Here is a 115,343-nt window from a genome sequence, read left to right on the forward strand (position 1 = left end):
AACGATGCCATTTCGCTTGGTGCAGACGGTTTTCGCTTCGATGCTGCAAAACATATTGAATTACCAACTGATCCATACGGAGCAGGATCTGATTTCTGGCCGAATGTCCTTGGCTCATTAAATAATAGCTCTAATCTATTTATTTATGGTGAAGTAATGCAAGGAGGTGCGGATGCTTTTGCTCAATACGCCAACTACATGCATGTAACCGCTTCTACCTATGGTTATAATGTTCGCCATGCAGTAGGTTTCAATAGTGCTAAAAACGTCAATTTAGCGAAAGATTTTTATTCAGCAGGAGTTAATCCATCAAAGTTAGTTACTTGGGTAGAATCACATGATACGTATGCTGGTGATAACAATGAGTCAACTAATATGAACGAATGGCAGATTAAAATGGGCTGGGCAATCGTTGCCTCAAGAGCGCAAACGGTTCCATTGTTTTTCAACCGCCCGGCTGGAAGTGGTAAGTTCGCTGCAAGTCTTGGTACAGCCGGAAATGATTTCTGGAAAGATGCTGATATTGTCGCAGTGAATAAATTCCATAACGCAATGGCAGGAGAAGGAGAATATTTAAGAAATCAAGGCAATGAAATTTTACTTGTTGAACGCGGTACGAAAGGCATGACAATTATTAATCTTGGCGGCGATGCTTATATTAATCAGCCAACTAATCTTGAAAGTGGTGTTTATACTAATAAAGCGACTGGCGGCGGTACATTCACAGTGGCAAATGGTCGAATTACTGGTCAAATAGACAGTGGAAAAATAGCTGTGCTTTATGAACCGGATCAACAATCGCCTCCTGGCGAGCAAATGGTTAACGTCACTTTCAATGTGCACAATGCCTACACTTACTATGGACAAAACGTATATATTGTTGGCAATATTCCTGAGTTAGGCTCTTGGAATTCTCAGAATGCTATAGGTCCTGGAAATACAGCAAATTATCCTGCTTGGACGTTTAATATTAGCTTGCCAGAAGGTCAAACAATTGAGTTTAAAGCAATAAAACGGGATGGCAATAATGTAGTATGGGAATCTGGGGCGAATCGAATTTATACTGTAAGTGCCAGCAATCCTGTCGTCAGCTTTAACTTTAATAATTAAGACGTGATACGTAGTTAAGCTCATTAGAGATTTTCTCTAATGAGCTTTTATGATCGTAATAGCGAAACGAACTGGCATGCTTTTCGAGCCGTTCATTGTCTAGAAAAGAGAAGCTGCTTAGAGCTACAAATACTCCTTTATATGCTTTTTAACAACACTAGATTCACGAATAATTAAGCGCGGTTCAAATTGGACACGCTCGTATTCCCCTGTGCGTTGCTCTTGAATTCGTTGCAGCAATAATTCTGTAGCTACTTTAGCAACTTCTGAGCTCATAATTGATACGGTCGTTAATTTCGGTTGAGTAATTTGTCCCCAAAGGATGTTATCTATGCCAACAACAGCAATATCCTCTGGCACATTAATTCCATGTTCCTTTAAACGATTAATTAAGCCGATTGCGACCATATCATTTCCTGCATATACTGCATCAGGCATACGTGCTAAGCTAACGAAATAATCTGCAGCTTTTATCCCTGTTTGTAAAGAAAAATCATCACCAAAGTAAACCAGTGATCTATCTACAGATTCTAATGCATCCTCATAAGCAAAGTAGCGTTCCTCAATAATCTCTTTTGGCGCTCCTGCATAGGCAATTCGCGTTCTACCGATGCTTTGCAGATGCTCCATAACGAGCTTACCTTCTTGCGTTGACATACTAATAATATCTGCTTTGATGTCCGATTCCAGACGCTTTCCATAGTTAATTAATGAAATCGGAATAGGACTGCTATTAATTAAATTTTTTAATGTTTTTGGATAGGCTAATGGTAAAATGATTAGTCCATCGACATGCAGCTTTTTAATATCACGAAGCAAGTCCAGTTCTGCTTTAGCATTGCCCAGTGTATTAATTTGCACAACCCGGTAACCATAATGTTTAGCAGCTTGTTCAACTGCATAAGCAACCTCTGGGACAAATGCGTTACGAACATCAGGTACAGCAAGTGCAATTTGATTAGTTTGTTGAAATTTTAAACTTTGTGCAGAGGAGTTAGGTACAAACCCTAATTCTTCAATTGCTGCGAGCACCTTTGCTTTTGTTTTTGGACTAATCCCTTCGGCATTGTTTATAGCCCGTGAAACTGTCGCAATACCGACACCTGCATGTTTAGCTACATCCTCAATTGTAATTTTCTTTTCCATCGTTGATCATCACCTCAATAAATGGAATTGTTTCCGTAACGATATGAATTGTGAAAAAATTATATCATAAAAATAGCTATACGTTACATGTGAAAGATTATTAACAAAGTGTTTATTTTTATTGACAAAATGAAGAGGAAATGAAAAAATAGAAACAGGAAACGTTTCCGAAAATATTTTTATATTTTCATTCTTTTATTTTGTTGCTATGCGCAATGAGTTCTATCGTCTAAGGAGATGACAACAATGAAAGCACTACGTTGGTATGGACAAAAAGATCTAAGAGTTGATAACATTGAAGAACCAAAAGCACTTCCTGGAAAAGTGAAAATCAAAGTTGAATGGTGCGGTATCTGCGGTAGTGATTTGCACGAATATACTGCGGGACCTATCTTTATTTCTAAAGATTCTGAGCATCCACTAACAGGCGAAAAAGCACCTGTAGTTATGGGGCATGAATTTTCTGGTCAAATTGTTGAAGTTGGTGAAGGTGTAACTAAATTCAAAGTTGGCGATCGTGTTGTTGTTGAACCAGTATTTAACTGTGGTAAATGTGACATTTGTAAACAAGGACTATACAACCTATGTCCTCAAATGGGCTTCCTAGGTCTTGCTGGCGGCGGCGGCGGTTTCTCTGAATATGTTGCTTGTGATGAGCATATGGTACACAAAATTCCTGATAGCGTATCTTTCGAACAAGGCGCATTGGTAGAACCTTCTGCAGTTGCCCTTTATGCTGTTCGTGAAAGTAAACTTAAAGCTGGCGATAAAGCAGCTGTATTTGGCGCTGGTCCAATTGGTTTGCTTATCATTGAAGCATTAAAAGCAGCTGGTGCGGCTGAAATTTATGCAGTTGAACTTTCTCCAGAACGTAAACAAAAAGCAGCAGAACTTGGTGCGATTGTTATCGACCCTAAAGAAGTTGATGTTGTTGAAGAACTTCATAAACGTACTAACGGCGGCGTAGACGTTGCTTATGAAGTTACTGGCGTAGGTCCAGTGCTTAGTCAAGCATTGAATTCTACAAACGTACGTGGTGAATTGATGATTGTCAGCATTTGGGAAAAAGAAGCTACTCTTCATCCAAACAATATCGTACTAGCTGAACGTACTGTAAAAGGTATTATCGGTTATCGTAATATTTTCCCTGCAGTAATTGATTTGATGGCTCAAGGTTACTTCCCAGCTGACAAATTAGTTACTAAACGTATCAAACTTGATGATGTTGTAACTGAAGGCTTTGAAGCGCTTCTTAAAGAAAGAAATCAAGTAAAAATCTTGGTTAAAGCTGAATAGATTAGTATATTGCCATCTTAAGTGAGGCAGTGACTCCTAAAAAGTTAGACCAATCGAATTTTATCATATATAGAAGAATTGGCTAGTATATAAGAATTGGCTGGTTTGAGTTCGGTTTTTGCCGGATTTGGACTAGCCAATTTTTTTAAAATCAAACATTTTGCTGTTTTACCTTTATAGCAACGAAATGTAGAATTATACATTCCGTTGCTTTTTTATACTTGATGCATATCCCTAAACTGCTGTGGTGTCATACCTTCAGCTTGACGAAAACAGGTGATAAAATAGCTGCTCTGTGAAAAGCCGGTGTCTGAGGCGATTTGCTTAATTGACAGTCCTGTAGATATAAGCAGACGTTTAGCATGCAGCAGTCTTGACTCTAATAGAAATTTCGGAAACGACATTCCTAATGTCTCACTAAATTTACGACTAAAGTAATGCGGGCTTAAGCTTGCAATTGCTGCCGCTTGCTCAAGGGTAAACGGCTCTTGGCAATGAGAGCGAATGTAATTTGCTACAGAACGTATTTTACTAGCGGTTTGATTAAGTGGAACATTAAGCTGAGTTGCTGTTGCCTGTAGTCTGGTAAGCAACTGATAAAGCAATCCAGCAACCTTATATTCATCATCCATCTGATAGTTTCTACCTGCTTGCAATAATTGCCCAAATATTTCAATACATGATCTGACATCAGCTACGCTAAACAGCCACGGCTCATCTAAGCCTTTACCATCTAAAAATTGCGCTAAATCAGTTCCATAAAAATGCACCCAACGAATATTCCAAGGCACAGCTCGATCAGAATAATATCTTTGACGCAATCCTGGACCGTAGAGAAAGCCTTGCCCCTCTGTGAGCTCATAGGTTGCTCTATCCGTATATAAATATCCTTTACCTTCAAGCACAAGATGCAAATTATAATAGCGATCAACATTTACATCCTTTGAAAGAAATTCACGATTTACCGAATGCTCTGGATAGTTGCTGTATCCGCCAATAAAATCGGGAAAGCAGAGATGTCTGGGGAAAATCGGTTTAGGAAAAAAGATATGCTCGCGCATTTTTACACCTCATCATATTCAAAATTCAAACAAGAATTTATTATTGATAACTAATATATTCAATAGAATAAGTATAACTCTTCATAAAACTATGACAAGAATTTAAAATACATCGCATATTTTTAGCATTTATTCGTTCTCTTCACTCCTCTACAATGAAGGTAGTTATTATATTGGAGGGAACATAATGGCGAAATCGATACAGATGGATAAAATTCAATTAGGGGTTTGTTATTATCCTGAACATTGGCTAGAGGAATTATGGGAAGATGATTTTCGACGTATGCGCGAGATGAATATCTCTGTTATTCGAATGGCGGAGTTTGCTTGGGCGATTTTAGAACCCGAAGAAGGTCGCTATGATTTTTCTCTTTTTCATAGAGCGCTCGATCTTGCCCATCAATATGGCTTAAAGGTGATCCTTGGCACACCAACAGCAACACCTCCTGCTTGGCTTACGCATAAATATCCAGAGGTATTAAATGCTAATATTGATGGTGTCCTATATCGACATGGTATGCGTAGACACTACAATTATAGCAGTCCAAAATATAGAGAGCTTTCTGCAAATATTGTTCGTAAAATGGTAGAGGCTTATAAGGATCATCCCGCAGTGATTGGTTGGCAAATAGATAATGAATTAAACTGTGAAACGAATGTTTTCTATGCTGAAGCTGATCATGTCGCATTTCGTGAATGGCTGAAAAAACGTTACGGCACATTAGAAAATTTGAACAAAGCATGGGGAACCGTATTTTGGAGCCAAACCTATACGGATTGGGAGCAACTCTATCTTTCACGTCCAACGATAGCGCGCTCGGTGAATCCGCATTTGGCACTTGATGAAAAGCGATTTATTTCAGACAATACCATTTCCTTTGCTCAGCTGCAGGCAGAGATTATTCGCGAGCTGGCACCTCAGCACTGGATTACGACTAATGGAATTTTTGGACATCTAGACAATCATGAGTTGACTGATCGACTACTAGACTTTATGTCTTATGATTCATACCCGCAGTTTCAAACACTTAATGTTACGAGTGAGGAAAAACCGCTTAGGGATCGAGTAAGCAGCTTATACTTATCAAATGTTCGTTCTATGTCTCCGAATTTCTGTATTATGGAGCAGCAATCTGGTCCTGGAGGCTGGTATGATCGAATTGGCATGGGTTCACCAAGACCAGGACAAATTCGACTATGGTCCTATCAATCCATTTTACATGGAACGGATTTGCTGCTTTATTTCCGCTGGCGTACTGCAACCTTTGGCACGGAAATTTATTGGCATGGAATTAATGATTATCATAATATGCCGAATCGTCGTGTACGTGAAGTGACCCAAATTGGTGAGGAAATTGCAAAGGTAGGCTCATTGCTTGCGGGATCAATTTATCAAGCAGAGGTAGCAATCTTGCAAGATTACGATAATGAATGGGATGGCGAGCTTGATGAGTGGCACGGTCCGCTGCAATGGCAAAGTAAATACTCCTGGTTTAAACAGTTGCAATACCATCATATTCCAGCTGATGTTGTGACTTTAAGAGCGACCACAACGCTAAATGAACTGATAAAGTATAAGGTTATTGTTTACCCGCATGCAGCGATAATGACAGATAAAACTGCTGAGCTACTAGAGCATTACGTTAAACAAGGCGGCACGCTTTTATTCGGTGCACGTACAGGCTATAAAGATAGCAATGGTCAATGTTATATGCGTCCATTCCCTGGTCCTGTTGCTTCTTTATGCGGTATTACCGTTGAAGATTTTACATTAATTAAAGGTACGATCCAACCTGCCAAGCTTAAGTGGACAACAGGACAAGTTCAAGATGAGCTATCAAGCAACGGCTTTAATGAAGTGCTGCAGCTTGAACATGAGGACACAGAGGTGCTTGCCGAATATACAACGGAATACTATGCTGGAAAACCTGCATTGACGAAACGTAAAGTAGGCGAGGGCGTCGTATATTACTATGGCTCAGCGTATAATGAAGCCGTTGTTGACAAGCTCATTGCTGATATGGGATTACGTTCACCGCTAAGCGATTGGCTGATTGCCCCTGAGGAAGTAGAAATAGGAATCCGTGCATCAAAGGACAAGCAATACGTATTTTTGCTTAACTACGCTAGCGAACCAGTAACGATTGAATTGAAAAAGAAAGTACAGGATCTGTTATCTGGAGAGTGGCTGGAACATCAGAAAGAAATTCCGGCTTATGGTGTGTTGGTACTGGAAATATAAAACGCTTGAAGTAATGGGTAATGCAAGCAACTAAGCGGATCGGTCTTAGGCAATGAAATTGTTGACTAAGACCGATCCGTTTTACAAATGTGTTTATATTTTTTCAAATTGATTCAAATCTTCATCCGTGATTTCTCTAACTACTTTACATGGCACGCCAAAAGCTAATGTCATTGGCGGAATGTCTCTAGTTACTACACTTCCCGCACCAATAACAGCACCTTTTTCGATCGTTACTCCTGGACAAATAACAACATTACTGCCAATCCAAACGCTGTCTTCAATAGTCACTTCTTTACAGTACATTTCCCCACGTTGACGCAGCATATAATGCAAAGGATGGTTGGTGGTGGTAATCGTAACATTCGGGGCAATCAACACATTTTTACCAATGCTAATTTTATAATCATCAACAAGTGTTAAATTAGAATTGATATAAGTTCCTTCCCCAATAGATACAGTTTTGCCAATTGCGACGGTAAGTGGAGGTTCAATCCAGACATTATCCCCGCAATGTCCAAATATTTTATGCAGTAGTTCATTCCTTTTCTCGGAGTTGTCAGGTCTCGTATGGTTAAAATCCATACAAAGACCTCTAGTAATAACTTGTTGTCCTTTATTTACTTCGGTATCAATCCATAATAAGCCTTGATCTCGACGTTCTTCCATTGTCAACTTCTCATGTTTGTTGGTGTTCTTATTGGTTGTCATATAAAATACTCCTTATGTTGATTAAAACTCTCGATAAAAGTCGTCACGAATTTCCGATATAGCAATATAGCATTCTTTTCCACTCAATAATGAGGCAGGGATTCGCCAAGGAGCACCATAGTAGAAGCTGTCGGCAACTAACTTTCCATCAGCATAAAGCTGTGCCCCGTCACCATAATAATTGATTGAAATAAAACCTTGCTCACCCGTAACCTGTAACTTTTTCCATAATATTTTACGTTTACCGCCAAGATGCATTTCATCCACATATTTTGCCTTAAATGGCGGCTGTTCAATTTCAGTCAACGTTAATTTTGGCTCACAATACGGTTGCTGAACCGAAATAAGCTCAAAATTTACTCCATTCCAGCGATAATATTGGTAATCTCCAGGGGCAACAGCTTGAATAATCCCATCAACTTTATACAGATCGCAGCGATCGCCAATTACTAGCTCTCCATCAAGTCTGCGTAAATAAAGTGCCTGCTCCCATGTAAGGGTAATGATTTTGATGCCATAAGCAGTAATACCTGAATTTAGCCCTGCTTGCGATATAAATTTCTGTCCATTTGCAAACATATACTCTGCAGCAATACCAGGTATTTCAACAAAGAAATATGTATTGTGATGCCTACATAACGGTTGTGCTGTTGCATAGGTTAATGTTACTCCTGATAAATCCATATTAAATGGCAGGAAGAAGCTTACGTCGCCGCATACATTAATCGAAGGGAACGTAACGATTCCTGTATCAATTACGACATCGTACAGATCTTTAAGCTTTGATAATCGTTGATAATGGTTAATAAACACATAACCGCTGGTTCCATTTGTTCGCATCACATAACGCAGCGAGCTTGTATCGTCTCTTGCAACAAAAGAATTTGCCTCGACTCTAGTCATTGGAGCAAAGGTTGCATCAAAATCTTGAATAAACAGATGCAGCAAATTAAGCAAGCGATATTGCTCACGAATTTCCCCATATTCTGATATTGCTGTCTGGAAGTCGTAGGAGAGCAGCGGGTAATCGTTTGGATACCCAGTAGCTTTAGATTCTTGCAAGGTCGACAGCTTGCCTATTTTATTAATGCCGCCATGGTACATATAGTAACCGACAAGATTATTGCCATCGCCAAGCTTAACAAGGGCAATTGCGTAAATATCCATCGGTTTGATTAGCGGCCTGCGATGATGGGTAACCTGAATGCCGCCACCTAGTTCACAGGTTGCAAATGGATAACGCTCATATGGAAGCTGCCAGTTATTATTTTCAAAGTCAATTTTTTGCGGCAGCAGATCAGCACCGATACCAGTGTCGTTGCGCATACCTGTAAAGAAATAGTGTGGCGAAGGAGGCAGTTGATCGAGATGCTCCTCCCAAGGAGCATCACAATAGCCACCGAACACAGGAACGACCTCATCAACAGGAATTTCAGCACCAGCAGCAGAATTCCAGCCTGTTACGGTATAAATCGGAGCGATTAAGCCGCATTCTATAGCAAGTTCTTTTAATTTAGCGAGATGCTCCGCATTGTCGACAAGCTCATTCTCCAATTGGATCGCAATTATATTACCGCCATCCTTAAAAAATAAGCCTTGTACTTGCTCGGCTATTTTTCCATACAATAATTTAACCTTCTCCAAATAATATGGATTGTTATCACGCAGTTTAAATGGTTTTTGCAACAGCCAATCAGGAAAGCCGCCGTTGCGACATTCTCCATGTGCCCACGGACCAATTCGGATTACTACCTCTAGCCCTGCACGTTGACATTCGAGAATAAAAGCACGTAAATCTCGATCTCCAGTGAAATCAAAGTCTCCCTCAATTTCCTCATGATAAATCCAAAAGATATAGGTGGAGACTAGGGTGATACCGCCAGCTTTCATTTTGCACAGCTCTTTATACCAATTTTCTCGATTATCTCTTACAAAATGGTATTCGCCCATGATTGCAATCCACGGAACATCATTGCGTGTAAAGTAGAGACTGGTTACATCAATCTTATCATTAGCAGGATTTGAACCACCGAGCTTAAGATGATTTCTCAAAATCTCAGGCGGTGAATATGGCTTGAAGGTATACACTGAAAAGTCCCTCCCAAATCGTTATCGAATTCATTTAATGAAGTCATTGTAATGGATTTACTGTTAGTAGCGTTAGTATTTTCTAATACGAAAAGTAGCACAAAATGAATATTTATTGAAAGAAATCGCGTAAACATAATGGATTTATCTTTGAAACCATATAACTTTAGGTCAGCGCGATATATAATTAAGAAGTTGTTTATAAACAATGATGTGAGAGTGAAATTAGAATGGAAAACACAATGCTACCGTTTAAGCTTTTTCACAATAGGGGGAACTTGGAGTTGCCATTAGCCTTATATAGCTGCGGCTTGCATTCGCAACATCCGATTTATCGCCCAGTGGGATATCCTACCTTGCAAATAATGATTTGCTTTGCAGGAGCAGGTACCTTCCACTTTGCTCAGAAACCGTATATGAAAATAAAACAAGGAAATATGGTTATTATTCCGAGCAAGGTCCCGCATGAGTATACGCCATCTGGTACTGATCCTTGGGTACTGGGCTATGTTGGGATTGATGGTGAATATGTAGATGGATTGATTCATTTCTTAAAGCTTCCTATTCTTCAAGCTATTGAGATTGCACCTGATGAGCTTATCTGTTTAGAGCAATTTATCATAAAGCTATGGCACAGTAATGAAATCGAGGAGCAGAAAAAGGCATTGCGAGCTGCATCTACTATGCTTTACGATGGATTAACCTATATCGCTTCCATAGTAACAAAGGAAGTTGTAAAAGGGCAGCAGAATAAGCAGACAGGGACTAATGAGATGTTACGTGCAGCAGTCCAATTTATGGAGCAGCATTATATGGACAAGGTTAATATAGCTAATATTGCACATACGGTCGGCTATACTCAACAGCATTTTCAACGTAAATTTAAAGAGCTTTACGGCGTGAGCCCTAATCAATATTTACAACATTTAAGACTATTAAAAGGAGCTCAATATTTAGAAGAGGATAACGACTTAACGATAGGAGAAATTGCAGCAATGATCGGCATGGAGCTAAATTATTTTGTTCGAATGTTTAAGCGTGAGTATAAACAGTCTCCAGCTAAGTATCGCAATATGCTTCGAGAGAATAAAAAAATATGATAGAACGAACCATCCTGCTTCCTAGTGGAGCAGGATGGTTTTTTATATTCTGGGTTTATATATTAATAAAAGGGAATTTATAACAAATGTCGAATAGTCGAATATTGAAGAATTAAGAAACTATTAACAATATTGTAGCAATAAGGAGTTGTATGTATGGCTAGAACGTATCGTGCTGAGGGAAGGCAACTGGCTAATTATTTAAGAGGAATTTTAATGTTTATTGGATTAATTCTCTATTATAAAATTCCTGGTTTACATTGGGCCTTTATGTTTATATTTTTAATTGTAGGTGCTTTGATAGCTGAGATATTAGGGGCAATGTGGACAAACTATCGCCGGTCGCAGAAGAATGGTAAGACTAAAAGTACAACAAGGAGAAAGTCAGTGACAAAAAAAGATAACAATTCAACTACTGCTACTAGATCAAAAGCGACCAGTAGTATGACAATTGATCGTAATGAACAAACTCGGGTTAAATTAAATCAAATGCGGGACGATAAGACAATACTATCTAGCCCGTTAGCAGAGCTTTCAGGCTCAGAATTCGAACGATTATTAGCATTATATTTTCGAGATCAAGGTTATATCGTTAATGAAGTTGGAATAGGTGGGAATGACGGTGGAGTTGACCTCGTTATTATTGACCAACGTGGTGAGAAAACAGCTGTACAAGCTAAATGCTACAATCAAGCTAAAGTAAATGTACAGACAGTAAGATAATTAGTTGCAGCGAAACGTAATCATGATTGTATATTAGCAATGCTTATAACAACGTCTGATCTAACGGCTCCTGCTAAAAGAGAAGCGGAGCAATTTAAAGTTGAATATTGGCACGGGGCAATTGTAGCTCAAAAATTAAAAGCATGGGGCAAATGGCAGCCTAATAAGAAAAGATAAAGATGAATGGATATTACATAAGACCGCCTTAGGGTATGAACGCCCTAAATGGCGGTTTTTTGTACACTGGCTTTGCTGAAGACTATAGCTCATATCAGGCTGCACGTTCTGCGCTTTAGCAAGTGGAAAAGCAATATTTATTCCCATTGATTGCTGGTATAGTTGACGATGTAGAGAGCGGTCTAAAAACATTTATGGAGAAAGCGAATCAGGTAGGCCTAGAAAAGATTCAAACGACATATAAGGAGCAATGGCTGCAGTATTTGCAAGAAAGCGGGTATTCGGACTAGTGTTAATGTAATTTAAAATAAATTGCTGAGCTATTCCGAGCATGATAACAATTTACGTTACACGGATTAGTTCAGCCTAAGCAGGCTGTTTTCGTCTAAAGGTATCTGCTTCGATATCGTCTCGGAGATGTACCGACATATTTTTTAAATTGTCTCATAAAGTGTGTTTCATTTTCATAGCCGCAAAGATTAGCGATATGAGCAATGGAATGCTCGCTATGATCAAGCAAATATTTTGCATGCTCTAGTCTTGCATTAATCATATCAACCATAACGGAGCATTGAAAAAGCTGCCTATAAATGTGTTGGAAATAAGATTTGCTCATATTTAAACGTGCTGCAAGCTGTGAGACAGGCAGATGATGTTGCGGATTGCTGTAAAGCTCATTTCGAAGTTCGGAAAATGGCAAATAGTATCGGCTAAGCTTTTCTGGAGCGACACGTTGTTGCAATTCAGCCAGTTTCATAAAAAAAGAGCGCAGATCACAGTCGATTATCTCCTCATAAAATGATCCTCGTAAGCGAAAAGTCGCTTGAAGCTCCTTAACAAATCGGGAAATAAGCATAGGATCAGATGCTTTAATTGGAGTGTCGAGCGGAAAGTTAATGTTATCTAGTAGATTTGCCAAATTTTCGCCTCTGCAATGGAACCAATCATTAATAAATGGGCTTTCTAATTCTCGATAAAAATAGGGAGTTGTCGGCTGAAATAGAATAAAAGTATGCTTATCAACCTCGTAAGTTTCTTCAAATAGTCGTACCTCTGCACGACTTTTAAAAAAGACAAAGATATAGTTGCCAGCACCATTTGGTCGGTTTCGCACAATCCCATCATAATGAATCGTATTATAGCCGCAGGTAAGTAACTGGATCATAGATTCTCCCTCAAAAAAGCACAATAGGTCAGTTTTTTAACATTATAGTTTATTGTTTGAATGCTGACAACACACTATACTGGCTCTATCAAGGAGGTTAGCATATGAGCACTGATCGACAATATTGGGTTAATTCATTATTAAGAATAGCTTCGCCAGTTTTGCAAACCCTTTCAAAGCGAGAGTTAAAGAGTAAAATGCCAGTTGAGGCATGGAGTGAGGAGCGCAGTCAATATTCGCATCTTGAAGCATTAGGTCGTACGTTAGCAGGCATTGCTCCTTGGCTTGAAACGGGTCCAAGCGAAGGCAACGAAGGTAAACTTCGGGTTGAAGTGGCTAGTTTAGCTCGAGAAGCGATTGCTGCGGCTACGGATCCTCATTCTCCAGATTATATGAACTTTCAGCATGGAGGGCAGCCTCTTGTTGATGCTGCATTTTTAGCAAATGCAATACTTCGAGCTCCTACAGAGCTTTATGAAAAGCTGGATCAACAAGTTCAGCGGTTTCTTGCAGATGCACTTATTGCGACTAGAGCAATACGTCCAGTATTTAGCAATTGGTTATTGTTTAGTGCAATGATAGAAGCAGCATTGTTTAAAATGGGCAAAGATTGGGATCGGATGCGTGTCGATTACGCAATTAAGCAGCATGAACAATGGTATGTTGGTGACGGTGCTTATTCAGATGGTCCAGCCTTTCATTGGGACTACTATAATAGTTTTGTTATTCAACCGATGCTAATTGAAATTATAGAGTTACTAGGTGATCAATTTGATGATTGGAAAGCTAAACGTGAGGCGATTATTAAGCGAGGAATACGCTATGCCTCAGTCCTTGAAAGGTTAATATCCCCAGAAGGTACCTTTCCGCCAATTGGCCGCTCTATTGCTTATCGTTTCGGAGCTTTTCAGCATCTTGCGCTAATGGCATTGCGTGAGCAGCTAGACGAAAGTCTTGAGCCTGCTGCAGTACGCTGTGCGTTAACTGCAGTAATAAAAAGACAGCTTGAGGCGCCCAATACATTTGATGAAAACGGGTGGTTAAGGATTGGCTTTGTTGGCAGTCAGAAGGAACTAGGTGAGGGATATATATCTACCGGCAGCTTATATTTATGTACAACTGTTTTTCTGCCGCTAGGTTTGCCTGAGACTGCTCCTTTTTGGCAAGGAGAAGGGGAATGGACAGCCCGCAAAGTATGGAGTGGCGGAGCAATTTCAATTGATAAAGCAATTGCTGATTAATACATTAATTTATATGAATCATTTAAGCCGATGGAGGTATCAATGATGACAACACAAGAAACTTGGGAACAAGAAGCTTGGCATAAGATTACGAATAAGGTAACAAAGGTGCATCAACGTATAGGTGCAAACTTTCCACATGCAAGTCATAATGGCCGCTACCAATTAGAGCCTGCAAGATGGTGGACAGCAGGATTTTGGCCAGGATTATTATGGTTAGTTTATCGTGAAACGAAGGATGAGCAGTTGAAACAAACTGCACAACTATGTGAAGCACAGTTAGATGTTTTATTAACTGATTCATTGATAGTTGATCATGATATTGGTTTTATGTGGACGTTAACTAGCAGAGTAAGCTACAAGCTGCTGCGCGATGAGCAATCTAAACGGAGAGCACTGTTAGCTGCTAATTTACTCGCTGCACGCTTTAATGTTCAAGGCAATTACATAAGAGCTTGGAATGGAGAGCTTACGGGTTGGGCAATTATTGATTGTATGATGAACCTGCCATTGCTGTACTGGGCGAGTAAGGAAACGCGCGATCCTCGCTTTAAACATATTGCGCTTAAACATGCTGATACGGTGCTTGAGCATTTTATTCGGGCTGATGGCTCGGTTAACCATATTGTTGTGTTTGACCCTGAGACAGGGGAAAAGATCGAAGTAAAAGGAGGGCAAGGTTTTGCTCCTCATTCAGCATGGTCTCGCGGAACAGCTTGGGCAATCTATGGGCTAAGTCTTAGCTACCAATACACTGGGGATGAGCGATATTTAAATGCAGCTAAACGGGCAGCGCATTTCTTTATCGCTAACTTACCAGAGGATCATGTGCCGCATTGGGATTTTCGCTTGCCAGAGGATGTTCCAGCATACCGTGATTCATCAGCAGGCGCAATTGCCGCTTGCGGGTTATTGCATATTGCTGAGCAAGTAATGGAGTATGAAGCGGCATTTTATCATGAAGCAGGCAAGAAAATTCTTCATTCCTTATATGTCAATTATGGTGCATGGGATAAAGATGAAGAAGGCTTAATATTACATGGTACAAGTCATTTTCCTGAGCAAAAAAACATCGATGTTCCGCTAATCTACGGAGACTACTATTTTGCTGAAGGCATTGCTAGATTGAATGGATATAAGGAATTGTTTTGGTAAGAAGCAGGTATAACATTACAATAGAGATGATTTTAAGGCAGAGATAAAACGTTTTTTGCCTAAAAAAGCGAACTAAAGTTGAATCTTCACATTGATGATTTAGCTCTAGTTCGCTTCTTCTCTCTGTAATGGTGGCAACTTAATACGACAAGAGCCGCTTGTATAGCCTGTTTTTGCAGTGATTTCAGCTACTGACATATTGCTTTGCGATAGCATCTCTACGAATAATTTCCTCTTGTTTTCCACTTCTTTTTTCTTTCAGCTTCGTTGTAATTGAATCAAATAAAATATGCAAGTCTTCTCTTAATTATTCAAATGTTTCATAGCTTTCAAAATTAGCTGTATCAGATTTTGCAAAGTTTCGCTCACCATTAACCAACGTTATTTAATTTCCTGTAAAACCGCAATACAGCGTTATTTTTCACACAATAGAGCAAGACAAATTGCATAGCGATTTTCTTATGATGGAAGTGAAGTTCGAAGCACTGCAGACAATTAACCAATTTGGAGGTAGTCATATGTTAAGGGTAGCCATTATTGGCGCTGGTGCTATTTCAACAGCTCATATTGAAGGATATTTGAAATTTACAGATCGCTGTGAAATTGTAGCTATCAGTGATTTATATTTGGATAAGGCACAAGCAAGAATCGAAAAGTATGGACTAAACGCTGTCGCCGTACAGGATTACAAACAATTGCTAAACAAAAATATCGATCTTGTCTCTATTTGTACACCGCCATATGTACATGCTCAAATTGCAATTGATTTTCTTAACGCAGGAAGCAATGTATTGATAGAAAAACCAATGGCTTCTTCCTTAAAAGAATGTGATGAAATTAACGAGGCTGCAAAGCGGAATAATAAAATGGTATCCGTTGTTGCACAAAATCGCTTTAGAAATCCAATGATGAAGTTAAAAGCTGTCTTGGACAGCGGTTTAGCAGGAAAAATTGTACACGCACAAGTTGATTCATTTTGGTGGAGAGGGCATTGCTACTATGATTTATGGTGGCGCGGCACTTGGGAAAAAGAAGGCGGCGGTCCAACGCTGAACCATGCAGTTCATCATATCGATGCATTACTTTGGATGCAAGGTCGCCCGACTGGTGTTCAGGCGATTATGAGCAATGTTGCCCATGATAACGCCGAAATTGAAGATTTATCGATAGCGATATTGCGTTATGCAGATGGCTCACTAGGTCAGTTGACGAGTTCAGTCGTTCATCATGGAGAGGAACAACAACTTATATTTCAAGGTTTAAATGCAAGAGTTTCCGCTCCTTGGAAGGTATGGGCATCAACTAGTCAGCCTAATGGCTTTCCAGAGAAGAATATCGAACTTGAGCAAAAGATTCATAGCTTTTATGAGCAGCTACCAAATCTGCAGCACGAAGGTCATGCAGGGCAAATTGATAATGTTCTAACTGCGCTTGAAAGTAATACAGCTCCATTAATTGATGGAAATAGCGGGCGTGCTACGTTAGAGCTTATTATGGGGATTTATAAATCGGCCAGCACGGGACAATATGTTGAACTGCCGCTTAAGCCAGATGATCCGTTCTACACAAGAGAAGGCGTACTTAAAAATGCAATTTATTTCTATGAAAAAAACAGTCATGTAGAAAATTTTGCTGACCTTGAAATTACAACGGGCAGCAGTTTGGAGGAGAGAAAATAAATGGATAAGAGCAATGGTATGTTTTATGCCCCGCAAGGAAAGCCAAATCCTGTATGCGAATGCGGAGAATTTCGCTTTGCTGCAATTGGTCTTGATCACGGACATATCTACGGCATGTGCAATGGTCTAATTGAAGCAGGGGCACAATTAGTATCCGTATATGATCCCGACCCAAACAAGGTTAAGCAATTTGTTCAGACATATCCAGAAGTAAAAGTAGCTTCATCTGAGCAGGAGATTTTACAGGACGCTAGTATTCAGCTTGTAGCAGGAGCTGCAATTCCTTCTGAGCGTTGTGCGCTTGGACTTCGTGTTATGTCGCATGGAAAAGATTATTTTACTGACAAAGCCCCGTTAACAACACTAGGACAGTTAGAGCTTGCAAAGCAAAAGGTCGTAGAAACAGGCCGTAAATACGCAGTTTACTACAGTGAAAGATTGCACTCGGAAAGTGCAGTTTTTGCAGGGCAGCTTATTGAGCAGGGAGCAATTGGGCGAGTGCTGCAGGTGATTGGCTTAGGACCGCATCGTACGAGTATTCATATGCGATCTGATTGGTTTTTTGATCGAGATCGTTTTGGCGGTATTTTATGTGACATTGGCAGTCATCAGGCAGAACAATTTTTATACTTTACTGGTGCGCGTGATGCAAAGGTTGTACATAGTAAAATTGCGAACTATCATCACAAGCAATATGAAAAGTTTGAAGATTTCGGTGATGCAACGTTAATTGGTGATAATGGAGCAACAGGTTACTTTAGAGTAGATTGGTTTACGCCAGATGGACTTTCAACTTGGGGAGATGGACGGACTACAATACTAGGAACAGATGGATATATTGAGCTGCGAAAATATGTAGATATAGCTAAGGACCGAAGAGGTGATCATGTTTATCTTGTTAACGGTACTGGTGAACATTATATTAATGTAGCGGGGCAGGTTGGTTCTCCGTTCTTCGGTCAATTTATTCTCGATTGTCTTAACCGAACTGAACATGCAATGACACAGGAGCACGCATTTAAGGCGGCAGAGCTTAGCTTGATTGCCCAATTAAATGCAACCCGTGTTGAATAAAAGCAATATTTAAGCGCAAGCTGTCCCAAATAAGGCACTTGCGCTTTTAATTTACCCATTTTTTGCGATATTGAAGTGGCGTAATCCCCATTCGCTCTTTAAAAAATTTACAGAAGTATGAGTAATTTGTAATACCAATTTGCTCAGAAATCCACGATATTGGTTTATCTGTTGTCGTTAATAGAATTAATGCCTGATGAATTCTGCGAGTCGCAATATATTCGGTCAGCGAGATGCCTACTGTCTTTTTAAATAAATGTGATAAATGATAGCTTGATAGATGCAGTTCCTGAGCCATCAATTCTAATTGAAACGGCTCTGTATAATGGCGCTCAATCCAGTCTAAAATTTGCTCGATATGAAGCTGCTTTCGTGAACGATGGGAAGGAATTTGCTTAGCTTGAGTCGGCCAAAATCCTTTCATACAGCGAAATAAACTAATAAGAAATAATGAAGCTTCTTCTAGCTGTTCAGCTTCAGATATAGCAGGCAGTCGTTGCTGTGTACTATGAAAAAGCAATTCTAGCTCGGGGTGATTTTGTATATTATAGACACAGGGAGCAGCGAGTTTACCGAAGTTAACCATTTGATAAAATGTATGAAGTTCAGGAAAGGAAGTAAAGTATGCTTCAAATGCTGACGGCTCAAATATAATTAATGAGCGTTCAAACGTCTGTCCCTCTGAATAATCCAATGTCAGATGGTGGAGCTGATAAGGTTGAAACAGACAGAGCATACCTGATTTAATTTCATAGCTTACGTTGTTAATAATCATCGTTCCTTTTCCTTGATGAATCAATAATATTTCCGTGCCTCGATGGGAGTGGAACGTTTCTTTCAGTTGATGATTATTGATACTGACTCGTCGATAAACGAAATGAAATAAATCATGGTTAAAGTGGGTGATGACCTTATCGTTCAACGATAATCCCTCCAGTAACTTCACAATCAGCAATTCGAAAGCTTATTTACACTATAGCGAATCGTTATAGCAGGAGCAAGCCTTATTCACGATTCACCTTTCGCTTAACAGTCACGTTTATATTGAGCAGGTGTCATTCCTGTAATGTCTTTAAATTTACGATGAAAATGAGTAAGGCTGCCAAAGCCGCAGTTTTCTGCAATTACATCAATATTACTGTCTTGTTGCCGCAGCAGGTCTTTAGCTTTCATTATTCGCTTTGCCGTTACGTAATCAGTAACATTCATCCCTGTTAGCCGCTTAAATACTCGAGAAAAATGGGCAGATGTAACTGCTGCTCGGGAAGCCAATGCAGCTAGACTCAGATCTTGCTCAGGATGAGCATCAACGTATTGAAGGGCATCTACCATCCATTGCGGTAAAGGAGAATTCGCACGTTTGTTAGTTTGCATTCCCCAAGCTTCCTCTACATACCGTTCAATTAGGATAAGCAGTTCCTGTACATATAAACGTATTGCTTGTCGATAGCCTGTCCTTTGTTGCATATGTTCCTGATGAATCAGATCTAGCAGCGCCTCGACAGAGTTTCTTAGCTCAGAATGAAGCGTTAGTCGAAAAGATTGGTGCTGCTTGGCTGTTTCGAAGGGTTGAAGATAATTGAAGGAATCCCCTAATGAAGTCGCATGAACAAACGCAGCACTAAAATAAAGCGCGCTTCCTACTTTTGGATCTTCATCTAAAGGAAATGAACGATGCAGCGTATTGCCAGGAATAAGAAAAATATCCCCAGGTTCAGCATCATAAAAGGTATGATCAATAAAAAAAGTGCCTCTGCCAGAGTGAATATAGACAAATTCATACCAATCATGTACATGGTCGGGAAGCTCATTTTGTGCACTTTTTATATCACGATAAACATAAGTAAAAGGAAAATCGGCATTGAAATCAAACGTTTTACGATAAGGATTCATTGTACACCTCACGGGGAAATAAGATAAATCATTTAAGCTTTATCTAGTTTAGCAAACAATTTAATAGATATCAAAATAGAGTATAAATTGCACGATAACAAGCATTTTTTATACAATCAATGTTCTCTATAATGAAGAAAAGGAAGATTTAATTTGGATTAAAGGGGTCTAAATCCATGAATTTAAATGTTGAAGCGTTAACGAGTGAGCAGAAGCAGTACTTTGCTGAAGTGCAACATGCACCGGTGAAAGTTCTGCAAATTGGCGAGGGGAATTTTTTGCGCGGCTTTGTCGATTGGATGCTGCATGAAAGTCGTAAGCAGGGGTTGTTTAATGGAAGCGTAGCTGTTGTGCAACCTCGTCCAAGCGGCAAGGCGAAAATCGAAGCTTTAGCTAAGCAGGCAGGACTATATACTTTAGTTACTAGAGGCTTAGAGCAAGGCACTCCTGTGGAACGGAGTGAGATTATATCAGTATTTTCACAAGTGTTTGACCCATATGAAAACTGGCAGCGCTTTCTTTCATTGGCAGAAGTACCTGAGCTTAGCGTAATCATTTCCAATACAACTGAAGCAGGGCTTGTCTATCGAGAAGAAGCATGGGAGGATGAGAAGCCGATCCAATCCTATCCTGGAAAGTTGACTGCTTTGTTATATCGCAGATATCAGGCATTTGATGGAGCGGCAGATAAGGGGCTGCTTTGCTTACCATGTGAGCTGCTAGAACGCAATGGAGATACTTTATTGGAATGCGTATTGCGTTATTGCAAGGACTGGAACTTGCCTGAGCCTTTTATTCATTGGGTAAAAGAGCATAATCTTTTTCTTAACTCTCTCGTTGATCGGATTGTGACAGGTTATCCAGCAGAAGCACAAGCTAAAATCTGGTTTGCTGAGTGGGGTTATACTGATCCGCTATTGACTACTGCAGAACCTTATCATTTATGGGCAATCGAAGGGACAGAAAAGCATGAGCAGAGGCTGCCGCTTGCTAAAGCAGGCTTAAATGTTCTATGGGTAGATGATTTAAAGCCTTATCAGCAACGTAAAGTTAGCATTCTTAACGGCGCTCATACGTTTATGGCTTTACTGGGGATGTTAAAGGGTTTTTCAGAAGTGCGTTTAACGATGGAAGATAGCGAGCTTGGTGAACTCATCCGGGCAACTATCGCTAATGAAATTATCCCATCCTTACCATATGATCAAGAACAGCTATATAGCTATGCTGAAGAAGTGCTGCAACGTTTCTTAAATCCATTTATTCAGCATCGATTGTCAGATATTTCGATGAATAGTCTAAGTAAATTTAAAACACGTTTGCTGCCTTCAATTAAATTTTATTTGGAGAATCAAGCGGCAAGGACAGCAACAGCTGCTAAGCAATCAACAGAGAACGATGAACTGCTGCCAATGGGGTTAGCAACTGCATTTGCTGCACTATTACGTCACTATCGCGTAGTGGAAGTCGATGAGCATTATTGGGGTGTAAGCTTATCTGGCGAACGTATTTTGTTGCGTGATGATCCGGCGCTATTACAGAAGCTCGCAAGTGAATGGACGCTGTATAATTGCGCAGAACGCTCTTTACTTGCTACGATTGCTGCCATTTTATCAAAGGTTGAGCTTTGGGAAGAGAATTTGCATGTTGCTTATCCTCAGCTTGCGCAGCAGTTAACGAACATCATTAGCTCATGGGAGGCAACGCTATGAATGAATGGATTAGATTGCATGAAAAAGATACTGTTGTAATAGCACTGCGTCCATATAAACAGGGGGAAATTGTGCAACTCGATGATGGCAGAAGTTTAACAATTTTAGATGAAGTTCCATTCGGTCATAAAATAGCCTTGCAGCCTATTAAACAAGGGGATCATGTGTTAAAGTTTGGCTATTCGATTGGTGTGGCACAAACAGATATACAGCCTGGTAATTGGGTCCATACCCATAATCTTGCGACAGGATTAAAAGGAATTTTAGATTATCAATATGCTTCGATTCATGCAGGTGCAGTTGTCGGAGATAAGCAAGCTGCAGGTTTAGGTGAGACTGCGACTTTTCAAGGCTATGTTCGGGAAAACGGCGAGGTAGGCATTCGTAATGAAATTTGGATTATTAATACGGTAGGCTGCATTAATAAAACCTGTGAAGTGGTTGCTCGTCAAGCATCGGCCATGTATGCGGGAAGAGTGGATGGCATTTATCATTTCGCCCATCCTTATGGATGTTCACAATTAGGCGATGATCTGAAATATACACAGAAGCTGCTTGCTTCACTCGTTAATCATCCAAATGCTGCTGGTGTGCTCGTTATAGGACTTGGCTGTGAAAATAATCAGATTGAATCTTTTCAGCAGGCAATTGGCGCATATGATGAGCGGCGCATTAAATTTATTAAAGCTCAGCAATCTGAGGATGAGATAGAAGAAGCGTTAGAATTGATCGAGCAATTAGTGGAGTATGCGGAAAGCTTTAAGCGTCAGCCTGTGCCTATTTCAAACTTGAAAATAGGCTTAAAATGCGGAGGCTCTGATGGTTTGTCGGGTATTACTGCCAACCCGCTGGCTGGAGTAATTGCTGATCGCATAACTGCTGCAGGCGGGACAGCAATATTAACCGAAGTTCCGGAAATGTTTGGTGCAGAAACGATCTTAATGGAACGTGCGGCAAGTCGTGAAGTGTTTGATGATATAGTTCATTTAATAAATGGCTTCAAGCAATATTTTATCCGTCATGGTCAGGAAATTTATGAAAATCCTTCGCCAGGAAATAAGGCTGGCGGAATAACTACTTTAGAGGAGAAATCGCTTGGTTGTACGCAAAAGGGAGGACATGCAATCGTAACCGATGTAATAGGTTATGGTGAGCGAGTTAAGAAAAAAGGATTAACGCTGTTAGAGGCTCCTGGAAATGATCTAGTGTCTGTAACTGCACTTAGCGCAGCTGGCGCACATATCGTATTGTTTACAACAGGAAGGGGCACACCATTTGGCGGACCAGTGCCAACAGTAAAAATTGCAACCAATTCACAACTAGCAGAGCGGAAACGCAATTGGATCGATTTTAACGCTGGACGTTTGTTGGGTGAAAAAACAATGGGGGAGCTGGCTGATGAGCTATGGCAGCAAATCATCGCTCTCGCCTCAGGAGAGCTAAAAACCCACAACGAGCGCAACGGCTTTAAAGAAATTGCCATCTTTAAAGACGGAGTAACCCTATAAAGTGTGCTAGCGGAATATACTCACTCTTGTCAACAAAGCGAGTCTTTCAACGTCAACAAGCGCTACTCACAAATACTGCCAGCTGCGCAATAGATCACTCTGTTAAAAGAGTGATCTATTGCGCAGCTACATACTCCATTATAAGTTCACTTGTTTCCTCAATTGCCCGATTCGTTACATCGATAATAAGGCAGCCAATGCGTTCCATAAACTGACGAGCATAGGCTAGCTCTAGCTTTACTCTTTCTAGCTCTGCGTATTGAGCGCCTTGCGTTAAGCCTAAATCTTGCAAACGAGCTTCACGAATCCGCACGAGCTTCTCTGCACTCATCGTTAATCCGAAAATTTTTTTACTTGGAAGTTGCAACAATATTTCTGGCGGCTGAACCTCTGGCACAATTGGAATATTAGCTGTTTTATAGCCTTTATGTGCCAAATAAACGCTAAGCGGAGTTTTAGAAGTGCGGGAAACACCAATTAGCAAAATTTCTGCTTGTTCCAGCTCAGTTAAGCTTTTGCCATCATCATTGCGTACAGCAAATTCAATAGCTTCAATACGTCGATAATACTCCTCATCCATTGCATGAGGATGCTGAATAACTGAACGAGTTGGTTCATGAAACGTTCCAACAAAGCCTTTCATTGCCGGACCCATCACATCAACGGCGTGAATATTATATAGTGCAGCTTCAAGTCGCATCATTTCTCGCAGCTCTGGTTGTACCAATGTATAAATAATGAGCGCTCCCTCAGCTGCTGCCTTTTTGACGATTGCTCTAATTTCTTCTTCATCTTGAAGCCCAGCAAAGCGCTTTAGTTGAACCCCATTATTTTGAAATTGTCTAATTGTCGCCTGTGCTACAGTTTCAGCCGTTGTCCCTCTTGAATCCGAGCAGACATAAATCCATTGCTGCTGATTGTCTATACTCATACACGATTGCCATCCTTTGCAAAAGGGTCTGCAGCTAAACTGAGAAGTAATTCCGTCATTGTTGTTTTTGTAACTCGACCGACTGGTTCAAGATACATAGTGCCGTCTTCACCAGTTACTTTACGAACGACTGGCAGCATGCCGATTTCATGCGTAAGTAGCTTTTTGGCGGCAGATAAAACGGATTCATCAGGTTCAACTGTAACAATTTTAGGCTGTCTAGTCATAACAAGGCTAACTGGCATTGTTGGCGCAGATTGGTTGCCAAGCGTCACTTTAAGCAAGTCTTTGCGTGAAACCATACCGACAAGTGCGCCGCGCTGATCCGTGACAATTAAGCTGCCTACATTTTCAAGAAATAAAGTAATAACAGCGTCTTGAACGGTAGCATTCATAGATATGACGAAGGGAACACTTTGTACATCACTCACCTTCATCATATCTAGCCGAGAACTCCATGCAGTAACATTTTGCGTTTTACCTGGAAAGTAGCCTACTTTCGGTTTAGCATCTAAGTAACCGAGCATGACAAGTACAGCCAAATCAGAGCGTAATGTCGCACGATTTACATTAAGATAATCAGCAATTTGATCGCTTGTTACGGGAGATTGAGCTTGAACAAATTCAAGAATGTCAATTTGTCGTTGTGTGAGTTGAATGCCAATAACCTCCTTCGTCAAACACATATCATATTGCTTCTCATTATACACGATCTTTAGCTCTTCTGTACTGCATTAAGACACGGATTTATTGATTGCATAGGAAGGAAAGAAAAGCCCAATTTCTCTTATTGCACTTTCTATACTGTCTGATCCATGAATAATATTGCTGTCTACTTCTATGGCAAAATCACCACGAATTGTACCGGCAGCAGCCTCTACTGGATTAGTAGCGCCGATTAAGGAACGGACTGCTTTAATGGCATTTGGTCCTTCCCATACCATTGCCAACACTTCACCAGAGGTAATAAATTCGATCAGTTCGTTAAAAAATGGCTTATGCGCTAAATCACGATAATGCTCTTTTGCTTGTTCAATTGAAAGTTTAATTAATTCAGCACGCACAAGGCGCAGTCTTTTATTTTCAAAGCGTTGAATAATTGCTCCAATTAAGTCTAGCTTTACACCATCAGGTTTAATCATTACAAAGGTTTGTTCCATGATTATTTCCTCCTAAATAACGGATAGCTGAATAAGTGCTAGCTGTCTAGACATGCTTACATATCTATTCTGAAAAACTGCTATACTGCAGATTGTGCCTGCTGTAAAGGATGGACTCCTTGCTGCTGAAAATATGGCTTCATCGTTAAATCGTGAATAGAATGAATAAAACGTACCGTTCTTGTTTGTGCGCGCATTACCATCGAAAACGTTTCTGCACGCTTGTTAGGCAAATAACGCACACCGCCAAGAAAATCACTTGGTGTTACTCCTGTTGCTGCGAAAATAACATCACCCTTACCAATCATATCTTCCATTGTTAACAGCTTTCTTGGATCCGCAAGTCCCATAGCTAGGCAACGTTGGATTTGCTCATCATCTTCTGGCATTAATCTTCCTTGCAGCTCCCCTCCTAAGCATTTTAGTGCAGCTGCAGCTAACACTCCTTCAGGGGCACCGCCTGATCCGATATACATATCTATTCCAGTTTCAGAAAACGCAGGAGCAATTGCACCGGCAACATCTCCGGCAGAAAGTAGTTTAATTCGTACGCCAAGTTTTCGAACTCTGGCAATCATATCTTGATGTCTCGCACGGTCAAGAATAGTAACCGTTAAATCGTTAAGCGGCTTTGATAAAATTTGTGAAGCTTTTTGTAACGTATCTTCGATTGGATCTAGTAAAGATAACTTTCCTGCAAGAGCAGGTCCAACGGCAAGCTTCTCCATGTACATATCTGGTGCATTTAATAGCTCGCCTTTGTTGGCTACAGCGACGACTGACATAGCGTTGTTTAATCCTTTTGCAACGAGCTCGGTTCCTTCCAGCGGGTCAACCGCAACATCTAGCTCTGGTCCTTGACCAGCGCCAACTTCTTCACCGATATAGAGCATAGGTGCTTCATCCATTTCTCCTTCGCCAATAACGACTGTTCCTTTCATACAGACGGTTTCAAACATTTTACGCATCGCTTCTGTTGCTGCCCCATCAGCTCCATTTTTTTCACCTAAGCCCATCCAAGGGGCGGAGGCTAATGCAGCTAATTCTGTTACTCTTACAATCTCTAATGCAAGCTCACGTTCCAACTTCATGATTGCCACTCCTTATAGTGTGTTCTATTTGTTAAATAGTGTACATTAATTATGGATTATTTTACAAGTATTGCTTTATAGAATGCTGTGATATGAGTTATAAGTGTAGTCTATATAGTTTGTTGGGAATGTGATGTAACATGGAGTAGCAATAATGCTTAATAATTATCAGAATGAGTAGTAGATATTATATAAGCCAATAAGAGAAATAGTGTAACATTATTTCTCTTATTGGCTTACATGTTTCGTATGATTTAAAAGAAATGCTTGCTGTCGTTTACGATATTGCAAGGGAGAGCAGCCGTTCGTTGCTTTAAACAGCTTATAGAAATTTGCGACAGATTCAATTCCTACTTGCTCAGCAATTTGAATCATTTTTAAATTCGTTTCGCGCAGCAATCGCTGAGCTTCACGTATTCGGACTAGCTGTACGTATTCAGAAAAACCAAAGCCCGTACATTCTTTAAACTTACGACTTAGGTAATAAGGACTTATAAAAAATTGGTTTGCTACCTCATTTAAGCGCAACGATTCACTATAATGGTTACCGACATAAGCGGCAATATTAGAAATGACTTTCTGGACACTAGAAACCTCTTGCTCCTGTGCTGGTTGCTCATGCTGTGCGCGAAAGAGTAAGATTAGCAGTTGCTTAAGTAATGTTTCCAGCATTAAATCACGAGCAGGTGCATCACCTTTGGCCTCGGCAATAATCTCTCTTACCAAAGCTTCACCTTTATATTGCTCTTGCGGAGCTAACGTAATAATACCGCTGTGACCTTCTATAGGAAAACCTGTTAATAGCTCTGATGTAAAGTAAAGAACAACACGTTCATGATTTGGAACCTCTGTATCAATCGTTTTGTGCAACTCTTCCTTCTCTACGAAAACAAAACTGCCGCGCTCAATACGATAGGAACGGTCACGAATAAAAAAAGTTCGTTCTCCAGTAAACAAATAATATAGCTCATATACATCATGTGCATGATGGTCAGGCATCGTAAAAAAACCTTTACGCTTATAATGATCTACTTCAATTGTCCCAGAACTATTTTTATATATTCCCATGAATGCTCCTCCTCAAGCAGTGCATCCCTTTTAAAAATGAAGGGCAACTCTTTTAAAGCGCTCTCAAAATTCCACCCTGCAAGAAATGCAACTTTTAATTGAAATGAGCAATTATTATAGTCGATTATATACTAAATTTGGGCTACAGTAAAAGAAATATGGAGATAAGGATTAACTAACTTTTTATATCGAGAACATTGAAAGCGATGGAGGAAGCAAAGGGATGGATTGGAATTTTGATTTTGGAATTGAAGGGACAACGAAAGAAAACTATAAAAAAGTGACAGCATCCAGTCAATATAATGCAAGTATCGGGTATGGCTTCATTTCAATTGCTACTGTGTCTTCCAAAAAACGATCAGAACAGCAACTTTCAGGAGATTTTTGCATTCCATTTGATACAACATTTGTTGTTGACTTGCCAAATGGGAACTATATTGTTTCGTTATTAATCGGAGATGAGCTTGCACCAACTAATACTACTCTAAAAACGAACGGCGAGCATCTTGTATTAAAAGGCTATCAAACAGTAGCAGGGCAAATTGTACGGGAGCAATTTGGCGTAAATGTACGCAATGGTCAACTTAAACTTAGCTTTGGCGGACTTGCTCCTCGAATTAATGCGTTAGAGATTACTCCTTCAGAACAACAAATTACTGTTTATTTAGCAGGAGACTCGACTGTAACAGATTCCACTCCAGAAGGGTATCCATTTTCAGGCTGGGGGCAAATGCTAAACTACTATTTTAAACATGATGTAGTCGTTGCAAATCATGCCATTGGCGGAAGAAGCTCCAAAAGCTTTATCAGTGAGGGCAGATTAGATGCAATTATGGAGACGATTAAGGAAGGCGATTTCTTATTTATTCAGTTTGGCCATAACGATGAAAAAAGAGATGAAGAGCGACATACAGAGCCTGCAACCACGTTCCCACAATATTTGAAGGTATATATTGATGCTGCACGTTCTGTAAAGGCAACGCCAGTGTTGCTAAATTCTGTGCATCGCCGCTATTTTGATAATGATAATAAAATTATTAATACGCATGGTGATTATTTGGAGGCAGTTCGTAAACTTGCTGAGGAAGAGGAAGTCGCATTTATTGATTTAGCAGATAAAAGCAAACAACTATTTGAGGAGCTTGGAGCGGAAGGAACAAAACATATTTTTCTTTGGGGTGAGCGGGGGGAATGGTTAAATTATTCAAATGGCGTAAGAGATAATACCCATTTTCAAGAAAATGGCGGTCTGGCAATTGCAAAGTTAGTTGTTGATGGAATTCGCGAATTACAATTGCATCCCCTGTCAATGTTTTTACACCCTGAGCGGAACAATTCATTATAAAAATAAGGATAGATAATAAGAATCACCTGCTTTATCTATCCATTTTGATATTGGTGACATAAGTCTCCTTTTTTAATTCACTAATCCTCTGCAATAATATTACTTCCAGTATAGTGCAGCTTGCGATAAGTTTCAGGAGTCATACCTTCCTTTTGTCTGAAGGTAGCGACGAAGTGACTTGGATCGCGAAAGCCTACTGCTTCGCCAATTCGTTTGACCGTCCATTCTGGTCGTGCTGGCAGCCATTCTTTTGCCTTACGAAGGCGCAATTGAATTAAATAAGCATAAGCTGATATACCGAATAATTCACGAAATCGTTCATTCAATTGACGCTCGCCGATGCCAAGCTGCGCCGCCATTTCCGCTAAGCCAATTGAAGGATTGGGAAATTCTGTATCCAACCAATCCAGCAATGTTTGAATACGCTCAAGTCGTTTGGACATCGAGGGTCGATGATCGGCATGGGCAGCATCGGTATGAAGCAGGGTTAAAAAGCGATAAATATTTGCAGAATAATGCCAACCCGAAGGATCAGCACCTGCCTCTGCGAGATTCAATAGCTCTTCAAATTGCGAGCTTATACTACCCTTGCTAATCTCCCATTGAAATTTTCTGCTATGCCCCCACCCAAAAGCTTGAATAAAGCTTGAGGCAGCGCTGCCTTGAAATGTAATATAGCCAGTTTGCCAGCAGCCGTTCTTTGCTTCATAGCGATGTGGTATGCCGGGAGCTAGCAGTATTCCAGTACGAATAGGCAATCGCCATGTTTTACCAGCGACAACAATTTCGCCTTCACCATCAATTGTATGCAGCCAATGATAAACGGGATAGCCTTGTGGTCGATTCATCATTTCTTGATCAGGGTTTATCCCAATTTCTTCGAGCTGCAAGGGAAGTAATTGGATTGGTTTTGCAAGCACGACGCGTCTCATGAAAAACCTCCAGATTCTTATATAATAACTCTGATATTTTATATTTGATACTGCAATTATAAGTCATATGATAAAAGAGTGAAATGCATTTTTATCATATATCTATGAGGTGGTTGAAATGATCAACGCAAACAAGCCAAAAATTTGGTACGGTGGCGATTACAACCCTGATCAATGGGATAAAGCAATTTGGGATGAAGATTTACGGATGTTTAAGTTGGCTGGGATTGATGTAGCTACATTAAATGTATTTGGCTGGTCTAAAAATCAACCGGATGAGGAGACGTATAACTTTGATTGGCTGGATGAAATGATGGACAAGCTGCATGCAGCAGGGATTGGCGTTTGTCTTGCAACGAGCACTGCTGCACATCCTGCTTGGATGGCACGTAAATATCCTGATGTACTACAAGTTGATTTTAATGGTAATAAACGTAAATTTGGTGGTCGTCACAATTCTTGCCCAAACAGCCCGACCTATCGCAAATATGCAGTTCGTATGGCGGAAAAGCTTGCTGAACGTTACAAGGATCATCCTGCCTTATTAATTTGGCATATTAATAATGAGTATGGTGGAGCAGGCAACTGCTACTGTGAGAACTGTGAAAAAGCATTCCGTGTATGGTTAAAGGCACGTTATGGTACGCTGGATGAGCTAAATCGTGCATGGAACACCAGCTTCTGGGGACACATTTTCTATAGCTGGGATGATATTGTTTTGCCAAATGGTCAAAGTGAGGAATGGATTGGAGAAAACGGACAAGTAAGAACAAGCTTCCAAGGTATTTCATTAGATTATATGCGTTTCCACTCCGATAGCTTGCTAGAATGCTATAAGCTTGAGTATGAGGCAGTGAAAAAGCATACACCGCATATTCCTGTCACAACCAATTTAATGGGAGCCTTCAAAAAGCTGGATTACCATAAATGGGCGAAGCATATGGATGTTGTGTCTTGGGATAACTATCCAAGCTTTGATACCCCTCACAGCTATACAGGTATGATGCATGATTTGATGCGCGGCTTAAAGGATGGTCAGCCATTTATGCTAATGGAGCAGACGCCAAGTCAGCAAAACTGGCAGCCATACAATTCCTTAAAACGTCCAGGAGTTATGCGTTTATGGAGCTATCAAGCGGTAGCGAGAGGTGCGGACACAATTATGTTTTTCCAATTGCGCCGTTCCATTGGTGCTTGTGAGAAGTATCATGGGGCTGTCATTGAGCATGTTGGTCATGAACATACGCGTGTATTCCGTGAATGTGCGCAGCTTGGCAAAGAGCTTGAGCAGCTTGGCGATTCAATCATTGATGCTTCTTTTAAGGCGAAAGTAGCAATTGTGTTTGATTGGGAAAATTGGTGGGCAATCGAGCTGTCTAGCGGTCCAACAATTGCACTGCGTTATGTTGATGAAGTGCATAAATATTATGAAGCACTCTATAAAGCAGGCGTAGCTGTTGATATGGTTAGTGTAGAAGCGGATATTAGCGGCTATGATCTGGTCATAGCTCCAGTGCTGTATATGGTAAAACAAGGGGTTGCAAATAAATTAGAGCAATATGTAGCAGCAGGAGGCACGCTAATTACAACGTTCTTTAGCGGTATCGTTAATGAAAGCGATCTCGTTACGCTAGGAGGTTATCCTGGGGAATTAAGAAAGCTGCTTGGCATATGGGCAGAAGAAATTGATGCGCTATTGCCTAGTCAAAGTAATCGTATAGTTGTAACGGATAAGGAAGCTGGCTTGCAAGAGCAATATTCATGCGGTATGCTTTGTGACCTTATTCACTCCGAGGGAGCAGAGGTTAAGGCTGTATACGGAGAAGACTTCTATGCAGGAATGCCTGCCTTAACTGTCAATAAATTTGGTAAAGGTGAAGCTTGGTATTTGGCAACCGGGGCTGAAAAAGCGTTTATTAGCGATTGGCTACATAGCATCTGTGCAGCGCGCGGCATTGAACCAATCGTCGCAAATATGCCAGAGAATGTTGAAGCGACGATTCGTTACAAAGATGATACACAATATCTATTCGTCTTAAACCATAATGCTGAGGCAGTAAATGTTGACCTTGGGAAGTATAGCGGAATTGAGCTAATTAGCGGTCATAAGCTGCAAGGAAGCTGTGAGCTAGCTGGACGCGATGTATGGATTGTAAAGCTAAATAAATAGAGACCCTACGAACGCATGAAAATAAGAAATTAGGCGGTGAAGAGATGCAAGCTCTTCACCCTTTTTGCTATTTAAAATATTAAGCAGCAAAAAGTGAGAATTATCCCCCACAAGTGAAGATTAACCCCTATATTGTTGGAAACGCGCTAAGTTATAATAAAGTTTAAAAAAGAAAATGTATAGTTATCTTGAATGATTTATCCAATAAGCAATTTAAATGGTAATATGAATTTATTACCATTGATTATCGTAAGTGTACTCTTTGAAGCAAGCATCATTCAGAAAGGAAATTACTATGAAGCTGAGAATATTCGGGATATTAGTAATACTATTGATTGTAAGCGCTTGCCAAAATAAACCGAGTAATACGAACTACACCGTTCTTTATACACCTAGTTTTGAGGGAATCCAATCGTCTCAGTTACATTCAAATAATTATACTGTCGCCGTTGTACCAAAACTGGAAGGAATAGATTATTTTAGCGCTGCAGAGGATGGAGCGAGGGAAGCTGCTAGAGAATTAGGGGTTAACATTATTTATAAGGGGCCAGATGTTGCTGATGCACAAGCACAACTGGACGTTATTCAACAGTTAATTGAGCAAAACGTTGATGTTATCGCAGTTTCAGGGAACGATCCTCAGTTATTGCTGCCAGTTTTACAGCAAGCAGCGGAGAAAGGAATTAGGGTCATTACATGGGATGCTGATATAGACCCGTCGGGCAGAGAGTTTTTCGTGAATATGGTAGATCCTGAAACGTTAGGGAGACATTTAATGGACACATTAGCAAGAAATACTGATGAACAAGGGCAGTTTGCCATTATGACAGGTTCATTACAAGCCGCTAATCTAAATGAATGGCTGTATTGGATAAAAGTTCAACATGAGCAATATTATCCGAAGATGGAGCTAGTAAAAGTAGTGGCTAACAATGATAATGAGGAAATTGCCTATCAGCTAGCTAAGCAATTGTTAGAAGATTACCCGCAATTGGCAGGAATTATTGGGAATTCGTCAGTTGGACCGCCAGCCGCAGCGCGAGCCGTGGAAGAAGCTGGATTAACAGGGATAGTTAAAGTTGTAGGCTTATCATCTCCGAACTCTATGAGAGATTATTTGAAAAATGGAAGCGCACAAGTAGCAACATTATGGAGCTCAAAGCGTTTAGGCTATTTAACTGTCATACTTGCAAAAAATTTACTCGATGGCAACCTGCCCTATGACGGTCAAGAAATTGATAACGTAGGAACAATTCGCGTTAAAGAAGACGTCGTCATCATGGGAGAACCATTAGATTTTGATAAGGATAATGTTGATCAATATGAATTTTAATAGATGGTTTCGCAAACCTTTTATGAAGAGGTTCGGCTCCAAGTTAATTATTGCCTACTTGCTGTTAACGGTCATTCCAATGTCCTTGTTAGGTTATCTCTCCTATCATCAATATACAAAGTCTATCAAGCTGCAATTTGCTGAATATTTGCCAGGCTATCTATCGCTTGCTAGCCGTAATATTCAAAAACAGCTTGATGAAATATTAAATATGTCTGATCTTATTTACAGTTCAAATGATATTGTAAAAATACTCCGCCAAAAAAATAATGAGCAAATGAACTTCTCTGAGGAGCAACAGGAACGCTTTATCGTAAATGGCTTTTTGTCGAGAACGTTTATTAATGGTAATCAGCCGAATATCATTGGTGTCTTTGTTGAATCTAATGGTGAACTGTTTTATAGTACGCGCAGTGAAATCCGTGCAGCAGATTTACAAGCAATAGGTCAATTATCTGCCAATACTCATGTCAATTTCGAGCGTCATCGCAACGCTTCTATTATTCTTCCTGGTGAACTAGCTATTAAGTTTGAAGAAGAAACTCCTTATTTTATGATTCAAAAACCTATTCCAGACTTTGATAATCGTCGCAATTTAGGAACGATATATATTGCAGTTAAGCTGACATTTATGCATGATATTCTCTCGGAAATTGAGAAAAAGTTTCAAGCAAACGTATGGGTAATGAACAAGCAAGGCCGGATTATTTACCATAATAATGAAGCAATGATCGGGCATATGGATGAAGAAATCGACAGGTATCCCATCTATAGCGGAAGCTTTCAAGCCGATTCTAATGAGCTGTCAAGCATTATTAGTATGTATGAGATGAAGGAATTCGGCTGGTTGCTTGCACATAGTATACCGTTAAAGGCTTTAACAGAACGGACGGATTTAGTGAAGAATGTAACGATTCTTCTTTTTATTATATTTGTAAGTATAAGCTCTGCCCTATCTATTATTGTTACCTTAAATGTTTCACGACCCATCAAACGGTTAAGCGCATTAATGAGGCATGTTGAGCGCGGTAATTTTAACGTTGATCTGCAAATTAAAAAGCAAGATGAAATAGGTTTACTAGCTAAAAGCTTCAATTCAATGGTTACAACAATCAGGGAGCTTATTGAGAAAAACTATTTTATTGAAATAAGACAGCGGGAAGCGGAGCTTGAAGCTTTACAAGCTCAAATTAATCCTCATTTTATGTACAACACTTTAGAAACGATTGGGTCTGCTGTCGAGGAAGGCGAGTCTGAAACAGTCGTTGAAATGGTTACTGTACTTGGGAGAATGCTTCGCTTTTCGCTAAATAATCATGAATCCAAGCTTGTCAGAATCTTTGAGGAGGTTCAACATGTACGTGACTATTTAACGATTCAAACGTATCGCTTTGAAGAGCGATTATTTTTTACAATTCAATCAACGGTTGAACTGGAACAATGGTGTTGCCCTAAATTTATTATTCAGCCCATCGTCGAGAATGCAATTAAATATGGACTTGAATTACGCAAAGGAGTTCATATCCATATTAACGTGAATAGAGAGTTTGGCGCAGGAAGCGGGATGGACGATATTGTTTTCCGAATAAGAGACAATGGACCTGGGATCGAAAGTGAGCGATTAAATCAAATTAGAGAATCATTGTCTGGCAAAAGGACTATGTATGACAAAAAAGGAAAAGGTGTCGGTCTAATTAATGTTCATTCGCGAATCGTGATGTTATTTGGTAAAAACTACGGCTTACAAATTGACAGCACAGAAGGTAAAGGCACAGAAATAATTATAAGAATCCCGCTAATTTCAGTGTTAGAACTTGAGCAAAGTTATGAATGGAAGAGAAGGGAGGTTGCGGACAGTGCAAAAAATTAGAACGATGATTGTCGATGATGAAGCAAGAATTCGTAGAAGCATTGAACGAATGGTATTACTAAGCGGCGAGCAGTTTGAAATCGTTGCTATATGTTCAGACGGATTAGAAGCACTTGAAACAATGCGACTTATAAATGGTGCCGTTGATCTTGTAATTACTGATGTAAAAATGCCTGAAATGGATGGCATGCTTTTTGTACGGGAGGCAAAAAAGAGTTATCATTTTTTTCCATTATTTATTAGCGGTTATGATGATTTTGAATATCTTCAAACAGCGCTTCGCGAGGGTGCAGTTGATTATATTCTAAAGCCAATTGATCGCGAGCAATTTAGAGAACGACTTCAAGAAATATCGAATCATATTTTTCGTGAAAAAAATCAGTTATTAAAGCAGCTTGAGACAGAGAAAAAAGCTGAACTGCTGCGTCGTACAAAGCAAACGAAGGTGCTTATGGAAGTTACCTCCTCTACCATCGATCTTTCACAGCTTGGTTATTGGGTTGAAGATTTTCCAGTTGGCGTGTATTCCTTATTGTATATTAGCCTTGATATGTTGCCTGTAAAAGCGAGGTCATACTCAAAAACAGACTGGAAAGCTTATACGTATGCGATGGAAAATATTATTAATGAAATTAGTCAGCAAAGTGCTTTAACAAATTGGCTGTGGAGAGAAAATTTAGGATTTTGGCTGCTTCTTTATAGCAGGGATATTAGTCATCTCGAACTTGTGCGCGAGCAGGCAGCGCTACTTGCAAAGGAAATCTGTACACAAATTAGGCGGTTTACTCCATTTACAGTATCGATCGCCTTGCCAGAACCGATCGAGGAGCTATATTTATTAAGAAATATAATGAAGAAAGCCATAAGTTTAATGACATACCGCTTAGTTTATGGCGGAAACCGTATGTTTAGCGCTAATTCAATTGAATGTGCTTTGACAAATGCGGATGATGTTGAACGGATGGAGCCGGCATTTCTGCAAGCAGTTCAGAGACTTAAGTCTAGTTTAGCTAGAGCGGAGATGGATGAGACGTTAGAGCATTTACAGCTTTGTTTTCAATTCCTTGAAAAATCTAATTATCCTTATCAAATTCAACGGATGGCGGAATATGTTTGCTTAAATATTTATGCTGTTTGGATGGAAATCAATGAAAGCAGCTTTTCTTCGATAGAGGTAGCGTTACAAGAGTTAAAGCGCGCCGCTAATATTTCTGAGCTTAAATCGGAAATGAAAACATGGATTGAAAAAATAATTAACAGTATTGAGCAAGAACGGGCACGTCATAATAATGAGCCAGTTGAGCAAGCGAAGCTATGGATTTTAGCTCATCTGGACTCTGATTTAACAGTAAAAAGTATAGCAGATCGAATTTATATGAACCCGACTTATTTTTGCAAATATTTCAAAAATCAAACTGGAGAAACAGTGCTTGATTACATCACGCGAATGCGGATTGAAAAGGCAAAAGAGCTTTTGGACAATCCAAATCATAAGTTGCAGGTCATTTGTGAAAAAGTAGGCTACAAAGATGTGAAATATTTCAGCAAACTATTTAAGCAAATCGTTGGTTTGACACCGTCACAATATCGAGATGCACTGATAAAGCAATATTAAATTTTTTCCTTAAAACAAAAAAGTCCACTATGCATAAAAACGCATGGCGGACTTTTTTTGTTGCCTAACTAGTGAACAATCACCCCCTAAAGTGAATGCTGTCTACTGTGGAGCAAAGGCGACAGCAACTAAACTAAACCTATAGAGAAAGATATAGAGAGGTGGGGCATCATGAACGAGTTCGTACTGGAGTTAAAAGGGATTACTAAAGTGTTTCCAGGAGTTAAAGCGCTAGATAATGTTCACTTCAAACTAAGGCGTGGTGAAATTCATGCGCTTATGGGAGAGAACGGTGCTGGAAAATCCACATTTATCAAAATGATTACAGGCGTTTATAGTGCCGATGAAGGCGAGATATATGTAGATGGGCAAAAGGTAGAGTTTAAAGGACCAAATGATGCGTCCGCTTTAGGAATTGCCGCAATTTATCAGCATGTTACTTGTTACCCTGATTTGACGGTAACAGAAAATATTTTTATGGGGCATGAAAAAGTTCAAAAAACAACGGGACGAATTCTTTGGAAAGAAATGCATCGGGAAGCGCAACGTTTATTAAATGAGCTTGGTGCAGATTTTGAGGCAAAGACGGTAATGGGGGCACTAAGTGTTGCGCAGCAACAAATTGTTGAAATCGCTAAAGCATTATCGGCAGATGCAAAAATTATTATTATGGATGAGCCAACTGCGGCGCTTACAGTAAGAGAGAGCGAGCAGCTATATAAAATAACTGAGCAATTAAGAGATAAAGGTGCTTCGATTATTTTTATCTCCCATCGCTTTGAGGATATGTATCGTCTTGCTAACAATGTAACGGTATTTCGCGATGGAAAATATATCGGAACTTGGGGAGTACATGATATATCCAATGAGGATTTAATTGTAGCGATGGTAGGTCGTGAAGTATCACAATTATTTCCTAAAAAAGAACCTAATATTGGTGAAGAAGTGTTGCGCTTAGAAGGTCTAGGTCGAACAGGATATTTCGCTGATATTAGTTTTAATTTGCATAAGGGAGAAATTGTTGGCTTAACTGGTCTTGTGGGCGCGGGACGCAGTGAAGTTTGTCAGGCATTATTCGGTATTGATTCCTATGATCGCGGAAAAGTGTACTTGGAAGGAAAAGAAGTTGTCATTCGCAAGCCAGCGCATGCTATTAAGCTTGGAATAGGTTACTTACCTGAAGACAGACAAAAACAAGGGTTAATCCTCAATTGGGATATTAATCGAAATGTCACCTTGTCGGCGGTAAAACGGCTAGCCAATTTCGGCTGGTTACGGCCTAAAAAAGAACGTGAAATTGCGAAAGCTTTAGCTGAAAAGCTAAATGTAAAAGTAAATACCATTTATGACCTCGTAAGTTCATTATCAGGCGGTAATCAGCAAAAGGTTGTATTTGCCAAATTATTAACCTCAGATTTGAAAGTAATCATATTAGATGAACCGACAAAAGGGGTTGATGTAGGCGCGAAAGCTGCAATTTATGAGATTATTGGTGAACTGGCTTCAAGAGGCTATGGCGTGATTCTTATTTCCTCTGAAATGCCAGAAATTATCGGCTTAAGTGATCGGGTTGTTGTGATGAGAGAAGGGAGAGTTACAAAGATTTTAAACAGAGCTGAGGCAACACAGGAGAGTATTTTGGAAGCGGCAATGGATAAGGGCCAATCAACTCGTCAAGTAAATTGAGCAGTATAAAAAGGAGAAAGTGAGAGGAAGGAACTATGAGCCAACAAGTAGTTCAAGTTGCAACAGAGCAGTTAGAAAGCAAGAAAACACTCGCATCTCGAGTAATGAAATTTAGAGAAGTTGGTATGATTCTTATTATTGTCGTTTTTGCACTCTTTGTTCAAATTAGAAATAGCAGCTTCCTAACTTTCGAAAATTTAAGCGATATGTTAACAAATACGGCCATATTAAGCATTCTTGTTATTGGCATGATGCTAGTTATTGTTACGCGAGGAATTGATCTTTCAATAGGCGCAACATTAGCTCTTTCCGGGATGATTACAGCTCAAACTGTAAGCGCATACCCGACATTGCATCCTATTTTAGCAATTTTGTTAGGTACTGTCATCGGTATAGTTTGCGGTTCTGGATTAGGTTTACTAATTGCCAGATTTAAGATATTACCAATTATTGCGACATTAGGCATGATGAACATATTCAGAGGTCTTACCTTTACAATTAGCGGAGGCAGTTGGGTTAGCGCTCACCAAATGCCAAAAAGCTTTATTGCTATTGCGACAAGCTCTGTTCTGGGGATTAATACTTTAGTATTTATAGCAATTGTTGTCTATCTCATTTCTTATTACTTTATTAACCATACCCGTACAGGAAGACAGATTTATGCAGTTGGCAGTAATCCTGATGCAGCGGAAATAAGTGGGATTCATAAAGGAAAAATATTGTGGCTTGTTTATGCAATTATGGGCGGGTTATCTGGACTAGCTGGCGTTTTATGGGTAGCAAAATTCGCTTCCGCACAAGGTGATACGGCAATGGGGTACGAAATGACGGTAATTGCAGCCTGTGTACTTGGAGGAGTAAGCATAGCGGGAGGAACAGGAAAAATTTCAGGTATTATTATGGGCTCTATATTACTTGGTATGTTAAGTAATGCTTTGCCACTGTTGAATGTTTCTCCATTCTGGCAAACAGCAATTCAAGGCTTCGTTATTTTAATTGCTGTAATTGCTAATGCGCTCGTTAAACGAGGCGTAGATAGAAGTTATCTATTAAGGAGGAAGATTTAATGATGGTACAGCCTAGAGTCATTTTAGATAAAAAGGAATTCAAGCTTAAGACGTTTTTTCTCCAATGGGAATGGATGCTGCTTGTTCTATTTATTGCAATAAACATTATGAACATTAATTTATCCCCGTATTATTTAGATTTTTTCAATTTACGGGATGCAACGATGGCATTTTTAGATAAAGCCTTTATCGTTCTGCCAATGGTATTTGTCATTATTCTCGCAGATATTGATATTTCAGTCGCTTCAACAGTAGCGCTGTCCTCCGTTGTTATGGCTGACTTGTACAACAAAGGCGTGCCGATGGAGCTAGCAATTGTCATTTGTTTAGCTGTTGGTGCACTTTGCGGCTTTGTTAATGGATTGCTTATTGTTAAGTTCAAGGAGCTATCTGCGGTCATCGTTACGCTTATTACAATGATGCTGTATCGCGGAATTGCCTACATGATTTTAGAAGATCAAGCGGCTGGCAAATTTCCAAAATGGTTTAATTTTTTAGGCTGGGGTTATGTCGCCGGGATTCCATTTATTCTTATTGTCTTTATTGTGTTTGCAATCCTTTTTGGATTATTGCTGCACAAAACGACATTCGGTCGCTACGTGTACGCAATTGGCAATAATCCAACCGCTAGTAAATTTTCTGGAATACCAGTGAACAGGGTGAAATTAATCGTTTATACGTTAACAGGTTTTATGGCAGCAATTACAGCATTGTTTTTAACTTCAAAAATGGGAAGCACACGTCCAAATATCGCTAATATGTATGAGCTTGAAGTTATTACGATGGCTGTATTAGGCGGAATTAGCACCTCAGGCGGAAAAGGAAGAATGATTGGTGCCATTATATCCATTTTTCTAATTGGCTTACTTCGCTATGGACTAGGATTAGTCAATGTCGATGCCCAAACGCAACTGATTATTATTGGAGCATTATTAATTGCTGCTGTTGCTTTACCAAACCTTAAACGCAAAAAAGCTTAAAGCTTGATACTTTGCGGTGCAAGCCGCTTGGTATAAATTAAACAATAATAAAAAGGGAGGAAATCTAGTGAGAAAGACATTATCAATGATGCTTATGCTTATTTTAGTGGTTTCATTTTTAGCTGCTTGCAGTGGTACAAATTCGAAGGATAATAACACGCAAGGCACGACCAATTCTAATACAAACAGCAGCGCGCAAAACAGCGGTGATAACTCAGACAATTCCTCTGACAAAGCGAGCAAACATGCAATTGTTTTCAAAAATACCGGTAATCCTTATGGAGAAAAAATGATAGAAGGGTTTAAAAAAGCGATGGGTGAGCTTAGTCATGAAGTCATTGAAAAAGCACCAGATCAACCTACTGCCGAAGCTCAAATTCAAATTATTGAAGAATTAATCGCGCAAAATGTTAGCTCAATTTCGATTGCAGCAAATGATAATGATGCTTTGCAGCCAGCATTAACTAAAGCGATGCAAAGAGGAATAAAGGTGCTTTCGATGGACTCCGCTGTAAATGCGGAAAGTCGCTTAGTTCATGTCAATCAAGCGGACCCTGAACGTATCGGCAGAACACTTATTCAAGGAATTTCTGAAATGATTGGCGGAGAAGGGCAAATTGCAATTTTAAGTGCCACTTCTCAAGCTACAAATCAAAATCTATGGATTGAATGGATGAAAAAAGAGCTTGAAAAACCAGAATATGCAAATATTGAGCTGGTAAAAGTAGCGTATGGCGATGATTTGCGCGATAAGAGCGTATCTGAAACTGAAGCATTACTAAAAACATACCCAGACCTAAAAGGAATTATTGCTCCTACCACTGTCGGTATTGCTGCAGCAGGCAAAGTATTAACTGATAAAGGATTAGCCGGTAAAGTGCAATTGACAGGCTTAGGCTTGCCTAGTGAGATGGCAGAATATATTGAAAATGGAGTATGTCAATGGATGTATCTATGGAATCCGATCGATGTGGGCTATCTTGCAGCTTATACTGCTGATGCGTTAGTTAATAATAAAATTACTGGCGCAGTTGGAGAATCATTTGCTGCTGGTGATCTTGGTGATATGAGTATTGTAGAAGATGGAGATGGCACGCAAATTATGCTTGGTGATCCATTCAGATTTGATTCTAGCAACATTGCAGAGTGGAAAGATGTCTATTAATATTTAACAATAAAAAAAGGAAGCCATTGAAATTTTACGACGAGTAGACTTTCAATGGCTTTAACTTTTTCTGCTTTAGCTCATTATTTTTTTGTAATTTCTACGTAAATTTTGTTATTTTCTTTTTTATACGTAACGTTATAGCCTAACTTCTCAGATACGTTTCTTATTGAAACATAAGAGATTCCATTTTTCACCTTAACACCTGTAAAAGTAGCAGTAGTTGAATCCTTTTTAAAGGTTACTGATTTATCTTTACTGTTCCATTGAATTGAGTATCCTAAAGCCTCACCAATTACACGAAGCGGTAAATAAGTTGTTCCGCCTTCAATAAATGCTTTACCAGTATCAGCAGTTTGCTTCACTTCCGTTCCATTGACTGTAACGATGATTTGATCATCAAACTGCAAATCAGTCGTAGATAGGATAAAGCCTTGCGATCCGACAAAAATATATTTTCCAAACGCCTTCACGCCGTCATAAATTTGTTCAGTGCCAAAGAACGATTCTGCTTGCTTTGCTGGTATAGTATGTTTTTTCCACTGTTTTCCGTCCTTAGACGTGTAATAATTTGTAATCTTATAATATTCATCATCAATATATTGAATTGAACGGTTAAACGCTACAAAGTAACCGTCAAATGTCATTATGTTGACTAGCGAGTCGTCTTTTACTACTGAGGTAATATTCGTTTTGCTCCATTTTTTTGCATCTTTCGATAACCACACTTGATCATTTGTATATGGATCAGTAGCAAGATAGGTACCTGCATTATAACCTAGCTTAATGTCACTAATTTTTAAAGTAGTTAATTTTGTCCATGAAGTACCATTTGTTGTTTGCATAAGCTGAGTGTATGGATTACCGTTGTTAAAAATTCGGAATGCACCAATAATACGCTTGCCATCGTTCACCATAGACATTAACCATTTGTTAGGGTCACTTACACTTGTAACCTTGCTCCAATTAACGCCATCTTTAGAATAATAGACTCCTTCAATTTGACTTGAGGCAATAAAATATTTCCCCGACCAAATTAGTTCAGTAAGCATAGTTTGATTATTTTTAAAATACGTTGCTTGCGTCCAAGTAATACCGTCTTTTGAGTAAAAAGCGCCGTTATTGCCTACAGCAACAAATTTATTGTTTCCATATTCAACTGAACTAAAGTATGGGCGATTGTAGTTATCATTAAATGGAAATGGATTTGCGCTATGCCAATTATTTCCGTTATCTGTATAAATGATATTGCCTAGTCCGCCAACGGCTACTGCACGTTTTCCGTTATATGCGATACTTTCAAAATCGACCCTGCTTGTGCTGCCTATCAGTTTATGTGTCCAGTTCATTCCTGTTTTTGAATACATACTATAGACGCTGTTATTTGCAGTAAAACCTATACCTGCAAACCCATCCTTAACAGGATAAATAACGTAATTTTGATGCCCCATCGCTTTTAAATCTTGTTTTGACCAAGATTTTAAATCATCACTTACATAAACAACCTGATGATTGGAGGAGTTTGAGCCCATCGCAACAACTCTTTTTCCATTTGTCGTAATGGAGTAGAAACGAACATTGGCAGGACTGTTAGATAATTTAGTCCATTTTATTCCATCTGAGGATTTGTATATCCCGTCACTAATACCGATATATTGTCCGTTATAGTAGATGATAGTTTCGATATTAGCTTTCGTATCGTAGTTGTTTGAATTCCAGTTTACACCGTCTTTCGACGTATAAATTTTATTTTGCTCATAGGCGATTAAAAAGAATTTCCCATTTACGAATTGCAGAGGGTGATATTGATACGAGTTAAAACTTTTTACTTTCTCCCATTTCGAGCCGTCCTTAGAAGTATAAACTCCTTTTGTTCCTGTTGCTACAAATAGGTTATTTCCATATACAATATATTGAATGGAATCTTCAAAGTTAAATTCTACTTTGCTCCAGGATACAGCGTCTTTTGAGATGAACATTTCTGCTTGAGTATTGATAGCATAGTGATCATACTCAGTATTTGCCCCTGACATAACATAAGTTTTACCGTTCCAAGCTATTGCAGTTAATTGATAGTTTGCAAAACGTGAATAAGAGGTCCAGTCAATTCCGTTTTTCGATTTTATGACTGTGCCGTAACTTCCTACAGCTACATGCTCATTGTTTCCATAGACATAGCTTCTAGGTTGATTAAAAGCGTATTTCCCATTAATTGTCCAATTTTCAACTTGATAGGGATAAGCTTTTAATGTGATACTTTTGACTTCATCAAAATCAGAGGCATATGTACTTAGGCTTAATAGATTCATAGCAGTAAATAAAGCTATTAACGTTGCTATTACTTTCTTCACTATTCTACACTCCTTATAACTTATTTACCCATGATTAAAAGTACATGATATATTGATATTTTTGTAGTAAATAAATGGATTTAGAAGAATTAAATAGTTGGGAGATCATTGCTAATTAGTAAAAGGATTTCTTTATTCGCGAAACTGCGAGCGGTATTCGCGAGGAGAGAGATTAGTATGCTCTTTAAACACCTTTTGAAATTGGGCAAAGCTTCCAAAACCTACTTCTTCGGAAATATCGGTAATCCGCTTATCACTTTCTCGGAGCAATTTTTGTGCTTCCTTCACTCTTGTCATTCCAATATACTCCGTTAAGGAAAATCCAGTTAGTTTTTTAAAGGTTCGACTTAAGTAACTTTCACTTAAATAGAATTGCTGACTTAACTTCTCTAAGGTTAAGTCATCCTGAAAATGAGAGTTAATATATTTTGCAATCTCCATCATTTTCATTTGTGTTGGGGATAGCTCGGAAGTTGCAGAATTATCCTTGTTATGCAATAGACTTCGGGCAGCAAGCAGAAGAAGATTTGTTGTCGTATGTCCGATCGTTAATGTAAAGCCAGGAGAATGCTCGTGAATTTCATGCAGCATTTGGTATAATTGCTGCTCGATTAACCGCTGTTCTTGACGATTAAGCCTTATGACAGGCTGCTCGCTTAAAAATGGAGAGCGTAGCAGTTCTTCTTCCTCTTTAGCAAATCGTTGAAAATAGCTTTCATTAAGATAAATGACGATCCGCTCATGATCAGGAATTCCACTGTCTAACGTTCGGTGTAACACATCGCTAGGAATGATGACGATATCACCAGCATTTATCGTATAAGAGCGATCCTTTATGAAATAGATCCGTTGTCCTGAAAATAAGTAATATAGCTCGTAATGGCTATGGATATGACTTGTTGTCATTGAGAAATGACCTTTTCGCCGATTGTATTCGATATATATATGGTCTAATGGATTGCCGTACAATAAATTATCTTTTAGCTTCATGATTCACACTCTCCTAATGACAAAATATAAGAGGTTTTCTTTAATATTAGCATAATATAAGAAGAAAAAGATGATATTTTGCGGTAAATTTAGTGCAGATGAAAGCAGTTATGTTCAAAAACTATCCATAAAGGAGAGATATTGTCATGGCTAAAAAGAAATATGTACAAGTCGGCATTGGTGGTCGTGCAGAGTTTTTTTATACCGCAATTGCGACAACGTATAAAGAAACATCAGAGCTTGTTGCCTTCTGTGATATTAACCAAACACGTATGGATTTTGCTAACCAATTGCTAGTAGAAAAGTATGGCTATCATCCTGTACGCACATATAAAAGCGAGCAATTCGAAGAAATGATTAAAACTGAAAAACCAGATACAGTTATTGTGACAAGTGTCGATCGCACGCATCATACGTATATTATCCGAGCACTAGAGCTTGGCTGTGATGTCATTACGGAAAAGCCAATGACGGTGGATGAGGAGAAATGCCAGCAAATTATTGATGCAGTTCATCGTACTGGAAAGCAAGTTCGCGTGACATTTAACTATCGTTATGCACCGCATCATACAAAAGCGCGTGAATTAATTGCAAGCGGTGTCATTGGTGATGTAACCTCTATTCATTTTGAATGGTTGCTAAATACACAGCACGGTGCGGATTATTTCCGCAGATGGCATCGTGACAAGCGCAATAGCGGCGGTTTGCTTGTTCATAAATCTACTCATCATTTTGACCTAGTTAACTTTTGGATTGGCTCACAGCCAGATACGGTATTTGCAATGGGAGATCTTCTATTCTATGGCCGTGAAAATGCAGAAAAACGCGGGGTAACAAAGTTCTATGATCGAGCTACCGGAAATCCATTAGCAGAAGGAGATCCGTTTGCCCTTCCACTGGACAGCAATGAACGATTAAAGGCAATGTATCTTGATGCAGAATGGGAAGATGGCTATAAGCGTGATCAAAGTGTATTTGGCGACGGTATATCTATTGAGGATACGATGAGTGTTCTAGTTAAATATAAAAATAAAGCGCAGCTTACTTATTCACTCAATGCATATTTACCTTGGGAAGGCTATAATATTGCCTTTAATGGTACAAAAGGACGAATTGAGATGAAAATTGTTGAGCAGTCCTATGTAAATGCAGGTGGCGACCGCGCACTTGAAGGAGCGGTAAAAGGGGTTAATATTCTCGTGTTCCCAATGTTTGGCGAAGCCTATAAAGTAGATTTTGCAATGGGGGAAGGCGGTCATGGCGGCGGAGACCCTGTGTTGCTTAACGATTTATTTGGCGTTTCTGAATACGATCCTTTCCATCGCGCAGCAAATCATATTGATGGCGCACGCTCTATTTTAACAGGAATTGCAGCAAATAAGTCAATTCGCACAGGCAAAGCTGTAAAAGTAGATGAGCTAGTTAAATTTTACGAATAGTTAAAGGAGGCGACAGACAATGAAACCATTTCTGGATGAGCAATTTCTGCTGAATTCCAAGACAGCAGTTACGCTCTATGAGCAATATGCGAAAAAAATGCCGATTATTGACTACCATTGCCATCTTGATCCTAAGGCGATTTATGAGGATAAACCATTTCAAAACATTACAGAAGTATGGCTATATGGCGATCATTATAAATGGCGGGCAATGCGTGCCAATGGTATTGAAGAGAAGTATGTTACAGGCGGGGAAGGCGTGAGCGATTATGAGCGTTTTCTCGCATATGCTAAAACAGTACCTATGACCATCGGTAATCCATTGTTTCATTGGTCGCATCTGGAGCTTCGAAGATTATTCGGTATTAATGAGTTAATTAATGAAAAAAATGCCCCTCTCATTTGGGAAAAAGCAAATGAGCGGTTGCGTGAGGCAGACTTTACGCCGCGTGGTCTCATTCGTGTGTCGAATGTAAAAGTAGTTTGCACAACTGATGATCCAGCGGATTCACTCCAATATCATCAGAAGTTACTTGCAGAGAAAGATTTAGATTTTCAAGTAAGACCATCGTTCCGCCCAGACAAGGCACTGGAAATTAATCGGGAAACCTTTTTACCTTGGCTAGAGAGGCTGTCTCAGGCAGTGGGCTATCAGCTTTCAGATTATAATAAATTGCTGCAAGCACTGGAAGAGCGAGTTCAGTTTTTCCATGAAACAGGCTGCTTATTGTCCGATCACGCACTAGATAAAGTGATGTACGGCGAAGCGACAAAGGAGCAGGCGGCTGCGATTTATGAAAAGGCGTTGCGCGGGGAAAAAGTATCAACTGATGAGGAAGCTAGCTATAAAACATACACTTTGCTGTTCCTTGGGCGGCTATATGCAGAGCGTAACTGGACAATGCAGCTTCATATCAAAGCGCATCGAAACAATAATTCAGCGATGTATGCGAAGCTAGGTCCAGATACAGGCTATGATTCAATTAATGATGGACCGCTTGCTGAGTCGTTAGTTAAGCTGCTAGATGGAATTGAGCAGGGCGGCGGCTTGCCAAGGACGATTCTTTATTCCTTAAATGCGGCAGATAATGACGTATTGGCATCAATTATTGGCAGCTTCCAAGGAGACGGCATCCCAGGAAAAATTCAGTTAGGCTCTGCTTGGTGGTTTAATGATACGATTGATGGTATGACAGCGCAAATGAAATCACTAGCCAATATGGGATTACTTGCACGCTTTGTCGGTATGCTCACCGATTCTCGCAGTTTCCTCTCTTACCCAAGACATGAATATTTCCGCCGTATTTTATGTAATTTGCTAGGGGAGTGGGTAGAAGCCGGCTTAGTTCCATATGATGAGGAGCTGCTTGGTTCGATTGTAGAAGGGATTTGTTATCGCAATGCGGAAAGCTATTTTAGATTTGGAGTTTCGTAAGAATAGCTTTAATAGAACTCTTTAAATATATTTTAATAAAAAAGCGCTCCCCCTTTATTAACTTAGGAAGTTAACAGAGGGGGAGTTGTATTTTTGTACGTAATCTCTTTCGATTGATCATATCATCCTTCTACTTTCGCAGCGGCGTTCTGCATTGCTCGGTTTAAAATTTTACCCCCATTGTCGCTATGCTTATTTTCGAAAAGCATATAATTTGAATAAACACCTTCAACTAATGTTGTCTATCCTATAGAAAGCAATAGTTGAAGGTGTTTTTATGTATGCTTGCATGTATATGAAAAAATTGGGCAAACTAAGTTCACTTTATAAAAATGAGGATGAATGAGATGTGGAAAGAAATTATCGATCATATTCCAAACTGGAAAATATGGTGTCAAGCTTTTTTTGCGATGGCTATCGCTATTGCAATAAGCATTATACAGAAGCGTCTGTTTACTTGGGGGAAAAATAAAGGGGGTCGGGAGGCGCAAAACGAGCAACAAGCGGAGAAAGAAAAACTATCTGGACAGTTTGATGTCGATGTTGCTGCTATTAAAGAGCGCATTGGCAGTAATAGCGATGTGCAATTTCGCGATTTTCGCATTAGCATCCGCAATAGTCAAGCGTTACTCATTTTTATTGAAGGGATGCAGGATGAAGAGATTATTAGTAAGCAAGTTATGAAAATTTTAATGGATAGTAGTAGTCAAAAAATTGAAAGCTATACTTTGCAAAGCAATAGCCCAGAATTCACGGCATACATTAAGCAGAAGCTGCTGCCTGTCACTAAAATACGAGAAGTAGAGGACCTTGAAGAATTAGTAGAATCTATTTTGTTAGGACATAATGCCCTGCTTATCGATGGAATGCCTCATGTGTTGTTAGTAGGTGAACCAAAGCCTAAAGTAAGAACTATTAATGAGCCTATTTCGGAATCATTATTGCGCGGTCCTCGAATTGGCTTTACAGAGGTGCTAAGTGAAAATACAGCATTGCTGCGTCAGCATGGGCGCAGTGCAGATATGCAATTTACCGTGGTTAAAGTAGGAAATCTTATTAAAAAAAATCTCGTTATCGTCTATATAAAGGGGATTGTTAATCCAGAGCTGCTAAAAGAGGTAGAGACTCGGATTGCTAACCTAAATCATGATTTTTTTGCAGAATCAGGGTATATCGAGCAATTGATTGAGGATAATTGGCTTAGTCCGTTTCAGCAGGTGCAAAATACTGAGCGACCTGACCGTGTAATTAATGCTTTGCTAGAAGGTCGAATTGCAATATTGCTTGATGGAACCCCATTTGCACTCATCGTACCTGCAACCTTTAGCATGCTGCTCCAATCCCCGGAGGATTATTATGAACGGTGGCTGCCTAGCTCTTTAATCCGAATGTTACGATTTTTTGTTGCTTTTCTCGCATTAATGACACCAGCTTTATATATTTCTTTTATTTCATTTCATCCTGGGTTAATTCCTACAGAGCTGACGATTACCATTATTGAAACTAGACAGGGGGTACCATTTCCATCCCTTATCGAAGTATTAATTTTAGAAATTTCCCTTGAAATATTACGCGAAGCCGGTCTTCGTTTACCGAAGCCGATTGGACCAGCAATGGGGATCGTCGGAGGTTTAATTATTGGCGATGCAGCAGTTCAAGCGGGAATAGTTAGTCCAATTCTTGTCATTTCGGTAGCTGTAACCGCTATCTCATCCTTTGCAATCCCGGTATACAGTGCAGGTATAACACTGCGTATGCTGCGATTTACAGGTGTGATATTTGCTGCTTTAATGGGAATGTTTGGCACCATTTTGTTCTTTTTGCTTATCTGTTCCCATGTAACGAAATTAAAAAGCTTTGGTGTTCCTTATGTGACGCCAGTAGCCCCATATCGCTTAAATGATTTAAAAGATTTGATGATTCGTGCTCCAATTACACTAATGAAAAGCAGACCGAGTATGATGAAGACGAAAAATAACAAGCGAAAATAAGTAATTAAAAGCTTATGGATGATTTCCAAAAAATCGTCTGTACTAAATAACCTAATGTAAGCAAATAATTATTTATTTCCAAGATAAGCAGCAGGAGGCTTATATGTTCACACGATCAGATGACAAAATTACAACGCCTCAAGCATCGGTATTTTTAACCAACGCTGTATTAGGGGCGGGAATATTAACAATGCCGCGAGTCATCTCTACTGCAACGAAAACACCCGATGCTTGGCTTTCAGTATTAGTTGGCGGTTGCATTATCATTACCTTTATCATTGTTATGGTGAAATTAAGTCAACAGTTTCCAGGTAAAACTGTATTTCAATATTCATCAACCGTTGTAGGACGAATACCTGCAATGTTTCCTTGTCTGCTCCTAATCGTCTATTTTCTTTTTATTGCTAGCTTTGAAATTCGTGTGCTAGGCGAGGTAACATTATTTTTTTTACTGGAAGGAACCCCGATGTGGGCAATCCTTATTCCATTTATTTGGGTAAGTGCCTATTTAATATTAGGCGGTATTAATGCAATTTCTCGCTTGTTTCAAATTATTTTGCCGATTAGTTTGTTTGTGTTAATTACTTCTTACTTGTTAAGTTTAAAACTATTTGATGTAAATAATCTTCTTCCTGTTTTAGGGGATGGTTATGTTCCAGTATTAAAAGGAGCTAGATCTACCGTGTTGGTATTTTCGGGAATTGAAGTAATCATGTTATTGGTGGCTCATATGGATCATCCAGAGCAAGCGCTCAAAGCAATGATTACAGGAATTAGCATTCCGACCATTATTTATTTTTTTACTGTTGTTTTTGTTATTGGTGGAATGTCAATCGAAGCAATTGCAAGCAGTACATGGCCTACTATTGATCTGCTGCGTAGCTTCGAAGTAGCGGGTTTGATTTTTGAACGATTAGAATTTCCGCTGCTTGTTATTTGGATAATGCAATTGTTTTGCAATTTCAGTTGTTATTACTACAGTGCCTCTCTTGGCATTTCTCAGTTGGTTAACATAAAATTCAGACCTGTTGTATTTGCTTTAATTCCGATTATTTACATATTGGCGGTCAGCCCAAAGCGGATAAATGAGCTGTTTGCAATTGGTGATTTTATTGGCTGGATGGGAGTCTGTATGTTTTTTCTCATTCCACTGCCGCTTTCGCTCATTTGGCTAATCCGCAAAAAAGGAATGAAGTCTAATGAATAAATTGGGAGCAATTAGCATATTGCTCGTATTTGCGCTATGTCTAACTGGTTGTTGGAGCAGCAAGGAGATCGAAGAAAGAAGTGTATATGTTGGTCTAGCTATTGATGCTGCTAAGAAAACGAAAGAGAAAAAGCAAATTGAGTCTATGGGAGGAATTACTTCTAGCGAGCCATTGCTAACTACAATGATTCAAATTGTTCCGTTAAAATCTGTTCAACCGGGTGAACAAGGGGGAGGCAAAGGCGACGGAGCGGTAAAAAAATATCTTAATGATTACGAGACAGGCGATTCGATGTTCGAAATTATGCGCGCCTATTCATTGCGTCGCGATCGCACCGTAATTGGACATCATTTAAAGGTTATTGTTATTTCAACGGAGGTGGCTAAGCAGGTAGAGATCGAGGCGCTGCTTGACTTTATTTGGCGCGATAATGATATCAGACCTAGCTGCTTGGTGTTTTTATCAAGGAGCAGGGCTGAGGAAGCGTTGCAAAGTGATCAACCTGATGAGATACCAGCATTTCATATTGCTGCGATGGTTCAAAATAAATTTAGAAACAATAAAATTATGAAGGGAGTTACATTGACCAATCTTCATCAATATATCAATTCAAAACAAAGCTTTATTTTGCAAAATATTGCGGCGACGAAAGGGGAAACTGAATTTTCTGGAGCAGGAATTATTAGCGGCAGCACTGGCAAATGGCTTGGTAATTTAGATCAAGATGATGTTAGCAGCATTTCTTGGATACATGGAGATAGTAGCGGTGGCTTATTAAAATCTAAAAATGATAAAGGTCATACGATTTTGTACGAGATAAAATCAACTAAAAGTAAAATAGTGCCAAAGGTTGAGGGGGAAAATGTTAACTTTCATATTGATATTCAGTCAAAAGGCAGACTCATCGAAAGCTGGTCACCGGATCAAGATTCCTCGAAATTTCCTTTTCTGCTAGAGGCTGAGGAAATATTTGAAAAAGAGCTTGAAAAAATGCTGCAAAAGACGATCGACAAGCTGCAGAAGAAGTACAAGGTCGATGTTGCTGGCTTTGGCAATCGCTTGCGGATAACCCATCCACAAGCATGGAAAAAACTTAAGGATAACTGGGATGAACATTTCAGTTCAGCAAAAATAACACTCAGCATAAAAATGGAGATTACAGATTACGGATCTTCAACAGAATAGCGTGTTGAAGGAAATAAGATAAAGCAAGCTTGCTCTAGATAGGGCAAGCTTGCTTGCGTTTTAATCTTAAATGAAATTCAAAAAACAAAAAAAACACAAAAATAGGTAAAATGGGAGCTCTTTTTTTTCCATTGTAAGAACATAAAATTAAAATTGCAGATCTGTAATTTGAAGCAATGAGGGAGGGATATTGCTTAATGAGCAATTTATATTCCAAAATGAGATCCATTGCAATTTGGATTGATAAAGGAATAGAAACGATCGCCGTATCATTTGTTGCCTTAATGACATTAGTTGTAACGTTGCAGGTTATTACGCGAAAAGTATTTAATTTTGTATTTTTTTGGTCAGAGGAAATCACATTGCTGTTATTAATTTGGTTTTCATTTTTAGGAATAGCTATCGGATTCCGCGATTCCTTGCACATTGCGATGGATGCTTTTGCCAAGCGCCTTCCTAAATGGTTCAACCTTTTTTTAGATGCTTTCATTGCATTATGTAATTTTGTGTTTGGAGTCTTTCTTGTTGTAAATGGCTGGCAGTTTACTCGCTTGATGTATTATAACACGATGTCTGCAACAGGATGGTCTAGCAGTGTAATGTATATCATTATGCCAATTACTGGAATTATGATATGTATTTATTCCGTTCTTCATTTGTTCAGAGTTGATACAGTACAGCACAAAAATTTAGATGAGGAGTTGGGTGAATGAGCACCACGCTGTCAATGATTGTGCTAATTGTTAGCTTTGTCGTTTTAATTTTATTAAGATTTCCAATAGCAATGGTGTTAGCGCTTTCATCTCTGCTAACTGCTTTTACATTAGATTTACCGCTTGCGGTTATCGGTCAGCGAATGGTTCAAGGGTTGAATTCCTATTCACTATTAGCGATCCCATTTTTTATTTTGGCAGGGCAAATCATGAGCGAAGGCAAGCTGGCACTTCGTTTAATTAATTTAGCCCAGCTTGTAGTTGGAGCAATCCGAGGTGGACTTGCTTTAGTCAATTGCGTAGCATGTATGTTGTTCGGCAATATTAGCGGTTCAGCTGCTGCAGATGCCTCTTCTGTTGGTTCTGTTATGATTCCAATGATGAAAAAGAAAAAGTATGACAGTGATTTTTCTGTAGCGGTAACTTCCGCAGCAGCAATTCAAGGTGTTGTTATGCCGCCAAGTCATAATATGATTCTTTATGCAATTGCTGCCGGTGGAGTGTCGATTTCAAGTTTATTTCTAGCGGGTATCGTACCATGCTTATTATTGCTTGTTTCTCTAATGATTACATCATATTTTATTGCCAGAAAGAGAAATTATCCAAAAGGCGAGCCAGTGAAGCTTAAGGAAGTTCCTAAAATTATAGCTGACGGAATTCTTTCAATGTTTACTGCCGTTATTATTTTAGGAGGAATTTTTTCAGGCTGGTTTACTGCCACTGAATCTGGAGCAATTGCATGTGTTTATGCGTTTATTTTAACATTTTTCATATACAAGGACTTGCCTTTATCGCATGTTAAAGTGATTTTCTTAAAAACATTCCGTACAGTTTCAATGGTTTTATTTTTAATCGCTGCCTCCAGTGCATTTGCTTGGGTTCTTACTTATTTAAAAATTCCTGCAATGCTGACGGATGCTTTACTAGCGTTATCCGATAATCCATATATTATTTTGCTAATTATTAATGTTTTGCTATTACTGCTTGGAGCGCCATTAGATATGGGACCGCTAATTTTAATTATGACGCCAATTCTTTTTCCGGTTGTAACACAATTAGGAATGGATCCAGTTCATTTTGGCATAGTGCTTATTCTTAACTTGGGGATTGGCTTAATTACGCCGCCAGTAGGAACGGTGTTATTTGTCGGCAGTGCAATTGGCAAGGTTAGTATAGAAGCTGCGACCAAGCGGTTGATTCCATATTTCTGCGTAATGGTCATTGTGCTGCTAATCATTACTTATATACCTAGCATAGCATTATGGCTGCCAAATTTGGTTAACGGCTAACCTATTAAAAGAGCTTATTAATCTTTATTTATAAATTAAAGTAATTTTTTTGAAAGCGTTTTATAATTTAGGTAAAGGAGAATGTGGAATGAAAAAGAGGTTAGTTATAGGATTAGGAAAAACTTCGCTGGTGTTCATGCTTTTATTTTTATCGGCTTGCGGCACAAATAATTCTAAAAGTGGAGAAGTTGTTTCTAACTCTTCAACCAATAACGAAGCGCCAAGCTATACATTTCGTTTAGCGGAAGCTCATCCAGTTGATTACCCAACGACAAAAGGAGATATTCGCTTTGCTGAACTCGTTAAAGAACGGACTAATGGACGGATTACGATCGATGTATTTCCTTCTGCTCAGCTCGGAGAAGAAAAATCAGTTATTGAGCAGGTACAGCTAGGTGCAATTGAATTTACTCGCGTCAGCACTGGGCCAATGGCTGAATTTAATAAAGATTTTGGAGTATTTAGTTTACCGTACATTTTTGATAGTGATGAGCATGTATGGAAGTTTTTATTGGGTGAGTCTGGAATGGCACTGTTAGACACATTGCAATCTTCAGGGCTGCAGGGGCTTGGCTGGTATAGCTCTGGCTCCAGAAGCTTTTATTCCGCTAAGCCGTTAAATAGCATTGAGGATTTGAAAAATTTGAAAATACGTGTTCAAGAGAATAAGTTGAATCTATCAATAATGGATGCTTTAGGTGCAAGTGCAACTCCAATGGCATATGGAGAAGTCTACAGCGCACTGCAAACAGGGGTTATTGATGCGGCAGAAAACAACTATCCAAGCTACTATTCCAGTAAGCATTACGAGGTTGCTCCATATTTAATTTTAGATAGTCATCAACGTGTGCCAGAGGTTCTGCTTGTATCGAAAATTGTTTGGGATAAGCTTTCGAAAGAGGATCAGGAAATTATTCGCCAAGCAGCACTTGATTCTATCGATTACCAACGAGAGGAATGGGCAAAGTATGAGAAAGAATCAGAGGATGCGGTACGAGCAGCAGGTGTAACCATAGTAGAAGTAAACGATCTTACACCGTGGAAGGAAGCCGTTAAGCCAGTAATCGAGAGCTATCGAGCAGAATATCGTTCAATATTAGAGCAAATTGAAGCAGCAAAATAAAGACAGCAAGAGACTCCTAGCAGAGTCTCTTGTTTGCATGTAAAAGGAATTAAAGATATTTATTTAGAATATGTAATAAATACCATATTGTCTAAAATGAAGTTTGACCGTAAATGCTATATCTCTTCAAATTGCAACTATATTACGTAGCGCTGGGGGCATTAGGCAATGAAAAAGTCTATGTTGAAACGAATTTTGCACGTAGTACTTTTGCGAGATAAACCATTGATGGTGAAGTTAACGGTTTACTCCGCAGTATTAATTGTATTTCCGATGTTCATTATTGGGGTTGTTTCCTACTTGGAATTTTCAAATATCCTTGATAATGAGGCGAGACGATATAGCAGGCAATTTGTAGAGCAAGTGAAGATGTATGTAGAAGACTATTTTCGCGACTATGAAATTAGCACGTTAAAAATTGTCAACCATCCAGATACGGTTCAGTTTTTAAAATTAAAGTCGTCAGAAGAAGTCAATGCTGCTGACATCGTTCCTAGCGTAAGGAATGTGTTAAAAAACTACGCTTATTCCCAATCTGATATTATTAACATTACTTTGATTTTAGATAGAATTCAGTCGATTAATTCTGCTGTATATGACGGAGTGTCCAGTGTTGAAGGGATTGAAGAGGAGTATTGGTATGAAACGATACCTGTCACTGGCAGACCGAAAGTTTATAGTCGAATTATTGAATGGAATAACCGAACAGAGCCAGTGATTTCAGTTGTTAAAGTAATTGCAAACCCGCAAACATTGCAGCGTTTTGGTATGCTTGTTATCGATGTTAACTATAAACGGTTAAATGATCTGGATCAAGCGGTGAAGCTTGGAGAAAAAAATCAAGGCGTTTTGTTTATGTTAGATGAGCAAGGTCATTTTGTTTACCATTCAAATGCTGCAAAAATAGGAACTCTGGCTGAGCCTCATATTATTCAGCTATTAGAAAAACAGTCAAGCGGTTCTTTAATAACAGAGGTTGACGGTATTCGGACGCTTCTTACCTACATTCATAGTGAATCGTTACAATGGCAAATTGTATCATCAGTCCCCTATGATGCGCTAATGGAAACTAGCAGAAATTCAATTGGCAAAATGATTATGGAAGCAACAGCGTTTTTTTTGCTTATCGCCCTCGTACTAAGCATTACACTGTCTGCAAGTCTAGTAAACCCGATTAAAACACTTTACCGCTATATGAATAAAGTCGGAAAAGGAGATTTAAAGGCACGACTGCCAGTAAATTCGACGGATGAAATTGGTAAAATTTCAAACGGATTTAATATGATGATGGATCGGCTTTCAGAGCTGCTGGAGGAAATTTATTTTTCAAGACTTAGGGAAACGCAAATGAATTTAAGACAGCGCGAAACAGAACTAAAAATGTTACAAGCGCAAATTAACCCTCATTTTTTATATAACTCATTAGATACGATTAGAGGGATGGCACTAGAACGAGATAATGATGATATAGGGGCAATGGCAGCTGCTCTTGCAAAGCTGCTTCGCTATAATGTGGAAAATGCGCGGGTATATGTCCCATTAAAAAATGAAGTTGAAATCGTTGAGTTATTTTTACGAATTCATCATTATCGCTTTCAGGAGCGATTAGCATATGAGATAGATATTCCAGATTGGGCTCTAAATCAAGAAATTATAAAATTTACGCTGCAGCCTTTAGTTGAAAACTGCATTGTTCATGCTCTGGATCAAAGTGACGGGATTACGGTGATTCAGTTGACTGCTAATAAGCTATCCTTAGAGTGTTTTGAAATCGTTCTCAAAGATAACGGCCCCGGTATAGCAATTGACAAGCTTAGTCGATTACAGCAACAACTGAATAGGGCTGAGCATACAGAGGAGTCCAGTATAGGCATGATGAATGTACAGCGACGTATTCGAAATGTGTATGGAGAACATTGTGGTGTAAGGATAGAGAGTAGAGAAGGAGAGGGAACTGTAGTTAGAGTTATTTTACCCTACAAGGAACTGGAGGGAAAAGAATGAACTATCGTTTATTAATTGTTGAGGATGAAAAATGGGTTCGCGTCGCTTTAAGAAAAGTCATTAGCAAGCTTGAACTGCCAATTCAACTTATGTATGAGGCCTGTAACGGGATTGAAGCAGCAGATTGGTTAAAAGCTAATCAAGTAGAATTAGTGCTAACCGATATAAGAATGCCTGTAATGGATGGGTTATCGTTGCTGCAGGATATTAAAGAGCGTGAGCAAAAAATCGATGTTATTTTAATTAGCGGTCATGCGGATTTTAGTTATGCGCAGCAGGCATTACGGCAAGGAGCACTCGATTATTTGTTAAAGCCAGTGGAGGAAGAATCATTAGGAGCTACTTTACGCGCTTGGATTGAGAAGAAGGAGCGTTGCTTAAAGGAATGTCCGCCTGAGATTGAATATAAGGATCTAACACCAATTGAGCAGATTGTGCAATATATTGAAAGAAATAGAGCTTATGAAATGTCTTCCTGTGAGGCAGCGGAGCGGGTGCATCTAAATCCAAGCTATTTTAGTAAACTATTTAGGCAAACAAAAGGTAAAACGTTCACCGACTATGTTACAGAAATGAGAATGAAAGAAGCGGCTCGTCTGCTAGCAAAAACCTCTTTGCGGATGTCTGAAATTGCCGAAAGACTTGGTTATTTAGATTCCGCATATTTTACAAATGCATTTAAAAAAGCTACTGGTGTTACGCCTAGCAGCTATCGAAAACATGCACAGCGTGAAATGATAAACTAAATGCTGCTTGTGACTGAACTATACTAAAGAATGAACGCCTGTACATTTTGCTAGACTAGACGATTACTGCTACTGTTACTGAAAAAATAGATTATACAGCTACTTCAACTAATCTATTGCTTATTTAAATACGGTCATATACAATTTAGTTAATATAATCAATAATTGATTAATTGTTATATTAATCCAATGTTTAAAAACTAGATTAAGCAATTTATAAACTAATGTGGAAGCAACTATGAGCAGATCAAGTCTAGCAACTGCTTCTGCGATATAAAGGATGTGAATTTAGTGGAAGCATATTTATTTGTACATTTTAAAGAAAAGTCTACAGTAGATGGTGAGCAGGTTTATTTCGCCTTAAGTACGGATGGGTTAAAATGGGAGCAAGTAAATAACGGGCAACCAATATTATGGAGCAAGCAAGGTGATCAAGGAGTACGCGATCATACTATTGTGCGAACAAAGCAAGGCAAGTTCTATATTATTTCTACTGATTTATGTTTAGCTGCACATTTTCATGGAAAATACAAGTCTGATTGGGGAAATATTTCACGCTTTGGCAGCAAGCAGCTTGTATTATGGGAATCAGATGATCTTATTAATTGGTCGGAGCAGCGCATGCTTGAGCTAGGAGATGAGCAATTTGGTTGCTTATGGGCACCAGATGTTCTCTATGATGATAAGCAGGACGATTATGTTTTACATTGGAGCTCATCACATATTTCGGATAACTTTGAGCAAAAAGCTATTTTTTATACAAGAACAAAGGATTTCAAAACATTTTCGAAGCCAGAGCTGCTCTATCGTAAAACAGATAGCGGCGTTATCGACTCTGCCATCTATAAAGTGAACAATATGTTTTATTGCTTTTTGAAAAGTGAAGCCAATCCACATAGTGTTGTGCTGCTTAAATCAGACCAATTAACTGGCAACTATGAGCAAATTACAGCCTTTAACAAAGAAATGGAAAAGCTCGGCTCAAGCGCTTATGAAGCGCCGACGGCATATCAGCTAGCGGATGGAAGATGGTGTTTAATGCTTGACTTTTTCGGTGTGCGCGGAGAAGGTCAAGGTTATGTACCATTTATTGCTGAAACTATAGAGAATGGTGAGTTTGTTCGCTCAGATGAAAGCTTTAGCTTCCCGTATCGATTTAAACATGGAACAGTTTTGCGGATAACAAGAGAAGAATATGAGCGGATTAAGCAAGCATTTCCAAATAATGAACTTAATACTTATAACTAAAGCAAGAGCAGCTCGAATAGTAAATGAGCGCAATTAAACTCAACAGCCAGCAAGCCATTTGTTAGAGCTTCTTTGCAGTGCGAGTCTAACGAATGGCTTGCTTTTAAATTTGGAGTTGCTTGTCAGAACTGCTTCTAGTTATTTAAGAATGACTTGCTTTTTATTGGTTAAGCTCCGTAGTTGGTAAATAATCGGCAATCTTAATCTTTTGTCCAAGCCTTGCACTTTCTCTGGCCGCGAGCACCATTGCCATACTGTAAATGTTATCGCTGCTTGCTGTTTCTGGACTTTTTCCTGCTGCAAGCGCATCAAACATATGCTCTAAACAGCCGTGATGGAAAGTTAGCGGCATCTCAATGTTAGTTGCTTCAATTCGATTAAAGTCGTTTAAAAATTTCTGTTGCTGATCGCTGGAATCAATAATTTCGGCATATGGCTGATTATGCCCATCCCATATAATCGTTCCTTTTTCACCAGTAATTCTCCATGATGCTTCCCAAGAGGTTGGCGCACCCTCAGCACACCAAGAGCCCCGATAGTCAAATACGGAACCATCGGACATTTCAAAAATACATAATGCCATCGCATTTCCTTTATACCAGGAACCAACCGGATTAAATTCATGGCAATAGACGCTTACAGGATTAGCCCCCATTATAAATCTAGCTTGGTCGAAGGTATGAATGGCCATATCAAGCAATAGCGGGCTATCCATAATGTCGCGAAAGCCGCCAAAGTGTGGACCAATAAAGAAATCGGCAGCAGCAAATCCTACAGTACCAACGGTGTTATTCGTAATTAGCTGACGCAGGGAGCGAATCCTTGGATCAAAACGGCGGTTTTGCATAATTGCATGTGTTCTGCCTAAAGAATGTGCAAGCTTAACAAGCTGGATACATTGATTAAAGTTTTCTGCCAGCGGCTTTTCACTAAATACATCGCAGCCTAATTGCATTGCAGTTGAAGCAATCTCAAAATGACTGGCAGGTATCGTAATATCAAATACTAGATTAGCTCCGGTTGTTTTTATTGCTTCCTCGACACTAGTGAACATAGGGCAACTTATCTGTTTTTGCTGGGCGAATCGCTTTGCTGCATCAAGAGATATATCGACTAAGCCAACAATTGTAGTATCGCTACGCGATAACGCATAGTCCGCCCAAACATGAGCCATATTTCCACAGCCAGCAATTATGACATTGTAGCGAGACATTATCTAGCCTCCTCAAGTATTGTTTTTCTTGCAATCACTCTAATATTGTCCTATATTATTTCTGACAACTTTATTATAGTCCACATTTAATAAGGATTCTTTAATCGAAATTGTTTTAACTTTCTCTTATTTTGTGGAGGTTAAGCTAATGAGTAATCCGAAAGAGTTATGGGAAGATACTCAATTACCAGAGGTAGCGTATCCGATACAGCTGTTTCCTAATCGATTAGCTCAGCAAAAGTCAGGCGATTGTGTTTTATACTTGCACTGGCATGCGCATTTGGAGTTAATTATCGTAAGAAAAGGCCACGTTATGTTTTTTATTGATAGTCAGCCTGTCGAAGCCATTCAAGGTGATATAATTCTTGTTCCAGGTGGAAGCTTGCATGTTGGGTATGCTATTACAGAGAGTGATATAGAGCTCGATTGCCTTGTATTTAATCCTGCATTATTTCATGAATGGCTTGATGATAGTATTCATATTCAGTTGCTGGCTCCATATTTAGAGGGAGAAGAGCATTTTCCGTTATTGTTAAGCAATCTTCCCAGCTTTTCAGAGCAGCTCGCACATGAGCTAAATGAGATAGTGGAGGAGCTTGCGAGCAAGGAAATAGGCTATCAGTTAGTCGTTAAAGCGAAGCTTTATGCTTGGCTTATTAAACTAGCACGATTAAATAGTAGAAATAGCAATAAAGCATTAAAACAGATACAAGAACCGTATTTTTCCAATCGTGAACGATTTAAGCAATTAATCGAATGGGTAAAGCTTCATTATGCAGAGAAGCCAACCGTCAAGCAGGCGGCAAAAATGGTAGGCTTAGATCCGTTTTATTTCTGCAAGCAATTCAAAAAGTTAACGGGTAGAACCTTTGTTGAATTTGTTAATATCTACAGAGTAACGAAGGCAGAGTGGATGCTTAAAACAAGCGAAGCAACAATTGGCGAGATCGCCAGCCAAATCGGCTGTGACAATGCAGCCTATTTTACCAAGCTATATAAGCAATATACAGGCATGACCCCCTCCGAAGTTAGAAAACTACAAAAGCAATAAGAACTAATCATAGATTAATAAGCGGGAAACATAAATAATTTAGTGTAATTCTCTTATATGAAATAAGGAGTCCGTTGAAATCAACGGGCTTTTTTTTTGCAAGCGCCTCCCGAATTAACAATTCCAAATTCTAAATAAAAAATTACACTTTTTTCCTAAAAAACGTTCAATAGCAAAAAATATTAAATAAAGAACGTAAAAAGCCTCGTATAAGGCAAATTTGTAAGCGTTTTATAATTTAGTTACACCAAACGGTGACGATGAAAAGGGAGGAATTATAAATGAGAAAATATCGCAATTTAACTGCGATTATGCTGTTGGTGCTCATTATGGCGTTTACTGCAGCATGCGGAAATTCAAGTAGTAATAACAAAACCAATACTGGTGGTACAACTAATACGACAAACAACTCGCAAACATCAAATTCAGGAGCGGATTCTAGCAGTGACAAGAAAATTGTGCTTGGCTTTGCCCAAGTAGGGGCTGAAAGTGGTTGGAGAACGGCGAATACAAAGTCAATTCAAGATTCTGCTGCAGAAGCTGGTATTGAGCTTAAGTTCTCTGATGCTCAACAAAAGCAAGAAAATCAAATTAAAGCAATTCGTTCCTTTATTCAGCAAAAGGTTGATGTTATCGCCTTCTCACCTGTAGTTGAATCTGGTTGGGATACAGTATTAAAAGAAGCAAAGGATGCAAACATTCCTGTTATTCTTGTTGACCGTGCAGTAGATTCAGAAGATGATTCGCTTTATGCTTCATTTATTGGTTCTGACTTTGTTGAAGAAGGAAGAAAAGCTGGCCGCTGGTTGCTAGAGCAATTTAAAGATGCTACTGAGCCTATTAACATTGTCGAGCTTCAAGGTACGACAGGCTCTGCACCTGCAAATGATCGTAAAGCAGGCTTTGAAGAAGTGATTAAGGAAAACGCTAATCTGCAAATCATTGCTTCACAAACAGGTGACTTTACTCGTGCTAAAGGTAAAGAAGTTATGCAAGCTTTCTTAAAAGCACATAAAGATATCGACGTGTTATATGCACACAATGACGATATGGCATTAGGTGCAATTCAAGCAATTGAAGCAGCAGGCTTGAAACCAGGTGAAGACATCATCATCATTTCGGTTGATGCAGTAAAAGACGGCATGATCGCTGCGAGTGAAGGCAAAATTAACTTTATCGTGGAATGTAACCCATTGATGGGACCTCAAGTTATGCAAATGGTAAAAGATATTGTTGCTGGTAAAGAAATTCCTAAACGCATTGCAACAGAAGAAACAGCATTTACTTCTGAACAAGCTAAAGAAGCATTACCAACACGCGCTTACTAATGCTTGTTGATAGGTTGAGCATATGGAGTTCGCCTGCTGGTTAAAACATGTTCAACTTATATAAATGTAGAAGGTCACTCAGGTTGGCTTACACGCTAAACGAGTGACTTTCTCATTTCTGAATGGCTGCGAGATGAAAATGTTGGGAGTGAAGGCAAATGAAACAACAACCTGTTTTACAAATGCGCGGGATTCATAAGCAATTTCCAGGTGTTAAGGCGCTAAATAATGTAGATTTTCGCTTGTTTCCAGGGGAAGTGCATGCATTAATGGGCGAAAACGGAGCTGGCAAATCTACGCTAATTAAAGTTTTAACAGGGGTTTATTCCATTGATCAAGGAAACGTATTGCTTGCAAATCGGTCAGTACAATTAAAAAGTCCATTGGAAGCACAGGAAGCTGGAATAAGTACGGTTTATCAGGAGGTAAATCTCTGTACCAATTTAACAGTGGCAGAGAACATTTTTATCGGCAGAGAGCCTAGACGTTTTGGACGAATTCATTGGAAAGAAATGAATCGCAGCGCAGCAAAGCTGTTGAAAGAGAGAATGCAGCTGGATATTGATGTGACATTACCTCTGTCTGCCTATTCTGTAGCGATTCAGCAATTAATTGCGATTGCACGTGCATTAAGCATCTCCGCCAAAGTATTGATTTTAGATGAGCCAACCTCAAGCTTAGATGCTAACGAAGTAAAGCAACTGTTTTCGATTATTCGAAAATTAAAGCAAGATGGTCTTGCCATTTTGTTCGTTACTCATTTTTTGGATCAAGTATATGAAATTTCGGATCGAATTACGATTTTACGAAATGGCAATTTAATCGGGGAGTATATGGCTAACGATTTACCTAAGCTAGAGCTAGTTTCCTTAATGATAGGTAAAGATCTCAACCAGCTTGAAAAGCTTCCTGCAAAATCAACAAGCTTACAAATGGATAGCCATGAGATCGTTGCTGAAGCGAAGGGAGCAGGTCGAAGGGGAGCAATTGAACCATTTGATCTGCAAATTCGTAAAGGCGAGGTTGTTGGCTTAGCAGGCTTACTTGGGTCGGGAAGAACGGAAACAGCTAGATTATTTTTTGGAGCAGATAGCCTAGATAAAGGTGCAATCTATATTGGCGATGCAAAAGATAGCATTGATTCACCACGAAAAGCGATTAATCGCGGTGTCGCCTTTTGCTCTGAAAATCGTAAGGCGGAGGGAATTCTCGATGATTTAACTGTTAGAGAAAATATTATTGTTGCATTACAATCAACACGCGGCTGGTTAAAACCGTTATCAAGAAAGAAGCAGAATGAAATTGCTGAGCACTATATAAAATTGCTAAATATTAATCCACCTAGTGCGGATCATTTGATTAAAAATTTAAGTGGAGGCAATCAGCAGAAAGTATTGCTGGCACGCTGGCTGCTAACGAAGCCAAAGCTGCTTATTTTGGATGAACCTACACGGGGAATTGATGTTGGGGCTAAGGCAGAAATCCAGCGTCTTGTGCTTGATTTATCACAGGATGGCATGTCCGTCTTATTTATTTCTGCAGAGCTTGAAGAGGTGCTGCGTGTCAGTCATCGCGTAGCTGTACTAAGGGATCGACGCAAAATTAAAGAAGTAAGGGATGAAGAAATGACAGAGCAAGTCATTATGCAGACTATTGCAGGAGGAGAAGCGCTATGAAAGGAATCGTAAAACACCATTTATTTTGGCCAACTGCAATCTTGTTCGCTTTATTGCTATTCAATTTTATCTATTCGCCTGATTTTTTGAAAATTGTCGTTCGAGAAGGCAAGCTCTATGGCAGTTTAATTGATATATTAAATTTTGGTGCACCACTTATGCTCGTTTCAATAGGAATGACGCTTGTTATAGCAACGAGAGGCATCGATTTGTCTGTTGGTTCAGTTATCGCAATCGCAGGGGCGTTAAGCTGTTTAATCGTCAGCAAAGGTGCAGATCAAAATTCGTTATCATTAGTATTATCTGCGATGGGTTTAGCGTTGCTTCTTTCCTTATTTTTAGGTTTATGGAACGGGATATTAGTTGCGCAAGGGGGGATTCAGCCGATTATTGCAACATTAATATTAATGGTTGCTGGCAGAGGAATTGCCCAGCTTATTACAAGCGGACAAATTATTACAGTGAACAGTGAAAAATATGCGTTTATTGGAACTGGTGCATTAGCTTCATTACCAGTGTCCATTTTCGTTGTATTGCTGGTACTGGCGATCGCGTTATTATTTACAAGAAAAAGTGCGATGGGACTATTTATCGAATCCGTCGGCTGCAATCCAGAGGCAAGCCGCTTAGCAGGAATTCGTTCCAAAATGGTCATACTAATCGTTTATATATTTTGCGGCTTATGTGCAGGAATCGCTGGCTTGCTAGTAAGCTCTAATGTATCAAGTGCAGATGGAAATAACGCTGGTTTATGGTACGAGCTTGATGCAATTTTGGCTGTCGTAATCGGCGGTACATCTCTAAATGGCGGCAGATTTTTCTTAATTGGTACTGTTATTGGCGCATTGATGATTCAAACATTAACAACAACGATTTATATGATTGGCGTTCCTCCAGAAGTTACGCTCGTCGTTAAAGCATGCGTTGTTTTAATCGTATGTTTAATTCAATCAGAAACATTCCGCAAAGCGTTGGTTCAACGCTGGAAAACAAGAAACTACCCTGCAGAAAGGGAGGTATCTACGCATGTTAATCAATAGAAAATATATCCCTATCATCGTTACTATCTCCTTATTTTTGCTAATGTTTATTGCGGGTTCAATTCGTTATACTGGTTTCTTTTCATGGCAAGTGATATTCAATCTGCTCATTGATAATGCTTTTCTATTAATTGTCGCTGTAGGGATGTCTTTTGTTATTATTTCAGGTGGGATTGATTTGTCGGTTGGGGCTGTTATTGCCTTAACAACTATGATTTCTGCAAGTCTCGTACAAGAGCAAGGATGGCCGCCATTTATCGTTATTCCGCTTGTCCTTGTTTTAGGTTCACTGCTAGGTGCTGGGATGGGTGCGCTTATCCATTACTTTAAGATTCAGCCGTTTATTGTTACTTTAGCAGGGATGTTTCTAGCACGCGGGCTTTGCTATGTCATTAGTTTGCAAACTATTACAATTAATGATCCGTTTTATACAGCAATGGCGCAGACGAAAATCAGACTGTTTGGCACAAGCTTTATATCCATTAGTGTTGTTATCGCCTTAGTCGTTGTTGGGGCTGCAATATATATTGCACATTATACCTCTTTTGGACGCAATGTTTATGCGATTGGCGGAAGCGAGCAGTCAGCACTATTGATGGGATTGCCAGTTGCACGAACGAAAGTGTTAGTCTATACATTTAGCGGTTTTTGCTCTGCGCTGGCCGGTGTCGTATTTACCTTTTATATGTTATCTGGTTACGGCTTGCATGCGGTAGGTATGGAGCTAGATACGATCGCCGCTGTTGTTATTGGCGGCACGCTGCTTACTGGCGGTGTAGGCTATATTGCAGGAACATTTTTTGGCGTACTAATTCAAGGAATTATTCAAACGATCATTAGCTTTGAAGGAACATTAAGCTCATGGTGGACAAAAATCGTTATTGGTCTATTACTTTGCCTGTTTATACTTCTGCAAAAGCTGCTTAGTGCGAAAAAAGCGGTCTTTAAAGCCTAGTACAGCAAGAAAGGCGTTCAAATTGTCAGAGCTTGCTGAAATCTGAACGCCTTATCCTTAAGCAACCTAATATACCGCTGGTTGGCTTATAACTTGAATTCCCATATCGATAAATGGAGGAATCGGTTGCTTATTACTTGCATTGATTAACGTTTCTACAATGGTTGCGCCCCATAGCTGTTCATTTTGTGAAATGATAGAGTGGATCTGTCCGTTGACGATGGCAGTCTCCGATTCCTCCGTTCTGCCGATGCTTAGCACGTAGCGCGTGCTGCCTGTTGCTTTCCAAATATGCACAGAAGCTGAGCTTGAAACGGAATCAAGACTTAAAAATGCACTAAAATGTGGATGCTCATCGATCATTATTTCTAATTTTTCAATTGCAGTATCTTTTTTTCCTTCATTATATTGAACATCAAGCACTTCAATTTCAGTTTGCTCATGTACGTAATCGAGCAAGCCTTCTAATCGCTGCTTTAGACTAAGCATAGCGGACATTCCAGTTCCTACGATAATCATGCCTTTATTATTTAATAGCTTACTTACTGCTTCCCCAAGTTTTTTTCCGGTTTCATAGTTATTAGCTCCGATAAAGCTTAAACGATTGCTTTCAGGCGAATCCGATTCAAAGCAAATGACAGGAATTTCCTTTGCTATCGCCTGATTAATAACTGGTTTTAGGGCATCCGCATCTACAGGCGAAATTGCAATGCCATCGACATTTTGCCGAATCATCGATTCCATAATTCGAATTTGCTGCTCGAGATTGGCTTCATCAGGAGCAGCAACGATTAAGCGAATATTTTGCTTTTGTGCAGTGTTTTCTGCATGCTCAGTAATTTGCTCATATGCAGGATCAGCCATAGGGAAAATAATGCCGAAGGTTAAACCGTTACCTGTATCATGGTCAACCTCAGCGGTAATATAAGGGCGTTCATTCGGCGGTCCTTTAGTGCAACCTGTTAAGATTAATGCAGCAAGCAAGCTAATTAGCAAGCTCTTATTTAAGGTTGGTGAAGACATCGTTAACTCGCTCCTCCTGTATGATAAAGGGAAGTATCATGGGCTAAGCTTCCTTGCTTGCGAAATTCAATCGGTGTCATTCCTGTAATTTTCTTAAAAATATTCGAGAAATAATGCTGATCCTGATAACCAACTTCAAAAGCGATTTCGAATGTTTTTAAATGAGTAGTTTTAAGCAGCTCCATCGCTTTATTAATTCTAGTTTGTGTAATAAATTCGGTCAGTGTTTGCCGCGTTTCCTGACTAAACACCTTACTTAAATGACTAGGGCTAACCCCAACATGACGTGAAATATCTTGCAACGATAATTGGTTGTTATGATAATGCTGACTGACATATTGCTTTACTTTAAAAATTAACTCGCTATACTGATTGGAGCTGACAGCTCTCCATTGCCATAGCAAGCTAATTAAGCTCCTTAAATACGATTTGCACTGTTCAATGTTTGATATAGTCTGGACCCGTTGTTGCAATTCAGCAAGCTGTTCTGTATTGCCTTTAGCAAGCGGAAAGATAAGCTTAGCTGTATGAATTGCCTCTAATGTTAAGTCATTGAGCAAGTAAATGCCATACATCGACTTTTGCCAAGCAAGCTGCTCCATATCTTTGCAGAAGCTTTGCAGAAAATCATCCAACTGTTCGCGTGTTCCAATTTTAATAAATTCAATAAATTTTTCACGATTTACAATGGGCTGCTGGATTGTTGCTTCAGATAAAAAGCTGCTTGCCTCTAACTGTGTTTGTTGAGACAGTCGCTGCTTATTTTTTTCGTCGATAGCTTCAAGATAGGAGGAATGCAACGATTGCAGCCTTTGCTGAATACTGCCAATACCATGCACAGTTAAACAAGAAAGAGGGGCTAGGGAGCGACTAGCTTGCTGCGGAAAATGACTTAGGCAATTTTGCAGCTCCTCATAATCATTAGCTTTCACAATATAAAGTAGCTCGTTGCGACTTGGTCTATAGCTTAATACTTCAACTCCTCCAGCAAAGCAAGTGTGTAATGCTTGCTCCGCTCGTCTAAAGTCTTGCTCGCTTTCAAAAGCTTCTTTCCCTGCAACGTTTATCTCAAGTGCAATTACAGCGTAAAAACGTGCGATTAAAGAGATATTGTAATCAGATGCAATCTCTAAGGCTTTAGCTGTACTAATGAGTCCGCCACATAAGTCAGCTAATAGCTTATCCTTGCTATAAGCGGCTGCCTCGTTTTTTTGCTGCTCAGCATCAATTTGCTTGCTTACTTTTTGCAATAACTTAATTAGTTCTTTTGAGCCGACTGGCTTTAGGCAGTAGTCCTCCACACCGATACGGATAGCCTGTTGGGCATATTGAAATTCGTCATGTCCGCTTAAAATAATAATCTTTATATGCGGATACGTTTTACGGACAATGGATGCCAGCTCTAAGCCGTCCATGAATGGCATTTTTATATCTGTAATTAAAATTTGCGGCTCCCATTCTGCAATTAGCGGTAAAGCCATTTCACCGTCTGATGCATCGCCGCAATAGATGAAGCCTTCAGAAATCCAATCCACACAGTTGCGTATGCTTTCTCGCGTAAGAATCTCATCATCCACCAGCATAATCCTTTTCATATGATTCCTCCTACAACTTTTTGCGTATTGTAAAAACTTTATATATATAATTGAGGGTTTTCCTTGATATATAAGTCTCGGAAAGCAAAAAACTTGCCACCCCCATAGTTTTAGGTTAAAAGTAAGGTTACCACACCGAACACTTAATCCCAAACAACTAGGAAGTGACAAGTTTGTATCCTCAATTATTAACCTATTTACTTGAATTTATCAAGTACCAAGATCAAATTATTAAAACTTTACTTACTCTTCTTATCGGTAAAAACATGTTTGATAAACCTAAAGAAGAGCCAATCAATAAACCATATCGTAAGCTTCAGGTGGATGATCTTCCGATCAACGAAACTCTTCAGAAGCTTGATTATCGAATCCTTCTAACAGAATACCTAGAGAAAAACGGTAAACATCTAAAGCCTGTTCAAAGGCGTTTGAATGCAAAGACGACTGTACCTAAATCTATGAACTGTCCGAAGTGTGGTGCTCCATCGGATTATCTTTATGCCAATAATGGGGGCAAAGGACAGTATCAATGTAAGGTATGTTCCTGTCTGTTTAATGATAAGAGCCGCTATTTGAAAGAGGCCATTTTAAAGTGTCCTCATTGTTCTAAGACTCTTGAAAAAATCAAAGAGCGAAAAGACTTTAACGTGTTCAAGTGTAAAAATAATGATTGTCCCTATTACCAAAAGAAACTAAATGGTATGTCTTCGAAAGAGAAGAGACAGTTTAAAAAAGATCCTCAATCCTTTAAGTTAAGATACATTTTCCGGCAGTTTCACATCGATTTTCAGCCATTGTCTAAGTCTTCCCCCAAAAAGCCCAAGGTTGATTTATCCAGGCTGTATGCGTCGCCACATACTTTGGGGCTCATTTTAACCTATCATGTCAACTATGGACTTTCGGCCCGTAAAACAGCTGCACTCATGAAAGATGTACATGGGGTAAGCATATCGCATCAAAGTATTTTAAATTATGAGAATGCAGTTGCCCTAATACTTAAGCCTTACGTAGATTATTATCCCTACGAACTTTCTGACCAGTTCTGTGGAGACGAAACCTACATCAAGGTGAATGGGCGTTGGCATTACTTGTTTTTCTTCTTTGATGCGGTAAAAAAGATTATTTTGTCTTACCCAGTATCGCCAAATCGGGATACAGTGTCAGCAATCCGTGCCATTGATGATGTCTTAATGAAACTGAAAGAGATTCCTAAAGATCTTACATTTGTGGTGGATGGCAATCCGATTTATCTCTTAGCTCAGCACTTTTTCGCTCAACACGATATTCAGTTCGACATCAAGCAGGTTATTGGACTTACCAATGAAGATCCTGTGTCAACGGAGTATAGGCATCTCAAACAAGTTATCGAAAGACTAAATCGCACATTTAAAGGCAATTATCGTTCAACACACGGGTTTGGATCCGAACAAGGATCTGTTTCTTTTGTGACCCTGTTTGTAGCTTACTTTAACTTTTTAAGGCCTCATTCTGCATTAGAAGGTAAGGTGCCAGTGCTTAATCCAGAGTTACTGCAGCTCCCGAATATGCCTGCGAGATGGACTAAACTGATCGCTTTAGCACAACAATGGATTAACGAACAACAACCAGCCTAACTTTTTGGTTTAGCAGAGCCCGAAGTAAAAACGAGCAATCGGCGGAGCGAACTCTTGACAAACCGAACTAGCCAATGGTTTAAAATGGAAAAACCAAGGGCTATTTAGCATGCCTTCTTTTTGTCCCCGTCGCCCTTGTTAAAGTAGAGTCAAACCATTGGCGTGTTTGTCAAGAGCGATTGCGTGGCCTTTCCACCCAGCAAATGGGAGACGACCCGAACACCTATTGAGTTTTCATAGAACTTTTGACACTACCACTTTTTGTGTAACTTTCATGAATACTTCCTTGTACACAAAAAGTACCTCGGAAGCATAGGCTTACTTTTCGTGAGCTTACTAGAACGCTCCCATGTACACGAAAAGGTACTTCGTAAGCATGAACTTTAACTTTTTATTTCCGCGGAATACGAACAGAAATAGTAGTACCTTCTCCATAAACACTTTCAAGTAATAGACCACATGGCTCGCCAAAATAGAGTCTTAGCCGTTGATGAACGTTAAATAAGCCGAAGCCGCCATTATGCTCCTGTACCTGTTGCTCAAGCTCATTTTGGCTGGACGCACTGTCATGCGGATTAGCCTGTAAATAAGCTTTTAGCTCTTGCAGTCGTTCTGGTTTTATCCCAATTCCGTTGTCTTTTACCTGCAGCATAATGTACTGATCGTTTTCTAAATAACCCGTTATCGTAATCTTCCCCATACCTCGTTTGTTTTTAATACCGTGATAAAGTGCATTTTCAATGAGCGGCTGCAGTGTCATTGCCAAGATTGGATAAGGATACAACTCTTCAGTGACGTCTATATCAAACGATAAGATATCGTAATAGCGCAATTGTTGAATCGTTAAGTAACTTTTCGCATGCTCAAGCTCGGTTTTTATCAAGACCCAATCCTTTCCTTTATTTAAGGAAATTCTAAAGAACCGCGACATGGCAGTTACGAGTTTAATGACATTTTCATTTTTTCCTGCTTCCGCCATCCAAATAATTGAATCTAAGGTGTTGTATAAAAAATGCGGATTTATTTGAGATTGTAATGTGCGAAGCTCGGCCTTTTTCACTTGCTCCTGCTCCAGTTTGCTTTTTTTCATCAGCATTTTAATGTTTTCAAGCATGATATTAAAGCTGTTGCTTAAATCAGCAATTTCATCCTTGCCGCTCGTTTTAATTTTAGCTTCAAGATAACCGTCGGCTGCTTTTCGCATTTTGTTTTTAAGCACCTGCAACGGGCGAATAATACGCTGTGTTAACGAAAGGTATAGAGTAATCGCAAACAGCGCACTCAGGGCTACACTGGCGAAAATTAATAAGCGAATTTCCATCGCATCAGCAATAACCTCCTTGAGCGGGGCGATTCCTACGATTGTCCAGCCAGTCATTTCTGAAGTAGCATAGACAAGAAACTGCGTTTGCTTATTATTTTTTAACGTAAAGCTGCCACTTGCTGCTGCGATATGCTGTAACAGCTGATGGCTTGCTGGAATATCTTTCTCTCGCGCTTTTGGCCAAAAAATCGGCTTCCCGTTACTATCTGCGACGTAGAAAAAACCAGTATTGCCGATCGTTAAATGATTGTAATATTGCTCGATTATTGAGTCGTCTAAATCAATAACGATAAAGCCGATAATTTCATGCGTAACTCGTTGCTTAATTGGTGAAATAAGTGAAATGACATTGTTGTTAGAATAGGTAAAGCGATCAAGACGATCGAAGCTGGATGCTTCATCTGGCGGAATGATCAATATTTCGTCTGGATGCTGCGATAGATATGTAAAATGTGGATTGCGTAACGGATTATGTCCTAATTGAAAAACTCCTCTGCGCTCACTAATTCCTTTACCATAAAGATTTACCATTTGAATATTGAGTACGCTTTCATATTGATACGTACTTCGGTACGTGTCGAGCGTTTGGACAATTTCCTTTGCTTCAGCATAGGTTTCCGTTTGCGAGCTTAAAAAATAGAGCACCGAGGGATTGCTGCCAAGCTCCAAAAGCTTCTGCGTATCAAGAAACAATGTATCAATATCTCTGACAAGTTGATCAGCTATGAGCAGTGTTGAAGCTTTACTATGCTCGGATAATGTATGATAGGATTTTTGATACGAAACGATACCTACTATGAGCAATGGCACAGAAGCTAAAATAATAAACATCGCCAGCAGCTTAGCACGAAGACTAGTAAAGATCTGCTTCATATCTCTAATCCTTTCTATAATGATTGGCATTCACCTATTACCTATCATATAACAAATGGTTAAGATTTTGTTAACGATTACATACAGAAATTTAATCTTATACCATTTACTAAAATAATTGTAATATAATTTTTTGCAGCCATCCTTAAGCCTAAGATCTCTTATAGCAGATAAAAAATTACACAATTTGCAAAAGAAATTCTATTGTATAAATCTTATCTGTTCGCTAACGTGAGTAATTAAGCAGGTTATTGAGAAGTGGGGGGACATACTATGAAAAAGATGACTTACTTCGTAGTAGGCTTGCTTTGCTGTTTGATTTTAGTGGGCATTTTTGCGATAAAACAAAAAGACAGTAACAGCCAAGAAGCGGTATTTTCAACCACACTTCTAACAGAAAATTCGTTGACCGAGAAGATAAATCTTAGCTCCTTGTACTCCAGCTCAATTGAGGATGATATTGTCATCGGCTTTTCCCAATTAGGCAGCGAGAGTGATTGGCGTCTTGCCAATACAACCTCTATAGTGGAAGCAGCAAAGGAGGCTGGAATTACAATAATGATGGAAAATGCCGAGCAATCACAGCAAGCACAATTTGCTGCGATTCGTTCCTTTATTGAGAAACAGGTCGATGTTATCGCAATCGCTCCCGTTATTCAAACAGGTTGGGAGGGGATATTGCAGGAAGTAAAGGAAGCGGGGATACCGGTAATTATTATTGATCGTTCTGTAAATGTTGAAGATACATCGCTTTATGTTACGTTTATCGGCTCAGATTTTTATGAGGAAGGGATTAAAGCAGGAAAATATGCGCTGGATAAGATGAGAAATAAACCTGGAAAAATCCGCATTGCTGAGCTGGAAGGGACAGTAGGCTCAACACCATCAATCGATCGCGGCAGAGGCTTTCGCGACGTAATTTCGAGTCGAGAAGATATGGAAATCGTGATGAGCATGCCAGCTGATTTTACGATTGAAGGTGGTAATCGAGTAATGCGTCAATTTTTACAGGAGTCCAATGGAGAATATCCGCATCTATTATTTTCCCATAATGATGATATGGCATTAGGAGCAATTCAAGCTATTGAGGAATTTGGTTTAGTTCCTGGAGAGGATATAATTATTGTTTCTGTAGATGGAACAAGACAAGCGTTTGAAATGATGATTGAGGGGAAAATTAATGCCGTCGTAGAATGTAACCCATTGCAGGGAGCGTTGCTGATGCAGGCGGTAAAAGAAATTATGGCAGGACGTACATTGCCAAAGCGAATTATTCCTGCTGAGGATATTTTTACTCCAGAATATGCGGCAGTTGAGCTGAAAAACAGAAAATACTAATAAACAAAGGAGCTGTTACTGATGCTTTGTCAAGCAAGGTAACAGCTCCTCATTTATTTACGGCTTAAGGAAAGGACCATCTTCACCGATTTTCCCTGGTGCAGGATTGCCTGGCAAGTCAAGCACATATACACGTAAATTACCTTGACCAGAGACATTCGCTGTTAACGTACCGTTGGTGACAACCCTCACATCACCTGTAATCGCATCCTTATAAGTGCCGTTTGGAATATTGCTAAATGTTGCGGATTCACTAACTGTAATTAATGCAAAGCTGTCTACTCCAGTTTCACTATCGGTATAGCGTCGCTTATAAGCCATAGAGCCTTGAATGTCTTGTGTTGAATATTGCCCTTTCTGTAATGCTGGAATAGCGCGACGAATCATATTTAAACGTTGAACATGTTTAACAAGCGGATGTTCTAACGTTTGGGCAACTTGCCCCGTTGCTGACTCCACAACGCTGAAATCACTGGCTACGACTGTACCTTCCAAATGATCGCCGAAATATGCACGGCCTGTTGTCGCTAGCGGGCAGGTAGGTCCACAGTCTGCAGTTTTGCCTGCTTGAAACTCAATTTCAGAGCCATAATAAAGCGTTGGTATCCCGCGGAACGTCCACATTAAACTCATATTTTCAGCCCATGCAGCAGTGCCGCCGTCGTAGCGAGTATTAGATTTGTTCGGACCATAATCATGACTATCTACATAAACGACATTGTAGGTGGCATCATTGTAACTATCGTCTGAATCTTTACCATTCCAAAATGCATTTTGCGCACTTGTGAAATTCATATGCATTCTCATATCAATAACGCTCATTCCAGAAAATTGACTATGATCAGGGATATGATAGCTGTTTCCATACAAAAATGCATTATCTGATGTAGGCTGATTATTCGTCCCCATGCTATTTTCATAATTGTATTGCTCAATTACGGCAATTGCATCGTTAGCGCTGTATTGTTGCCGCTCTTTCCATGTGAAAAATTGGGCAGAATGGTTAACTGAGCCGCGATTCCATTTATCGTTAACAAATGCCCCTACTTCACCAAACATAAAGAAATGCTCGCCTTTCTCGCCAAAGGTGGCAATGGAATGATTGATCGCATCAGGCAAGAAATGACGATTCCAAATAACACGAGGAATGTGGACTGCAGTATCAATGCGGAATCCATCTACTCCCATTTCAATGTATTTCCGATAAACATCTTTAAGAAAGTCCTGTACGACTGCACTTTCCGTGTTGAAATCTGCTAAATCCTCGTGAATCCAACAACTGCGTGAATCCTCGCCTTCCCAGTTGCCAATCCAGCACTGATGATAATATTCAGCCGGGAACATACCTGAGGTTGGGCTAGGCCATTGGCAATGATAGTTGCCGTTGCCCATTGGCATTCCCCAATTAGCACATGTATTATTTGCTGGCTCTGCAGTTGACCAAAGGTCGCCATTATATGCTTTTCCAGCAGCATTTACTGTAAGACCATTGTATTCTAGACCTGGAATCGGTTCGTCGTAATACCAGCTCCATTGACTATCACGGATGCCAAAAACAGTTGGTACAAATAAGTTTTTTGCGCCCCAACGGCTTGAATGGTTGTAAACGACGTCTTGAATAATTTTAATGTCTTTATTATGCGCTGCATTAATTAAATCCTGATAGGTTGCATCAGGTGATTCCAGTCGTGGATCAACAGTATAGAAGTCCCAGCCATGATAACCGTGAAAATCATAATCTGAACGGTTAAGCACAACAGGGGTAATCCAAATTGCAGAAAAACCTAATGCTTTAATATAGTCAAGCTTTTCTATCAAGCCCTTAAAATCACCTCGGAACATCGGGTCGTTATAAGCTGCATTGCCGCTCGATTCATGAAATTGACCGCCCATATTGTTAGAGCTGTCTCCATCATAAAATCTTGCGGTCATTACAAAGTAGATCGTATCCTCTCGCATATCACGACCAAGCGGTTCACCGCCAATTGGTGGTAAAGGAGCATCGCCTGTTGTAACAGTTACTGCTACACTTGCAGCAGAATAGTTTGCTGGAGTGGCTTTGTCAAACGCTTTAATCGTATAGGAATAGGATGTTTGAGCTTCAGTTGCTGAATCTATAAAGCTAGTTGCAGTTGTTATATAGGTTTTTATCCCATAGCTGCCGCCTGTTCGGGTAATTTCATAACCGCCGAGTCCACTGCCGCCTGGATCATCATAGGAGGCTTGCCAAGTAAGGGTTACTTTCAAGCCGTTTGCTGTCGCAGTAACACCTGTAGGAACAGAAGGAGCGATTACATCTGGCGGCTGTGGAGTACATGGATCAGCAGCATTAGTAGTAACAACACCATTGTTAATGGCCGTGATTCCTGTACCTATCGTATAATCCTGTGCGTTGTTATTGTCCCATTGTCCTAAACCATTGTTAAATGCTGCTTTCATGCTTGTTGCGTTTCCTAAAGAAATTGTCTTTTTTGCCCAAGTTGCACAAGCGTTTTCGTCCATTGCAACGCCTGGAGCTGTCGTCCACGTCGAACCGGTCGGAGCATAATGAATATAGGCGTTACTCCAGTTACGAGCTCCAAGATTGTAATATACTACTGCAATATTAGCTTGAGCAGTAGTCACGGATATTTCCGTGGAAAAAGCTGAATAATTACCCGCATTATCTTTTGCACGCACCTTATACTGATAAGTTGTTGAAGGCGACAGCCCACTATCTTCAAAGCTATTCGTGGTTAATAAGCTGCTTACTAATACATCGTTGCGATATACTTCGTAGCCTGCAAGCCCACTGCCGCCAGCTTCATCAATTGATGCAGTCCATGATAAAGTGACCGTTGAACTCGTTACTGATAATGAAGTTAAATTGCTAGGAACTGAGGGCGGAGTTGAATCATTGATTGGCGGTGAACAAGGACTGCCAGTAGTAACTGAACCATTAAAAACTTGAACGTTACCAGTACCAATAATGTAGTTATGCCCATTATTGTTGTCCCATGAGCCAGAGGCATTATTAAATGCTGCAGCAATACCACTTGCTGAGCCAATTGATAATTCCTTCATATACCAGCCATCACAAGCATTTGTCATTGCAACCCCTGGTGCAGCAGTCCAACTGCCGCCAAGCGGACTATAATGAATGTTAACGGTTGACCAGTTGCTTGTTGGTTTATAGTAGACAGTAACTTGATTTTGTCCAGAATTGGAGCATGGATCAAAGGTATTTGCGATAAGCTGCCCATTCATTACTTGATGAACACCGCTCGTTATCGTGTAATTTAGGCCATTGTTGTTATCCCAAGCGCCTGAACCATTTGTAAATACTGCTTGAAAGCTGTTGGAACTTAAGCTTACCGTATAGGCAGTCCAGCCCTCACAAGCAGCGGTCATCGTTACACCGGGAGCTGTAGTCCAAGAACCGTTAGCGTTATGATGCATAAATACAGTTGACCAGTTTTTGTACGGAGTATAGTAGTACACAGTAGCTTCATCATTTCCTGAGGCAGAAACAGTTGAGGGAGAATTCAAAGGAGTAGAACCGACATTGATGATTAGTGAAAATGTCAACACTAAGCTGAGCAAGAGAGGAACAAACCTTCTCTTCTTCATTCAATTTTTCCTCCTACGTATTAAATTTGTACGTGCCCCTGCCATATGCTAATAGGAAAAAGAGGTCAATATAAGTAGTAGTGGAAAACGTTAATAATTATTAATAGAGGAATAAAATCAACAAAAGCAAACGTTTGCACAAAAAGCAAAGAGTAGTGTAGAATGGAAAATGATGGCAGGAGACGTACAGCAAAATTATATATTACCCACTAGAAAATGGCAATAAAAAATGTAAGCGTTTTTAATTTTTGTTTGAAGATTGAAGTAAATGTGTTAACTTTTGCTTTGCACTCGTTTAAGATAATGTCAAAAGCAATATCATTTCCTTTTTTAACTCTAAAGAATGGGGGAACGATATGTTTGGACTGGAGCATTATTTAGCAAAAACGTATAGCAACGCTTTACGGGAACAAAGTTATTTGCAATTAGCTGATAAGTTGGATAAAGATAAGGCAAAAGCGATGAGACAAGCTTTGCAGCAATGTCTTGGGCAATTTCCAGAGCTAAAGGGAGAGTTCAAAGTTGAAATTATCGAGCATAAGCAATTCCCTGCATATACTCGCGAAAAGATAAGATTGTCGATTGAGGGGTATTTAGCCTTGCCTATGTATGTGTTGACTCCACGGGGGAACAACGGAAAGCTGCCAACCGTACTAGCCTTGCATGGTCATGGCTATGGCAGTAAAGAAATTGTTGGGCTTACGGCAAGCGGAGAGGAAGATTCAGGAGAAAGCATACATAAGCATTTCGCCTTAAAGCTAGTTAATAGGGGATTAAAAGTATTTGCTCCTGAAATGATAGGCTTTGGTGAACGGATGCTAGACATTGATCAGAAAGCAGGCAAACGCAATTCTTGTTATCGACTTGCTACTCATTTACTTCTTAATGGTAAAACGTTAGCTGGTTTACGAATCGCCGAGGCTTTGCGCATTGTTGATTATATGGAAACGTTAGAAGATGTGGATCAAAAGCGACTTGGCATTATGGGCTTTTCGGGAGGCGGTTTACTAGCGGCTTATTCATCTGCTTTAGATCAACGTTTTAGAGCGGTTGTTCTTAGCGGTTTTACGAATACATTCAAAGCTAGCATTCTACATGATGAACATTGCATTGATAATTATATTCCTGGAATTTTGCAGATTGCGGAGCTACCAGAGATTATTGGACTAATTGCCCCTCGTCATCTATTTATCGAATCTGGATTAGAGGATACTGTATTCCCGATTGGCGGAGTGAGGGAGGCAATCGAACGCTTAGCATATATTTATAGTGAAAGAGAAGCGGAGGATAAGCTCCAAGTCGATCTATTTTCAGGTAAGCATGAAGTGTACGGAAGAAAAGCGTATGATTGGTTAAAAAATATTTTGTTCGAGGGGATGTAAAAGGGGCTGTTTATTTACAGCCCCTTCTTTGTTATGAAGTTGTGCTTAGGAACCGTTTGGCGGGGATTTAATTCTGCCGGCTCTGCGCAGTGCATCACGTAATATAAATTCAATTTGACCATTTACGCTACGAAACTCATCTGCTGCCCATTGCTCAATTGCCCGGTGCAGCTCGGAATCGAGTCTGAGCAGAAAAGACTTCTTTTCCTTAGCCATTTCTAACCCTTAATTATAGAGTGTTCCTGCATTAATAACAGGAGTCGCAGAGCGATCAGAAACAATCGCTACCATTAAATTATTTACCATCGCTGCACGACGTTCATCATCCAATTGGATACCTTTTGCTTCTAACTGTTTTAACGCTGTTTCAACCATGCCAACAGCTCCATCAACGATTTGCTTTCTTGCAGAAACAATCGCAGATGCTTGTTGACGTTGCAGCATTGCACCAGCAATTTCAGGCGCATATGCCAAATGAGTAAGGCGTGTTTCAACGATTTCTACCCCTGCAACTGCAAGACGTTCCTGCAATTCAAGCTGCAGCTTTTCCGCAACCTCATCAGCGTTACCACGCAGCGTAAGCGTTTGTTCATCTGTAAAGCTGTCGTAAGGATATTGCGCTGCAATATGACGAATTGCTGTTTCGCTCTGAATTTCAACGAAGCTTTCATAATCATCAACATCAAAGCAAGCTTTTGCAGAATCAATCACTTTATATACAACAACTGCACCAATCTCAATCGGATTACCTTCAGCGTCATTTACTTTTAGCGTTTGGCTATTAAAGTTAGTTACACGAAGCGTTACTTTTTTCTTTGTAGTAAGCGGGATAACCATCCATAAACCATCTTTAGTTAAACTTCCGATATAGCGACCAAAAAACATAATTACTTTAGCTTCATTCGGTTGAACGATTGTTAATGAGCTAAAGATAATTAGCGATACGAAAAAAACAATAACGGCAGGCACAATATACGCAGGATCCTCTGGTTCAATTCCTAGAACCATTAAAACTACTGCCCCAGCTAATAAGATGACTCCTAGCAATAATGCGAAAAATCCATTGATGTACCAAGCTTTTTTTGTTTCCATACCGTCCACACCCTTTATCATTTTGATTTTATTTTGATATAAATATGATATCACTTTTTGAAAAAAAAGTAAATTGTTTTTTTGCTTTTTTTGATCGTTTATAAAAACATCATAAATGTTATAAAATCGTCTGTTGTATGAATCTTATATTGAAGCTATATTGAAAAGATACAGCTGATCAGCTAGAGCGAGGTGGAGTTATGCCTAAATTTAACCTATTTAGAAAGATGCTTTTAATATTAGTTGTATTATTAATTCCTATTATCGTTCTCTACTTCTACTCCAATCAAACAGGCTCTAATGTGTTACGCGAAGAGTTAAAAAATAAAAGCCGTGATCAGCTAAGCTTTTTTCAGCAGCAGCTTGACACGACTATCCATTCCATTAGTCAATGGCCCAATTTATTAATCTATGATCCTGATATTTCTACATTAAAAGATATTCCCCGAAATAATAGTGACTATTTAGATTTAGAAACTATTGAATTGGTTAAACGGATTCAAAAAAAATTAAGCATTCAAGAGAATTCGGTGAATTGGCTTAGTCAGCTTACGATTTATTCACCATCGCTTGGGAGAGTTATTACTTCAAGTAAGGTAGAACCGTTAAATAAGGAACGTTTATCGTCAATATCGGTAGCAGGCTGGCAGATGGAGAGCTTTGATGGAAATGAGCAAAGACGAGAGCATTTGTTTTCCTTATTTACAGTGTCTCCGTTTACTAGCTCAAAATCTCCTGAGAAAGCTAATTTAATTATAGAGGTGCAGTTTAATAGCCGTAATATTGAGCAATTGCTCGATTCTTATCGCGGCAAAGGGCAAAGCAATCCCTTTTATTACGTTAATCACGGAGAGTTTATCTACAATAGCCATACAGATATTGAGCTAGTGCAGCGAATAACGGAACATTTGTCTCTCGATGCTATGAAAACGTCGCAAGCCGTAACCGTTCAATTGGAAGGAGAGTCATATCTCGTTAATATGGAGCGCTCGACAACAACAGGCTGGGTATTAATCGACTATTTGCCTATTTCTGAAATGATGTTGCCGATTACGAAAAGCAATCAATTATTTTATTGTTCGGTTGCCACCTTGCTGGTTATGGCAGTTGTTGTTGTTTATTTGCTTTATGCTCAGGTTCAAGTTCCAATCAAACAGCTAGTTACCAGCTTTCAGCGTGTGAAAAATGAGGACTATGCCGTACGTCTGAAACCGAAGGGGAACACTGAGTTTACATTTTTATTTAATCGCTTTAATTCAATGGTATCGCAAATTCAAGAGCTGTTTCAGCGATCTTATTTGGAGCAGTTGCATATTCGTGAAGCGAAGCTAAAGCAATTACAATCGCAAATTAATCCTCATTTTTTTTATAACTGTTTCTCATATATTTCCAGTATGGCAAAGCTTAAAAATTACGAAGCCGTTATCGCAATGTCGCAAAATCTATCGCATTATTATCGTTATACAACCAGACAGGAAAAAGAGCTAGTAACGCTTCAAGAAGAATTGAAATTTATTCAGCATTATTTAGATATTAGTGTAATGCGGATGAATCGGTTAACGTATGAAATTAAAATTCCAGAGGAGATGCTTACCGAAATGATTCCGCCGCTTTCCCTGCAACCACTTGTAGAAAATGCTGTACTGCATGGCATCGAACGATCGAGCAGTGCAGGCAAAATTGTGATCCATGCAGAACAAGCGGGTAACAAATATACGGTTACGGTTGAAGATGACGGATCAGGAATGAGCGAGGATGAAATTGTAAAGTTAAGCAAAAGATTAACGTTTCCTATGCAAGAGGATATGGGCTGTGGGCTTTGGAATGTGCATCAGCGGCTTACATTACGTTATGGAGAACAAGCAGGTATTATTTTGCAGCATTCGAAGCTTGGCGGCTTAAGCGTTAGCATTAGCTGGATTGCTACAAAGGATGCTGTAAACAATCATCCGCAATTACAAAGTGCAACAGTGTAGAAGTACTTTTGTTTATCGTTAAACAAAGGAGGGGCTAGTGATGGTTGATATATTACTCGTTGACGATGAGACCTATGTAACAGAGAGCTTAGCATTAACGATTCCATGGCAGAAGCTTGGCATTGATCAGGTGTATCAGGCTTCATCTGCTGCTCAAGCAATGGAAATTATGCAAGAAAAGGCTGTGCATATTTTAGTGACAGACATTAAAATGCCTGAACAAACTGGTTTGCAGTTAATTGAGCAAGCTAAGGCAAAATTTCCTAAGCTAAAAACGGTGCTTTTAACTGGCTATTCAGATTTTGAATATGCAAAGCAAGCGATAAAACTGCGCGCATCAGATTACTTATTAAAGCCTGTTGATGACGACGCATTTATCTCAACAATTTCTTCTCAAGTTAAGCAGCTGGAACAGGAGCAGCAATTTGAGCAGGAGCAACTGCAGCAAATTTACGCACGAAAAACAGATTTTCATGTGCTGCGAAAAGAGCTTATGCATCAATTGTTGCTAGGCAGACAGCGAGCGTCTGCCCATTTAGCAAAGCTATTGCAGCAATATGAAATCGGAATTGAGCTTCAACATCAGTGCATACTGCTAACGATTCAGCTTGCAGGCAGATTTATTGGGATGGATCAGAAGTCAAGTGAGTTAATTAAATATGGGATTGGGAATATTGCCGAGGAAATATTTGCAGAGCCGTATACTGTTTGGCATAGCAGCTCGCCACATGATTATGTGGCAATTTTTGTATCATTGCCAAATGACAGTGATTCCACATTATTTAACAAGACGCATATTAAAGGTTTATGCTTATTGCTGCAAAAGCAGGTGTCGAGCTTCTTAAATGGAGAGATTTCTATTGTTGCTTCTCAGTGGTTTTCATTTCCAGATAGCTGTCACAAATATTACCGTGAAGCAGTAACAACTTTATATCGTTTACAAATAAATGAAACAGTAGTGATTATGCTAGATGAGCTTGACATAAAGCCGAATGTTGACAGCTACGCTGCGTTAGAAGAGCTATATAAACCGCCATCCTTAATTAATTTGCTAGAAGCTGGACAATGGCAAATGGCTAAGGAGAAATTAGCTGCATTTTTTACAGCTAGCGAGCAGCAAAAGCTTACAAGGGAACGATTATATGAAGCGTTTATCGCAATATCCAATGCTTTAATTTATGTAGCTAATAAAATGGGAATAGACTTGTCCAGCATTGATGAGAATGGAGTTAATTTACTATTAAACCGTTCGATGCTGCTTGATGTCAAAAGTTTGCAGGACTGGTCCAATGAAATGCTAGACTTATTATCAATGCAGTACGATGAAAGTGATACGTATCATAAAAAACATATTATTAAACAAGTTCAAGAGCTTATTAATAAAGATTTAGGGATGGAAACATCGGTTAAGACGATTGCTGATAAAGTGTATTTACACCCTGTCTATCTTTCAAAACTTTATAAGCATGAGACTGGTGAAAGTTTGGGGGATTATATTATTCGCATGCGTATGGAAAAGGCAGTCTATATGCTGAAGCATACGAATAAAAAAATCTATGAAATTACAACCGAGCTTGGTTATCAAAATCCACAGTATTTTAGCAAAATTTTTCGCAAATATTATGGCTGCACGCCAAATGAATACCGCGATCAGTAATAGATTAGAAAAGGTGCAGAAATGTTTCTACAGTGTCATAGGCTGGTGGTTATCCCCATTTTATAATTTAATTGTAATTTACTAATGGCAAGGGGGAGCTAATATGAAAAAAGCAATATTGTCACTTGCTGCAATAATGTTATTTACGACATTGGCAGCATGCAGCGGCAGCAATAGTGGTAATAGCGGAACACAAGCTAGCAATACAACGCAGCCTGCGACAACAACAGATGGGAACCAATCAAGCAATGATGGTTCGTCGGAGTCTCCATACCGAGATAAATATGACCCGCCAGTTACGATTACAACAGTATGGGGGATTGACCCTGAATTAAAATTTAAAAACGGTGAAACGATTGAAAACAATGTTGCAACTAAATGGGCATTAGACACTTTTGGCATTGAAATTAAAACGTTGTGGTCAGTGACAGATTCTAACAATGCCTTTCAAACAAAAATGCGCTTGTCACTTAACTCAGGCAGTGAAATTCCTGATGTCGTAACAATCGGGGATGCTCAGCTTGCCCATGAGCTAATTGATTCGGGGCTTTTCCGTGAAGTAGGAACATTATTTGATCTATATGCCAACGAGACTTGGAAAAACGCGATGGCACTAGATGAAAATGTTTGGAATCCCTATATACGAAATGGTGAACGAATGGGAATTCCAGTCCTAGACTATGCCTATAACCATGACTATTTATTATGGATTCGTCAGGATTGGTTGGATGCGCTTGGTTTGGAAGCGCCAAAAACAATTGCTGAGCTCGAAAATGTAATGGAGCAATTCAAAAATAATAACCCTAGCGGGCTAAAACCAGAAGAGGTGACTCCTCTTACAATCGGCACTAAAACTAAATTTAGTACATGGATGGGCGATCCTTCTTGGATATTCGGGGCATTTGGTACATTGCCTGAGCAATGGAATATTGCTGAGGATGGCAGTTTACAATACGGCTCAATTCATCCAGGCATGAAGCAAGGACTTGAGCTTCTGCATGAGTGGCACAGCAAAGGTTATATTCCGAAAGAGGTTGCTCTTTGGGATGAAAACCAAACAGCGGCACCTGCAGTTGCAGGTACAGCAGGGATTATTCCTGGTCCTTATTGGATGAGCGGCTGGCCATTGTCTGATACAGTTAAAAATGATCCAAATGCAGTTTGGAAACCGTATCCAATTCCTACTGGAGAAGATGGCACAGCCATGCGTCATGGCACCCATTATACTAATGGCGTAACATTGATTAGCACGAAGATGGAGCATCCAGAAGCATTTTTCACTTATCAAAACTATTTATTTGAAAATTATGCAGATCCCAAACCAGGCAGCGTATTTGAAAACGGATTGTTTAAAAACTACGATTACGATATTGCAGCGGATGGCACATTGCTGCGTTGGGATGAAATTCCAGGCGGCTATGTAAACTCAGTACGTTATTTGCTTGTCCGCGACGGTGCTCGTATTCCTGATGCGCAGATGAAAGCATTAATGAATCTTGCAGATGGAAAAGAGCCTGAAACACGACTAGAAAAAGAAGTGAAGTCTTCATACGGTGTTGAAACTCCTGCAGCAGCAGTTATTTTGCTACAGCAAGAGGATATTTCCTATAAAAACATGTTTACTGGACCGCCAACTGAAACGATGAACAGCAAAAATGATTATTTGAAAAAAATCGAGCTAACTACATTTAATGAAATTATTTATGGCAACAAAGATTCTAGCGCATTCGATAATTTTGTTGCTGAGTGGAAGGCTGGAGGCGGCGATCAAATGACTGCCGAAGTAAACGAATGGTATAACAATGTTAAAAAATGATGGCATTCATTAAGTGTGCATTGCGCTCATCATATCATTTGTAATCTTATATGTGAATAGGCTCGTTCAATGCTGTCAATTAGCAATGAGCGAGCTTTTTTAATCCTTAAAAGATGTTGCAATCGTGCCATGAATGTTGCTTTACTTGGCTGTTAGCAGAGCAACCGTGCTAATTATAATTGAGGTACAAACAGGTTTTAGGAGGGAATTGTATGAAGCGGATAAAGAATTGGCCCTTTCATGTCATGATCTTACCATCATTACTTTTTCTAATTGTGTTTAACTATGTACCGATGTTTGGAGTCATTATTTCCTTTCAAGATTTTAAGCCGTGGCTAGGTATTTCTGGTTCACAATGGATTGGCTGGGATAACTTCAAAACGTTGTTTGCCCGTGAGGACAGTGTCCAAGTGATTTGGAACACCTTTATTATTGCTGGATTAAAAATAGTATTTAACTTAATCGTTCCTTTTGTTTTTGCTCTATTGCTTAATGAAATACGCAAAGCTTATGTTAGCCGCACAGTTCAAACACTCGTCTATTTACCGCATTTTTTATCTTGGGTTATTCTTGGCGGGATTTTAGTAGACATCCTATCAACAGATGGTGGACTTGTAAACCGCTTTTTAACCAATGTTTTTCATATTGATCCTATCCCTTTCTTATCTCAAGGCGGATGGTTTCGCTTCACGGTTGTTGTAACTGAAGTGTGGAAGGAATTTGGCTATGGCACAATTGTATTTATTGCCGCGCTAGCCAATATTAATCCAGCACTATATGAAGCCGCTGAGGTTGACGGTGCTTCTCGCTGGAAGCAGACGCTATATATTACAATTCCTTCGCTTCTTCCAATGGCAGTAGTAGTTGGCACACTCTCATTAGGAAATATATTAAATGCCGGCTTTGACCAAATCTTTAATCTATACAATCCGCTTGTTTATGAAAAAGGCGACATCATTGATACGTTCGTTTATCGCACAGCAATTTTAGAAGGTAAATTTGGTCTAGCAACAGCAGTCGGATTATTCAAATCGGCAGTTTCAATGGTGTTAATTGTAATTTCCTATCGTCTAGCTTATAAGCTGGCTAACTATCGTATTTTTTAGCTAAAGGAAGGTGAAAGAGATGTACCGGAAAACATTACCGTATCGCATTTTTAATGTATTCAATACAATTCTGCTTTTACTTATCGCAGTTTGCTGTGTATTGCCGGTGTGGCACATATTGGTCGTTTCTTTTAGCGCCAAGTATGCGGCAGATGGTAATCTTGTAAACTTGTGGCCCGTTAGTTTTACGACGATTGCCTATGAAAAAACATTAAATAACCCTATTTTTTTAGGATCGATCTGGGTCTCAATTAAGCGAACTGTAATCGGAACTATCTTAACAATTGCGCTTGCCTGCTTAGCGGCCTATCCACTATCTAAGGAGAACCATACATTTAAGGCTAGAGATATTTATGCATGGATATTTGTGTTTACGATGATTTTCAACGGTGGACTTGTTCCATTTTATGTTGTCATCCAAAAGCTTAAGCTGGTTGATACGTTTTGGGTGCTAGTAATTCCAGGGGCAGTGAATGTCTGGCTAACTATTCTGCTATTGAACTTTTTTAGAGGTGTACCTAAAGATTTAGAAGAAGCGGCACTTATTGATGGCGCGGGACATTTTAGAACATTATTTAGCATCTATTTACCTGTGTCTCTTCCAGCACTGGCGACTCTTGGTTTGTTTAGTATTGTAACTCATTGGAACTCTTGGTTTGATGGTTTGCTTTATTTAAACAATAAGAGCGATTATCCGTTAGCTACCTTTTTGCAAACGGTTATTGTGCAGCGTGATATGAGCTCAATGAGCTTCAATCCAATTGAGATGGATTTACTGTCACAAAAAACAGTACGTGCTTCACAAATCTTTTTAGGGGCGTTGCCTGTCATTATTATTTATCCATTCCTGCAAAAGTACTTTGTGAAGGGGCTGGTACTTGGATCAGTTAAAGAATAATGCAGAGGTAGTTTAAAAAGCTTGATTTTCATAATCAGGAGGATGTGTTGAAGCTAAATGGACATGAAATATGGACTTAGTGACATTAAAGGAGGTTATAACAATGAGCAAACGTAAATGGATAAGCTTGCTGCTTTCATTCACCTTAGTTTTTTCTTTTGTGCAGTCCGTTCGACCAGAAGTAAAAGCGGAAGAGGCAGATACATTCACATCTCAGGCGTTGACGCTCAATGGAGAAGCTGCAACTTGGACGGTGCTAGGTGAGAAACCTGAAACTTTTGGTGATCAATCAAACCCTGCTCGCTTTGAGTATTGGAGTGCAGATGAGATGAATTTCGAATTGCAGCATGAAATGAATGGATTAACAGAGGGCAGTTATAAGCTATCGCTTGAGCTATTTAGCAATGATAGTACCACTGGAGGAAACGCCTATGCTTATGCGACGACAAGCAAGGGGACTTATTATCTTCCGCTTGATTACACAGGAAGTCAGTGGGAGATGCCAGCTATTATATCATTAGCGGGTATTGAGGTAGGTAGTGATGGAACAGTGTTGCTAGGTATAAAAATAGAAAGCAGCTCTGACCATTATGGCTATATTCGTAATTTACAGTTTATTGAAGGGAGCTCATTAACAACGGGAATGGTTAAACCTAATTCTGCTATATTGCGACCTGGACGCACAGTTCAGCTACATGTTCCTTTGCAGCCGGAGCAAGAAGTTAACTTTTCTTCAAATAATACAGAGGTTGCCGTAGTCAATGAAACTGGATTAATTGAAGCGATTAGTGATGGTGAGGCAACCATTACGGCTTCGATTAGAGAGCACGGAGAGGTTATCGCTTACTCAAATACTGCAATTTTTGTCTCCACATCTTTGCAAAGCAATTATGGAGAAATACAAGTTAAACCGATCGACGAGCTAGAAGGTAATCAACGCGCAGAGTTTATGATGGGCGCCGATATTTCTATGCTTGATGCATTATCGGCAATTGATCGCAAATTTTATAATCATTTAGGCGAAGAAAAGCCTTTATTAGAGCTGCTTAAAGAAAATGGCGTTAATTGGATTCGTTTACGTGCATGGGTTAATCCAGCCGATGAGCAAGGCAATCCATACGGTGGCGGGAATGTTGATACCGCTGCCCTCATTCGCATGGCATCACAAGTAAAGGAGGCCGATTTGAAACTGCTGGTCGATTTGCACTACAGTGATTTTTGGACAGACCCTGGCAGACAATCTTTGCCAAAATCATGGGTTAAAGACACAGAGCAGCAGACTGCGGATGAGCTTGAACAAGAGGTGTATCAATACACCTATAACACATTACAAGCACTTTATGATGAAAGCGTTTATCCCGATATGATTCAAATCGGCAATGAAATAAATGGCGGAATGCTTTGGCCGTATGGTAATTCTCCAGAAAAAGCAAAGCCATACCTTGAGCAAGGAATCAAGGCAGTACGTGATTTTGAAGAGGCAGTAGGAGGAGAGCATATTGATATAGTTCTTCATCGAGCGAATCCAGGAGATGGACTTTCACGAGTAAGAAGCTTCTACAGTACGTTTACCGATCTTGATTACGACGTTATCGGTTTATCGTACTATCCATTTTGGCACGGAACAATAAATAATTTGCAAGAGGTAATGGATAGCTTGGCTGAGGAGTTTAATAAAGAGATTGCTATTGTAGAAACTTCCTATGCCTATACATTAGAGTCACCAATCTACAATGGACCAACAGCTCATATATTCGGTCAAGCACAGCAAGAGGCATCCAATTATTTAGCGTCTCCACAAGGGCAAGCAAATGCAATTCGTGATGTAATCGCCGCAGTAGCTGCTGTTCCAAACAATAAAGGGATCGGAATCTTTTATTGGGAGCCTGCTTGGTTAATGGGAACAGATACAGGTTGGGGAACTACCTATGCTTCCGCTTATCAAAAAGAGGAGATTTCTGCTGATGGAGGAAGTGGATGGGCAAATCAAGCTTTGTTCAACTATTTCGGTGAAGCATTGCCGTCATTATCTGTATTTAAAGCAGTTAGAGCAGCAAGTGACGAATACGTTCCGCCAATGATTACAGAGGTGAATGATATTGAGCTAACGACTAGCCAAGGGATATATGTTGAGCTGCCATTGCAGGTTCGCGCATTGTTTAGTGATGACACCTATCGCGATGTAAATGTGCTAAGCTGGTCGCCACAAAATTATGATCATAATACGCCAGGTCAATATGTTTTAACAGGTACGTTGGCAAATGATGAAATGATTAAAGCAACGGTAACCGTACGTCCTAAAAATTATGTGGTTAACCCAAGCATTGAAGATTCGAATATGAGCGCATGGCAATTGGTAAATGCTGCAAGAAGCTCTGAGGCTGCTTATGCGGGGCAGTATGCGATTCATTTTTGGAATCAAGCTACAGTTACGGCTAAGCAAGTAATTACAGATTTGCCAGACGGAATTTATGAGTTATCTGTGCAAACACGAATTGGCATAGATGAGGAAACGATCGCCGATACGAGTGTGCTTTATGCTGCTGCAGACGAAAAGACTTATTCTGCACCTTTAGAGATCACTGGCTGGGATAAATGGAAGCAAATCGTCGTTAGCGATATTGTCGTGACAGGTGGTCAGTTAGAAATAGGAGTTATCGTCAATAATGCGTTAAATGATTATGGCGATTTTGATGATTGGGAGCTTATTCGTATCGGCGACTTAGTTGAGCCGATGCCAAGTCCAACAGCGGATCCAGAGCCGACGTCAAGTCCAACGGCTGACCCAGAGCCGACGCCAAATCCAACAGCGGATCCAGAGCCGACGCCAAATCCAACAGCGGATCCAGTGCCGACGCCAAATCCAACGGCTGACCCAGAGCCGACGCCAAGTCCAACAGCGGATCCAGTGCCAACTTCTAGTCCGTTGCCAAGTTCATCACCAAAACCGTCTTCTAAACCATCAACACCGAGTCCATCTGCTGAGCCGACACCTAGTGCGACACCTACAATAACAAAAACGGAAGAAGATGGCAAAACGGTATTTACAGTAACTGTTTCTGAGCAAATGAAGGAGCTAAGCATTCCGCTTGCTGATTTAAGCGGACATCAGAATGCAGAGCTGGTTATTAATTGGGGAGGATTGACCTTTAACATTAATGTAGCTGAGCTTATCCAGCAAGAAACGATCACTAACGGCAATTTGATGATTACCAGACCTGAGCAAAAGGAAAAGCAATTTAAATTTAAAGGAAGCGCCGTAACAAGTCTAGATAGACCGTTACAATGGCAACTTACATTCCCGGCAAATGAAGCTAGAAGACTAGTAATGCTGCCAATTGGAATTTCTTCAGAATCGATTAGCAAGCTGACATCAAACGCTAGTGTTCCAGCTTCAAGTGTTGCTGTTTATAAAGTAGAAGAGGACGGTAGCCTAACGTATGTAAAAGCTGTTCGTACAAACCAAAATGAAAATGGAATAGTTGAACTTGAGACAGGAGGACAATACGTTATTGCAGCAGTTACTCGCTCATTTACAGACGAAAGTGAGCAAAGTGATGCATTGCGCAGATTAGTAGCGGCTGGTCTGATCGAAGGAGATCAAAATGGTGCGGTCAAATTGCAGAAGTATGCAACACGAGCTGAGGTTAGTAAGCTAACAGCCATGCTGCTTGATTTAATGACCGGCTCTAACTGGCAGCAACATATTGAAGCTGCAAAAAGCTTTAACGATTTGCCAAACAATCATTGGGCTAAGCCATATATTGATCGTTTAACCTCAAGCGGAATTTTATTAGGTTTTACTGAGCAATCCTTTGCTCCTAATGAGCGAATGAGCTATGAAGCGCTATGCTTAATGGTTGCCCGTATATTACAGTTACCGCTAGATGACAATGATTTGGCTGCTTCACTTCAAGCTAATCAATGGGCAAAACCTGCGATTGCCGCAGTCATAAAAGCAGGCTTACTGCCAGAGGCAGAGGATGAAGTGATAGATTATACACAGCCTGTCACTAGAGCAAAGCTGTTCGAAGTGATTGATATGCTTCTAAACAAATTGTATTAATCAAGTATGAGTTTTAAAAACGGAACAGAATCTTTTAACCCCGATGCTAATGATATTAGATTCAGCAGCTTCGGGGTTTATTTTGGGTTTAAAAGACGATACAATTTACCCTCTTAACTGATTCCGATACGCTTTAGGCGACATGCCAATAATTTTTTTGAACAAGCGTGAGAAGTAAAACGGGTCATCAATTCCAAGTGAATTGCTTACTTCTTTGACTGAGAAGTTTGTTGCATCTAGCATTTGACAGGCACGTTGCATTTTTAAGCTAAGAAAGAAATAAATTGGAGTTGTACCAGAGGATTTGCGAAAAATATAGTTTAGATGCTGCCGAGAAACACCAATATGGTTAGCCAGCTCACTTAAGCTTAGCTGCTCCTCAATTCGTTGCTGCATAAAAAGAATCGCTTTATCTAAATAGGCTTCGCTTTTTTCATCCTTTATCTTTTTTTGCGATAAGCCAATTTGACTAATTAAAAAGCGGAGCGTATGAGCAGCATGGATTAATCCTTGCACATTTATCCGACTAGATAGAAGATCATAGCAGGTATGAAATAAGCGAATGAATGTTTCTGCATCACTAGCCTGAATCGGCTGCACGTACTGAATAAGTTCGCTTGTTTGAAATAATTCAGCAACTCTGCTCCCCGCTATATGAAACCAGTAAATGCTCCATGGGTGTATCTCATTCGCCTCATATTGGTGCGCCGTTCCTGAAGGGATGATTATTAAATCATTGCTTTTAATATTGTATTTTTCCTGCTTATTTATCGTTAACTTACCTTTTCCATCCGCACAATAAATGATAATATAGCCATCCGTACCTTGTGGTCGTTCACGATAATGGTAGCGGGCTTTCGGGAAATAACCTAGATCAGTTACATACAGATCTTTTAGCAAGTTGTGCTGGTTCATAAATTTAATATGGTCTTGTGTTAGAACAATCATCTTTTGCTGTTCAAACCCTTCTGCTTTACGTTTCGTACTCATCGCTATTCCCTCCTAACTGTGCAATAGTTTGGATAACTCAAATACATTTCTAATAGAGTTAACTAGCTGACTGGTAGCTTTACTATACCAAATGAGGCAGAAAGGAGACAATAAAAACAATACGAATATAGTCCATGTTTTTCAGAACATTAGCAATGGTTGCAATCGCCTTCATCAAGTAACATTGGTGTAAAATGAAATGTTTGAATAGGAGCGAGTATGATGAAGGCGAAAATATGGGAGCAAGAAGTGAAAATTCCGACCTATGGTGTTGGTGAGCCCGATAAAAATCCAATGTTTCTTGAAAAACGCGTCTATCAAGGCAGCTCTGGCAAAGTGTATCCTTATCCAGTCATTGATAAAATTGAGGATGAGAAAAAGTTAAAAAGCTATAACATCATTATTTTAGAAAACCAATATTTGCATATTGAAATTATGCCAGAGCTAGGCGGTCGCATTTATCGCGCCCTTGATAAAACTAATAACTATGACTTTGTTTACTATAATCGAGTCATTAAACCAGCCCTTGTCGGACTTGCTGGACCATGGATTTCTGGAGGAATCGAGTTTAACTGGCCGCAGCATCATCGTCCCAATACATTTGGTCCTGTGGAATATCGGCTTGAAGAACACGAGGACGGATCAGTTACAGCTTGGGTTGGGGAAGTGGATCGCTTGTATGGCACGAAAGTAACTTGCGGCTTTACTCTTTATCCAGACAAAGCATATCTCGAAATTCATGCCCAGCTATATAACCGTACCGATCAGCCGCAAACGTTTCTTTGGTGGGCTAACCCTGCTGTTTCAGTCAATGACCATACTCAATCGATCTTTCCGCCAGATGTCTACGCTGTATTTGACCATGGTAAGCGTGATGTATCGAGTTTTCCAATTGCAACAGGAACTTATTATAAAATGGACTATTCAGCAGGTGTAGATATTTCACGCTATAAAAACATCCCTGTGCCAACATCCTACATGGCGTATAAGTCTGACTTTAATTTTGTAGGCGGCTATGATCACCAAAAGCAGGCAGGGCTGCTTCATGTGGCAAACCATCATATTTCACCTGGGAAAAAGCAATGGACTTGGGGAAATGGGGAGTTTGGTCAAGCATGGGATCGCAATTTAACTGATGAGGATGGGCCATATATTGAGCTGATGACAGGCGTGTATACAGATAATCAGCCTGACTTTACTTGGCTTCAGCCATATGAAGAGAAGAGTTTTAAACAATATTTTATGCCTTATAAAAAGGTAAGTATAGTTAAAAATGCAAGTGCTGATGCAGCGGTAAATTTGCAACTTGAAAAAGGTAAAGCGCTTGTTGAAGTGTATGCAACCTCTATTTTTGAACATGCAGTGATTGAGCTATATGGACTAGAGCATGTTTATTTTAGCGAAACGGTAAACCTATCTCCTATATCTACTTTTGCGAAAGAAATAGAGATTACGGGCGGGGAGCAGGAGCATGAGTTATATGTACGTGTAGCTGATGCCAATGGCAAATTATTGATTGACTATAAACCGTTAAAGCGAGAAATTGAACATATTCCTGATCCTGCAGAGGCGTTGCCAGAGCCTGAAAAACTGCAAACAAATGAGCAATTGTATTTAGCGGGGTTGCATCTTGAGCAATATCGCCATGCAACGTTTGAGCCGGAAGCATATTATTTTGAAGGCCTGAAGCGTGATCCATCTGATATTCGCATCAATGTTGCTTACGGCAAGCTGCTGATGCGACGAGGATTATTTTCAAAGGCAGAGGAGCATTTCCACACTGCTGTAAAATCGTTAACTTGGAAAAATCCAAATCCATATGATAGCGAGGCTTATTATCAATTAGGTTTAGCGTTAAAATATCAAGGACGTTTAGAGCAAGCTTTTGCCGCATTTTATAAATCTGTTTGGTCGGCAGCTTGGCAAGATAGCGGCTATTTCAGCTTAGCGCAAATCGCTGCTGAACAAGGTAATCTCGAAGAAGCGCTAGAGCTAGTAGAGCGCAGTTTAACTCGCAATACTCGCAACTATAAAGCCCGTGCGCTATTAACTGCGATCTATCGGAGACAAGAAAAGTTTAATAAGGCAAGGACTGAGATTGAGTCGACAATTAAGCTGGATAAACTGGATTTTGCGGCACATTTTGAAGCATATTTAGTGCAGCTAGAGCAAGGAAATGTTAAAGCTGCAGATCAAGCGCTGCAGATATTGTTCACGCTAATGCGCCGTGATCCTCACAATTACATGCTATTAGCAGCAGATTATGCTGCAAGCGGCTTATATAAGGAAGCGGTTATTTTGCTAGAGGCATATCGTAAGGAGCTGCAAGACAAGGGCATTTATCCAATGGTCTATTATAGCTTAGCTTACTTATATGGAAAATTAGGTGAGAAGGATAAGGTAGATGGATTTATTGGGCTTGGGGAAGACGCTAGTTCAAACTATTGCTTCCCTAATAGCAGCTTTGAATTGCTTGTATTGGAAGATGTGCTACAGCATTCAGCAAAAGCCGCAAAAGCAGCTTACTATCTTGGTAACTGGTATTATGATAAGAAGCGCCATACTGATGCGATTGCGGTCTGGGAGAGAAGTGCTCAGCTGGACGACAACTTCCCTACCGTTTATCGTAACCTTGCCTTAGCTTATTACAATAAGCTAGGGCAGCCAGATAAGGCTAAAGCGGCATTGGAAAAGGCATTTGCAAATAATAAAGCCGATGCACGAGTGTTGTATGAGCTAGACCAGCTATATAAAAAGCTGCAAGTTCCGCCTGAAACAAGACTGGCATTTCTAAATGGATCTAGACCGCTCATCGAGCAACGGGATGATCTGTACATTGAATATGTCACGCTGCATAATCTGTTGAAGCGTCATGCGGAGGCGTTAGCTTTATTGCAAGCGAGAAAGTTTCATCCATGGGAAGGCGGCGAAGGTAAAACACTCGCACAATATATTACTGCCTTAGTTGAGCTTGGACGTGAGCGGCTTGCTGCTGGACAATATGCTGATGCAGAGCAAGACTTTAGAACAGCACTATTAAATCCTGAAAATTTAAGCGAAGCTAAACTTGCCGGGGCACAGGAAAATAATATTTACTACTATCTCGGTTTATCGTTAGAGCAGCAGGGAAAAACCGAGGAGGCAATTCAAGCCTTTAGAAAAGCGTCAATTGGCTTAGAAGAACCAGCAAGTGCAATGTTCTATAACGACCAACCGCCGGAGATGATTTACTATCAAGGACTTGCATGGCTGAAGCTTGGAAATGAGCATGAAGCGAAACGTCGCTTTAATAAGCTAATCTCCTATGGTGAAAAGCATTTATTTGACAATGTGAAAATTGATTACTTTGCAGTTTCATTGCCAGACTTTCTTGTTTTTGATGATGACTTAAATAAGCGAAATGTTATCCATTGCAAATTTATGAGAGGGCTAGGTTTATTAGGATTAGGGAAAGTAGAAGAAGGAAAAGCACAGCTTGCTGAGGTACTTGCGCTAGACTGCAATCATTTGGGAGCAATGCTGCATCTATAAAAAGCAACAACAGTTATTAGGGCGGACTTTGGATCCGCCCTTATTTATTGTAAATCGCTTCTGTCACGACGCTTTCAGCAGCAGTTATTAATCGTTCATCTCTGCTAAAAAATCAGCGACAACGCTTTGCTGTTGCTCAAGCGCTTGCTCCATTTTAATCGCTAAATAAGTATCAAATAATGCGTCCTCTAAAGAATAGAACGTTTTCTTTTCCTCAACAAATGTACGCATATTGATTAATGTTTGAGCAATTGCAATTTCCTCCTCGGATAAGGAAGCAGGGAAAAATGGATTTCGATATATCCAATCTCCTTGAAATTGAACCCCTTCAAGTGAAAGCGGATGTAACTCACCACGCAGCCCAGAAATTTTCGGAGTTAACTCACAGCTCGCATATTGATTTGGCGTTGCAGTCCAGTTCACTCGTTCTGCGACGATTTCCCCTTTTGTTCCGCGAATTAGCACTCGAGGAGAGCGAATTGGTGAAAAATACTGCTCTCTGCAAAAATCAAACAGTGCTGTTTTTCCACTAGCAAACTGAAAGATCGCAAGCGTCTGCTCGGGATAAATTAGGCGATGCTCTGTAGGCTGAGTATATCTTGTCGGACCTTCAACGACTGGATCACTTGTTTTAATTGCAGTGATCGTGCATTTTTCTTGTCGAACACCAAGCCATGAGCGAATAAGGCTAATTCCATGATAGCCATGAGCTACTGAAACCTGTGCGTGATTTACGTCTCCAATTCGGCCATTTTGAATAAGCTGTAAACGCGCAGCGTGAAGTGGCTGGTAAGTATACTGCTCAGCAATTGCAATATGATTCATTTGCTGACGATTACGGTAGAGCGTCTTTACCTCATCAAGCGTAACTGCTGGCGGTGTTTCGGCTAATAGGGGAATATTACTTTTGCTTAACTTTAATAGCTCAGCAGCGGCATTACTTTTAGAAATTGACATTACAATAAATTGCAGCTGCTTGTTTGCAATTACCTCATCTAAGGAACTAGTCACAGGCACATTCCATTTTTCTTGAAAAGCTTTCGCCTTTTCTGGATTTCGAATATACACTGTGACGATGTTAAATAGATGCGGCAGCTGTTTAGCAATTTTAAGATAATATTCGCTGCGCCAGCCGCCGCCGATTATGGCAAAATGAATTTTGTTCATAGGTAGTCTCCAATCAATGCTGCACAATAGAGGGACTTTACAAGCATCTTCTATTCCGCAGTATGTAAATAGTATTGTCTATCAGTTATATTATACCAATATTGCACAGTTGAGCGAAATTAGCTCCTTTGAAACAATGCTTGCAATTCGTTTTTATGAAACATATAGTAAAATATGAAAATATTAGTTTTTTTTGCTTTGATTTAATAGATGAAGAAAAGGTTGATATACATTTGAGCTTAATGAGAAATGAGGTTATTGAATGCGCTTTCATAATTCTGTCAAAAATCGGTTAACGATAGGATATGTGTTAGTGATGATTCCTGTTATTGTTTATATGCTTATTAATAACAGTCTTTCCCGTGAATTAGTTAGAATGAAAGTATCGGAAACTTACAGTAATACGCTTAATATTTTTGCTGGTCAAATCGATCATTATTTGATGCAAATTGACAATTATCTCTATAAGATGGCAGTGTTAGATTCCGATATTGGCTTACTTAGTTCGTATCCAATCGGAAGCAATGAGTATACATTAACGAAGGTAAGAATCGATGCTAAGTTAAATCGTGATGTTGGTGTTTACAATTTGCTTCATTCTGTTTTTTTATATCAGCCGGCGGATACTATTTTCGGTACAGAAAGCATATACAGTGAAACAATTAAGCTCATTTCTGAGCATATGGCAGAGCAAAAATCAATGCAGCAAGGCATGTTCCAGTTTGGCAAAACGAATTGGTACATCGGAGAGAGTGAACGGATAGAAGGTAAATATTTTTTAATTAATTATATAAAAGTTAGCGAAAACATGTTTTTTGGAGCAATTGTTTCGCTTGCCGATATTCAGGAGCTGCTGTTAATTCAATGGAGTGATGGAGAAATTGGCTTTAGTAATATTTATCAGACAACAGACGGGGAAATTGATACGTTATTAACAGATTCTCCTAATACGAGCGACAATGATAAAGGTTATGTGATTATGGATCAATTTAGCAATGTAGCTGATATTGCTTATCGTTTAGCGATTCCAGAAAAAACCTTTGTTCGGGAGCTGTTATTTTTTCGCAATGCTACGCTAGTAGCGCCAATTTTCTTTCTTGTTGTGCTTGGCTTGTATGTGCTGTTTATGCAACGAATGCTGTTTAAGCCATTGCATGAGCTTATGCTGGGAATGAAAAAAATATCGCTCGGTAACTTAGAAGTTCGACTAAAAGGCAATCGAACGATAGAATTCGACTTTTTAGCCAATACGTTTAATGATATGGCAGAACAAGTGAAAAATTTGAAAATTGATGTTTACGAGGAGCAATTGCGAGTCAAGCAGGGTCAGCTAAAGCAATTGCAGTCACAAATCAATCCGCACTTTTATATGAACTCATTGAATATCATTTATAACTTTGCAGTGCTAGAGGATATGGAATCGGTAAAAAAGATGTCGCTTCATCTTGCTGATTACTTTCGCTTTATTATGACAGCTAACCAAGAAATGATTACATTGCGCGAAGAGTTAAAACATATTGAAAATTACATCATTATTCAGCAGCTTAGGTTTCCCAATCGACTTGAGATGAGCATTCAAGATGTAGAGCCGTTTCTCAATTATCCAATTGCAGCTTTAACAATCCAGCCCTTTATCGAGAATGCAATTATTCACGGATTTAAAAATCGCAAACAGCTATTTCGAATTGAAATTGCCGCAAAAAGAGAATCGGATTCTAGCTTTACAATTTGTATTTCAGATAATGGAGCAGGATTTTCACAAGAGGTGCTGGAAAAGCTGCAACGTCGTGAAGCGATTGTTGATGAACAGCGGCGCAGTTTAGGCATTAGTAATGTGATTGAACGACTAGAATTGCTGTATGGAGATAAAGCAAAAATTAATTTTTACAATAAAGCAGAAGATAGCGGAGCTGTAGTTGAAATTACATTTCCAATAGTCGAGGAGTGAAGCCAATGAGCTATAATTTATTAATTGTTGATGACGAGGAAATTGCAATTCGCGGCATAATTAAAGGAATTAAATGGGATGAACTGCAATATGGGGAAGTTTATACCGCTTTAGATGCAGAAGAAGCACGCGATATTATGACTAATAAACAGGTACATGTTGTGCTTTCTGATATTGATATGCCTAATGAAAATGGTCTTGAACTGCTGGAATGGATAAACGATAATGTGCCCAATTGCGTTACGATTTTTTTGACAGGGCATGCTGATTTTAAATATGCTCAGCAGGCTGTGCAACTAGCGAGCTTTAATTATTTGCTTAAGCCAATCGATCATAATTTGCTGCAGCAGGCATTACATGACGCCTATTTAAAAGCAGATGAACTGGCTTCACTAGATTCAATAAAAGCAACCTATGATCAGTTTTACGAGCAATGGCAACTGCAGCGACCGCTACTTATTGAACGTTTTTGGCAGGATGTTATTCACTATCGTCAGCTGCTAGATTCGATCTATGTTGAATCGGCGATGCGTAATTACGGCATTCCGCTTGAAGCCGATAGTTATATTTTGCTTATGCAAATCAGCATTGAACGTTGGCGTGAGGAATGGTCGGCTCGTGACGAGGAGATTATGACTTATGCGATTAAAAATGTAGCAGAGGAATATTTTCTTAGCGATCATACAGAGGGGCATTGCATTCAGGATGGGCAGGGCCTTTTATATTTAATTATTTATCATCCGCAGGAGGGGCAGCAGGAGAAGTTACAGCAGCTAGCTCACGGCTTTATCAAGCATTGTCTCCAGTATTTGCATGGATATATTTCCTGTTATATCGGAAAGATCGTTCCGCTTAAGAACATTCGCGAAAGCGTTAGGGCACTTTTGCAGCTAGAAAAGCAAAATGTAACGGAATCATGCACAGTAAGGTTAGAGCAGGAGGGGACTAGTCGCGGAGAAGCTTCAGTTGCTGCTGCTGTTCATTTTCCAGATTGGATTGTGCTGCTGGAAACAGGGAAGTTAACTCAGCTAAACTATCAAATCAATCTTTGTTTTGATAAAATGCAGCAGGCAAAAGTAGGCTACCATGAGCTAATGGCATTTTATTTTGGCTTTATGAACAGCATACTTCAATGGCTGCAAGCGAAAGGGATTAATAGCACGGATATTATGGAGGAGCAGGCATGGGAGATTAACGAAGGAACCGTAAAATCGCTAGCTCGCCTGCGGCAATGGACGCTTTCTGTTTGCAGTCAAATTATCCAGTATATCAGTGTTGAAGGCAAGCAAGTATCGACAGTGGTAGAAAAAGTAAGACAATATATGCTGGCTAATTTGGATCAAGAGTTTAGTAGAGAAAAACTAGCAGAGCAGGTTTATTTGAATCCCGCATATTTATCTCGATTGTTTCGCCGTGAGACAGGAATGAGCTTAACTGATTATATGGTTAAGTTGCGCATGAATAAAGCGAAGGAAAGGCTGGAATATAGCAATGATAAGGTAAGCGATATTGCCTATGAGGTTGGCTATGTCAATATTTCGCATTTTTCCAAGCTTTTTAAGAAGACAACGGGTCTTACCCCGCAGGAATATCGTAAAGCCTATAGCAAAGTATAAAATAGTATAACCGAGAGGATTAAAGTCACGATAGCGTTAATTAGGTCACGACACCGACAATGTTCGGTGTCTTTTTTTTATACAATTTGATTACAGTAACAAGCTCGAAGATGACAGAAAGGGTGGAGCGTATGCAGATTGATTTGGCTTCGAAAAGTTTAAAGCAGACGAAGAGGAAGCGAGCGTCATTTCGGTTAATGTTTAGGAGATATTGGATGTTTTACATTATGATGCTGCCAGCATTAGTTATCCTAATCATTAATAACTACATTCCCATGTTCGGAATTATCATCGCCTTTAAGAAAATTAACTATACCGATGGTATTCTTGGCAGTCCGTGGAGCGGGTTTGAAAACTTCAAATATTTATTTTTGACATCGGATTCATGGATTATTATTCGCAACACATTGCTTTATAACAGCGCATTTATCATCCTCAACTTAATTTTCCCTTTAACCTTTGCAATTTTACTCAATGAAATTAAAAATCGTTTCTTAGCAAAACTGCATCAAACGATAATGTTTTTACCTTATTTTCTTTCAATGATAGTCATTAGTTATTTGGTTTTCGGATTCCTAAGTGATGCAAATGGGTACTTTAACAAATCTTTATTGCCGGCGCTTGGGCTTGAACCGTTAAATTGGTATTTCACGAAGGAAGTTTGGCCGTATATTTTATCTACAGTAAACACATGGAAAAATATGGGTTATTACACGGTTATTTATATGGCAGCCATTATTGGAATAGACGATGAATATTACGAAGCAGCAACGATTGATGGTGCAAGCAAATTTAAACAGATTTTCACAATTACGATTCCTTTGCTTGCGCCCATTATTACGATAATGACCTTACTGCAAATCGGTCGAATTTTTAATGCTGACTTTGGTTTGTTCTTCCAAGTACCACGTGAGTCTGGCGTATTGTTCCCAGTAACGAACGTCATTGATACTTACGTCTATCGTACCTTTATCACGGTTGGAGATATCGGCTTATCATCGGCTGCAGGTTTAATTCAATCCGTAGTTGGCTTTGTTCTAGTCTTCCTGTCCAACTGGGTTGTTCGAAGAATTAATAGCGATAACGCCCTGTTCTAACTACATTATTTACTCGTTTAGGAGGTGACGTTATGAGCGCTAAAACAGAAAAGGCAGTGCATATTGCTAATCCGAAAAATCGGCTGCCTATACTGGCAACGTTCGGTGTTCATACGATGTTTATCATTTACTCGTTACTTTGTGTTATTCCAATTATTTTGGTCATTATGGTCTCATTTACAAGTGAAAGTGCGATTATTCGCGAGGGCTATCGTTTTTGGCCAAGCGAGTTTAGCTTGGATGCCTATGAGTTTCTGTTTAAAGATGCTACAGCGATTTTTAGAGCCTATGGAGTTTCCATTGCTGTTACGGTTATTGGAACAATTACAAGTATGATTATTATCGCGCTTTATGCCTACCCAATATCCCGAAAAGACTTTCCGCACGCTAAGTTTTTTACCTTTTTCGTATTTTTTACGATGTTGTTCAATGGCGGATTAGTACCTTGGTATCTCGTTTATGTGCAGCTATTAGAATTGAAGGACACAATGCTGGCATTGATTTTACCGCTTTTAGTTGCTGCATTTTTCGTGCTAATTACGCGAACCTTCTTTCAAACGACGATTCCACAAGCAATTTTAGAATCTGCCAATATTGATGGCGCGGGCGAGATGCGAATTTTCTTTCAAATCGTCTTGCCGCTGTCACTTCCAGTAATGGCGACAGTGGCTTTATTCCAAACTTTAACATATTGGAATGACTGGTTCCTTAGTCTTGTGTTTATTACAAAAGAGCAAAATATTTCACTTCAATATTTGATGTACAAAACGATGATGAACATTCAGTATTTGGCTAACAATAGCACGGCTGCTGCAGCAATCCGTGCTGCGGGCGGGGAATTCAAGTTCCCAAGTGAAAGCGTGCGCATGGCAATGGTTATTGTCGGAATTGGTCCAATTGTGTTTGCTTATCCATTTTTCCAAAAGTACTTTGTCAAAGGCTTAACTGTTGGTGCAGTAAAGGGTTAAGGCTTGCTTATTACAGGTTGATCATCAGAGGTAAAGAGCTAATGGGCTGACTGTGAAATAAGGCAGATTTCAAGTTTAAGGCTATATCCAGCTTAGCTGGTTAGCATAAATTTAATGATTTGGGAGGTCAATGACAAGATGGAAATCAAAAAGCGTGCGCAATTATTAGCATCACTTATGCTTGTCACAGCATTAGCTTTAAGTGCATGTGGTAACAACAATAATGGAGCGGGCAATGAATCTACTCCAAAGCCTACTAGTGAAGGAAGCAGCCCAAATAACAATCAAAATGATTCTGGGAACGAGAGTGAAAGCAACGAACTAGCACCGTACAAATTATCTATCGTTTATCCAGGTCCGCCACAGAAAGATGAAGCATTAGTAGAAGAAGCAATTAATAAAATTTTAACTGAAAAAATTAATGCGACTATTGATTTGATGCCAATCGATTGGGGGAGCTGGGATGAAAAAGTGAATTTGATGATTGCTTCCGGTGAACCTGTTGATATTATTTTCACTGCTCAATGGAATGGTCATGCTCAAAATGTTGGTAAAGGCGCATTTCTGCCGCTTAATGATCTCATTGAGAAACATGGACAAGGAATTTTAGAAACACAAGATCCAGCATTCCTAGAGGGTGCAAAAATTGATGGTGTAAACTATGGCGTACCTACTACGAAAGAGCTTGCTGCAGCAGGTGGTATTGTCTACCGTAAAGATGTAGCGGAAGAGCTTGGAATTGATATGAGTCAAGTTAAATCGATCGCTGATCTTGATGCAGTATATGCGGTTGTCAAAGAGAAACGTCCCGATTTGGTGCCGCTATATATGTCAAAATCAGACAATACATTTAACGAACACTTCTTTGGTAACTATGATTATTTAGGTGATGCGACAATACCTGGGGCAATTTTTAAGGATGGCACTGATACAACAGTTGTAGCTGTTGAAACTACTGAGCGTTACTTGGAAACTTCCCGCTTAACTCATGAATTTTACAAAAAAGGCTATATCAATGCAGATGCAGCTACTAGCCAAGTATCATCGGCAGATGCATGGAAAGCAGGTATTGTTTTCTCGTCAGTTGAATCGCTAAAACCTGGTAAAGATGAAGAGGTCGCTGCGGCTGCTGGCTTGAGCGGTAAGCTTGGACAAATCCAATTAACAAATAAAACAATTGCTACTTCTGAAACTGCCGGTTCAATGCTAGGTATTCATTCCAAATCAAAAGATCCTGAACGTGCAATGATGTTTATTAACTTGCTTCATACAGATAAAGAAATTAATAACTTAATCAACTTCGGAATAAAAGACGTTCACTACAAATTAAACGGTGAAATTATGTCTCGTACTGATCGTACTGGCGATTACAACCCTGGTCATGGCTGGATGTTTGGTAATCAGTTCTTGAACTACTTATGGGACACAGAAGATCCTCAAAAATGGGAGAAATTCAAAGAGTTTAATACAGGTGCTATTAAATCTCCAGCACTTGGCTTCGTATTTGACAGTGAGCCAGTTAAAAATGAAGTTGGTGCACTTGTAAACGTAATGAAGCAATACCAAGACGCTATTGATCACGGTGTTGTTAATGTTGATGATGTAATCGATGAATATCTAAATGCACTGAAAGCTGCTGGTCTAGATAAAGTTATTGCAGAAAAACAAAGACAATTTGATGATTTTCTTGCTAAGCAATAAACTAAAATAATACTGCGCCTATAAAATATATAAAAGAATGTTCAGATTTTCAGCACTAAGCTGAGATTTTATCTGAACATTCTTTTTTTATCATTATTAATTTATGGAAATTGTACATACTGAAAATATATGAAAAAACAATTGAAGGAGGATGAAATATGCTATCTATTCCATCTACTTTTATTGAAGGAAAGAAAGCGTACTTTGGTGAAATACGTCAAGATTTTGAGGCACGCGGCTTTGTGTTAAATGGTAACTGGGAATATCATAAAGCTTTTTTTGACCATATTTTATTTCAGCATGAAGGAGAGACAGTCTATCTTCGGCTGCCTGTTTATACGATTCATGGCAAACTAGATCGTGATGATGCGTTTCTAGAGTTTGGTGAACCAGTACTAATGAAGCATCTCGTCCATACTGGAATTGACCGCGATGACAGTAACTTTAGCGTGCTGAACGCAATGGGATTAGCTCAGTTCCAGAAGCCGATTGATCCTGATGATTATATCGAAGACGCCGACAAATGGCGTCATATCGGCAGATCCGCAGTAGAATCTTTAGCACCGCTATTTCATTAATAGCTACCAGCGCAGGAAAGTATCCTCTGAACCTAATGAACACTTAAAAAATACTGGCAACCATTTAAGTTACGAAGTTTCTTCTTTAAAGTGTCGGAACGAGGATACTTTCCTTAGCGTTGAGCATTAATATTTGCAAGAATTATCGTTCTAAGCCTCTCATAGCTTGAAAATCATTTCCAATCAGATAAAATAATGGTATAGGTTGATGCGTGAGGTGAAGCTAGTGAGATTGCGTAAATCGTTTAAAGCAATAGCCATAGGAATAGGAATCACAGCACTCCTCAATGTGATAGGCTGTTCAAAGGCCAATCATACAGACTATAATTCCAAGAATATTGAAAGCGTTTTAAACGAACTGTCACTTACACAAGAGGAACCATATACATTAAAGCTCGTTTATATCGGTACACCTCAGCTAGATGAAGCGCTTGTTGAGGAAGAGGCTAGTAAATATTTACTTGAGAAGCTAAATGCTCGACTTGATTTAATGGTGCTAGATTGGGGATCATGGGATAATCGGCTAAACATCCTCATTGCATCTCGCGAAGAAGTTGATGTTATTTTTACTTCTCAGTGGAGCAAGTATTCGTTTAACGTATCTCAAGGTGCTTTCCTGCCATTAAATGATTTATTGGCACAGTATGGACAGGATATACTTGCAACGCTGGATCCGCTTATATTAGAAAGTGCTCAAATTGATGGCATTAATTACGGGATACCGACGAATAAAGAATTTGCTTCACAAGGAGGAATTGTTTATCGGAAGGATATAGCGGAACAGCTTGGACTTGATATGAACTCGGTCAGTTCAATTGCCGATTTGGATGCTGTCTATAGCGTGATTAAAAAGAAGATGCCATCGATTACGCCGCTGTTTGTGAAGGATGGAGAAAATTTTAATTCGCATTACCTAAATAATTTTGATGCACTTGGTGATACCTCAATTCCAGGCTACATATTAAAAGATGATACTTCGACAATCGTTAAGCCAATGTATGAAATCGAACGCTACATCGATCATTTATATTTTGCAAGAGATTTTTATCTTAAAGGATACATTAATCAGGATGCAGCTACTACACAAATGATGGTCAATGATGCGCTCGCATCGAATGAATATTTTTCGATTGTTTCACCGTTAAAGCCGGGGAAAGCAGAAGAATTAGGTGTGCAAACAGGGCTTACAGGCAAGTTAGGTCAAATTGCGTTAAATACAAAATCCCTCGCTACCTCAGAAACTACTGGCTCAATGCTGGCTATTTCCTCTACTTCACGTCATCCAGAGCTTGCAATGCAACTAATAAATTTGCTTCACTCTGACCGTTATTTAAACAATCTATTGAATTTTGGCATTGAAGGCATTCATTATGAGAAGATAACTGATAATATGATTACACAAACTGATGCCACTTCTCGTTATAGTCCCGGCGCACAATGGATGCTTGGCAATCAGTTTTTAAACTATTTATGGGATACTGAGGATCCAAATAAATGGGATCAATTTAGGGAATTTAACGAGGGCGCTGTTGTTTCACCTGGGCTAGGCTTTGTATTTGATGGTGATGAGGTGAAGAATGAGATTGCAGCCGTAGTTAACGTAGATAAGCAATATTTAATAGCGCTCGAGTCAGGATCTGTTGATCCTGATGATGTGTTGCCAGAATATATTAATAAGCTAAAAATTGCCGGAATCGATAAAATAATTGCCGCAAAGCAAAAGCAATTTAATCAATATTTAGCGAAGAAGGAAAGTGATATTTCAATGAGTAATTAAACATGTTTCGTAAAAGCTATTTTAATATTTTCAAATTAGCATACAATGCTCCAGTTAATTTATCGGGCTCGACCGCGTACGTTGAACTGCAGGTTGGGCTCTTTTTGTCGATGGAATGCTCTTGTTCCTTACTAATAAATGCTAGTTTTCTAGCAGACTTAGAGCTTCTCGGACTTAGTACTGATAAACTACCTCGACCATGGTCTAGGTCAAAAACCGTCGATAGTCCGTTTTGGTTATTGTTATTTCCATCTATACTAAGTACATAAGCAATAGCAAACAACAAACAACATGCATGACCAATTTAATTCTTACAAAATGAGGTGATAAAATTTGAGCAATAAAACCTTAATTGGTATTGCAAGTATTTTAGTCGGAGGACTGCTTGCTTTAAGAATTTTGCACATCAATATCGGAAATATATTTGTTTTCTTTCTTCCGTTCCTGCTAATAGGATGTGGTATTCTTGGCTGGTTAAATGGACGGAAAGTAATCGGTACAATTTTTATAGGTATTGGTGGTTTAATACTTTTTGCAAAGCTTAGCGGTATACTGGCAATCATCTTGCCGTTCGTTCTAATCGCAGCGGGTGTTTATATGTTAAGCAGAAAATCTCGTTATCATTACTAGAATGTGAAATGCGAGCAGTTTTTTGAAGGAGGTTAAAGCAATGGGAATTTTAAGACGCATTCGCGATATTTCTGTAGCGACTTTGAATGATCGTCTAGAACAGGCTGAAGATCCAGTCAAGCTTATTGACCAGTTTCTTTGGGCAACGAGAGATGACATTATTCAAGCAGAGCGTCTGCAACAACAATATATCGCACATACTAATCAGTTAAAAGCGCAATGGCTGCAAGCAGAGCAACAAATTGAGCAAAAAGAAAAGCAAGCCATGATAGCTCTAAAAGCAGGAGAAGAAGGAATTGCACGTTCATTACTTAATGAAAAAGCATTAATCCAAGAAACTGCAAACAATTATCGCAGCTTATATCAACAAAGCAATGACGCTTTAATTGAGCTAGAAGCTCAACTAAGAGAGCTTCGTTCGGAGTATCAAATTGTATATGATAAGCGTGCTTATTATGTAGCACGAATGGAAACGATTCGTCTGCAACGTCGCTTGAATGAGCGAATGAGCTTTAATAGCTCACAGCAACCAGGGGAAATGATGAGAAGAATGGAATCCCGCATTCAAGATATGGAGCTTGAAACTCAAGCTTTGCGTCAAGTTCGTCAGACCAATAGCAACTATGGACAGAGCTTGCACAGCAATATCCGTTCAGCAGAAGTTGATCTCGAGCTGCAACAATTAAAAGAGAAGCTTAACAAGGAAGGATGGTCTCTGTGAAGAAGCTATATCGCTCAAGAGAAAATAAAATATTCACAGGGCTATGTGGTGGAATTGGCGAACTGCTAAACGTTGATGCAACATTGTTACGTATCTTATTTGTTGTATTAACTGTTTTCTCAAGCGGAACATTGATTGTAGTTTATATCATTGTAAGTATGGTAGTTCCGAAAAAACCAGACTATTTTCCGCCATTTGGTGGACCTGGACCTGGTCCTTTAGGAGGCAATCCATACGGGTATCATGATCCGCATCAACCACATTCCAACTACAATGGTCATTGGAATGCAGGGGGACCTTACCAAAATCCTGGTCCGCAATATGGTAATCCGAATACACAATATTATAATCCTGGTCCACAAATGAATGGGAATTTTCAGGATCCACAAGTTACTGACAAAATGATGGATGATTTGGAGAAAAAAGCACTAAAACGTGAAATTGAAGAACTTAAAGCTAAAATTGAGAAGTTAGAGAAGGGAGAAAAATAACATGAGTATTTTCAAAAGATTAAGAGATATGACAAAGGCATCTTTAAATGATTGGTTGGATAAATTAGAGGATCCAGTAGTAATGTTAAATCAATATTTGCGTGATATGGAAGCAGAAATTCATACTGCTGAGGTTACAGTTGCTAAGCAAATTGCTAACGAGCGCAGCTTGAAAGCACGCCTAGATGACAGCATCCGCAATGCACAGGATCGTGAGTCAAAAGCTGAAGCGGCGCTTCGCAACAATCATGAGGAGCTTGCTCGCAAATTGCTTGAAGAAAAATTGTACTTTGAGCAAAAAACTGCTGAATATACAGAGCTTCATGCTAATGCAGTTGCTCATGCTGAGGAGCTAAAAATGCAATTGCACACAATGAAGGATGAGTTTTATCAACTTCGTAACAAGCGTAATGAGCTTGCCGCTCGTGCACAAATTGCAAAAGCACAAAAGCAAATGTCTGCAGTTTCAACTAAACGCGGTATTGAAAGCGGCACTGCAGCAAGAGGCTTCCAACGTATGGAAGAAAAAATTATGCAGCTAGAAGCTGAGGCTGATGTGCTTCGTACACCTTATAGCAGCTATTCTGTAACAGGCACTGCAGCAACAGCACCACTATCTGCAGCAGACCTTGAACGTCAAATGAAAGTTGATGAGCAGTTAGCGCAACTAAAAAGCAAGCTTAATGGAACTGGAACTGAATCTGAGTAAGGTTTAAGCGTAAACTATATATAGGTATAGGGGAAAGCGGACCGATATCGGTCTGCTCTTTCCTGTGTATAAAGCAGATGTGGGTTAAGGAGTGCTGACGCTGTGGAAGATAATGAAAATATGAGAAATGAGCAGAAGCAAATTCAAAGACGTAAGCTATTAGAAACAACTTTATGGTTGTTAATTATCGGAAGTTTTTCAATCATTATTTTACAGGCAGTTGGCATTTTAGATATTTTTCGCTTTCGCGGGGTTTGGGGGGTTGTAAGCCTAGCTGTAGTGGGGATAGGACTTGCAATTTCTGCACTATATCAGTATTATATGAACTCCAGATTAAAGGCGAAGCTTCAAAAGCTTACGCAACAAAAACGCAAATACTCACCGATTACGATTGCAAATGGGGAACCGGAACAGGATAGCGGAGAGATAGTAGATGAAGAAGAACGGCTTTGGCGTGAGCAGGTTCGCTTTAATGCTGTTATCGAGGAGAGACAGAGGCTTGCAAGAGAACTGCATGACGCGGTAAGTCAGCAGCTATTTGCAATCTCGATGACTGCAACGGCAGTTAGCCGAACGATTGCTATCGATGTAGAGAAAGCACGTCGACAAGTGCAGCTTATTGAGGAGATGGCTTCAGTTGCACAATCGGAAATGCGCGCGCTATTGCTGCATTTACGTCCTGCTCATCTTGATGGAAAAAGCTTGGGGCAAGCTTTGATTGCTTTAGTGAACGAATTAGAGCAAAAAATTACGATGAAAATCCAAGTGGATGTGGATCATACGATAATTATGCGTCAAGAAAATGAGGATCATTTATTTCGTATTGCTCAAGAAGCTTTGTCCAATGCATTACGCCATGCGAAGGCAGAGCATATGCTCATAAAATTTTATAAGCTTGAGCAAAATGTTCATCTTGTTATTCAGGATGATGGAGTTGGATTTGATGTTAATACACGCAAGCAAGGCTCATATGGCTTACTTACGATGGAGGAAAGAGTTATCGAATTAGGAGGGCAGTTCCGTATTATTTCTGAGGAAAATGAGGGAACAGCAATTTATGTTACGATTCCTTATGAGCCTCCATTAGTAGGAAGCAAGGTGTAAGGAGAGGAGCTCAATTATGGATAGACCGATAACCGTATTATTAGTAGATGATCATGAGATGGTTCGAATTGGCTTAGCAGCAGTACTTGATACAGAAGAAGACATAGAAGTTGTAGGTGAAGCAAGTAACGGTCTTGATGGAGTTCGTTTTGCTACTAACTATAAGCCAGATGTTGTACTGATGGATCTTGTAATGGAACCGATGGATGGAGTGGAGACGACAAGAAAAATCTTGGAAGTTCACCCTGATTGTAAAATTATTGTACTTACTAGTTTTATCGATGATAGTAAGCTTTATCCTGTCATTGAGGCTGGAGCGTTTAGCTACTTACTTAAAACTTCGCGAGCAACGGAAATTGCGAATGCAATTCGTGCAGCAGTGCGTGGACAATCTGTTATTGAACCGCAAGTGGCAGCAAAAATGATGAGCCGCTTACGCCAGCCGAAAAATGAACCTACCGTAAAACTACACGAGCAATTAACAGAGCGTGAGATGGATGTACTTAAACGTTTAGCAAAAGGTATGTCGAATCAAGAAATTGCAGATGAATTATTTATCGGAATAAAAACGGTAAAATTCCATATTACGAACATATTTAACAAATTAGAAGTCGATGATCGGACACAGGCAGCCATTTATGCACATAAGCATGGCATTGCAGAAGAATAAATATACCGTTTATTAAGCAGCGTTAGTGAAAAATTGCGTGGAAAATGCAATGTCACTAACGCTTTTTTCTGTTGAATTGAGGTGAAGAGAAGTGAAGTGACGCTACCAACCTGCCTGTTTTCGTTATGAAATGTCGCAATTGTGGGGGCAATGTCTAATTGAAAAAGAATAGCGGAATTTGCTTTTGAAATGTCGTACGAAACTGCCCATTTGTCAGGAGGATGTTACGCTCCCATCTAGTATATGTATATTGAAAATCTCGGATTAGGGGGCATTGCAATGATCTATATGATGAAACCTAACTACGATAAGCATAATAATAAAAAGAAAACGAGAAGAGGGAGCAAGAAGGGAACAATGAGGCTGCTATTAAGCTTTCTTCTTGTTGGGGCTTTAATGCTAACAGCGTGGATTCAGGAAAAGTCAAGTGCTGGCCGTAACGATGAGCCGGTACTGCAAGATCTAGCGTTGCTTACTGACTGGGGAGATAAACTGCTGCAGGACGAAGGGCGTCAGTGGTCTTTTCGTTGGGATGTATTGTTGCAGCGAGACACTATGGAGCAACTTGCAGAGCAATTTTTTAGAACAAAAAAGGGAAAACTATTAGCAAAAAATATCCGCAGCAATGGTCAAGTAATTGACGGTAAACTGGAGCTTCCTTCCAGCTATATGCGGTTGGTTCGTACAGAACAGGACAAGCTTGCAGAGAAGCTTACCATTACCCTGCAACTAGATAGCGCTGAGCTAGATAGCATTTCAGAGCTAACTCAATTGGTTGCTAATATTCAGCAAACATTACATGAAAAAGATCATAATGTGCAAATGAGTATGAAAGTGTACGGAAAAGCTAATGATAGCAATGCTATGCAAACTTTAAAACAATATGCGGTAGCACAAATGGTTGAGGAATATAAAGATCGAGGAACAATCAGCACTACAATGTTTTCTTCACGCATTAAACAATATCGCTGGCTAAACAATGAGAAAATGGCGAATTTGCAAGCAGTTTTACATGAAAGCTCGACGACTGGAGACTATGAGCTGACGATTGGAATACCGCTCATTAGCGGTGAATTTGGAGGCGTTATAAGCGATCAATCGCAATTTGAGATGAATAATTAAAAGTATTTAACTCATTTATTAGTAATTTTTATGGAAAGTTCATGGCGATTTTGTATCGAATGTGCTAAACTACATTAGATGTAATAAAGTATAAAATTTATAGAAGGAAAGAATGAGATACATGACCTACACAAGAATGATTGACAATGCCGCTCCTGAGGGCGCAATTTATTATTTGTTTGGCGCGACTGGTGACTTGGCACGCCGTAAATTGTTTCCAGCTTTATTCAGTTTGTACAAGGAAGGCAAGCTATCCGATAACTTTGCAGTTGTAGGATTGGCACGTCGTGCTCGTACAAATGAGCAATTCCGCTCTGATTTATACGATTCAATTAATGAATTCTGTCGCTACAAAATCGAAGATTTAACGATGTGGAACAATTTTGCAAAGCATTTTGTTTACATGTCTTTAGATATTAACGATGTGGAAGGCTTTAAACAATTAAACAAACTATCTAATGAGCTTGAAGAGCAATTTAATATTCCTGGCAACCGTCTATTTTACTTGGCACTTGCTCCATCTCTATTTGGTCCAGTTTCTTTTAATATGCGTGATGGCGGTCTTTTACAAAATAAAGGATGGCATCGTCTTGTTATCGAGAAACCGTTCGGCTATGATTTGAAGTCTGCTGAGCAGCTTAATGAGCAGCTAAGTCAAGTGTTTAAAGAAGAGGAAATTTACCGCATTGACCACTATCTTGGTAAAGAAATGGTTCAAAATATTCAAGTGCTTCGTTTCTCAAATGCATTCTTTGAGCCGCTTTGGAATAATAAACATATTGCCAATGTGCAAATTACACTATCTGAAACAGTTGGTGTTGAAGAGCGCGGCGGTTATTACGATAAATCTGGTGCATTACGCGATATGGGACAAAACCATATGTTGCAAATGTTAGCTATGATCGCGATGGAACCACCAAGCCGTTTGCTAGGAGAAGATATTCGCGATGAAAAAGTGAAAGTTATGCGTTCATTACGTAGCTTTGCAACAAGTGATGATGTGCGCGCTAACGTCATTCGTGGTCAATATTCTGCTGGAAGCTTTGGAGACAAGCCGCTTCCTGGTTACCGTGAGGAAGATTCCGTAGATCCAGCGTCAACAACTGAAACTTACTTTGCAGCTAAAGTGTTCGTTGATAATTTCCGTTGGGCAGGCGTACCATTCTATATTCGCACAGGTAAACGTCTTCCAGTTAAAACAACTGAAGTTGTTATCGAGTTTAAACCAGTTGCTGAAAATATTTTGTTTGGCAGTCGTCATGATTTGGCACCAAACTTGCTAGTTATTCGTGTCAATCCAATGGAAGGCATCTATATTAAGCTCAATGCAAAAAAACCTGGTTCTGACAGTGATGTGCAAACTGTGAACATGGAATTCTGTCAAAGCTGCCAAATCGGCATTAATACACCTGAAGCGTATGAGCGTCTAATTCATGATGCTGCACGCGGTGATTCTACTTACTTTACACGCTGGGATGAAGTTAAGCATGCTTGGTCATTTGTTGACCGAATTGCTGAAGCTTGGCGTGAAACTTCTGAGGATTTGAAATTCTATCCTGCAGGTACATGGGGTCCTAAAGAAGTGGATGAAATGTTAGCGCAAGACGGCTTCCATTGGTGGCCTGTAAATGGGCAGGAAGAGGATAATGTAATCTGGATTACAAACTCTCGCTAAGATAGAGGATGTTTAAAAACTCGACTTTGATGACGATGTATTTTCTATGTAGATCATCGACGGCGAATATGGAGCTCTACCGAAAACTGCGGTGCTCACGTAGGTTCTATCTACGCTGCGCTCCTCGTTTTCTAAGTATCGCTCCATCTTCTTGGTCCTGAAAGCCGAGTTTTAAACTTGAATCAATACTCGAATAAATAAAGGAAGTTTAACACTCGACTTTGATGACAATGCTTATGTATTGTTGCAAAGTCGAGTTGTGGCATAAATCGTAATTGTGGAAGGGAAACATTTATGAGCCTAAGTGAAGAAATAAAACAAGAGGTTGATAAGCGACGTACGTTTGCAATTATTGCCCATCCCGATGCTGGTAAGACGACATTAACAGAGAAGCTCCTCCTATTCGGGGGAGCCATTCGTCTTGCTGGTTCAGTAAAGGCGCGCAAGGCTAATCGCCATGCAACCTCAGACTGGATGGAAATTGAAAAGCAACGTGGAATTTCAGTTACTTCCTCTGTTATGCAGTTTGATTATAAAGGTTATCGTGTAAATATTTTGGATACACCGGGTCACCAAGACTTCTCAGAGGATACGTATCGTACGTTAACTGCAGCAGATAGCGCTGTCATGTTGATTGACGTAGCTAAAGGGGTCGAGGCGCAAACGATTAAGCTGTTCCAAGTTTGTCGTCAGCGTGGTATTCCGATTTTCACCTTTATTAACAAACTTGACCGTGAAGGTAAAAATCCATTTGACCTTATGGAAGAAATAGAGCAAGTATTAGGCATTCGCTCTGTACCAATGAACTGGCCGATCGGTTCGGGGCGCGAACTTTGCGGTGTGTATGATCGCATGAAAAACCAAGTGGAGCTATTCCAAGGGAAAGACGATCATTCCAACATTGAAGTGCGAAAAGTTGAAGATTATAACGACCCAATTATTCGTGAAATGGCTGGCGATTACTTAACTGACCAGTTAATTGGAGATTTGGAGTTATTGGATGT

87 protein-coding genes and 2 pseudogenes (2 of these 89 cut by a window edge) are annotated in these 115,343 nt (G+C 39.6%); 64 read left to right on the top strand and 25 right to left on the bottom strand.

The features are described 5' to 3' along the window. A protein-coding gene (locus AC2TDL_RS14645; RefSeq protein WP_484696814.1) for a carbohydrate-binding module family 20 domain-containing protein crosses the window boundary here: on the top strand, window positions 1-1,110 show its 3' portion. The gene continues 633 nt to the left of window position 1, outside the view; the window shows 1,110 of its 1,743 coding nt (coding positions 634-1,743); its start codon lies off the left edge, out of view; it ends in the stop codon at window positions 1,108-1,110. A gap of 123 nt (window positions 1,111-1,233) precedes the next feature. On the opposite strand, the gene AC2TDL_RS14650 is transcribed toward AC2TDL_RS14645, so the two are convergent. Beyond that, window positions 1,234-2,256 (bottom strand): LacI family DNA-binding transcriptional regulator, encoded by a 1,023-nt coding sequence (locus AC2TDL_RS14650; protein WP_484696815.1) that lies wholly within the window; start codon window positions 2,254-2,256, stop codon window positions 1,234-1,236. 246 nt (window positions 2,257-2,502) lie between these two features. On the opposite strand from AC2TDL_RS14650, the gene AC2TDL_RS14655 reads away from it, so the two are divergent. Continuing rightward, complete coding sequence (locus AC2TDL_RS14655; RefSeq protein WP_484696816.1) at window positions 2,503-3,552, top strand: 2,3-butanediol dehydrogenase; 1,050 nt, start codon at window positions 2,503-2,505, stop codon at window positions 3,550-3,552. 215 nt (window positions 3,553-3,767) lie between these two features. Here the strand turns inward: AC2TDL_RS14655 and AC2TDL_RS14660 are convergent, their stop codons facing one another. Continuing rightward, complete coding sequence (locus AC2TDL_RS14660) at window positions 3,768-4,613, bottom strand: helix-turn-helix domain-containing protein (RefSeq protein ID WP_484696817.1); 846 nt, start codon at window positions 4,611-4,613, stop codon at window positions 3,768-3,770. Window positions 4,614-4,800: 187 nt separating this feature from the next. On the opposite strand from AC2TDL_RS14660, the gene AC2TDL_RS14665 reads away from it, so the two are divergent. Next, the gene (locus tag AC2TDL_RS14665) at window positions 4,801-6,855 is read left to right on the top strand and encodes a beta-galactosidase (protein WP_484696818.1); all 2,055 of its coding nucleotides are present in this window, start codon (window positions 4,801-4,803) and stop codon (window positions 6,853-6,855) included. Window positions 6,856-6,948: 93 nt separating this feature from the next. Here the strand turns inward: AC2TDL_RS14665 and AC2TDL_RS14670 are convergent, their stop codons facing one another. Beyond that, window positions 6,949-7,566 (bottom strand): sugar O-acetyltransferase, encoded by a 618-nt coding sequence (locus AC2TDL_RS14670; protein ID WP_484696819.1) that lies wholly within the window; start codon window positions 7,564-7,566, stop codon window positions 6,949-6,951. A 21-nt stretch (window positions 7,567-7,587) separates the two neighbouring features. Next, a complete protein-coding gene (locus AC2TDL_RS14675; protein ID WP_484696820.1) occupies window positions 7,588-9,654 on the bottom strand; it encodes a beta-galactosidase in 2,067 nt (688 codons plus the stop codon). A gap of 284 nt (window positions 9,655-9,938) precedes the next feature. On the opposite strand from AC2TDL_RS14675, the gene AC2TDL_RS14680 reads away from it, so the two are divergent. The 3 genes and pseudogenes from AC2TDL_RS14680 to AC2TDL_RS14690 all read left to right on the top strand — a co-directional run. After that, window positions 9,939-10,754 carry an AraC family transcriptional regulator gene (locus AC2TDL_RS14680; protein ID WP_484696821.1) on the top strand — a complete coding sequence of 272 codons (816 nt, stop codon included), beginning with the start codon at window positions 9,939-9,941 and terminating at the stop codon, window positions 10,752-10,754. A 321-nt stretch (window positions 10,755-11,075) separates the two neighbouring features. Further along, a pseudogene (locus tag AC2TDL_RS14685) lies at window positions 11,076-11,654 on the top strand (restriction endonuclease). A 59-nt stretch (window positions 11,655-11,713) separates the two neighbouring features. Next, window positions 11,714-11,944, top strand: a pseudogene (locus AC2TDL_RS14690) (DUF3502 domain-containing protein); the annotation flags it as partial. A 95-nt stretch (window positions 11,945-12,039) separates the two neighbouring features. Here AC2TDL_RS14690 and AC2TDL_RS14695 read toward each other — a convergent pair. Beyond that, entirely contained in the window at window positions 12,040-12,819 is a 780-nt protein-coding gene (locus AC2TDL_RS14695) for a helix-turn-helix domain-containing protein (RefSeq protein WP_484696822.1), read from the bottom strand. A gap of 104 nt (window positions 12,820-12,923) precedes the next feature. On the opposite strand from AC2TDL_RS14695, the gene AC2TDL_RS14700 reads away from it, so the two are divergent. From AC2TDL_RS14700 to AC2TDL_RS14715, 4 genes are all read left to right on the top strand, one after another. Then, entirely contained in the window at window positions 12,924-14,060 is a 1,137-nt protein-coding gene (locus AC2TDL_RS14700; RefSeq protein ID WP_484696823.1) for a DUF2264 domain-containing protein, read from the top strand. 45 nt (window positions 14,061-14,105) lie between these two features. Then, window positions 14,106-15,215: a glycoside hydrolase family 88 protein gene (locus AC2TDL_RS14705; protein WP_484701201.1), complete on the top strand. Its 1,110-nt coding sequence runs from the start codon at window positions 14,106-14,108 to the stop codon at window positions 15,213-15,215. A gap of 518 nt (window positions 15,216-15,733) precedes the next feature. Next, window positions 15,734-16,894 (top strand): Gfo/Idh/MocA family protein, encoded by a 1,161-nt coding sequence (locus AC2TDL_RS14710; protein ID WP_484696824.1) that lies wholly within the window; start codon window positions 15,734-15,736, stop codon window positions 16,892-16,894. Next, a complete protein-coding gene (locus AC2TDL_RS14715) occupies window positions 16,895-17,968 on the top strand; it encodes a Gfo/Idh/MocA family protein (protein ID WP_484696825.1) in 1,074 nt (357 codons plus the stop codon). It abuts the gene before it with no gap. Window positions 17,969-18,014: 46 nt separating this feature from the next. Here the strand turns inward: AC2TDL_RS14715 and AC2TDL_RS14720 are convergent, their stop codons facing one another. Together AC2TDL_RS14720 and AC2TDL_RS14725 are read right to left on the bottom strand one after the other, a co-directional pair. Continuing rightward, window positions 18,015-18,890 carry a helix-turn-helix domain-containing protein gene (locus tag AC2TDL_RS14720; RefSeq protein WP_484696826.1) on the bottom strand — a complete coding sequence of 292 codons (876 nt, stop codon included), beginning with the start codon at window positions 18,888-18,890 and terminating at the stop codon, window positions 18,015-18,017. A 104-nt stretch (window positions 18,891-18,994) separates the two neighbouring features. After that, a complete protein-coding gene (locus tag AC2TDL_RS14725; RefSeq protein ID WP_484696827.1) occupies window positions 18,995-19,861 on the bottom strand; it encodes an AraC family transcriptional regulator in 867 nt (288 codons plus the stop codon). 176 nt (window positions 19,862-20,037) lie between these two features. On the opposite strand from AC2TDL_RS14725, the gene AC2TDL_RS14730 reads away from it, so the two are divergent. Next, window positions 20,038-21,570 carry a tagaturonate reductase gene (locus tag AC2TDL_RS14730; RefSeq protein ID WP_484696828.1) on the top strand — a complete coding sequence of 511 codons (1,533 nt, stop codon included), beginning with the start codon at window positions 20,038-20,040 and terminating at the stop codon, window positions 21,568-21,570. Then, entirely contained in the window at window positions 21,567-23,078 is a 1,512-nt protein-coding gene (locus tag AC2TDL_RS14735) for a UxaA family hydrolase (protein WP_484696829.1), read from the top strand. Before AC2TDL_RS14730 ends, AC2TDL_RS14735 begins: the two co-directional genes overlap by 4 nt. Window positions 23,079-23,193: 115 nt before the next feature. Here AC2TDL_RS14735 and AC2TDL_RS14740 read toward each other — a convergent pair whose 3' ends face one another. From AC2TDL_RS14740 to AC2TDL_RS14760, 5 genes are all read right to left on the bottom strand, one after another. After that, window positions 23,194-24,009, bottom strand: coding sequence for a pyruvate, water dikinase regulatory protein (locus AC2TDL_RS14740; protein WP_484696830.1), 816 nt, complete (start codon window positions 24,007-24,009; stop codon window positions 23,194-23,196). Continuing rightward, a complete protein-coding gene (locus AC2TDL_RS14745; RefSeq protein ID WP_484696831.1) occupies window positions 24,006-24,719 on the bottom strand; it encodes a helix-turn-helix transcriptional regulator in 714 nt (237 codons plus the stop codon). Before AC2TDL_RS14745 ends, AC2TDL_RS14740 begins: the two co-directional genes overlap by 4 nt. Before the next feature lie 24 nt (window positions 24,720-24,743). Beyond that, window positions 24,744-25,169 carry a nucleoside-diphosphate kinase gene (gene ndk / locus AC2TDL_RS14750; protein WP_484696832.1) on the bottom strand — a complete coding sequence of 142 codons (426 nt, stop codon included), beginning with the start codon at window positions 25,167-25,169 and terminating at the stop codon, window positions 24,744-24,746. 80 nt (window positions 25,170-25,249) lie between these two features. Beyond that, complete coding sequence (glpX, locus tag AC2TDL_RS14755; RefSeq protein ID WP_484701203.1) at window positions 25,250-26,254, bottom strand: class II fructose-bisphosphatase; 1,005 nt, start codon at window positions 26,252-26,254, stop codon at window positions 25,250-25,252. 234 nt (window positions 26,255-26,488) lie between these two features. Beyond that, window positions 26,489-27,328 (bottom strand): helix-turn-helix domain-containing protein, encoded by an 840-nt coding sequence (locus tag AC2TDL_RS14760; RefSeq protein ID WP_484696833.1) that lies wholly within the window; start codon window positions 27,326-27,328, stop codon window positions 26,489-26,491. Between the two features lie 223 nt (window positions 27,329-27,551). On the opposite strand from AC2TDL_RS14760, the gene AC2TDL_RS14765 reads away from it, so the two are divergent. Then, window positions 27,552-28,673 (top strand): rhamnogalacturonan acetylesterase, encoded by a 1,122-nt coding sequence (locus AC2TDL_RS14765; protein ID WP_484696834.1) that lies wholly within the window; start codon window positions 27,552-27,554, stop codon window positions 28,671-28,673. An 80-nt stretch (window positions 28,674-28,753) separates the two neighbouring features. Here AC2TDL_RS14765 and AC2TDL_RS14770 read toward each other — a convergent pair whose 3' ends face one another. Continuing rightward, the gene (locus AC2TDL_RS14770) at window positions 28,754-29,605 is read right to left on the bottom strand and encodes a helix-turn-helix transcriptional regulator (protein WP_484696835.1); all 852 of its coding nucleotides are present in this window, start codon (window positions 29,603-29,605) and stop codon (window positions 28,754-28,756) included. A 118-nt stretch (window positions 29,606-29,723) separates the two neighbouring features. Here AC2TDL_RS14770 and AC2TDL_RS14775 point away from each other — a divergent pair, with 118 nt between their 5' ends. The 8 genes from AC2TDL_RS14775 to rhaS all read left to right on the top strand — a co-directional run bounded on the left by AC2TDL_RS14775 (window position 29,724) and on the right by rhaS (window position 41,491). Continuing rightward, complete coding sequence (locus AC2TDL_RS14775; RefSeq protein WP_484696836.1) at window positions 29,724-31,775, top strand: beta-galactosidase; 2,052 nt, start codon at window positions 29,724-29,726, stop codon at window positions 31,773-31,775. Window positions 31,776-32,070: 295 nt separating this feature from the next. Then, window positions 32,071-33,108 (top strand): autoinducer 2 ABC transporter substrate-binding protein, encoded by a 1,038-nt coding sequence (locus AC2TDL_RS14780; RefSeq protein ID WP_484696837.1) that lies wholly within the window; start codon window positions 32,071-32,073, stop codon window positions 33,106-33,108. Further along, window positions 33,098-34,978: a sensor histidine kinase gene (locus tag AC2TDL_RS14785; RefSeq protein WP_484696838.1), complete on the top strand. Its 1,881-nt coding sequence runs from the start codon at window positions 33,098-33,100 to the stop codon at window positions 34,976-34,978. The genes AC2TDL_RS14780 and AC2TDL_RS14785 overlap by 11 nt, the downstream gene beginning before the upstream one ends. Continuing rightward, a complete protein-coding gene (locus tag AC2TDL_RS14790; RefSeq protein WP_484696839.1) occupies window positions 34,965-36,593 on the top strand; it encodes a response regulator transcription factor in 1,629 nt (542 codons plus the stop codon). Before AC2TDL_RS14785 ends, AC2TDL_RS14790 begins: the two co-directional genes overlap by 14 nt. Before the next feature lie 171 nt (window positions 36,594-36,764). After that, window positions 36,765-38,279, top strand: coding sequence for a sugar ABC transporter ATP-binding protein (locus AC2TDL_RS14795; RefSeq protein WP_484696840.1), 1,515 nt, complete (start codon window positions 36,765-36,767; stop codon window positions 38,277-38,279). A 35-nt stretch (window positions 38,280-38,314) separates the two neighbouring features. Next, window positions 38,315-39,346, top strand: coding sequence for an ABC transporter permease (locus AC2TDL_RS14800; protein WP_484696841.1), 1,032 nt, complete (start codon window positions 38,315-38,317; stop codon window positions 39,344-39,346). Next, window positions 39,346-40,326, top strand: coding sequence for an ABC transporter permease (locus tag AC2TDL_RS14805; RefSeq protein WP_484696842.1), 981 nt, complete (start codon window positions 39,346-39,348; stop codon window positions 40,324-40,326). The genes AC2TDL_RS14800 and AC2TDL_RS14805 overlap by 1 nt, the downstream gene beginning before the upstream one ends. Window positions 40,327-40,393: 67 nt before the next feature. Next, a complete protein-coding gene (gene rhaS, locus AC2TDL_RS14810) occupies window positions 40,394-41,491 on the top strand; it encodes a rhamnose ABC transporter substrate-binding protein (RefSeq protein WP_484696843.1) in 1,098 nt (365 codons plus the stop codon). Between the two features lie 83 nt (window positions 41,492-41,574). Here the strand turns inward: rhaS and AC2TDL_RS14815 are convergent, their stop codons facing one another. Continuing rightward, window positions 41,575-43,842, bottom strand: coding sequence for a stalk domain-containing protein (locus tag AC2TDL_RS14815; RefSeq protein WP_484696844.1), 2,268 nt, complete (start codon window positions 43,840-43,842; stop codon window positions 41,575-41,577). Window positions 43,843-43,974: 132 nt separating this feature from the next. Next, window positions 43,975-44,832, bottom strand: a complete 858-nt coding sequence (locus tag AC2TDL_RS14820; protein ID WP_484696845.1) for an AraC family transcriptional regulator — start codon at window positions 44,830-44,832, stop codon at window positions 43,975-43,977. Between the two features lie 146 nt (window positions 44,833-44,978). Between AC2TDL_RS14820 and AC2TDL_RS14825 the strand changes: the two genes are divergently transcribed. The 11 genes from AC2TDL_RS14825 to AC2TDL_RS14875 all read left to right on the top strand — a co-directional run bounded on the left by AC2TDL_RS14825 (window position 44,979) and on the right by AC2TDL_RS14875 (window position 59,213). Then, window positions 44,979-46,271 (top strand): Gfo/Idh/MocA family protein, encoded by a 1,293-nt coding sequence (locus AC2TDL_RS14825; RefSeq protein WP_484696846.1) that lies wholly within the window; start codon window positions 44,979-44,981, stop codon window positions 46,269-46,271. Between the two features lie 19 nt (window positions 46,272-46,290). Further along, the gene (gene uxaC, locus AC2TDL_RS14830) at window positions 46,291-47,706 is read left to right on the top strand and encodes a glucuronate isomerase (RefSeq protein WP_484696847.1); all 1,416 of its coding nucleotides are present in this window, start codon (window positions 46,291-46,293) and stop codon (window positions 47,704-47,706) included. 347 nt (window positions 47,707-48,053) lie between these two features. Next, complete coding sequence (locus tag AC2TDL_RS14835) at window positions 48,054-49,697, top strand: spore germination protein (protein WP_484696848.1); 1,644 nt, start codon at window positions 48,054-48,056, stop codon at window positions 49,695-49,697. Window positions 49,698-49,800: 103 nt separating this feature from the next. Beyond that, window positions 49,801-50,904, top strand: coding sequence for a GerAB/ArcD/ProY family transporter (locus AC2TDL_RS14840; RefSeq protein WP_484696849.1), 1,104 nt, complete (start codon window positions 49,801-49,803; stop codon window positions 50,902-50,904). After that, on the top strand, window positions 50,897-52,090 hold the full coding sequence (locus AC2TDL_RS14845) for a Ger(x)C family spore germination protein (protein WP_484696850.1): 1,194 nt from the start codon (window positions 50,897-50,899) through the stop codon (window positions 52,088-52,090). Before AC2TDL_RS14840 ends, AC2TDL_RS14845 begins: the two co-directional genes overlap by 8 nt. A 197-nt stretch (window positions 52,091-52,287) precedes the next feature. Beyond that, window positions 52,288-52,803, top strand: coding sequence for a TRAP transporter small permease (locus AC2TDL_RS14850; protein ID WP_484696851.1), 516 nt, complete (start codon window positions 52,288-52,290; stop codon window positions 52,801-52,803). Continuing rightward, window positions 52,800-54,092, top strand: a complete 1,293-nt coding sequence (locus AC2TDL_RS14855; protein WP_484696852.1) for a TRAP transporter large permease — start codon at window positions 52,800-52,802, stop codon at window positions 54,090-54,092. Before AC2TDL_RS14850 ends, AC2TDL_RS14855 begins: the two co-directional genes overlap by 4 nt. 88 nt (window positions 54,093-54,180) lie before the next feature. Continuing rightward, complete coding sequence (locus tag AC2TDL_RS14860; RefSeq protein ID WP_484696853.1) at window positions 54,181-55,215, top strand: TRAP transporter substrate-binding protein; 1,035 nt, start codon at window positions 54,181-54,183, stop codon at window positions 55,213-55,215. Window positions 55,216-55,383: 168 nt separating this feature from the next. Next, window positions 55,384-57,219: a sensor histidine kinase gene (locus AC2TDL_RS14865; protein ID WP_484696854.1), complete on the top strand. Its 1,836-nt coding sequence runs from the start codon at window positions 55,384-55,386 to the stop codon at window positions 57,217-57,219. After that, complete coding sequence (locus tag AC2TDL_RS14870) at window positions 57,216-57,965, top strand: response regulator transcription factor (RefSeq protein WP_484696855.1); 750 nt, start codon at window positions 57,216-57,218, stop codon at window positions 57,963-57,965. The genes AC2TDL_RS14865 and AC2TDL_RS14870 overlap by 4 nt, the downstream gene beginning before the upstream one ends. A 291-nt stretch (window positions 57,966-58,256) precedes the next feature. Further along, complete coding sequence (locus tag AC2TDL_RS14875) at window positions 58,257-59,213, top strand: glycoside hydrolase family 43 protein (RefSeq protein ID WP_484696856.1); 957 nt, start codon at window positions 58,257-58,259, stop codon at window positions 59,211-59,213. 160 nt (window positions 59,214-59,373) lie between these two features. Here the strand turns inward: AC2TDL_RS14875 and AC2TDL_RS14880 are convergent, their stop codons facing one another. Then, a complete protein-coding gene (locus tag AC2TDL_RS14880; RefSeq protein WP_484696857.1) occupies window positions 59,374-60,426 on the bottom strand; it encodes a Gfo/Idh/MocA family protein in 1,053 nt (350 codons plus the stop codon). Between the two features lie 148 nt (window positions 60,427-60,574). On the opposite strand from AC2TDL_RS14880, the gene AC2TDL_RS14885 reads away from it, so the two are divergent. The 5 genes from AC2TDL_RS14885 (at window position 60,575) to yjfF (ending at window position 66,476) form a co-directional block, all read left to right on the top strand. Then, entirely contained in the window at window positions 60,575-61,477 is a 903-nt protein-coding gene (locus AC2TDL_RS14885) for a helix-turn-helix domain-containing protein (protein ID WP_484696858.1), read from the top strand. Window positions 61,478-61,758: 281 nt separating this feature from the next. Continuing rightward, the gene (locus tag AC2TDL_RS14890) at window positions 61,759-62,805 is read left to right on the top strand and encodes an ABC transporter substrate-binding protein (protein WP_484696859.1); all 1,047 of its coding nucleotides are present in this window, start codon (window positions 61,759-61,761) and stop codon (window positions 62,803-62,805) included. Window positions 62,806-62,963: 158 nt separating this feature from the next. Next, on the top strand, window positions 62,964-64,481 hold the full coding sequence (locus AC2TDL_RS14895; RefSeq protein WP_484696860.1) for a sugar ABC transporter ATP-binding protein: 1,518 nt from the start codon (window positions 62,964-62,966) through the stop codon (window positions 64,479-64,481). Then, window positions 64,478-65,521, top strand: a complete 1,044-nt coding sequence (locus AC2TDL_RS14900) for an ABC transporter permease (protein ID WP_484696861.1) — start codon at window positions 64,478-64,480, stop codon at window positions 65,519-65,521. Before AC2TDL_RS14895 ends, AC2TDL_RS14900 begins: the two co-directional genes overlap by 4 nt. Then, window positions 65,508-66,476 (top strand): galactofuranose ABC transporter, permease protein YjfF, encoded by a 969-nt coding sequence (gene yjfF / locus AC2TDL_RS14905; protein ID WP_484696862.1) that lies wholly within the window; start codon window positions 65,508-65,510, stop codon window positions 66,474-66,476. The genes AC2TDL_RS14900 and yjfF overlap by 14 nt, the downstream gene beginning before the upstream one ends. A gap of 66 nt (window positions 66,477-66,542) precedes the next feature. On the opposite strand, the gene AC2TDL_RS14910 is transcribed toward yjfF, so the two are convergent. Together AC2TDL_RS14910 and AC2TDL_RS14915 are read right to left on the bottom strand one after the other, a co-directional pair. After that, window positions 66,543-67,499, bottom strand: coding sequence for a substrate-binding domain-containing protein (locus tag AC2TDL_RS14910; RefSeq protein ID WP_484696863.1), 957 nt, complete (start codon window positions 67,497-67,499; stop codon window positions 66,543-66,545). Between the two features lie 2 nt (window positions 67,500-67,501). Beyond that, on the bottom strand, window positions 67,502-69,094 hold the full coding sequence (locus AC2TDL_RS14915; protein WP_484696864.1) for a response regulator transcription factor: 1,593 nt from the start codon (window positions 69,092-69,094) through the stop codon (window positions 67,502-67,504). Window positions 69,095-69,267: 173 nt separating this feature from the next. On the opposite strand from AC2TDL_RS14915, the gene AC2TDL_RS14920 reads away from it, so the two are divergent. Beyond that, the gene (locus AC2TDL_RS14920) at window positions 69,268-70,707 is read left to right on the top strand and encodes an IS6 family transposase (protein WP_484696056.1); all 1,440 of its coding nucleotides are present in this window, start codon (window positions 69,268-69,270) and stop codon (window positions 70,705-70,707) included. Between the two features lie 391 nt (window positions 70,708-71,098). On the opposite strand, the gene AC2TDL_RS14925 is transcribed toward AC2TDL_RS14920, so the two are convergent. Next, window positions 71,099-72,904, bottom strand: coding sequence for a sensor histidine kinase (locus AC2TDL_RS14925; RefSeq protein ID WP_484696865.1), 1,806 nt, complete (start codon window positions 72,902-72,904; stop codon window positions 71,099-71,101). 273 nt (window positions 72,905-73,177) lie between these two features. Here AC2TDL_RS14925 and AC2TDL_RS14930 point away from each other — a divergent pair, with 273 nt between their 5' ends. Further along, window positions 73,178-74,242, top strand: coding sequence for an ABC transporter substrate-binding protein (locus AC2TDL_RS14930; protein WP_484696866.1), 1,065 nt, complete (start codon window positions 73,178-73,180; stop codon window positions 74,240-74,242). Between the two features lie 57 nt (window positions 74,243-74,299). Here the strand turns inward: AC2TDL_RS14930 and AC2TDL_RS14935 are convergent, their stop codons facing one another. Next, on the bottom strand, window positions 74,300-77,851 hold the full coding sequence (locus AC2TDL_RS14935; RefSeq protein WP_484696867.1) for a carbohydrate binding domain-containing protein: 3,552 nt from the start codon (window positions 77,849-77,851) through the stop codon (window positions 74,300-74,302). A 356-nt stretch (window positions 77,852-78,207) separates the two neighbouring features. Here AC2TDL_RS14935 and AC2TDL_RS14940 point away from each other — a divergent pair, with 356 nt between their 5' ends. Next, the gene (locus tag AC2TDL_RS14940; protein ID WP_484696868.1) at window positions 78,208-79,233 is read left to right on the top strand and encodes a dienelactone hydrolase family protein; all 1,026 of its coding nucleotides are present in this window, start codon (window positions 78,208-78,210) and stop codon (window positions 79,231-79,233) included. A gap of 45 nt (window positions 79,234-79,278) precedes the next feature. Here the strand turns inward: AC2TDL_RS14940 and AC2TDL_RS14945 are convergent, their stop codons facing one another. Together AC2TDL_RS14945 and AC2TDL_RS14950 are read right to left on the bottom strand one after the other, a co-directional pair. Next, the gene (locus tag AC2TDL_RS14945) at window positions 79,279-79,449 is read right to left on the bottom strand and encodes a type II toxin-antitoxin system antitoxin (protein WP_484696869.1); all 171 of its coding nucleotides are present in this window, start codon (window positions 79,447-79,449) and stop codon (window positions 79,279-79,281) included. A gap of 9 nt (window positions 79,450-79,458) precedes the next feature. Beyond that, window positions 79,459-80,325 carry an SPFH domain-containing protein gene (locus tag AC2TDL_RS14950; protein WP_484696870.1) on the bottom strand — a complete coding sequence of 289 codons (867 nt, stop codon included), beginning with the start codon at window positions 80,323-80,325 and terminating at the stop codon, window positions 79,459-79,461. A 200-nt stretch (window positions 80,326-80,525) separates the two neighbouring features. On the opposite strand from AC2TDL_RS14950, the gene AC2TDL_RS14955 reads away from it, so the two are divergent. The 6 genes from AC2TDL_RS14955 to AC2TDL_RS14980 all read left to right on the top strand — a co-directional run bounded on the left by AC2TDL_RS14955 (window position 80,526) and on the right by AC2TDL_RS14980 (window position 91,844). Then, the gene (locus AC2TDL_RS14955; protein ID WP_484696871.1) at window positions 80,526-82,301 is read left to right on the top strand and encodes a sensor histidine kinase; all 1,776 of its coding nucleotides are present in this window, start codon (window positions 80,526-80,528) and stop codon (window positions 82,299-82,301) included. Between the two features lie 40 nt (window positions 82,302-82,341). Then, window positions 82,342-83,958 (top strand): response regulator, encoded by a 1,617-nt coding sequence (locus AC2TDL_RS14960; protein ID WP_484696872.1) that lies wholly within the window; start codon window positions 82,342-82,344, stop codon window positions 83,956-83,958. A gap of 103 nt (window positions 83,959-84,061) precedes the next feature. After that, complete coding sequence (locus tag AC2TDL_RS14965) at window positions 84,062-85,774, top strand: type 2 periplasmic-binding domain-containing protein (protein WP_484696873.1); 1,713 nt, start codon at window positions 84,062-84,064, stop codon at window positions 85,772-85,774. A gap of 212 nt (window positions 85,775-85,986) precedes the next feature. After that, complete coding sequence (locus tag AC2TDL_RS14970) at window positions 85,987-86,880, top strand: ABC transporter permease (RefSeq protein WP_484696874.1); 894 nt, start codon at window positions 85,987-85,989, stop codon at window positions 86,878-86,880. A gap of 19 nt (window positions 86,881-86,899) precedes the next feature. Next, window positions 86,900-87,778: a carbohydrate ABC transporter permease gene (locus tag AC2TDL_RS14975; protein ID WP_484696875.1), complete on the top strand. Its 879-nt coding sequence runs from the start codon at window positions 86,900-86,902 to the stop codon at window positions 87,776-87,778. 103 nt (window positions 87,779-87,881) lie between these two features. Then, entirely contained in the window at window positions 87,882-91,844 is a 3,963-nt protein-coding gene (locus AC2TDL_RS14980; RefSeq protein ID WP_484696876.1) for a glycosyl hydrolase 53 family protein, read from the top strand. 105 nt (window positions 91,845-91,949) lie between these two features. Here the strand turns inward: AC2TDL_RS14980 and AC2TDL_RS14985 are convergent, their stop codons facing one another. Beyond that, entirely contained in the window at window positions 91,950-92,834 is an 885-nt protein-coding gene (locus AC2TDL_RS14985) for an AraC family transcriptional regulator (RefSeq protein WP_484696877.1), read from the bottom strand. 219 nt (window positions 92,835-93,053) lie between these two features. Here AC2TDL_RS14985 and AC2TDL_RS14990 point away from each other — a divergent pair, with 219 nt between their 5' ends. Then, a complete protein-coding gene (locus AC2TDL_RS14990) occupies window positions 93,054-96,365 on the top strand; it encodes a DUF5107 domain-containing protein (RefSeq protein WP_484696878.1) in 3,312 nt (1,103 codons plus the stop codon). 87 nt (window positions 96,366-96,452) lie between these two features. Here the strand turns inward: AC2TDL_RS14990 and AC2TDL_RS14995 are convergent, their stop codons facing one another. Then, window positions 96,453-97,532: a Gfo/Idh/MocA family protein gene (locus AC2TDL_RS14995; protein WP_484696879.1), complete on the bottom strand. Its 1,080-nt coding sequence runs from the start codon at window positions 97,530-97,532 to the stop codon at window positions 96,453-96,455. A gap of 16 nt (window positions 97,533-97,548) precedes the next feature. Here AC2TDL_RS14995 and AC2TDL_RS15000 point away from each other — a divergent pair, with 16 nt between their 5' ends. The 8 genes from AC2TDL_RS15000 (at window position 97,549) to AC2TDL_RS15035 (ending at window position 107,217) form a co-directional block, all read left to right on the top strand. Beyond that, on the top strand, window positions 97,549-97,710 hold the full coding sequence (locus AC2TDL_RS15000) for a hypothetical protein (protein ID WP_484696880.1): 162 nt from the start codon (window positions 97,549-97,551) through the stop codon (window positions 97,708-97,710). Between the two features lie 84 nt (window positions 97,711-97,794). After that, window positions 97,795-99,480, top strand: coding sequence for a sensor histidine kinase (locus AC2TDL_RS15005; RefSeq protein WP_484696881.1), 1,686 nt, complete (start codon window positions 97,795-97,797; stop codon window positions 99,478-99,480). A gap of 5 nt (window positions 99,481-99,485) precedes the next feature. Continuing rightward, on the top strand, window positions 99,486-101,096 hold the full coding sequence (locus AC2TDL_RS15010) for a helix-turn-helix domain-containing protein (RefSeq protein ID WP_484696882.1): 1,611 nt from the start codon (window positions 99,486-99,488) through the stop codon (window positions 101,094-101,096). A gap of 197 nt (window positions 101,097-101,293) precedes the next feature. After that, window positions 101,294-102,193: an ABC transporter permease gene (locus AC2TDL_RS15015; protein ID WP_484696883.1), complete on the top strand. Its 900-nt coding sequence runs from the start codon at window positions 101,294-101,296 to the stop codon at window positions 102,191-102,193. 32 nt (window positions 102,194-102,225) lie between these two features. Continuing rightward, the gene (locus tag AC2TDL_RS15020; RefSeq protein WP_484696884.1) at window positions 102,226-103,161 is read left to right on the top strand and encodes a carbohydrate ABC transporter permease; all 936 of its coding nucleotides are present in this window, start codon (window positions 102,226-102,228) and stop codon (window positions 103,159-103,161) included. A 138-nt stretch (window positions 103,162-103,299) separates the two neighbouring features. Continuing rightward, window positions 103,300-104,862 (top strand): ABC transporter substrate-binding protein, encoded by a 1,563-nt coding sequence (locus AC2TDL_RS15025; protein WP_484696885.1) that lies wholly within the window; start codon window positions 103,300-103,302, stop codon window positions 104,860-104,862. 158 nt (window positions 104,863-105,020) lie between these two features. After that, a complete protein-coding gene (locus AC2TDL_RS15030) occupies window positions 105,021-105,440 on the top strand; it encodes a YugN family protein (protein WP_484696886.1) in 420 nt (139 codons plus the stop codon). A 217-nt stretch (window positions 105,441-105,657) separates the two neighbouring features. Next, a complete protein-coding gene (locus AC2TDL_RS15035; RefSeq protein ID WP_484696887.1) occupies window positions 105,658-107,217 on the top strand; it encodes an ABC transporter substrate-binding protein in 1,560 nt (519 codons plus the stop codon). Between the two features lie 16 nt (window positions 107,218-107,233). On the opposite strand, the gene AC2TDL_RS15040 is transcribed toward AC2TDL_RS15035, so the two are convergent. Then, on the bottom strand, window positions 107,234-107,500 hold the full coding sequence (locus tag AC2TDL_RS15040; protein ID WP_484696888.1) for a hypothetical protein: 267 nt from the start codon (window positions 107,498-107,500) through the stop codon (window positions 107,234-107,236). 50 nt (window positions 107,501-107,550) lie between these two features. On the opposite strand from AC2TDL_RS15040, the gene AC2TDL_RS15045 reads away from it, so the two are divergent. From AC2TDL_RS15045 to AC2TDL_RS15085, 9 genes are all read left to right on the top strand, one after another. Continuing rightward, entirely contained in the window at window positions 107,551-107,847 is a 297-nt protein-coding gene (locus tag AC2TDL_RS15045) for a LiaF transmembrane domain-containing protein (RefSeq protein ID WP_484696889.1), read from the top strand. Between the two features lie 40 nt (window positions 107,848-107,887). Continuing rightward, on the top strand, window positions 107,888-108,568 hold the full coding sequence (locus AC2TDL_RS15050; RefSeq protein ID WP_484696890.1) for a PspA/IM30 family protein: 681 nt from the start codon (window positions 107,888-107,890) through the stop codon (window positions 108,566-108,568). Beyond that, window positions 108,556-109,059, top strand: a complete 504-nt coding sequence (locus AC2TDL_RS15055) for a PspC domain-containing protein (protein WP_484696891.1) — start codon at window positions 108,556-108,558, stop codon at window positions 109,057-109,059. Before AC2TDL_RS15050 ends, AC2TDL_RS15055 begins: the two co-directional genes overlap by 13 nt. 1 nt (window position 109,060) lies before the next feature. Further along, complete coding sequence (locus AC2TDL_RS15060) at window positions 109,061-109,768, top strand: PspA/IM30 family protein (RefSeq protein WP_484696892.1); 708 nt, start codon at window positions 109,061-109,063, stop codon at window positions 109,766-109,768. 102 nt (window positions 109,769-109,870) lie between these two features. Then, on the top strand, window positions 109,871-110,872 hold the full coding sequence (locus AC2TDL_RS15065; protein ID WP_484696893.1) for a sensor histidine kinase: 1,002 nt from the start codon (window positions 109,871-109,873) through the stop codon (window positions 110,870-110,872). Between the two features lie 16 nt (window positions 110,873-110,888). Further along, window positions 110,889-111,542 carry a response regulator gene (locus tag AC2TDL_RS15070; protein ID WP_484696894.1) on the top strand — a complete coding sequence of 218 codons (654 nt, stop codon included), beginning with the start codon at window positions 110,889-110,891 and terminating at the stop codon, window positions 111,540-111,542. 279 nt (window positions 111,543-111,821) lie between these two features. Next, window positions 111,822-112,664 (top strand): YwmB family TATA-box binding protein, encoded by an 843-nt coding sequence (locus tag AC2TDL_RS15075; protein ID WP_484696895.1) that lies wholly within the window; start codon window positions 111,822-111,824, stop codon window positions 112,662-112,664. A 121-nt stretch (window positions 112,665-112,785) separates the two neighbouring features. Beyond that, entirely contained in the window at window positions 112,786-114,339 is a 1,554-nt protein-coding gene (gene zwf, locus AC2TDL_RS15080; RefSeq protein WP_484696896.1) for a glucose-6-phosphate dehydrogenase, read from the top strand. Between the two features lie 294 nt (window positions 114,340-114,633). Then, a protein-coding gene (locus AC2TDL_RS15085; RefSeq protein ID WP_484696897.1) for a peptide chain release factor 3 crosses the window boundary here: on the top strand, window positions 114,634-115,343 show its 5' portion. The gene runs 874 nt beyond the window's last position; the window shows 710 of its 1,584 coding nt (coding positions 1-710); the start codon lies at window positions 114,634-114,636; the stop codon falls past the right edge of the window.

The organism is Paenibacillus sp. plas6 (assembly GCF_057221655.1).

Coding starts and splice junctions, on each gene's coding strand:
- AC2TDL_RS14780 (WP_484696837.1), top strand. CDS start 32,071: ATGAAGCTGAGAATATTCGGGATATTAGTAATACTATTGATTGTAAGC.
- AC2TDL_RS15060 (WP_484696892.1), top strand. CDS start 109,061: ATGAGTATTTTCAAAAGATTAAGAGATATGACAAAGGCATCTTTAAAT.
- AC2TDL_RS14910 (WP_484696863.1), bottom strand. CDS start 67,499: ATGTCTTCACCAACCTTAAATAAGAGCTTGCTAATTAGCTTGCTTGCT.
- AC2TDL_RS15005 (WP_484696881.1), top strand. CDS start 97,795: ATGCGCTTTCATAATTCTGTCAAAAATCGGTTAACGATAGGATATGTG.
- AC2TDL_RS14945 (WP_484696869.1), bottom strand. CDS start 79,449: ATGGCTAAGGAAAAGAAGTCTTTTCTGCTCAGACTCGATTCCGAGCTG.
- AC2TDL_RS14695 (WP_484696822.1), bottom strand. CDS start 12,819: ATGATCCAGTTACTTACCTGCGGCTATAATACGATTCATTATGATGGG.
- AC2TDL_RS14960 (WP_484696872.1), top strand. CDS start 82,342: ATGGTTGATATATTACTCGTTGACGATGAGACCTATGTAACAGAGAGC.
- AC2TDL_RS14660 (WP_484696817.1), bottom strand. CDS start 4,613: ATGCGCGAGCATATCTTTTTTCCTAAACCGATTTTCCCCAGACATCTC.
- ndk (WP_484696832.1), bottom strand. CDS start 25,169: ATGGAACAAACCTTTGTAATGATTAAACCTGATGGTGTAAAGCTAGAC.
- AC2TDL_RS14670 (WP_484696819.1), bottom strand. CDS start 7,566: ATGACAACCAATAAGAACACCAACAAACATGAGAAGTTGACAATGGAA.
- AC2TDL_RS14820 (WP_484696845.1), bottom strand. CDS start 44,832: ATGAAGCTAAAAGATAATTTATTGTACGGCAATCCATTAGACCATATA.
- AC2TDL_RS14795 (WP_484696840.1), top strand. CDS start 36,765: ATGAACGAGTTCGTACTGGAGTTAAAAGGGATTACTAAAGTGTTTCCA.
- AC2TDL_RS14900 (WP_484696861.1), top strand. CDS start 64,478: ATGAAAGGAATCGTAAAACACCATTTATTTTGGCCAACTGCAATCTTG.
- AC2TDL_RS14890 (WP_484696859.1), top strand. CDS start 61,759: ATGAGAAAATATCGCAATTTAACTGCGATTATGCTGTTGGTGCTCATT.
- AC2TDL_RS14845 (WP_484696850.1), top strand. CDS start 50,897: ATGAATAAATTGGGAGCAATTAGCATATTGCTCGTATTTGCGCTATGT.
- AC2TDL_RS15025 (WP_484696885.1), top strand. CDS start 103,300: ATGGAAATCAAAAAGCGTGCGCAATTATTAGCATCACTTATGCTTGTC.
- AC2TDL_RS14940 (WP_484696868.1), top strand. CDS start 78,208: ATGTTTGGACTGGAGCATTATTTAGCAAAAACGTATAGCAACGCTTTA.
- AC2TDL_RS14950 (WP_484696870.1), bottom strand. CDS start 80,325: ATGGAAACAAAAAAAGCTTGGTACATCAATGGATTTTTCGCATTATTG.
- AC2TDL_RS14775 (WP_484696836.1), top strand. CDS start 29,724: ATGATCAACGCAAACAAGCCAAAAATTTGGTACGGTGGCGATTACAAC.
- AC2TDL_RS14840 (WP_484696849.1), top strand. CDS start 49,801: ATGTTCACACGATCAGATGACAAAATTACAACGCCTCAAGCATCGGTA.
- AC2TDL_RS15000 (WP_484696880.1), top strand. CDS start 97,549: ATGCTGCACAATAGAGGGACTTTACAAGCATCTTCTATTCCGCAGTAT.
- AC2TDL_RS14740 (WP_484696830.1), bottom strand. CDS start 24,009: ATGAGTATAGACAATCAGCAGCAATGGATTTATGTCTGCTCGGATTCA.
- AC2TDL_RS14665 (WP_484696818.1), top strand. CDS start 4,801: ATGGCGAAATCGATACAGATGGATAAAATTCAATTAGGGGTTTGTTAT.
- AC2TDL_RS14975 (WP_484696875.1), top strand. CDS start 86,900: ATGTACCGGAAAACATTACCGTATCGCATTTTTAATGTATTCAATACA.
- AC2TDL_RS14915 (WP_484696864.1), bottom strand. CDS start 69,094: ATGAAAAGGATTATGCTGGTGGATGATGAGATTCTTACGCGAGAAAGC.
- AC2TDL_RS14990 (WP_484696878.1), top strand. CDS start 93,054: ATGATGAAGGCGAAAATATGGGAGCAAGAAGTGAAAATTCCGACCTAT.
- AC2TDL_RS14860 (WP_484696853.1), top strand. CDS start 54,181: ATGAAAAAGAGGTTAGTTATAGGATTAGGAAAAACTTCGCTGGTGTTC.
- AC2TDL_RS14870 (WP_484696855.1), top strand. CDS start 57,216: ATGAACTATCGTTTATTAATTGTTGAGGATGAAAAATGGGTTCGCGTC.
- AC2TDL_RS14735 (WP_484696829.1), top strand. CDS start 21,567: ATGAATGAATGGATTAGATTGCATGAAAAAGATACTGTTGTAATAGCA.
- AC2TDL_RS14995 (WP_484696879.1), bottom strand. CDS start 97,532: ATGAACAAAATTCATTTTGCCATAATCGGCGGCGGCTGGCGCAGCGAA.
- AC2TDL_RS14715 (WP_484696825.1), top strand. CDS start 16,895: ATGGATAAGAGCAATGGTATGTTTTATGCCCCGCAAGGAAAGCCAAAT.
- AC2TDL_RS15050 (WP_484696890.1), top strand. CDS start 107,888: ATGGGAATTTTAAGACGCATTCGCGATATTTCTGTAGCGACTTTGAAT.
- AC2TDL_RS15055 (WP_484696891.1), top strand. CDS start 108,556: ATGGTCTCTGTGAAGAAGCTATATCGCTCAAGAGAAAATAAAATATTC.
- AC2TDL_RS14650 (WP_484696815.1), bottom strand. CDS start 2,256: ATGGAAAAGAAAATTACAATTGAGGATGTAGCTAAACATGCAGGTGTC.
- AC2TDL_RS14725 (WP_484696827.1), bottom strand. CDS start 19,861: ATGAATCCTTATCGTAAAACGTTTGATTTCAATGCCGATTTTCCTTTT.
- AC2TDL_RS15075 (WP_484696895.1), top strand. CDS start 111,822: ATGATCTATATGATGAAACCTAACTACGATAAGCATAATAATAAAAAG.
- uxaC (WP_484696847.1), top strand. CDS start 46,291: ATGAAACCATTTCTGGATGAGCAATTTCTGCTGAATTCCAAGACAGCA.
- AC2TDL_RS14955 (WP_484696871.1), top strand. CDS start 80,526: ATGCCTAAATTTAACCTATTTAGAAAGATGCTTTTAATATTAGTTGTA.
- AC2TDL_RS14865 (WP_484696854.1), top strand. CDS start 55,384: ATGAAAAAGTCTATGTTGAAACGAATTTTGCACGTAGTACTTTTGCGA.
- AC2TDL_RS14800 (WP_484696841.1), top strand. CDS start 38,315: ATGAGCCAACAAGTAGTTCAAGTTGCAACAGAGCAGTTAGAAAGCAAG.
- AC2TDL_RS14710 (WP_484696824.1), top strand. CDS start 15,734: ATGTTAAGGGTAGCCATTATTGGCGCTGGTGCTATTTCAACAGCTCAT.
- AC2TDL_RS15070 (WP_484696894.1), top strand. CDS start 110,889: ATGGATAGACCGATAACCGTATTATTAGTAGATGATCATGAGATGGTT.
- AC2TDL_RS14760 (WP_484696833.1), bottom strand. CDS start 27,328: ATGGGAATATATAAAAATAGTTCTGGGACAATTGAAGTAGATCATTAT.
- AC2TDL_RS14930 (WP_484696866.1), top strand. CDS start 73,178: ATGAAAAAGATGACTTACTTCGTAGTAGGCTTGCTTTGCTGTTTGATT.
- AC2TDL_RS14885 (WP_484696858.1), top strand. CDS start 60,575: ATGAGTAATCCGAAAGAGTTATGGGAAGATACTCAATTACCAGAGGTA.
- AC2TDL_RS14785 (WP_484696838.1), top strand. CDS start 33,098: ATGAATTTTAATAGATGGTTTCGCAAACCTTTTATGAAGAGGTTCGGC.
- yjfF (WP_484696862.1), top strand. CDS start 65,508: ATGTTAATCAATAGAAAATATATCCCTATCATCGTTACTATCTCCTTA.
- AC2TDL_RS15020 (WP_484696884.1), top strand. CDS start 102,226: ATGAGCGCTAAAACAGAAAAGGCAGTGCATATTGCTAATCCGAAAAAT.
- AC2TDL_RS15015 (WP_484696883.1), top strand. CDS start 101,294: ATGTTTAGGAGATATTGGATGTTTTACATTATGATGCTGCCAGCATTA.
- AC2TDL_RS14985 (WP_484696877.1), bottom strand. CDS start 92,834: ATGAGTACGAAACGTAAAGCAGAAGGGTTTGAACAGCAAAAGATGATT.
- AC2TDL_RS14925 (WP_484696865.1), bottom strand. CDS start 72,904: ATGAAGCAGATCTTTACTAGTCTTCGTGCTAAGCTGCTGGCGATGTTT.
- AC2TDL_RS14770 (WP_484696835.1), bottom strand. CDS start 29,605: ATGAGACGCGTCGTGCTTGCAAAACCAATCCAATTACTTCCCTTGCAG.
- AC2TDL_RS14970 (WP_484696874.1), top strand. CDS start 85,987: ATGAAGCGGATAAAGAATTGGCCCTTTCATGTCATGATCTTACCATCA.
- AC2TDL_RS14980 (WP_484696876.1), top strand. CDS start 87,882: ATGAGCAAACGTAAATGGATAAGCTTGCTGCTTTCATTCACCTTAGTT.
- AC2TDL_RS14835 (WP_484696848.1), top strand. CDS start 48,054: ATGTGGAAAGAAATTATCGATCATATTCCAAACTGGAAAATATGGTGT.
- AC2TDL_RS14730 (WP_484696828.1), top strand. CDS start 20,038: ATGAATTTAAATGTTGAAGCGTTAACGAGTGAGCAGAAGCAGTACTTT.
- AC2TDL_RS14935 (WP_484696867.1), bottom strand. CDS start 77,851: ATGAAGAAGAGAAGGTTTGTTCCTCTCTTGCTCAGCTTAGTGTTGACA.
- zwf (WP_484696896.1), top strand. CDS start 112,786: ATGACCTACACAAGAATGATTGACAATGCCGCTCCTGAGGGCGCAATT.
- AC2TDL_RS14655 (WP_484696816.1), top strand. CDS start 2,503: ATGAAAGCACTACGTTGGTATGGACAAAAAGATCTAAGAGTTGATAAC.
- AC2TDL_RS14965 (WP_484696873.1), top strand. CDS start 84,062: ATGAAAAAAGCAATATTGTCACTTGCTGCAATAATGTTATTTACGACA.
- AC2TDL_RS14880 (WP_484696857.1), bottom strand. CDS start 60,426: ATGTCTCGCTACAATGTCATAATTGCTGGCTGTGGAAATATGGCTCAT.
- AC2TDL_RS14825 (WP_484696846.1), top strand. CDS start 44,979: ATGGCTAAAAAGAAATATGTACAAGTCGGCATTGGTGGTCGTGCAGAG.
- AC2TDL_RS15010 (WP_484696882.1), top strand. CDS start 99,486: ATGAGCTATAATTTATTAATTGTTGATGACGAGGAAATTGCAATTCGC.
- AC2TDL_RS14855 (WP_484696852.1), top strand. CDS start 52,800: ATGAGCACCACGCTGTCAATGATTGTGCTAATTGTTAGCTTTGTCGTT.
- AC2TDL_RS14805 (WP_484696842.1), top strand. CDS start 39,346: ATGATGGTACAGCCTAGAGTCATTTTAGATAAAAAGGAATTCAAGCTT.
- AC2TDL_RS14705 (WP_484701201.1), top strand. CDS start 14,106: ATGACAACACAAGAAACTTGGGAACAAGAAGCTTGGCATAAGATTACG.
- AC2TDL_RS15030 (WP_484696886.1), top strand. CDS start 105,021: ATGCTATCTATTCCATCTACTTTTATTGAAGGAAAGAAAGCGTACTTT.
- AC2TDL_RS14700 (WP_484696823.1), top strand. CDS start 12,924: ATGAGCACTGATCGACAATATTGGGTTAATTCATTATTAAGAATAGCT.
- AC2TDL_RS14895 (WP_484696860.1), top strand. CDS start 62,964: ATGAAACAACAACCTGTTTTACAAATGCGCGGGATTCATAAGCAATTT.
- AC2TDL_RS14765 (WP_484696834.1), top strand. CDS start 27,552: ATGGATTGGAATTTTGATTTTGGAATTGAAGGGACAACGAAAGAAAAC.
- AC2TDL_RS14850 (WP_484696851.1), top strand. CDS start 52,288: ATGAGCAATTTATATTCCAAAATGAGATCCATTGCAATTTGGATTGAT.